Here is a 115,343-nt window from a genome sequence, read left to right as displayed (position 1 = left end):
GTCGCCATCCGGGACGCCATGACGTCCACAGCGACAAGGCCCTCTACGCGTATACCAATGCGCTGCGCCAGGAACATATGCGCAACTCGCCGGGTATCGACCGGGTCTGGTACGACAGCAAGCTGGACGTGATCCAGCGTGCGCTGGGCCTGCACACGGCCATCTCGCACATCCACGGCGGACGCCTGAAGGCACGCAAGGAGATCCGCATCGCCTCGCTGTTTCGCGAGACGGCGCCGGAGTTCCTGCAGATGATCGTGGTTCACGAGCTGGCGCACCTGAAAGAGCCCGAGCACAACAAGTCGTTCTACCAGTTGTGCGAGTACATGCAGCCGGATTACCACCAGCAGGAACTCGACCTGCGCCTGCATCTCACCTGGCGCGACGTGCTCACCAAGCGCGCCTCGTAGCCCGCCCTCGCCACGCTAGAATGGCGCTCTCCCGCGCCCATCCAGGCGCGTCGTTTAACCCGAGTGGATGGTGTCGCAGCATGAGCCGCAAGCTGTTGGAGCTGTTTGGTGATCGCCCACGCATGGTTCGCATCGGTGGCCGTAAGTTCGTCAGCGAGGGGCTGACACGGCGTTTCTGGGACGATATCTATCATTTCGCCCTGACCATCCGCTGGCCCGTGTTCTTCGGCCTGGCCGCCACCGTCTTCGTACTGCTGAACGTGGTGTTCGGACTGTTCTACCAGCTCGGCGACGACGCTATCGCCAACCAGTATCCACGCAACTTCGGCGGCGCGTTCTTCTTCAGCGTGGAGACCTTGGCCACGGTCGGCTACGGCGACATGCATCCACAGACGGTCTACGGACATCTCGTGGCGACGGTGGAGATTTTCACCGGGATGCTCAGCATCGCCCTGGTTACCGGCATGGTGTTCGCGCGGTTCTCACGACCGCGCGCGAAGATGATCTTCGCCGATCATCCGATCGTGCGTCGCATCCACGGCCAGCGAACCCTGATGATCCGCGCCGCCAACGCGCGCCAGAATGTCATTGCCGAAGCCTCAGCCAAGCTGCATCTTCTGCTGCGTGAAACTTCCCCCGAAGGCTTTCGCCTGCTCCGCATTCACGACCTAAGGCTGGTGCGCGACAGCCACCCGGTGTTCTCGCTGAGCTGGAGCCTGATGCATGTCATTGATGACAGCAGCCTGCTGCACGACATGAGCCCGGAAGCACTGGCAGAGAGGGAGGCGACGTTGATCCTGACCATCGAGGGGATCGACGAAACCACGTCGCAACCGATGCTTGCCCGACGCCAGTGGAATCATCGTGACTGGCGCTGGAACCATCGCTATGTCGACCTTGTTCACGACGACGAACTCGGCGTCAGCCACATCGACTACGGCGTGTTCCATCACGTGCTGCCGGTGGGCGAGGACGAGGACTCCGATCAGTTCTGACACTCGCCCTAGAGCGTGAGCAGCACCTTGCCGATGGCCGCACGACTCTCCAGGAATGCATGCGCCTGGGCACCGTCGCGCAGGGCAAAGCGTGCGGCAATATGGGCTTTGAGGGCGCCGCAACGCATCTGTTCAAACAGCGCAGTGGCCCGCTCCCGACGACTCTCCGCGCCCGTCAGCACATTCCATAAGTCGCCGCCGGTGAGGGTGAGCGAGCGGTCCATCAGCAGGCGCGGATCGACCGGATCGGGATCACCCGCCGCCATGCCGTAGAACACGACCGTGCCGCCGATGCGTGCCGCAGCCAGGCTATCGGCCAGCGTGCGCCCAACGGAATCGTAGACCACATCCGCACCATGGCCGCCCGAAAGCTCCCTGGCCGCCGTCACCCATGCGTCGTATCCCACGGCCACGTCGGCACCCGCGGCAATCACCGCGTCGCGCTTGGCTTCACTGGAGGCGATGCCCAGCACGACCGCGCCTAGCGCCTTCAGCATCTGCACCAGCAACAAGCCCACGCCACCCGCCGCGGCATGCACCACAGCCACGTCATCCGGCCGCACCATGAAGCTGTCGGTCACCAGGTACTGCGCGGTCAAGCCCTGCAGCAGCACGGCGGCCGCCGTATCGAAATCGATGTCATCGGGCAACGGGATCAGGCGGTCCCGGTCGACCACGACCAGTTCGGCATTGGCATGGGGCATGTCGGCAAAGCCGACACGGGTCCCTGCTGGAAACAGCGGGTCGCCTGGCACCGGCGTTTCGACCACGCCAGCGCCCTCATATCCGAGCGTCCACGGTGCCGATCCGCTGAGGTGGTAATTGCCGTTGCGGCGATAAACATCGGCGAAGTTCAGCCCCACGCTGCGAACGCGTACGCGCACCTGCCCAGGGCCGGGCACGGGATCGGGCTGTTCCGACCAATGCAGCACATCGGCGGCACCAAAGCGATCGAACGTCAGAGCGTGCATCGGAAGATTCCTCAAAGCGACATTGGATCCTGCCAAGGATGCCAGCTTTGACATTCGTGCTGGCCCCTCCCTATCCCGCTGGCGCGAACGATGACAGAACACGCCTTGAACAGACGTGTTTCAGTCAAGCCGAGCTCCGCGTGGTTCGCGTCGGCTCAGCCGGTCGGGATCGGCACTTCGCTGGCCCGGTTGAAGTCGCCGATGACCTCGACCAGGTCGGTCACGGCCAGGCGCTCGACGTCCGTGAGGTCCGGGTTCCAGCTATCGAGGATCAACACCACGCGCGTCTCGTTGCTGTTGTTCCAGGCTTCGTGCTCGAAGGTGTCGTCGAACGTGACGCAACGCCCTTCCTGCCATTCGTGAATCTCACCGCCGACGCTGATCGCGCAATCCGACGGCACGATCAGCGGCAGGTGCGTGACCAGACGCGTGTTGGTGACGCCGCGATGCGGAAGGATGTGGGTACCCGGACGCAGCACCGAGTACAACGTCTCCGGCGCATGGTCGCGAATGCGCACCAGCGGAAGCGAGTCGAGCAGACCCGACGTACGAGGGCAACGGGCGCACTGCTCGTCATAGCGCTCGCCGTGGCGATAGAAGAAGTAACCATCCCACACGGCCGCCTGGCTACCGGACGAACGCAGATGCTCCTTGAGCTCCTCGGGCGAGCGCTCGCCCAGGAACGGCTGCAACGGCTGATTCTCCGCCAGCACGGCCATCAGCTCCTCGCGGATCGCCAAGGTGGCGGCTTCCAGCTCGGCTTGCCACGGAAAGCGGGAGGTCGGGTAATAGGTTTGACTGGGCACGCCGGGGAAATACAGAAACTTGGGCTTTTGCCGCGGATCGGGCAAGGGCGCCGGCTGCTCGCCGAGATAGATGGCCAGGCATTGCTCCACGCGCGTCAGCTCGGCCCGTCCGTAGCGCTGCCGCAGCGGCTCCAGCACGGCGTCGAAGACCGGACGTCGGCCCGCGTCGATAAACTGGATGGCGTGTCTCACTGCCCCCTGCAAGCCGGGCGCTGTCGTCGCGTCGTTCAACCAGCGGCCTTGCGCCTGCGCGGCGTTCACGGCGCCGAAATAAGCCAGCAGTGCGCTATGTGTCTCGCCCAACTGCTCCAACGCGATGCCCAGGCGCAAACGTGCGACGAAGATCTGGGAGGCCAGCTGGAGACAGCGTCGCAAGCTACGCACGGCGCCTTGCAGATCACCCGAGGCCATCTGCGCCGCGCCCAGCTGATGCAACGTGTCAGGCGCATCGGGTCGTGCCCGTTCGGCGGTCAGCAACATCGCCACCGCGCGCACGGCGTCCCCACGCACCAGGTGGCGGCTGGCCAGGAACTGGAGCGCCTCCACATCCCCGGGGGCCAGTTCGAGCAGGCGGGCGAAATACTGCTCCGCCAACATGGCGTCACCCTGCCGCAATCCGTTGACCGCCATTTCGCGCAGTGCCGCGGCCCCTGCCTGAATTCCACCATTCATCGTCTGATCTACTGCCATGCCCCGTAACTACCCCATGCAAAGACCGCCGGCCTCGTCGCGGCGGGTATGGGCATAATAGACGCGTTTTGTGAGGCCGTACGCATCGTGATGCCCGCCGGATGATGCACTGCGGAAACACCGTCCTGAGAGGGGTTTTGATGAATCCGCGTCTACAAGGTCTGGGACCAGCCGCCACCCAACACGTGATGATCGCAGGACAGGCGCTCGACGCCGGGCGCGTGGCCGAGGCCGACCAGCATTTATCTGCTGCCCTGGCCGCTTATCCGGACCACCCCGAAGTGCTGCGGATGAAGGCCGGTGTGCATAGCTTGCGCGGTGAGCACCAGGACGCCATTCGGGTCATGCAGCGCGCGCTGACGCAACGCCCGCAGGACCCGCTCTACTACAACACCATGGGTTCGCTGCTGGGCAGCAGCGGCGAATTCGAGGCGGCGATCCAGGCCCTGCGACGCAGCTGCGAGCTGCAGCCTGGTCTCGCCCTGGCCTGGTACAACCTCGGCATCATGCTGACCAAATGCGTGCGCAACGAGGAAGCGGTGGAAGCCCTGCAGCGCGCCATCGCGCTGGCGCCCGACCATGTCGCCGCACGCGCGCTGCTCGCTGATCTGCTGCGCACGCGTGGGCGGGTGACGGAAGCCGCAGCGGAGTACCGCACGCTGATCGCCAGGCATCCCGCCGCGGGCATGGCCTGGTGGGGCCTGGCCGATCTCAAGACGCAGCGCTTCAGCGAGGATGATGTCGCCCAGATGCGTGCGGCACTGCAACGCCCGGAGGCGAGCGAACACGACCGCACCGCGATCGGCTTCGCCCTGGCCAAGGCGCTGGACGACGCGGGCCGATACGACGAATCGCTGCGCGCCCTGGCGACGGCCAATACCATCGCCCGCCGCCAGCAGACCTGGAACGCGTCAGCGTTCTCAAACAGCGTCGCGGCGATTTCCAGCGCGTTCGAGTCGGTCCCTCAAGCTGCCGCCGAGTCGCTGGGGCATGAGGTGATCTTCATCGTCAGCCTGCCACGCTCCGGCTCGACGCTGATCGAACAAATCCTCGCCTCGCATTCGCAAGTGGAAGGTGCCGGTGAGCTGCCTGATTTGCCGCAGGTGCTGGCCGAGGAGTCGCGTCGCCGCGGCAAGCCATTCCCGCAATGGACCAGCGACATGCAAGCGCAGGACTGGCAGCGCCTGGGGCAACGCTACCTGGAGCGGACAGCGCACTGGCGCCGCGAGCGTCCGGTCTTCACCGACAAGCTGCCCAACAACTGGATCTACATCGGCGCCATTCGCGCGATGTTGCCGGGCGCACGCATCCTGGTCTGTCGCCGCGATCCGCTGGAGACTTGCTTCTCCTGCTATCGCCAACAGCTCGACTACAGCAACGGCTACAGCCGCACGTTTGACGATCTGGCCAGCTTCTGGCGTGACTTTGATCGCAGCGTGACGCGCAGTGCCGCGCTGCACCCCGGGTTTGTCCGCGAAAACAGCTACGAAGCACTGGTTGCCGATGCGGAACCGCAGATCCGCGAGCTGCTGGCGTTCTGCCAGTTGCCGTACGAAGAGGCCTGCCTCAATTTTCATGAAAACGTGCGCGACGTGCGTTCGCCCAGCGCTACCCAGGTGCGCCAGCCCTTGCGCCGCGATACGGCCCGCTCGCATCGTTATGGCAGCCTGCTCGATCCATTGCGCAAGGCACTGAACCTGCCACCGTTCCAGTCATGAGCGTATCTGCGGGCATCCCGGTGGAATCCTCGAGCGCGAGCCAACGTGGCCTGGCGATTTACGATCAGCAACTCGCCCAGGGTTCACCGCAACGTGCTCGTCAATCACTGATCGTTGCGCTGTCGGATGCCTCCGAACAGGCCTGGCTGGAATGCGGCCGAGCCCTGGTGCTGCGCACCGAGCTGGAAACGGCGTTGGAGGTATTCGCCGCCGCGACAACCCACTATCCCGTTTCTGCTGACCTGAGTGTCGGACTGGCGGGCCTGTGCTGGCAGATGCAACGACACGCACAGGCCGAAACGTTACTGCGCGACTGGCTGTCCAAACATCCGGAGCATATCGGGGCGACCTTTTTGCTGGCCCGCCTGTTGCGTGAACAAGGCCGCATGCGGGCCGCAGCAGAGGCCGTGCAGCAACTGTTCGATCACGGCCCGCATGATGAGGACACGGTGATTCAGGCCGTGGAGATGCTCGATGACTACGGACGCCCACAAGACGCCGCGCGAATCTGCGAAGTGGCCATCGCCGCGGGCTCCGAGGACCCGCGCCTGCATGCCTATGCGGGCATGCTGGGCATCCAGCTTGGCCAGTTTGAGCGCGTGCGCGAACACTACGGCTTCGCACTGAGCCACGACGCACAGGCCGTGGAATGGAACATCCCGATCGGCTTGTCCGGACTGCAGCGTTACCGCGACGCCAATCACCCTGACTTCGCCCTGTTTCGCGACGTGCTTGGGCGCCCCGGGCTGAGCGACCAGGCGCGTACGACGACCCTGTTCGCTCTCGGCAAGGCCCATGACGACATGGCCGACCATGCCCAGGCCGCGCGCTATTTCAGCGAAGCCAATGCGCGTGCACACACCGCCCGCGCCTGGCCGCGCAAGCAGTGGAAGCGCGCCGTCGAGGCACGCCTGACCGCCCCTGCCTATCCATGGACGCTACCGGCGCCCGCCGACTGGACGCCGGTGTTCATCGTGGGCGTGCCGCGCTCCGGCACGACGTTGCTGGCGGAACTGATCGCGCGACACCCGCAGGTATGCAATCGCGGTGAACTGGGCTGGCTGCAGGTGATTGCACAGAGGCTCTCGTTGACGCCAACGAGCCAACGCGAACCGTTTCAGGAAGCGGCCGCGCTCTACGCGGCACAGCTGCGCCAGGACGACTCGAACGCGCACTGGTTCGTCGACAAGCAACCGCTGAATCTAATGCACGTCGACTTGATCATGACGCTGTGGCCGAACGCCCGCATCATCCATTGCGAGCGCGATGCGCGCGATACCGCGCTGTCGCTATGGACGCAATCGTTTCATGACCAGGCGCACGACTACGCCTATGACTTCAGCGACATCGCCACGGTGATCCAGGGTTGCCGTCGGCTGATGGCGCATTGGCGCGAACGCTATCCCGCCTCGATCCGTACCGTGCATTACGAGGCATTGGTGGCTGCGCCGGACGACGGCGTGGCAGCGCTGGCCGAATGGCTGGGCTTACCCGCCGCCGCGATGGTCGAACCCGCGCAGGAGAGCCGCGGCATCAGCACGGCCAGTGCATGGCAGGCCCGCCAGCCGGTGCATACCCGTTCCGCCGGACGCTGGCGCGATTACGCCCCCTATTTGCCCGAACTGCTGCGAATTTCCCAGCACTGACAACGACGGTACCGCGTGACCTTTGCCACGCCTGCCGGCACCGCAATAGGTGCTCCCGGCAGGCGAAGACGACGTCTCAGGCGCTCGCGTCAGTCGAATATTCCCAGTGGAGCAACATCGGTTCAAGGATCGGTAATAGCGGTTCAAACTCGCGGCGATAGTTGTGCCACCGGCCCAAGCCCTTACGGTTTACCGGCTCGATCACCTGCGAATAACTAGGCGTGCCGATAAAGGCCTTGTTGCGCGCATGGTGGTCGAAGCGCAACATCGCTGAGGCATCGTCCAAGCCAAGGAATTGTGCGATTCGCGCGGTCTGTTGCGGAAAGTCGGCAACCAGGTTTTCGTAACGCGAAACCAGTAACGTCGGCTGCAAGACACTCACCTGCTCAAGCCAGCGCGTCATGGTCTCCACGTACGCGTGGGCGAGACGATCCAGGGTGCTGCAGGCCGCCGCCAGGCCACGGGAACGGAAGCTCTGCATATAGCAACTGAGGATCACGTCGCAGGGATGGCGCAGCGCCAGGATGAACTTCGCTTCGGGAAACAGTCGATAGATCATCGGCAACCACTGCATGTTCAGTGGATTCTTGTCGACCAGCCGTGTGCCCTCGCGGCGCAATATGCGCTCGGCCACCATTTTGTAGTAGAGCTTGCGCAGCTCGTCACAGTCGTATTGTCGCAACACGCTGAGATCTTCGAGGATGCGTGGGTCGTGATTGCGTAGCGTGGTGGCAAGACGATTGAAGAACGGGTTCTCATCCATGGATTGCAGGCCGGGGTGCGCGTCCAGCATCTGCTCGAGCATGGTCGTGCCTGAGCGAGGGAACCCCACCACAAAGATCGGCGAGTCGTGCGCCTCTGGCGCTATAAACTGCGGCCAGTTGGGATACTGCTCAGCTGTTACTCCTGGGGCGTCAACCGGCATGGCAGGCGACAAGGGCGTGAAATACTCAGGCGAGTCGATGCGCCTCTCCCTGGCCTCCAGGCGGTGTGCTTCGTGCAGGGCACGCATGGCCATCTCCGTATCCCCTTGCTTGTCGCACACGGCAGCCAGCTGGAAATAGTGGACATAATCGTCGTCGCCCTGCGGTCCGCTTTGCTCCAACAGTTGCCTTGCGCGCGCGAAGTCTTTCCTGCGCAGCGCCAGTGACGCCAACAGGTGATCGCCTTCGTTGCGCTGGACGGCGGACGCCCCGGCTCCGGGCTCCATCACCGGCGAGAGCATCGCCTCGGCATCGGTCAGCCGATTGAGCCGCTCGTAGAGGTTGGCCAACAGCAGCCTCGCGTCCAGGTGACCCGGCTGCCGGGCAATCACATCCTCCAGCAGCTCAGCCGCCGGGGGAATGTCGCTATTCAGCGTCAGCACCTGGGCCAAGCTCACTTGAAGCTCGTCGTTATGCATGGGCAGCCAGGTAGGCCAGGGTTTCAGCAAACCGTCGGCACCCTCGTCATCCTGGCAATGGCAACACGCCCTGGCGGCATTGATGCGCCCCTCAATAGACTCCGGAGCCAAAGCCAATGCCTCCAGCAGCACGGTGCGGGCGCCCAGGTAGTCTTGCAGCTCGATCAGCAAAAGCCCCAGCTGGCTCCGCGGGAGCACATTGCCCGGATCCAGTTGGATCGCTTTCGCATAGGCTGCCCTGGCCTCCTCCGGCATACCGGCATCGACCATGACCGTGGCGTAATTATTCCAATGCAGACTGCCGGTCGGGAATAGCCGCGTAAGCTCGGCGTACACCGGCAGGGCTTCCGACAGGCGCTGCTGGGCTTGCAGGCTCATGGCCAGCAGCAGCAGGAGACTCTCGTCGCGCGGCTGCTCGATCAAGGCAGCCCGGCATAGCTGCTCGGCTTGCTGCGGCTGACCCGCGCTGAGCGCGGCGGCGACCTGGGGAATGAGGTTTTGCATGATGACCCATAAAAAAAGGGCCGCGCGAAAAACTCACGCGGCCCCTCAAGACTAACGCTTCTTCTATCGACTTAGAACTTGACCGTCACGCGAGCCCAGAAGTAGCGGCCCATCAGGTCGAAGTCGCTCGGGTCGGTGTTGGCATTGAGCGTGTTGTTCGCGAACAGCATAGGCGGCTGCTTGTCGAACAGGTTGTTCACGCCGAAGTCCACGCGCGTATTGATCGGAGCGATGTTGTAGCCGAGCGACACGTCGTTGTACATCGTCGAACCGTAGTGCAGGACGACACCTTCGTTACAGGTGATCGGACCGCAGGTCGGGAACGTATCGTACTGCGAGCCTGCAGCACCGCCGTTCTTGAAGGCGCCGATCCAGCGCATACGCCACTGGGCACTCCAGCCACCCATCTGCCAATCCGCGTAGCCCTGTGCACGCCAGCGCGGGAACAAGCAAACGCCCACGTTATCCGGGCAGGCAGCCGACTGCGCGGAACCGTACGGCAGGAAACGACCGGCATTCTGGTACGTAACGTTGCCCTCAACGCCCGGCGAGGTTTCCTGCGTGTAGTACTTCAGGTAGGTCGCATTGACGCCGACATTGAACTGGCCAAACGAGAACTGCGGCAGCTTGTAGTTGGCCGAGAAGTCGACACCACTGGTGCTCAGGCTACCAAGGTTGCCGGTCGGCTCGACCGTCGACGGTGCGATCTGACCTGCGCCATCACGGTGAATGTACTGGCAGTACTGCGTCGAGCCAGCGGCGCACAGATTGAGCAAGCTCTGCAGGCCAATCGAGGTGATGGTGTCACGCAGCTGCACGCGCCAGAAGTCGACCGTGGTGGACAGGCCTGCCACATACGACGGGCTGTACACGAAGCCGAAGTCATACGACGTGCCGTGCTCCGGCTTGACCGGGAAACCGGCCACGCGTGAACCCTGCAGGAGGGTGCCTGCCTGGGTCTGGGCTGTTACGTTGTTGTTCGTGAACGTTCCATCGGTAGGCACGTTCTGGCAAGCCAGGGCCATCGGCGAACCGGCCGGCGCACCCGTGAAACCGGTACAGGGATCGGTGTGAATCAGCGGTGCGTCGGAACCAGCGAAGTAGAGCTCGCTGAGGGTCGGCGCGCGGAACACATCTTCCATCGTGCCACGCAGCAACAGGTCGTCGAACGGCTTGTATTCGATCGCAAACTTGAAGTTGTTCGTGCTGCCGAAGGTCTGGATCTTCGAATAACGGCTGCCGATGGTCAGGTTAAGCGACTGTACGCCCGGCAGGCCCGAGAGGATCGGGATGAACGTTTCGGCGTAGATGTCCTTGGTGCTGTAACCACCCTGGACGGCGCTGAGGCACTGGCTGCCCAGGACACAGGAACCGGTCGTGGGATCCACCACCAGCTGCGGAGCCGGAATCGACCGAGCGTAGTCCGTGCGGTACTCGGCACCGACGGCCAGCTGCACACCACCGGCCGGCAGGGTGAAGACTTCGCCGTTGATACCCGCGTGCCAGGTCTTTTCGATCGAGTAGGAATTCGAAGGCGCCGTTACATTGGCGGCCTTGATCGCTGCGACCGAACCCGGCGAATTGATGTCAAATGGGTTGAACTGGCACTGCACCACGCTGACGCAGTTGGGGCTGGTTGCCAGACCATCCGCACCGATCGTGGAGGAACCCGTATACAGCTTGGTCTGGTCGACCAGGCCTGCCGTCGTCGCAACGGCACTTTCGTGACCGTAGTTGAAGCCGGCGTCCCAGTTCCAGTTCTTGTCCCAAACGGTGAAGTCACCGCGGAAGCCCGTATTGATCTGGGCGTCGGTCCTGCCATTGAGAGCCTGACGGAAACCGTTCGAAACCAGGCGTGAGCCAAAGGCCCTGGAGGGATCCGCCTTGCTGGCAGGAATGCCAAACGGCACGCCGAACTGGTTGAACGCGTTGTCCTGCGCAATCACCGCACCCGTGCCGGTGCCATAGACCGCCGGCGCCAGCTGGAAGTTGGACGAGGTCTTCTGGTAGACCGCATCCACGTAAGCCGTCACGTGGTCGCCGAGGTGGTAGTCGCCGTTCAGGAAGCCGCCAGTGCGCTCCTGCGGGGTCATGATCAGGTTGACCGCCGCGTAGTTGTACTTGTCGGCGTTGGTGTAGCAGTGATAGTTCGCGTTACTGACGACCTGGCTGTTGCCACCCGGGCTCAGCGAGACGTACTTGCAGCCGAACTGGCTAGCAAGGGCCGGGCTAAGCTGGATATGGCCAACCGGGGTCGACGACGAACCACCAACGGCGACCGTGCTGCCCGAGATACTCAGGGCATTCTTGGAGAAGGCGCGGTTGGCCGACTCAACACCGTCCTGCTTGTTGTAGTTCAGGCCGGCCATGATGCTTCCCTTGTCGGACGTCTGTCCGAAAGTGAAGGTATAGCCGCTCTGGTCACCGTCGTTGCGGTCAGACTGACCGACGTTCGCAGCGAAGGTCGCACCCTGGTAGTTCTTGCGCAGGATGAAGTTGACCACGCCACCGATGGCGTCCGAACCGTAGGTCGCCGAGGCGCCGGTCGGCAGCACTTCGATACGCTCGATCGCGTCGGCCGGAATGGCGTTCGGATCCTTGCTGAGCAGGCGCTGGCCGTCGATCAGGATCAGCGTGCGCTTGGAACCCAGGCCGCGCAGGTTGATGGACGAACCGCCGGTACCGCCACCGTTGTTGGTCTGCGGGTTGACGTTGCCGCCGGTCATGGCCGGCAGCTGCTGCACCAGGTCGCCCAGCGTCTGCTTGCCGGTGGCCTGGATCTGAGCGCGGTCAATGGTCACGACCGGGCTGGACGTCTCGACGTCGACGCGGCGGATCAGCGAACCGGTCACGGTGACCGTTTCGAGCGTCTTGCTCTTGGTCGCTTCCGGTGCCGTGCTGGTGGTCTGCGCGTCCTGCGCGAAAGCGGCAGTGCCGTAGGTGCTAGCAGCAAGCACACCCAGCGACAGAGCCAGGCGCACCGACGTGCACAGTTTATTTTCCCCGAACTTCATTGAGACACCCTCCCGTTATTTATTTATGACTGGATTTGGAAAAAATCCCCGCTCCAAACCTGCGCCCTACTCACCCATCGCAGGGAGATCTTGTAGTCAAAGCGCTACGCATTTTATTGCGCTCTGCTTACGAATAGTCAACAAAATTTATACATTGTGCAACGGCATTTTCCCACGCATACTCGCAAGCCCTTGCGACTTGCGCCGATCATCCTAACCAGTCTTAGGTCGCACCCGGCGCTGCGCTGCGGGGGCACCGATCAGGCTGTCTCGAGCGCAATGGAACAAACGAGGTGGTGGGAGCCCATGGGGCGCTAAGCCAGAACAAGCCCCATGTCATTGATTTACAGTGATTTAACGGAAGGTCGCCCATACATCCGCGAGCGCGATGTCGCCCGCGCCCGACTGGACGACGCTCCCGCTTCACTGCATCAATACCTATGCGTATGCGGCAGCCAATAAATTGCGTTGCCACGCCGCGATGGCTCATTTCGGTTCTTGATTCCTTCAGGTTTCGGGGCGGAATTGAGGTCGAAATGGCCTCCACCAGCCAATTCGACGGCCAATGCGGTGGCATTGGCCCCGCCTCCACGTCCTAAGCCCTGGCGGGCTCCTCTGCACATCGGGGGCGTGCTGACGGACGCCCCTGGGCGACACCGACCTCCCTGGCCGACGTCATCACAGCTGCCGCCACCCGCTCGATGCCCACCGTCCGGCGAGCGGCTGCAACGGGAGTGCTACACAAGCGGCCATAAAAAAGGCCGCGTGAATGATCCACGCGGCCCTTCGAGGTTGACGGCTACAGCAGTCGAGTTAGAACTTGACCGTTACGCGAGCGTAGTAATAACGCCCCATCAGGTCGAAGTCGCTCGGGTCGGTGTTGGCATTGAGTGTGTTGTTGGCGTACAGGATGGGCGGCTGCTTGTCGAAGATATTGTTGACACCAAAGTCGACACGCGTATTGATCATCGCGATGTTGTAGCCGATCGACGCATCGTTATACATGGTCGAGCCGTAGTGGAGGACTACGCCCGGGCCACCGGAGGTGCCAGCCGGGAACGTGTCGTACTGGGAGCCCGCGGCACCACCGTTGGAGAAGCTGCCAATCCAGCGCAGACGCCACTGGGCACTCCAGCCATACTGCTGCCAATCGACGAAGCCCTGGGCACGCCAGCGCGGGAACAGGCACACGCCCGTGTTATCGGGACAGGCAGCGGCCTGTGCGGAACCAAACGGCAGAAAGCGACCTGCATTCTGGTACGTGACATTGCCTGCCACGCCCGGCGCGGTTTCCTGGGTGTAGTACTTCAGGTAGGTGGCGTTGACGCCCACATTGAACTGACCGAAGGAGAACTGCGGCAGCTTGTAGTTCGCCTGCCAGTCGATGCCGGACGTGCTCAGGCTGCCCAGATTGCCCACCGGCTCCACCGTGGACTGCAGCAACTGGCCTGCATTTGGGCCGCTTGGCGTGCGGTGAATGTACTGACAATAGATAGTCGACCCGGCCGCGCACAGGTTGAGCAGGCTTTGCAGGCCCACATTGACGATGGTATCCCTCAACTGCACACGCCAGACATCCAGCGTGGTGGACAGGCCAGGCACGTACGATGGGCTGTATACCAGGCCAAAGTCATACGAGGTGCCATGTTCCGGCTTGACTGGGAAACCAGCCACGCGGGCGCCCTGGATCACGGTGGAGGACTGCGTCTGCGACACGATGGCTGTGTTCTGGAACGTACCATTGGGCGGCACGTACTGGCAGGCCAGCGCCAGCGGCGAGCCCGCCGGAGCGCCAGTGAAGCCCGTACACGGATCGGTATGGATGAACGGCGCATCGGAACCCGAGACAAAGAGTTCGGTGAGGTTGGGCGCGCGGAATACATCTTCCATCGTGCCACGCACCAGCAGGTCGTCGATCGGCTTCCATTCGAGCGCGAACTTGAAGTTGTTCGTGCTGCCGAAGGTCTGGATCTTGGAATAGCGGCTACCCACGGTCAGGTTAAGCGACTGCACACCCGGCATGCCAGAGAGGATCGGAAAGAACGCCTCGGCGTAGATTTCCTTGGTGTTATAGCCGCCTTGCACCGCGCTGATGCACTGGCTGCCCAGGGCACAGGTGCCGGTGGTGGGATCGATCACCAGCTGCGGAGCAGGAATGGTGCGCTGGTATTCGGTGCGGTACTCAGCACCCACCGCCAGCTGCACCGCACCGGCCGGCAGGCTCACCACCTCGCCGTTGATGCCCGCGTGCCAGGTCTTTTCGATCGTATAGGAATTGGACGGGGCCACCACGTCCGCCGCCTTGATTGCCGCGACCGAGCCTGGCGTATTGATGTCGAACGGGTTGAACTGACAAGCCACGACGCTGGGGCAGGTGCCGCCATTGGTCGCCACTGCGAGGCCATCCGCACCAATCGCGGAGGGCCCGGTATACAGCTGGGTCTGGTCAACGAGGCCGCCCGTGGTGGTCACGATGCTCTCATGGCCGTAGTTGTAGCCGACGTCCCAGTTCCAGTTCTTGTCCCAGACAGTGAAGTCACCCTTGAAGCCGGTATTGATCTGGGCATCGTTCCTGCCGCTCGCCGCCGTACGGTTGCCGTTCGAGGTCAGGCGTGAACGGAACTGGTTGCCAGAGGTCCCGAAGCCCACACCGAACGGGTTGAAGGCATTGGCGACATCGATATTCGCGCCGGTCGTGTCCGAGCCGTATACCGCCGGTGCCAACTGGAAGTTGGACGAGGTCTTGGTATAGATGGCGTCTACGTAGGCCGTGACGTGGTCAGTGAGATGGTAGTCACCGAAGATGTAGCCACTGGTACGCTCCTGCGGCGTCATGATCAGGTTTACCGCCGCGAAGTTGTACTTGTCGGCGTTGGTATAGCAGTGATAGTTCGCCGTGTTGACTATCTGGCTATTGCCACCCTTGCTCAGCGATACGTGCGTGCACCCCCCGAACTGATCCGCCAGACTGCCAGGGATAAGGTTTCCGTTGGCGTCAAACCCCGGTAACTGGATATACCCCACCGGCGTTGACGACGAACCACCGATGAAGGGCCCATGCGCCGAAAGGCTGACCGCATTCTTGGAGAATTCACGGTTCGCCGCGGAGACGGCATCCTGCTTGTTGTAACTGATGCCGGCCATGATGTTTCCCTTGTCGGACGTCTGCCCGAAAGTGAAGCTATAGCCGGTCTGGTCGCCGTCATTGCGGTCGGACTGACCCACGTTGGCGGTGAACGTCGCACCCTGGTAGTTCTTGCGCAGGATGAAGTTGACCACGCCACCGATGGCGTCCGAACCGTAGGTCGCCGAGGCGCCGGTCGGCAGCACTTCGATGCGTTCGATCGCATCGACCGGAATGGCGTTCGGATCCTTGCTGAGCAGTCGCTGGCCGTTGACCAGGATCAGCGTGCGGCGTGAACCCAGGCCGCGCAGGTTGATGCTCGAACCGCCGGTACCGCCACCGTTGTTGGTCTGCGGGTTGACGTTGCCGCCGGTCATCGCCGGCAGCTGCTGCACCAGGTCGCCCAGGGTCTGCTTGCCGCTAGCCAGGATCTGGGAGCGGTCGATCGTCACGACCGGGCTGGACGTCTCGACGTCGACGCGGCGAATCAGCGAACCCGTCACCGTGACCGTTTCCAGCGTCTTGCTCTTGGCCTGATCCGGCGGTGGCGGTGGCGGCGGTGGTGTAGCGGACTGCGCATCTTGAGCGAAAGCTGCGGTGCCATAGACGCTCGCTGCGAGCATACCGAGCGACAGCGCCAGGCGTACCGACGTGCAAAGTTTGTTTTCCCCGAACTTCATGAGACACCCTCCCATTATTAATGACTGGATTTGGGAAAAGTCCCCGCCCCAAACCCGCGCCAAATACACCCAAACATTAGGGATAGGCCAGAGGCCTAAGCGCCCGGCATTTATCACGCTTTACTTACAGATAGTCAATAAAATCTATACAGCAAGAAATAACCTTTGAAATTAAATATGAACGAATAAAATATCGATTATGTGTAGACCATGTGAATTACATTTTCGGATTATCTTTCATGAATCTTCACGTGATCTTCATTAATTCGAACTTAATTTCGAATTGACTTAATTTGTTAATTCGTCAGGCGCGGTGAAGCCGTCCGCCATCCGCAGACAATCATGGGTTTGCAGTGAAACCACGGTGAAAAAACCGTGAGCCCAGGCCGGGCGCCATGTGGCGCCCAGCCTGGCTCAGTTATTCAATACGGGAGCTCAGTCGAAGCCGGCGTCGTCCTCAAAGCGCAAATGCTTCACGCTGCGTCCATTGCGGCGTACCAGCTTCAAGGCCTCAATACCGATGCGAATATGCCGCTCGACAAACTGCGCGGTGACACCGCGGTCGCTGGCCTCGGTTTTAATACCCTCGGGTATCATCGGCTGATCGGAGACCAATAACAGGGCACCACACGGAATCTTGTTGGCGAAGCCGGCTGCAAAAATGGTGGCCGTTTCCATATCCACGGCCATGCAGCGGGTGCGCCGCAGATAATCCTTGAAACCCTCGTCATGCTCCCAGACCCGGCGGTTGGTGGTGTACACCGTGCCGGTCCAGTAGTCGTGGCCGAGGTCGCGAATCGTGGTGGAGACGCCGCGCTGCAGCTGGAAGGCAGGCAGCGCAGGGACTTCCGGCAACAGATAGTCGTTGGACGTGCCTTCGCCGCGAATGGCGGCAATCGGCAGCACCAGGTCGCCGATCGCATTCTTCTTTTTGACGCCACCGCATTTGCCGAGGAACAACGCCGCCTTGGGCCGGATGGCGCTGAGCAGGTCCATCACGGTGGCGGCGTTGGGACTGCCCATGCCGAAGTTGATCAGCGTGATGCCATCGGCAGTGGCGTTGGGCATGGGCCGATCGCGGCCCTGCACTTCCACCCCGTGCCATTGCGCGAACTGATCTACGTAATGGCCAAAATTGGTCAGCAGGATGTGCTGACCGAACTGCTCCAGCGGTGTGCCGGTATAGCGTGGCAGCCAGTTGGAGACGATTTCCTGTTTGTCCTTCATAAGACCCCATGAGGTCGGCGCAGCCTTGGTTCTGCTGCGCGTTACCGGCGACGCCACGCCGGCGAGATGCCAGATCAGTGCGCGCATCTTACTCGCGCCAACGGGCAACCAGGCCGACACCCTCCACTTGCTGCCTTGATGCGTCCTCGTAGCCACCGGCTCCGCCACGTACCGTGCGGAGATCCTCGCCAGGAAGAACAGCATGGGCACGCTCGACGGTCATGGGTGGCGGGACGAGCGGGACCGGCGTGGCATGCTCGCCGTTCGTCGTCAGCGCGTATGCGTGTGCTGCATTGAGCGACGCCAACGAAGCGCGCAACGCGGCGGATCAAGTGGAGCCGTTCGCCGCCGATACGTATCGGCGGCGGCGATAAAAGCTGCCGCTATTTCCGCTGCCGACCAGCCCGCACCATCCTGAATGCACACCGCGAGACATCACCCATTCGTCGGGCTCGGCAGCCTTCACGCCCCATGCTATGTTGGCAGCGCCGTTCACTGGGGGGTGACATGATGCGGATGGGGTTAGCCATCGACGCGTCCTGCGATATACCGCAGGCGTTTCTACAGAGACACAATATCGCGGTGATGCCTATTACCGTGCGCGTCGATGACGAGGTGTTCCTCGACAATCGCAGCCAGGTCGAACTTCATCGTTTCCTCGATCGCAACCTTGGCAGTCGTAGCCATTCGGCTGAGACCGAGCCCTGCTCCGTCGAGGAAGTACAGAAACTGTTTCTTGAAAAATTGGTGTTGGAACAGGACTGCGTGTTCTGTCTCACCATCACGGCCACGCGCAGCCCGATCAACGAACACGTGATCAAGGCCAGCTTCGCTGTGCTCAAGAACTATCGTGCGGTGCGCGAGAAAAGCGGCATCACCGGCCCCTTCCTGATGCGCGTCATCGACACGCGCAATCTGTTCGCGGGTACGGCACCGGCCATCGTCGAGGCCATCCGGTTGATCGAAGCCGGCGAGACACCTGCCGCCATCCGCGAGCGTCTGACCTACATCGCCAACAATTCCTACGGCTACATGCTGCCGCGCGATCTCTACTACCTGCGCGCACGCGCAAAGAAAAAGGGCGATCGCAGCGTAGGCCTGTTCAGCGCCGTGCTTGGCTCGGCCCTGGATATCAAGCCACTGCTACGCGGCTATCGCGGCGATACGGGCCCGGTCGGCAAGGTGCGTGGCTTCGATCACGGCGCTGAGACCTTGTTCAACTACGCGGCCGAGCGCGTGCGCGCGGGCTTGCTGGTGCCGGCGGTCTGCGTCAGCTACGGCGGCAACCTGGCCGAACTCGCCAAGCTGCCGGGCTATGCCGAACTGCGCACCACCTGCGAAGCATGCGGCGTAGAGTTGATGGAAGCCCCCATGAGCATCACCGGCATGGTCAACGTCGGTGAGGGCGCCGTGACCTTGGGTTTTGCCGCCGAGGAACACGTCGCCGAATTCTGAGAGCAGGTTCCCGCATGATCCGTCTGTTGGTCCTGGTGATCCTCGCATGCGCTGGCCTGCCGGCCGTCGCCGGCACGGCCTACAAATGCACCACGGCCGATGGCAGGTCGATCTATCAGGACAAGCCCTGTCCCGGGACCCAGCACCAGCAGACCCTGCAGTTGGACGATTCCAAGCCGGTGATGCGTCCGGCACCGGCGCCAGCCCCCGCGGCCACCGTCGCGGCAGAACCATCGCCACCACCGGAGCCAGTTGAACCGCTGCCGCCGTTGCCGCTGATGTATACCTGCATCAGCGCCACGGATGGCAAGACTTATCTCAGCGACAACGGTGACCCGCAACCGTACCAGGTGCCCTACGGCATCCTCGGCGCCGGGTCACTGCCGCTGTCGCAGGTCTACGGACCGCCCAACAGCGCCGGTGCATCCGCACCCGAACTCAATCGTGGCCGTATAAGGCCGGGGCTGATCGCCAACTACTTTGTATGGGTACAGGACCAGTGCCGCGAACTGACGCCACAGGAAACCTGCCACGCGTTGCGCGAAGCTCTGGACGCCACCGAGACCAAGCTCAGGCGCGCCTTCAAGAGCGATCAACCGCCGCTGGAAAAACGCGAGCGGGAATTACGCGAGCAGCTACGCGGTTGCTGAGACGCGTACGTTGCGCATTCTTTGCGCAATGTCATGCAAGTCATTGCCACACAAAGCGCTTGCGCACTTTTCCACAGGCTTGCTACCAACCTTTCCCCAAAGCCTGTGGACAACCGCGCGGCGCGTGATGCCAGACTAAGCAGGATGATGAAATCGTCGCGCTGACAGGCACTTGCCGTGCCTATCCACAGGCTAGCCCGGCCGCTGTCCACACCTGCTGTGGATAAGCGCGTGCTCAGAAGCCGTAGTTGAGGAAACCACCATCCACCGCCAGCACCTGGCCGGTGATGTAGCTGGCAGCAGGCAAGCACAGGAAGGCAATCGCTGCAGCCACTTCCTCGGGTTCGCCAATGCGGCGCAGGGGCGTGCGGTCCAGCACTTCGTCCAGGTACTCATCGTTGGCCAAGGCCGGCTCTGAGCGCTGAGTGCGGATGTACCACGGCGCCACCGCGTTGACGCGGATACCGTCGGTGGCCCACTCCACGGCGAGGTTGCGCGTGAGCTGATGCAAGGCCGCCTTGCTCATGCCATAAGGCGACCCCGTGCGCACATGCGTCACGCCGGAGACCGAGCCCACATTGACGATGGCCGCATTGGCATGCTGCACGAGCTGCGGATGGGCCAGCCGGCACATCTCGAAGGCAGAGAACACGTTCTGCTCGAAGATGGCGTGGTATTCGTCCTCGCGATAGGACAACGTCGACGCGGGCTGGTTGCCACCTGCGTTATTGACCAGCAGCGACAGCGGCGCACCGAGATCGGCAATCCAATCGAATACCGCCAGCCGCTCCTCCTGCTCGCTGAGGTCCGCGCCGAAGGCCAGCACCTCGATGCCCGGATAATCGTCGACCAACTCGACCCGAACCTGTTCGAGGTAGTCGACATCGCGCGCGACCAGCAGCAGGTTCGAGCCAAGGCCGGCCAGCTCACGTGCGGCGGCATAGCCGATGCCCTTGCTGGCACCGGTGATCAATGCGGTATGGCCCTGCAGCTGCCAGGCGTCGATGCGACTATTCATGCGCGAAGCTTAGAACCTGCCCCAGCCTTCCGCCAACCGGGCAGGCGCTTGCCGCCCGTGCCGTCAGGCGCAACACTGCAATCGACACTAACGAGGATCGTCCATGAAATGGCTCGCCCCGATGTTCTGCCTGTGTGCCCTCGCCGCCTGCTCCGGCAAGCCGCCGGCGCCGGAATCACAGCCGGCGGCAGCCAGCACGGCTCGCGTCGCCACGCCATGGGACAACATGAAAAAAGACGAACAACGCGCCCGCGACGTGCAGAAGGCAGCCGACCAGCAAGCCGAAAAGCAGCGCCAGGCGATGGAAGCGGCCGGGCAATAACCGACACATGGCCATGCCATAAGGGGGACTTGGCAAATCGACGTCCGTGCGGGCATCGTGCCCGGCATGAATGCCCCTTCCCCTGATGACCTGGGCTGCGTGCCCCTGTTGGAGCTCGACGACGCCAGCGTGATGCGCGGCGATCGTCTTATCCTCGATCGCTTCAGCCTGCGCATCAACGCGGGCGAACACACCGCCATCCTCGGCGCCAACGGCGCCGGCAAGTCCACCCTGGTGCGGCTTATCACGCGCGAAATCTATCCACTCGCACGTGGCGACGGGCGTGCGTCCATGCGCGTGTTCAATCGCGATCGCTGGCATGTTTCCGAGTTGCGCGGCCTGCTGGGCATCGTCTCGCCGTCGTTACAGGACGACTGCACCAGCGACGCTGCGCTGGAAGTCGCCGAAGCTGTACTGTCGAGTTTCTTCGCTGCACGGCGCCTGGGACTCGATCATCGTGTCACCGAAGCCATGCGCGAGTGCGCCGACGCGGCCTTGGTTCACGCAGGCGCGGAGCATCTGCGTGGACGAAGCATGGCCAGCTTGTCCACCGGTGAAGCGAGGCGCGTCCTGATTGCGCGCGCCCTGGTGCACCGACCGCGCGCGCTGCTGCTCGATGAGCCATGTGCAGGCCTCGATATGGCCAGCCGTAGACGCTTCCTGGAAAGCCTGCGTCATCTTGCGCGCAGCGGCACGACGCTCCTGCTGGTCACGCACCACATCGAAGAGATCCTGCCGGAGATCACGCAGGTTGCGCTGTTGCGCGATGGTCATCTGATGCGGCATGGCGACAAGGCCGACGTACTTACCGATAGCGCCTTGTCCAAAACGTTTGGCATGCCGGTACGCGTGCAGCGGCACGGCGACTACTACAGCGCAGCGATCGAGTAGCGCATCGCCGCAATGAAGAGCCCCGCTTCGAGCGGGGCTTTCCATGGACTGAATACGCCGCGCGAGAACTCAGCGCGGCGAGCAGAAACAGTAGGCGTACACGTTGGGATGGCCGGCCTTGGCGTTACGCAACAGCTTCAATTCCGGCGCCATCATGTCGATCTGCGCAACCCATGCCGGCAGGTGCACGCCATAGGCCTGTGCGGCCTGCACCATGACGTTGTCATTGAGCCCCACCAGGAATTGCTCGAAGCCACCTAGCGGCTCTTCCACATAGCGCACGGGGTAGCTCTTGCCCAGCTTTGCGCGGGAGGCGGCGTCAGCCACCGCCTCGCTCAGACCGCCAAGCTGATCAATCAGCCCGCGATCGAGTGCCTGCTGCCCGGTCCACACGCGGCCCTGCGCAATGGTGTCGACGGCGTCATATTGCTTCCCACGCGCCTTCGCGACCTGACCGACGAAATCACGGTAGCCTTTTTCGATGATCGCCTGAATCACGCCACCGGCCTTGGGATCAAGCGGGCGCGTGATATCGAAGCCACCAGCGAGCGGGCTGGTGCTGACGCCATCGCTCCTGACGCCAAGTTTGTCCAGCGTCCCTGGCACCGTAAGCACCATGCCGAAGATGCCGATGGAACCGGTAATCGTATTGGGTTGCGCATAAATGCGATCGGCATTCATGGAGATCCAGTAGCCACCGCTGGCGGCCACATTGCCCATCGACACCACCACGGGGATGCCACCGGCACGCGTCAGCGCGACTTCGCGACGAATCTGCTCCGCCGCATACACCTCGCCACCCGGCGAGTTGACGCGCAGCACCAGCGCCTTGGTGCGCTTGTCCTGGCGAGCATCGCGGATCAGCTTCGCGGTGGATTCACCACCCACCTCTCCCTGCGGCTGCTTGCCACCGGCAATCTCGCCCTCGGCCACCACCACGGATACACCGGGCGTGAACGTGTCATCGTCGTTGGGCAGGTTATTGGAGTAGCGCTGGAACGAAACCTGGCGAAATCCTTCGCCCTTCTTGCCGGCGGGCACGCCTTCCTTGCGCATCATGTTTTCCAGCTCGGCCGGCGTAGCCACCCCGTCGACCAGATGCTGCTCGAGCGCGAGCTGCCCTAGATCGCCGCGCGTCGTGGCGATCTGCTCCGGCAGGCCATTGATATCCGCACGCAAGGTGGCGGGGTCGAGCTTGCGCAGCTTCGCTACTTCGTTGATGTACGTATCCCACAAGCCGCCCATCCAGAAGCTGTCCGCCTCCTTCGCTTCGGGCGAGGCATGGTCGAGGATGTACGGCTCGGCCGCGCTCTTGAACTGGCCTACGCGGAACAGGTGCACGTCCACGCCAAGCTTGTCGAGCAGGTTCTTGTAGAACAGGCGGTAGTTGGCGAGGCCGGTAATCATCACGCCACCTTGCGGATCGACCAGCACGCGATCGGCATGGGCGGCGAGGTAGTACTGGCCCTGGTCGAGATCCGCAGCCCATACGACCACCGGCTTGCCAGCGGCGCGAAAACGGTCGAGCGCGGCTCCGACTTCGCGCAGCGCGGCAAAACCACCGCCCTGCATGTCACCGGGCTCGAGCAGAATGCGCGTGATGCGCGTGTCCTTGGCCGCCGCGTCGATGGCGCCGACCAGATCACGCAGCTGCACCTGCCTGGGCGGGTTACCCGAAAACGTCTGCAGTGCGCGCTGCAGCGGATCGAGACTATATTGCTCGACCAGTTCACCCTGCGGCTTGATCACCAGCACGCTGTCATTCTGCACGACGCGATCGGCACGGCTGCTTATAAGGCCGGCCGTGATGACCAGCAGCAGCAGGAACAGGACGAAGAAAAAGACCAGGTTGAGGATGACCAGCCTGACCACGTTGATGCCGCGCCCAAAGACGCAGAGAAAGGCCCAAAAGCCGTTGGGGCGACGCTCCGTCATGCGAAGTTCCTCAGAATGTCCGCAACAGCGTAGCCGTTCGCGCGGTGAAGGTCATGTGGTGCTGATGACACATGAGATGGGGGGATGGTCCCTTCGCCCCTGGGCGACCCTAGGGCAGTCCCCGACACGGCAGCTACCGATCTCATATCGCCTGCTTGCCGCGTACGACCGAACGCAGTACCGGTGGGACGCCGCGGGTGTTTCGGTTACTCGCTTTGCTCCTTCTCCTCGTCGGGCGACCCGAAGGTAGTCCCTGTGGGGGAGAAGGTTGGGATGAGGGGTGGGTGCTCGCACTTACGCGACAACTGGGCGTTGTCGCCAGCTTGCCGCTTACGCAGCGGGCGTTCCGAACCGCTGCCGCGGTCCGGGTCACTTTTCTTTTGCTGGCCCAAAAGAAAAGTAACCCAAAGAAAATGGCCTTGAGAGCTCATAGCATTACGCGGGATACGAGCCTGAAGGGCGTGGCCAGCCGAATGACTGGCGGCCCACGGCCGACACACCGCGGCTACCCCGCAACGCGCCGAGGCGTAGAGGGCTTAAAGCTCGGGTGGTGGAGTGGTGGGGTGGCCGAATCGGCGGTCGGGTTCCAAAAGCGTTTCGACCGTCTGCCGAGCCTATTTTAAGTCCTCACCGCTTTGGCGCGTTGCGGGGTAGCCGCTGTGTCTCGCCGTGGGCGACCAGCTATTTGCTTGCGCAGACCTTCCGACGCTTCTATCCGACGCCATGCTGCCAGCTCTTGAGGCCATTTTCTTTGGGTTACTTTTCTTTTGGGCCCGCAAAAGAAAAGTGACTCGAGCGCCGGCAGGCGATCGAAACGCCCGCTGCGTAAGCGGCAACCTTGCCACCACGCTCAATTGTCGCGCTGTCGCGAACACCCGCCCCTCATCCCAACCTTCTCCCCGAGGGGGAGAAGGAGCAGACGCGCGGCAAGACCGCCAAATTCCTCAGTGCGGGCGCCGCCAACTCCCATGAAACGCGTTGCGCCAGAAACGTGCGAACAGCAACACGGCGGCCATAGTGAGGCCCGCGATCAGGCCCATCCACATGCCTCGTGCGCCCAGGCCTTGGTGGAACGCGAGCCACCAGCCCACCGGCATGCCGACGACCCAGTAGGCGAACAAGGTGATGACCATCGGCACGCGGGTGTCCTTGAGTCCTCGCAAGGCGCCATTCGAGGTGACCTGGATGCCATCGGAGAACTGGAACAGACCTGCCAGCACCATCAGCTGCGCAGCAAGCGCAATCACCGCCGCGTCATGCGTGTACAGGCGCGCAAGCAGGTGTGGCATACCAAGCATCGCGCTCGAGGACACCGACTGTACGCACAGCGCCAAAGCGATACCGCAGAAACCGGCGTAGCGGACTCCGCGCGCATCATCGCGGCCGACTGCATTGCCCACGCGCACGGTGATCGCCATCGACAAGCCCAGCGGTATCATGAAGGCCACGGTGGCCACGCTCAGCGCCACCTGGTGACTGGCCACCACGGTTTCGCCGAGGGTCGCAATCACCAATGCGACGGCCACGAACAGACCGCCCTCGGCGAGCAGGGTTATCGCCATCGGGCCGCCGATTTTCAGCAGTTCCCCCAGAATCCTTGGGTTTGGCCACGCCATTCCGGCCCGCAGGCCCAGGTCGCGATAAGCCGGATGCTTGGCCACATAGATGGAGAAGCCGATCATCTCCAGCCACAACACGATGGCCGTGGCGATGCCGCTACCCAGCGAACCCATCTGCGGCAGGCCGAACCGGCCATACATCATCACGTAGCCCAGCGGCGCCAGCAGCAGCAGGCCGCCAAAGCTGAAGTACATCGACGGCCGCGTCATCGACAGGCCTTCGGACAGCCCGCGCAGCGCGAAATAGCTGGTCAGGGCCGGGGCCGCCCAGCTGATCGCGTGCAGGAAATGCGTGACGTCGGTGCGCAAGGTCGGCACCACGCCGATCCAGTCCAACATCGGCGAGGCGTGGCGGATCAGGAACCACAGCACGATGCCCATGCCCCAGGCCAGCCACAGTGCCTGCACGAAGACGGCGCCTACGTCGTGGCGGCGGCCGGCGCCATCCAGCTGCGCCACCGACGGCGGCACGGCCATCATCATGCCCATGCCGCTGACCAGGGCCAGCGCCCAGATGCTGACCGCCGTGGTGACGGCGGCCTGCACATGCGCGCTCAAATGGCCAGCCAGCACGGCATCGACAAAATTGGGGCCCACCGCCGCCAGCTGGGCAGCGATCAGAGGCAGGGCGAGACGCACCGTGGCGCCAACCTCGTGCGCCACCCTGGCGCGATCGGGGCGAAAAGACTTCATGAAAGGGGACTCCTGGGGCGTGGAGTCTACAGGAGCCACCGATCGGGCCGGCACCCCGCCTGGGCGCAGGTGCCGGCTGTCACCCGCTTGTGCCAAGATCGCTCGCTTGTTGATCCCGGGGGAGACACATGAAGAAGGAACTGGTGTCGTTCGAGGGCGTGCACTGCACCAACTGCGGCACGCCGATGCAGGGTGAGTTCTGCCACGAATGCGGGCAATCGATCCACGGCGTGCTCAGGCCCATGCATCACATGGTCGAGGACACGCTGGAAATGATCCTGCACGTGGATGGCCGCGTGGTGCATACGCTGCCGCCGCTGCTGTACCGGCCGGGTTTCCTCACCATGGAGTACTTCTCCGGCCGACGCCAACGTTACGTGCCGCCGTTTCGCCTGATGTTCGTGCTGTGCCTGCTGGCGTTCTTTCTCTGCCACCTGGCGATGGACAACCTCGGTTTCGTCAAATTCGACACTACGGCCAGCGCCGGCACTGCCGAGTTCGCCAAGGACAGCACGCCCGACGCGGTGCGCGCGCACTACGAGCAGCTACGCCAGGCCGGCGTGAAGGCCCCCGATGGCACCGCGCTGCAGGGCAAGGCATTGAAAAAGGCATTGTCGGTCGAGCGCGAGCATGCCAATCACCGCCTTGCCCAGCTTGGCGCGACGCCACTGGAAAACCAGGACGCCAAAGGCTGGATCCTGGAATCCCATCAGGTCCATCTGGACTGGCTGCCTGATGGCATGAATGCCAGCCTCACGCGCTCGCTCGCCCACGCAACGGCCAATGTGAAAAGCATCAGTGCTGGCGGTGAAGAAGGCGCCGAGGCTACCGAACGGGTGCTATCGGGCACGTTCGCCGTGCTGCCGCAGACGATGTTCCTGCTGCTGCCGATGTTCGCCCTGCTCTTGAAGCTGATGTACGTCTTCAAGCGCAGGCTCTACATGGAACACCTGATCGTGGCGTTGCACAGCCACGCTTTCATGTTTCTGGCGCTGCTACTGGGCATGCTGCTGCTTCTGCTGCGCAGCTGGCTGGTTCCTCATGCAGCGTGGGTGGGCCTGCCCTTGTCCTTTATCGGCTGGGCGCTCTTCGCATGGGTGCCTGTCTATCTGCTGATCATGCAGAAGCGGGTCTACCGCCAAGGCTGGTTCATGACCACGGTGAAATACCTGTTCGCCGGCTGGTGCTATGTATGGCTGCTCGCCTACGCGCTGGGATTCGCTGCGCTGTTGGGTTTTGCGCGCTGACGTCGACCGTTGCTTTGTGATTCCCATCACAGAAAATTGGCCCAGCGGCGCGGGTTTGCGGGCGGGCAGAAGGCTTCGCGTATGGGTTTTACACAGCGTCACATGGCTGTCAAGGCAAGTCTCATGCCTATGTCAGTTGTATGAACGCCAGCCGAGCAAGAATTTTAACTGCATGAATTTAAAAGGTATTTCATCATGGTTAAAACTTGCACAGAGCGTCGTGAACGCCGTTTTCATGCGCCTGAAGGCACTCCCTCAACGTTGCATCCACAGACTTATCCACAGGTGCTGTGGATAAATCGAAAAGACCCCTGCCAAGAGTCACTTAGCCTCGACTCCTAGATGACGAGGCAGCAACCCGACGCAAGCCCCGGACAGCGGACCATTCGCCGCCGCACGTGATGCTTGGTCGCATCATCCCGGGCCTCGAAAGGCCGGTTACACTGAGCCGCCACGAGGTGTTCATGCCCGCCGTCCTTCGCGTCGCCCTCCCGGTTCCGCTGCCGACCCTGTTCGACTACCTGCCCCCTGAAGCAGGCCAGGCGAGTGCGGGCAGCCGCGTGCTGGTGCCGTTCGGCAAGAGCACGGCGGTAGGCGTCGTGGTGGCGACGGAGGTGGAAACGACCGTCGGCCAGGCACGGCTCAAGCGGGCGCTACGCGTGCTGGACGATGCCCCCCTGCTCGACGCCGAGTTGATGGCCACCCTGGCCTGGGCCGCCGAGTACTGGCTTGGCGCCCCCGGCGAGGCGTACGCCAATGCGCTGCCGCTGGCGTTGCGCGAGGACCGTGCCCTTCCTGACACCCGCGAGGAAATGTGGGAGCTGACGCAAGCCGGTCGCAGTGCGCTCGATGCCGCCAGCCGCCGCGGCCGCAGCCGGGCACTGCTGGAAACGCTGGCAGCCGGGCCGCTGACTGCCGACGTGCTCCACGAGGCACTGCCCGGCTGGCGTGACGCAGCGCGTCGCTTGGCGGAAGCCGACCTGATCGCGCGGGTCGAATCCCGGCTCGCTGCCCATACACCCACCACGGTGGCGCCTGCCCTGAGCGGCGAGCAGCAGCAGGCCGTAACGACGATCGGCGCATCGCTGGGCCACTTCCAACCGTTCCTGCTCGATGGCGTCACCGGCAGCGGCAAGACCGAGGTGTATCTCGCGCTTATTGAACAGGTCATCGCGCAGGGCAAGCAGGCCCTGCTGCTGGTGCCGGAGATCGGCCTCGCGCCACAGACCGTGCGTCGGTTGCGCGAACGACTCGGCGTGTCGGTGCAGGTGCTGCATTCCAATCTGGCCGAAGGTGATCGCGCACGCGCGTGGCTGCGCGCCCGCACGGGTGAGGCCAAGGTCATCCTGGGCACGCGCTCGGCGGTGTTCACACCCCTTCCGCATGCCGGCTTGATCGTGGTCGATGAGGAACACGACAGCGCCTATAAACAACAGGAAGGTTTCCGCTATCACGCCCGCGATCTCGCCTTGTTGCGCGCGCGCGCGCTCAACGTGCCGGTGGTGCTGGGCTCGGCGACACCATCGCTGGAATCCCTGGCCAATGTAAAAGCCGGTCGCTACCAGTCGCTGCATTTACGGGCACGCCCGGGTGCCATCCGGCCGCCGCAGGTACAGATCGTGGACATGCGTGCGCAGCGGCTGGAACACGGCCTTTCGCCGGCATTGCTCGCCGCGGTGTCCGACACTGTGGCGCGTGGAGAGCAGGCGCTGGTGTTTCGCAACCGCCGTGGCTATGCACCGGTCTTGCTCTGCCACGCTTGTGGCTGGCATGCCGAATGCCCGCGCTGCGAACATCCGCTGACCTTGCATGCCGGCCGCCGCCAGCTGATCTGTCACCACTGCGATTACAGCTCACGCGTACCCGAGCAATGCCCTGCCTGCCAGGCACCTGATCTCAAGCCCCAGGGCCAGGGCACGGAACGACTGGAAGAGGCACTCGTCGCACGCTTTACCGACGTGCCGGTGCTACGCATCGACCGTGAGACCACGCGCCGGCGCGATGCGTTCGAGCAACTGCTGGAAGGGCTGCATGAGGATCGTCCCGCGATCCTCGTCGGCACGCAGATGCTGGCCAAAGGCCACGACCTGCCCAACCTCACCCTCGTCGCGATTGTTGGCGTGGATGAAGGCCTGCACAGTGTGGATTTCCGCGCCAGCGAACGACTCGCCCAACTGGTGGTGCAAGTCGCCGGACGCGCGGGACGCGCCAGCAAGCCGGGGCGCGTGTTGCTGCAGACCCATCATCCGGATCATCCCCTGTTGCGCCAGCTGCTCGCCCAGGGTTATGCCTCTGCCGCCAGCACCTTGCTCGACGAACGCCGCAGCATCGACCTGCCGCCCTACGGCCATCAGGTATTGCTGCGCGCGGATGCGCATCAGCGCGAACACGTGGATGCGTTTCTCGCCGACGCCAACGCCGCGCTGGCTGGCGCACCGTTGCAAATTGCCGGCCCGATGCCTGCCCCCATGCCCTTGCGCGCAGGTCGTCATCGGGGGCAGCTGTTGATCGAAGCCACCAGCCGTGGCGCCTTGCACGCCGTGCTTCGTCCCTGGCACCAGTCGCTGTGGCGCCTGCCTTCCGCGCGCCGCGTACGCTGGTCGCTCGACGTCGACCCCATCGATCTCTACTGAGCAAACACGCCAGGCAGCACAGCTTACCTATGCACCATGGACTCTTGCAGCGAGGCATCGCATGGACAGCAACAACGCAGGTTCTTCCTCGGCAGCACCTCACGTCGTGATTCTCGGCGGTGGCTTCGGCGGGCTGGCCGCGGCCCACGGGCTCGCTGACACCGAGGCTCGGGTCACCTTGATCGATCGGCGTAATCACCACCTGTTTCAACCCCTGCTCTACCAGGTGGCCACCGCCGGCTTGTCGGCGCCTTCCATCGCGGCGCCGCTGCGGCAGATCCTGCGCAAGCAGACCCATGTCACCGTCTTGATGGACGAAGCCCTGGCTGTCGATCTTGCGCAGCGCCGCGTTCGCTTGACCAGCGGCGAGTTGGGCTACGACGCGCTCATCGTCGCCACCGGCGCGACGCACGCGTACTTCGGGCATGACGATTGGGAAGCCCATGCTCCCGGGCTCAAAACACTGGACGACGCCTTCACCATCCGTCGCCGCGTGCTGCTGGCCTTCGAGCGGGCCGAGCGCGAGGACGACCCGGCACAGCGGCAAGCGTGGCTCAACTTCGTCGTTGTCGGCGGCGGCGCCACCGGCGTCGAACTCGCCGGCACGCTCGCTGAACTCGCCCGCCACACCTTGCCTCGCGAATTCCGTCGGGCCGATCCGCGCCAGGCCAATGTCCTGCTGGTGGAGGCGGGCCCGCGGCTCTTGCCCGCCTTCGATCCGGACCTCTCCGAAAAGGCGCGTCGGCAACTGCGCAAGCTCGGCGTCGACATACGGCTCGACACCGCCGTGACCGCCATCGACGGCAGTGGCGTCATGCTTGGTGATACGCCGTATACCGCACGCACGGTGCTGTGGGCTGCGGGTGTCGCCGCTTCACCCCTGGGCCGAATGCTGGGCGCGCCGGTGGACCGCGCGGGACGCGTGCAGGTACGGCCTGATCTCAGCCTGCCGGGTCATCCGGACGTGTTTGTGATCGGCGATCTTGCCAGCGTCACGCAGGAGAACGGCAAGCCGGTTCCCGGCGTGGCGCCCGCCGCCAAGCAGATGGGCCGTTACGTCGCCGACGTCCTGCGGGCACGTTGGCAGGGCACGCCGCTCACTCGCCCGTTCCGCTATCGCGACGACGGCGTGCTGGCGACCATCGGGCGCATGGCCGCCGTGGCGCAGTTTGGCCGCCTGAAGCTCTCCGGCCTGCTGGCATGGTGGGTATGGCTGCTGGCCCATGTGACGTTTCTGATCGGCTTCCGCAACCGGCTCGTGGTACTGCTGGACTGGGCTTGGTCGTACTGGACCTACCAGCGCCATGCCCGCATCGTCACCGGGTCCGATGAGCCATCCCGTGCACCGCGGCCCTTGCCTGATGACGAGTAGCGTGGAGAATCAACCTTTCACCCAGACGGAAATCGCCGTGTCTTCCCAACTAGAACAACTGCGTCAATACACCACCGTGGTCGCCGACACCGGCGACATCGAGGCTATCGCCCGCTACCGGCCGGTGGATGCCACCACCAACCCCTCGCTGCTGCTTAAAGCCACCGAGCTGCCGGCGTACGCGCCGCTGATCGACGAAGCCGTGGCTTGGGCCAAATCAAAGAGCCATTCGCGTGAGCAGCAGCTGGTGGACGCGGGCGACCACCTCGCCGTGGCCGTCGGCCGCAAGATTGTCGAACTGGTGCCAGGACGCGTTTCCACCGAGGTCGATGCGCGCCTGTCGTTCGACACGCACGCCACCATCGCCAAGGCTGAGCGCCTGGTCGAGCTTTACGCGCAGGCCGGCGTGCCGCGTGAGCGCATCCTGATCAAGATGGCGTCGACGTGGGCAGGCATCCGCGCTGCCGAGCAGCTGGAAAAAGATGGCATCCAGTGCAACCTCACCTTGCTGTTCTCGTTCGAGCAGGCAGTGGCCTGCGCCGAGGCCGGTGTGTTCCTGATCTCGCCCTTCGTCGGCCGCATCATGGACTGGTACGTCACCAATACGGCCACCAAGAGCTATGCGCCGGATGAAGATCCGGGCGTGCAGTCGGTGCGCCGCATCTATGCCTGGTACAAGGAGCACGGCTTCAACACCGTGGTGATGGGTGCGAGCTTCCGCAATATCGGCCAGATCCAGGCGCTGGCGGGCTGCGATCGACTCACCATCAGCCCCGATCTGCTGGAAAAGCTGGAACAGGATCAGTCGCCATTGGTACACGCGTTGAGCGACGACGGTGTGCGCAAGACCAGGCCCGCACCGATCAGCGAGGCTGCTTTCCGTTGGGGCCACAACGAAGACGCGATGGCCACCGACAAGCTTGCCGATGGCATCCGCAAGTTCGCCGCCGACCAGCGCAAGCTGGAAACGCTGCTGAACGGCAAACTGGGCTAAGCGCCAGGCACGACGTGAAACGGGCGGCACAGGCCGCCCGTTTCGCCACGCATCACTTCGTCGAGCTCATTATTTTTTGTTCCTGCGCAAGATGGTCCGGCGCCAGCTCCTCGCTGGACCAGCCACCGCCCAGCGCGCGCACCAGGCCCACGCTTGCGCGCAACTGGTTCGTCTGCAGGCTCAGCAGGCCCTGATGCGCATCCAATGCAGCAACCTGCGCCGTCACCACGTCCAGGTAACTGTTCGCACCCTGCTTGTAGAGGGACAGCGACAAATTGAGCGTGTGATCAGCCGCCTTGGTGGCCTCCTGCTGATCGACCATGGCGGTACCGAGATCCGTCAGCAGCGACTGGTTGTCTTCCACCTGCTGGAATGCGCTCAGCACCACGCCACGGTAGCGGGCGCCGGCCTCGTCGGTGGCGTGATGCGCGGCTGCCACCTGGGCTTTTCGGCGGCCACCATCAAACACATCCATCAGCAAGCTCGGGCCCAACGCCCACACCGCGCTGGGCGCGGTCAACAGGTTGCCCCATGCACCGCTGCCGAAACCGCCACCGGCGCTCAGGTTCAGGGACGGAAAGAAGGCCGAACGGGCGACGCCAATCTGCGCGTTCGCTGCCGCCGTGCGGCGCTCTGCGGCGGCTATGTCCGGGCGACGCTGCAACAGCGTCGACGGCAAGCCGACCGGAATCACCGGCAAATTGGGCAGATCGGTCTTCGCATCCAGCGTGAACGTCGAGGCCGACTGCCCGACCAGCACCGCGATCGCATGCTGCAGCAAGGCACGCTGCGCCTGCGTCTGCGAAAGCTGCGAGCGGGTCGATGACAACTGCGTCTGCGCGCGATTCACATCCAGCCCGGATACCGCGCCGCCGGCCTGCAGGGTCTTGGTGAGCTGCAGCGCGCGCTGGTAGGCGTCGACCGTTTTCTGCAGCAGATCGATCTGGCGATCCTCACCCACCAGCGACAGATAGCTGTCGGCCAGCTCCGCTTCGAGGCTCAGACGCACCGAAGCGAGGTCGGCCGCCGAGGCCTGCATGGAGGATCGGCCGGACGCCACGTTGTCGTGCACGCGGCCCCATAGATCGACTTCGTAGCTGGCCTGGCCGGTCAGCGAATAAGTGTTGTACCAGGCCGGCGACGTCGCGCCGCGCAGCGCACCATTGTCGGACTGACGATTGCGGATCGCACTCGCGCCCAGCGATACCTGGGGGAACAGGTCGGCGCGCACCTGGGCCAGGAAATCGCGTGATTGCTGGTAGCTGGCAAAAGCCGCGGCGAGATCGGCGTTGTGCGCCAGCAGCTGATCTTGCAGATCATCCAGGCGCGTATCGCCATACAATTTCCACCAGCCTTCCCGCGGCAATTGATCGGCCGGCGCGGCCGTGGTCCACGGGCCGCTGGGTTGGTACTGCGGCGCCACCGGCGCGTCCGGCACCTTGTAGGTGGGTGCCATCGAGCAGGCACCCAGGGCCAAGGTAGCCGCCACGGTGGCAGCTAAACTCTTAGGATTTTTCATGGGGCTTCGCCGCCGGCTGCGTGTTCTTGGCGATGCGGACCGGATCACCGACGGCCAGGCCATCGGGCGGGTTATCGATCACGCGATCAGTGGGCCCCAGGCCCGAACCCAGTTCCACCGTTTTACCGAAATCGCGACGGATGGTCACCGTCTTGAATTGCACATGATCGTTGGCATCCAGCGTCGCCACGTGCAGTCCCTTGTCGTCGAAGATCAGCGCTTCGGCGGGAACGCGTACACCTTGCGTGTCCGACGTCACGTTGAAGCTCACGCTGGCATAGCTGCTGGGCAGCAGGCGGCCGTCGGGGTTGTCGACCAGCAGCTGGACCAGGGTCGTGCCCGAGGTGGGCGCGATCGCCCGCGCATCCGCCTCGACCTTGGCGGTGAAGGTCTTGCCGGGATACTCCGGCACCGTCAGCGTGGCTTCGTCGCCACGATGGATGCCCGGTGCATAGACCTGCGGCACCCGCACATAGACGCGCAGCTTGCTGGTATCGGATATCGCGAACAGCGGCGTGCCACTGCCGCTGCTGTCGGCCGTGATCAAGGCACCCACGTCGGTGTTGCGCGCGGTGACGCGACCATCGAACGGAGCCAGGATGCGCGCATACGACTTGAGCGCCTTCAGGCGATCGACGTTGGCCTGTGCCGAATTCACCTGCGCCTGCTTGGCAGCGTAGTCGCCGTTGTATTGATCCACCGACTGCTGCGACACCGAATCGGAATCGGTGGCCCGCAGCTCCTGCCAGCGCTTGGCCGTGGTGGCGGCCAGCGCCGCGTTGGCGCGCGCACTGGCCAAGTCGGCCTGCGCCTGCAGCAGCTGCTGATCGAGATCCGGCGTATCGATCACGCCCAACAGATCGCCGGCCTTGACCTGCGCACCAATGTCCTTGTTCCAGGACTTCAGGTAACCGCTGGTACGCGCGTAGATCGGCGCATTGGTAAAGGCGTCCATCTGCGCAGGCAGCTCCAGCGGTGACTTGCCGTTGTTGGGCTCGGGCGTCGAGATGACGACGGTGGGAATCGCCTGCGCGTCAGTCCACTGACGCAGGCTGCGCGCCTCGGTCAGACGCGTGGCGACACCGATTACCACGATCGAGCCGAAGACAACGGCGGCGATCGCGGCGGCCAATCGCAGTCGGCGCGGCGACGGCGTCGACTCGGGAAGCGAAGTGAGATGCTCAGACATGGACAGGCTCTCCGGCAATGACGGCCGAATCAGGCGCGCGGCCACGCCGCGCGTGCACGATGGAAAAGACCACGGGAACGAAGATCAGCGTGGCAGTAGTAGCGAACAGCAGGCCACCGATCACGGCCCGGCCCAGTGGCGCGTTCTGCTCGCCGCCATCGCCCAGGCCCAGCGCCATCGGCACCATGCCGATGATCATGGCCAGGGCAGTCATCAGCACGGGACGGAAGCGCACGAAACCCGCTTCTCGCGCCGCCAGCGTGGCATCGCCGTGTTCGGCCAGGCGCTCTCGGCAGAAACTCACCACCAGCACCGAGTTGGCGGTGGCCACACCCATGCACATGATCGCGCCCGTCAACGCCGGCACCGACAGCGTGGTGTGCGTGATGAACAGGATCCACACGATGCCGGCCAAGGCCGCAGGCAGGGCGGTAATGATCACGAACGGGTCAGACCATGACTGGAAGTTCACCACGATCAGCAGATAGACCAGCACGATCGAGCCCAGCAGGCCGAACAGCAGACCCGAATAGGCATCGTGCATCGTCTGCACCTGGCCCAGCAGCGCGACGGTCGCGCCCTTGGGCTTGGACTTCTCGGTGTCATTGAGCACCTTCTGGATGTCGGCCGACACCGCGCCGAGGTCACGCCCCTGGGTGGTGGCGAAGATCTCCACCATCGACTGGATGTTGTACTGGCTCACGACGGTGTTGCTGTGCGAGCGAGAGAAATCGGCCAGCGCGCCAAGCACCTGCGAACTGCCGCCGTTCTTCGAGGTGATCGGCAGGTTGCCCAGCGAGGCCAGGGAATCGAGCTGGTATTGCGGCACCTGCGCCGAAATCGGATAGGTGACGCCGTTCTCGGGATTCAGCCAATAAGTCGGCGCAACCTGGGCGGTACCCGAAAGATCGGCGACCAGGCTGCTGGTGACATCGCCCTCGGTCAACCCAAGCAGCTGCGCACGCGTGCGATCCACCTTGATCTTGAACGCGGGCTCCGCCTGCGATTGCTGGATGCGCGCGTCGGCCACGCCGGGAATCTGGCGAATCTTGTTCAACAACTCATTCGCATAGACGAAGTTGGCGGACAGATGAAAGCCGCGAATCTGCAGGTCGATCGGCGCCGGCGAACCGAAGTTCAGGATCTGGCTGACGATATCGGCCGGCGGGAACGAGAACACCGTGCCTGGGAACATCTGCGGCAACTTCTCGCGCAGGATCTTCACGTACTCGGCGCTCGGACGGTGGCCTTCCTTCAACGAGACCTGGATGTCGCCATCCTGCTCGCCGATCTCGCCGGTGTTGTTGTAAATCGTGTTGATCGAACTGCTGTACTGGCCGATGTTGTCGATCATCGTCTCCACCTCGTCCGGCGGAATGATCTGTCGGATGGCCTTTTCCATGTCGGCAAACTGGGCTGCCGTCACTTCCACGCGCGAACCCACCGGTGCGCGCGCATGCACGATGATCTGGCCGCCATCGACGTCGGGGAAGAAGTTACTGCCCAGGCCCGGCAGCAGCACGAACGACGACACCACGAAGCCAAGGAAGCCGAGCACGAACACCTTGCGGTGCTGTAGCGCGAGGTTCAGCAGGCCCATGTAGCCGGCTCGGAAGCTCTCGAAACGGTCGACGAAGCCCCGCTGAAAGCGACCCAGCGCAGTTTTCGGCGGCGGCAGTGGCAAATGCTGGCCATGCTCGTCGGCGGTTGGCGGATGGGCCTGCAACAGGTACTTGGCCATGGTCAGTACCAACGTACGCGACAGGATGAAGGAGAAGATCATCGCGAAGATCACCGCCTCCGCCATCGGCACGAACAGATAGCGCGACACGCCCGGCAGGAAGAACATCGGCACGAACACGATGCAGATGCACAGCAGCGAGACGAAGGCCGGCACCACGATCTGCGCCGAACCATCGATGATCGCAGTGATCACATCCTTGCCCTGCTCCAGGTGCCAGTTGATGTTCTCGATGGTTACCGTGGCTTCGTCCACCAGGATGCCCACCGCCAGCGCCAGGCCACCCAGCGTCATGATGTTGAGCGTCTCGCCCATCGCCGACAGCGTGAACACCGAGCCCAGCACGGCCAGCGGAATGGACGTGGCGATGATCAAGGTTGAGCGCCAGCTGCCCAGGAACAGCAGGATCATCAAGCTGGTCAGTGCGGCCGCGATCACGCCTTCACGGATCACGCCATTGATCGAAGCGCGCACGAACAACGACTGGTCACCGATGGGCGTCACCGTCAGATTGTCCGGCAACGCGTCCTTCATGCTCGCCACCTTGGCGCGCTCGCCCGCGACGATCGCCAGCGTCGAGGTCGCACCGTTCTTCAGCACCGACAGCAAGGTGGAACGCACGCCGTCGACATGCACGATATTCGTCTGCGGCGGATTGCCGTCGCGCACGTGCGCGACATCGCGGATATAGATGGTGGTGCCATTGGCGATCTTGATCGGCAGGTCTTCCAGCTCCTGCACGCGGTCGGCCGCGTTGTTGAGATCCATCACGTATTCGTACTTGCCGATCTTCTGCGTGCCGATCGGGTTGATCTGCTGCTGCGCCGCCAGCGCATTGGCCACGTCCTGCGTCGACAGGCCGCGCGCCTGCAGCGCGGCGGGATCCACATCCAGCTGCACCTGGCGCGTCTTGCCGCCGAACGGGTACGGAATCGCTGCGCCAGGCACGGTCACCAGCTGCGGGCGCAGCAGGTTGAGGCCGAGATCGCCCAACTGCTGTTCGCTAAGCCCCTTGCCCGACAAGCCGAGCTGAAGGATCGGCACGGTCGAGGCGTTGTAATTGACGATCAGCGGGGGCGTCGCACCCGTCGGCAACTGTTTCAGCAGCGTCTGTGCAATCGCGGTGACCTGGGCGTTGGCCACGGCCACGTTCACGCCTGGCTGAAAGAAGATCTTGGTGATGCCGATGCCGTTGATCGATTCCGCTTCAATGTGCTCGATATCGTTGACCGTGGTGGTCAGCACGCGCTCGAACGGCGTATTGATGCGCCCCGCCATCTGGTCGGGCGTCATGCCGGTGAACTGCCATGCCACGGCGATCACCGGAATATTGATATTCGGAAAAATATCGGTCGGTGTGCGGCCTGCCGCCATGACTCCTGAAATCAGGATAAGCAGCGCGAAAACAACAAAGGTATAGGGTCGCGTAAGCGCGATCCGGACGATGCCAAGCATACGGGGGGACTTCCGTGCGCGAAATGATGCGATGCGGCAAATTTTCGCACGCGGATGATCTAAACGGTGGCCCGCGCGGATGAAGATAATTTCATGTTGCCCGAGGGCTTCGCTTTTTTTCTGGGCGACGTCGTCGCCAGGTTGCGCGTGACGCCCCTCTTCTCCCCTCCGGGGAGAAGGTTGGGATGAGGGGCAGGTGCTTGCGATATCGCGACAACCGAGCCTCTCCGCCAGCTTGCCGCTTACGCAGCGGGCGTTTCGACCGTCTGCCGACGGCCGAGTCACTTTTCTTTGCTGGCCCAAAGAAAAGTAACCCAAAGAAATGGCCTGACAGGCTCTTAGCATGATGAGGGATACAAGCCATGGGGGCTGCGGCAAGCCGGAGACGTGGCGTGCTACCTCGTGGATTACGGCTATACCGCGGGGCGCCGTGGCGCTGAGGGGGCGCAGCGCGCCGCGACATACAATCCTGGCAGCCTGAGGCAACCGGCTCGGTGACGCGCTGCCGAGGGACAGCGGCTACACCGCGGGGCGGCGTTGTACTGAGGACTTAAAGCCCTCCAGCATTCACGCGCTGCCGACACCAGGACAGACTAGGCAGGTGTGCGCCCGCGCTTTAAGCCCTCTCCGCTCCGACGCCCCGCGGTGTAGCCGCGTGCCACGAGGTAGCACGTAACCGATCCGGCTTGCGGATGCCTCCGGTGCTCGTATGCCACGCCGTGCTGCCATTCCCTCAGCGCCACGGCGCCTCGCGGTGTAGCCGCACGCTGTGAGGTAACACGCCACGCATCCGGCTTGTGGATGCCTGCAAGGCTTGTAGCGATCGGATTGCTGCGAGCCTGTCAGGCCGTTTTCTTTGGGTTACTTTTCTTTTGGGCCAGCAAAAGAAAAGTGACTCGAGCGCCGGCAGGCGATCGAAACGCCCGCTGCGTAAGCGGCACCCTGGCCTTAGCGCTCAGTTGTCGCGAAGTCGCAGGCACCCGCCCCTCATCCCAGCCTTTTCCCCGAGGGGCGAAGTAGTAAGAGCAAGTCGCGCGCTCACACCGTCAAAGGAGTCACTTCCGGCACGGCGCGGGTCAGGCAGGTGCCGGGCTTCTCGCCTGGTGCCACTGGATAGCAATACAGCGTGAGACGCGCGCCCGTGGTCGCCTGGCCGATATCCAGCGCATAACCATGCAGGCGCACGATGGCGCTGACGATGCTCAGGCCGAGTCCCGAGCCTGCCGTCGTGCGGCTGTTGTCGCCGCGATAGAAGCGGCGTGTCACCGCATCGCGCTCATCGGCAGGAATGCCCGGACCACTGTCGATGATGTCCACCCGCGGACCACGCTTGTCCATGCTCGCGCGCAAACTGACCTTTCCACCGGGCGGCGTGAATTTGATCGCGTTGCCGACGAGGTTCGCCAAGGCCTCAAACAGCAAATGGGCATCCGCGCGAATCGGCGCCAACGGCTGCACATCCAGTTCAAACGGCTGGCCGCGGTCTTCCGCCACCGGGGCATAGAACTCGTGCACCTGACGCAGCACCTGGCCGATATCCACCTCGTCGAAGCAGGCGGCGCGGTTGCGATCCTCCAGTTCGGAGACGCGCAATAGCGCGCGGAAGCGCGTCAGCACCGCATCGATGTCCACCATGCTCGCTTCCAGCAAGGCTTCCTCTGGCCGACCTTCCAATTGCTGTTGCGTGCGGTAGAGGCGAGCGCGCAAGCGCGTGAGCGGCGTGCGCAGGTCATGCGCGATGTTGTCGCACACTCCCTTCACTTCGCTCATCAGGCGTTCGATCTCACCCAGCATGGTGTTGACGATGGCGGCCAGTTGATCCAGTTCGTCACCACGTCGACTCACGGGCAAGCGCTTGGAAAGGTCGCCCTGACGGATGGGATCCGTCGCTTCCTGCAGCGCGCGAATGCGCTTCCTGGGACCCCGCCGCAACAGGAATCCGCCAAGCAGGCCGGGAATGATGGTCAGCGAGATGCCCCACAACAGCGCACGGCGGATGATCGCGCCGAGGCCGTCGATGGTGCTGGTGTCCTTGGAGATCACCAGGATATCGCCGTTGGGAAGCTTGTTGGCCAGGCCGCGCGCGCGTACGCGCTCGGCATCGCGGTCCGGGCGCGGCAAGCCATGCTCCAGCATGTGCACCTGGCCGTCCTGGACCAGCGAGGTCGGCAGGCGGTCGATATTGCCGGCCACCGGACGATGATCGCGATCGAACAGCCCCACCGACATGATCCCGTGCGGATCGATGGCGCTGGCGGCATCCACGGTCGCTGGCATGCGTGCGGGATCGGTCGAGGCGATGTAGTGCATGCGCTGCAGCAGCATCTGGTCGATCACCCCGTTGAGGTAACGGGTCGTCTCCCACTGGATGACGCCCACGAGGATGAACCCCCACACGGCGAACAAGGCGCCATAGATAAGGATCAAGCGCGAGGTGGCCGACTGCCAGCCATTCGGACGTGCGTTCATGATGTCACCGGCAAGGTGTCGTGTGCGGCCGTGAGCATGTAGCCGGTGCCGCGCACCGTGTGAATCAGCGCCAGTTGCCCGGCACTGTCGATCTTGCGCCGCAATCGGCCGATATGGACGTCGATGACGTTGGTGCCGGGATCGAAATGGAAACCCCATACCGTCTCGAAGATCATCGCCCGGGTCAGCACCTGATCCGAATTACGCATGAGAAATTCGAGCAGCCGATATTCCGTCGGCAACAAGGTGAGCGGCTGGCCGTTGCGGTAAGCAAGGTGACTCACCAGGTCAAGCTCGAGATCGGCCGCGCGCAGACGCTGGGCCGATTGCGGCTGGCGACGACGCAGCAACACTTCGGCGCGTGCCGCCATTTCGTCCGGCGCAAAAGGCTTGGTTAGGTAATCGTCCCCCCCCGCGCGAAGGCCACGCACGCGGTCGTCAACATCGCTCAACGCGCTGATCATAAGCACCGGCGTATCGATCTGCGCGCGTCGCATGGCGGCCACCACATCGATGCCATCCATGCCGGGCAGCATGCGGTCCAGGGTGATCAGATCGTAGTCACGCTGCGACGCGCGATCGAAGCCTTCGCGGCCGTTCGCGACCCATTCGGCCAGCATGCCGTGCACCGTGAGTTCGGCGACGATTTCTCGCGCCGTCGCCTCGTCATCTTCGATTACCAGAACTCTGGGCATGGCGTGGTGGACCGAACATCCGGTTAAGGGGCACGGAAGCGACCATGTCTCCGCAAAGCCAAACGGCCCCGTCAGGGGCCGTTGGCATCGTACGCCGATCGAAGCGATCAGGCGGCGAAGAGGCCGCGCATCTTCTTCATCGCATTGGCTTCGACCTGACGGATGCGCTCGGCCGACACGCCGTACTCATCGGCCAGATCCTGCAGGGTGGCCTTGTCTTCGTCCAGCCAGCGGCGCTGGATGATGTCGCGCGAGCGGGCATCCAGCTTCTGCAGCGCGGTGGACAGCGTGTCGAGCTGGTTATCGGCCTGGTCGGCGTCGGACACGTTCTCGTACGGGTCCGCACCTTCGTCGATCAGGAACGCTTCCGGCGCCGGCTTGGCGTCTTCGTCGGCATCCGCCGGGGCTTCGAAACCAATATCACGGCCCGACAGGCGCGATTCCATCTCGCGCACCGTCGCTTCCGGTACACCTAGATCCTTGGCCACGGTGCGCACTTCCTCGGCGTTCATCCAGCCCAGGCGCTTCTTGCTCTTGCGCAGGTTGAAGAACAGCTTGCGCTGCGCCTTGGTCGTGGCGACCTTGACGATGCGCCAGTTGCGCAGGATGAACTCGTGCATTTCGGCGCGAATCCAGTGCACGGCAAAGCTCACCAGACGCACGCCCTGGTCGGGGTCGAAGCGCTTCACGGCCTTCATCAGGCCGATATTGCCTTCCTGGATAAGATCCGACAGCTGCAGGCCATAACCGTTGTAGCCACGGGCCACATGGACCACGAAGCGCAGGTGCGACATCACCAGCTGGCGGGCCGACTCCAGATCATTCTCGCCGTTGAAGCGTCGCGACAGCGCCTGCTCCTCGTCCTGGGTCAGCACCGGAATCCGATGGACCGCCGAGATATAGGCATCCAGACTGCCGACGACACTCGGCACCGGCAGGTTGGCGGTCACCAAAGCTTGAGACATGTGTGGAACCTCCTGTGAGGGGATCAGCTTAGCACTCGGGTAGTACGAGTGCTAAAGGACCGGAAAGGTTCCAGTCCTTTTAATGAACTACATCGTACAGGAATACAGGTCATTCGTCCAGAGTGACGAATGGGGGAGGCCCACTGTGCCGTCCGGGCGGTTCAAAAGACGTGAACGGCCGCTCAGCCGAGCTGAGCGCGTGGCGGCAGGGACCAGTCGATAGGGGCCACCCCGTGGGCTTCCAGGTACTGGTTCGCCGACGAGAAGTGCCCGCAGCCGATAAAACCGCGGTGCGCCGATAAAGGAGATGGGTGCACCGACTTCAGAACGCAATGGCGGGCCGGGTCGATCAGCTGCCCCTTGCGCTGGGCGTAGGCGCCCCAGAGCATGAACACCAGCCCTTCCCGTTCCCGGTTCAGGGCCTCGATGGCCGCATCGGTGAAGCCTTCCCAGCCCTTGCCCTGGTGCGAGGCGGCCATGGCCTGCTCGACCGTCAGCACGCTATTGAGCAACAGCACGCCGCGATCGGCCCAGGGGGTGAGGCAGCCGTGGTCCGGCGCCCGGAAGCCCAGATCGCGCTGGATTTCCTTGAAGATGTTCTGCAGCGAGGGCGGTGACGGCACGCCAGGGCGCACCGAAAAGCACAGCCCATGCGCTTGACCCGGCCCGTGGTACGGATCCTGGCCCAGGATGACCACCCGCACGGCGTCGAACGGGGTGTGGTCGAAGGCCGCGAAGATCTCAGGCCCTGGCGGGTAGACCACCTTGCCGGCCTGTTTTTCGGCGCGCAGGAAGTCGCTGAGGGCCTGCATATCGGGCCGCACCAGATAGTCACCGATCCGCGCCTTCCAGGACGGGTCCAGCCTGACCTTGTCCTCGGTCATGCGGCTTCGTCGTGGTCGCGCAGGTGCCGCGACACGCGCAACTGGAACAACAGCTTGGTCATCAGCAGCTTTTCCTCGATCGGCTTCTCGACCAGGTCGTTCGCGCCAGCCCGGAGCAAGGCGGCCTGGTTCACCGGATTCTCGTCGCCGGTCATCACCAGCACCGGCAGGCGGCCCTTGCCGTAACCGTAGTCGCGACGGATCCGCTCGAGCAGGTCGCCGCCGGTGAGTTCGCCCTTGAGGCTGACGTCGGTGAGCACGATGTCGGCGCCCACCACACCCTGCGCCTTGGCGGCATCGAGCTTCGCCAGCGCGTCCTCGGCGCTGATCACGTGGTGCACGGTGAGCCCGTGCTTTTCCAGGATGCGGCGGGTCGCCAAGGCCACCACGCGGCTGTCCTCGACGTACAACACGTCGCCCTCGGCCTGGTCCTGCGGGCGCACATAGCCGCGAATAAACTCGGCCAGCGCCTGGAAACCCAGCGACTTGTCGAAATAGTCCGTGACATGATCGCCCAGGGTCCGGCGGTGCAGGCGGTCATCGACATCGCCCGAGACGACCACGATGGGCACATAGGCCTGGGCCGCCGATTCGCGCACGTGACGCGCCAGTTCCAGGCCATCCATGTCGGGAAGACGCAACGCGATGGTGATGAAGTCGAAGGCAGCGCCGTCGAGCAGCTCGTGTGCCTCCGCGCCCGTGCCGCAGCCGATCACCTCGGCTTCGGGCAATTCGGCCTTGAGCACGCGGGCAATCAACTGGCGCACCACCTTGGAGCCGTCGACGACCAGCACCCTGGGCGCCGCCCCCATTACGCGACTGCTGAAACTCGCACTCATCCCCTGTCATCCACGTCTTGGCCGGCATTCCCTGTCGGCGAAATCCCAGCGCACCCACCCTGCACCGTAAGTTCGATGGCCGGCAGCATGCACCGGCAACGCAACCCTCTCATTAGATCTCCAGCGTAGCCGTGAGCCCGCGCACGGTTCAGGCGGCCTTGCGCAGCTGCCATGCACTTACCAGGCGTGCGCCAAGCCAGCCAAGCACGGCGGCAGCCACTGGCACCGACGCCAGCAGCCATAATGGCAGCACGTCGATCTGCAGCTTGCCGGCATAGGCATGGCCCAGCCGCGCGACAGGATCAGCCAGCGAAAGCTCGACCAGCACCGCGAAAGCTGCCGCCAGCACGCCACTGAGCAGGCCATACCAGATGCCAGCGTAGAGATAAGGTCGGCGCACGAAGGCGCGGCTCGCTCCCACCAGCATCAGCACGCCGATCTCTTCGCTGCGACTGGCGATATCCACGCGTATGGTGTTGCCAACCACCAGCAACACCGCCAGCGCCAGCAAGACGGCAAGAATCAGCACCGCGCGCTGCCCGACCCCAAGCAAGGCTTCCAGGCGTTGGCGCCAGGTGCCACTGTCCTGCACTTGATCCACGCCCTGTATGCCCCGCATATCCGCGACCAGGCGCTCGACGCCATCGGCGCTGACGCTCTGCGCAGGCAGCACTTCGAGTACATACGGCAACGGGTTGTCTTCCAGCGTATGCAACGCGCCCGAGAAGCCCTGCATCTTGGCCAGATCGTCCATGCCCTGCTGCGGCGTCTTGACGGTGACAGCCGCCACGTCGGGGCGATCGCGCAGTTTCTTGGCTGCCAGTTGCGCCGCGGAACCGCCCTGGCTCGGCTGCAGAAACACGCTGACTGTCTGGTTCTGCCCCAAGGCCTCGCCCATCTTCTGCACGTTGCCCAGCAGCAGATAAAAGGTCAGTGGCAAAGCCAGCGCGATGGCCATCACCGCCACGGTAAGCAAGGTGCCGACCGGGCGCGACATCAGGCGGCGCAGGCTGGCTGCCGCGCTCCAGCCATGGTGTTCGCGCCAGCTAGCCACCGGACGCGCGCGCGTGCGCCCACCACGCGACGGAGTCTCGGCAAGCAGCGGGCTTTCGTTGAGAGGAATCTCGGGCTGCGTACTCACAGCACCTCCTGCGCGGCGACGTCGGCCACCAGGCGGCCATGATCCAGCACCACCACACGCTTGCGCATGCGCTTGATCAAGGGCAGATCATGACTGGCAACCAGGACGGTGGTGCCCACCTGCTGGAACTCGGCAAACAGGCCCATGATCTCCACCGCCAGGGTGGGATCGAGATTGCCGGTGGGTTCGTCGGCGATCAGCAGCATGGGCTTGGCCACGATGGCGCGCGCAATACCCACGCGCTGCTGTTCACCCGCAGACAGTGTCGCGGGCAGCTGGCGTTCGTAGGCCAGCAGGCCCACCTTTTCCAAAGCGGCACGCACACGCTTGCTGCGTTCGACCGGCGCCATGCCTCCAATCATCAACGGCAGCTCGACATTGGCGAACACGGTGCGATCCATCAACAGGCGGTGGTCCTGGAACACCATGCCGATACGGCGACGCAGCTTGGGAATGCCACTGCGACCGATCTTGCCCAGATGCTGCCCTTCGAGCGTGATCACGCCGTGCGAGGGACGTTCGATCAGCCCGAGCAGCTTGAGCAAGGTGCTCTTGCCTGCGCCGGAATGGCCGGTAACGAAGGCCATCTCGCCTGACGCCACCTCAAAGGAAAGCTGCGACAGGGCCTCATGGCCGCCTTCGTAGCGTTTGCTGACTTGATCAAAGCGGATCACCGCGTGTCCCCGATCCTAAGAGCCCTTGCAGGGAGGATAAGGGATGCACGCGCGAAGGTCAGGCGCTTTCTGTCGATCAGCTGCCGCGGGTTATGCCCGCGACAGCTTGGCGCAAGTACGTCGCCCGTTCGACCACTCAACGACCGGTAAAGAAGCGGCTCAAGCGACGGAAGAATCCGTCCTTCTTCGGCGAGGACTGCTCGTTCGACTTGCCCGAGGTGATCGCCACCTGGCGCGAAGGACGCGCATGCGCGGTATCCGCACCACCGCGCTCACGCGACGAGCGACGCTCGCCGCGCGGTGCACGGCCGTTCTCGGCTGCCGGGCTCGCTGCGGTCTCCACAGCGGGCGCATCGCCATCACGACGACGACCACGACCACCGCGACGGCGGCGGCGCTTGCGCTCCGCGGCATCGACCGTCTCGCCATTTGCCTCAGCCGGCTTGGTCTCGGCGGGCATTGCCACGGCAACGGCGCTTTCCTGGGCAGCTACCTCGACGCGCGGCTTGCGCGGTTCACGCGGCTTGTCGCTGCGTGCGGGACGCTCGCCATCACGGCCGCGACCGTTGCGGCTGCCCGAACGCTTGCTCGGCGAACCGTCCTTCTCGCGCGCTTCCACCTTGTCGCCGAACGCGGCGCTATCGGCAGCGACATCGGCCATGAACTGCGCGTCCTGCTCGCGCGGCTGCGGCATCACCAGCATGTCCGGCTCGATGTTCGCCACCGGGATGCGCTGGTCGATATACGTCTCGATATCGGGCAGCGACATCGCATACAGGTCGCAGGCGAAGCTGATCGCGTCGCCTTCGGCTCCCAGCCGCGCGGTACGGCCGATGCGGTGCACGTAATCTTCGGCATCCTGCGGCAGGTCGTAGTTGAAGACGTGGCTGACCGCCGGGATATGCAGGCCGCGCGCGGCCACGTCGGTGCATACCAGCATGTCGAGCTGGCCTTCCTGGAAGCGCTGCAGCAGCTTCTGGCGCTTGAGCTGCGGCACGTCGCCGGACAGCGCGCCCACGCGGTAGCCCTGGCGCTTCACGCGATCGGTGATGCGCTCGGCGGCCGCCTTGGTGTTGACGAAGATGATGCTGCGCTCGGCCTTGGTGCGGTCCAGCAGATTGAGCAGCAGCGGCATCTTCTCTTCCTTGGCGGGGAAGTAGACAACCTGGCGCACGCGGTCGGCGGTGACGTTTTCCGTCTCCACCACCAGCTTCTCGGCGTTGTGCATGTGCTCGTAGGCAAGCTCCAGCACGCGATGGCTCAGCGTGGCGGAGAACAGCAGCACCTGGCGCTGCTCGCGCGCCGGCAGGCGGCGGAAGATGAAGCGCACGTCCTTGATGAAGCCGAGGTCGAACATGCGGTCCGCCTCGTCGATCACCATCACCTCGACGGCGTCGAGGCTGAACACGTGCTGCTTGTAATAGTCGAGCAGGCGGCCCGGCGTGGCGATGATGATGTCGCAGCCATCCTTGAGCTGCTGGCGCTGCTTGTCATAGTCGACGCCGCCATAGATCAGCGCGGTGCGCAGGCCGGTGTGGCGGCCGATCGCCTTGGCGTCCTTTTCGATCTGGATCGCCAGCTCGCGGGTCGGGGCGATCACCAGGGCACGCGGATCGCTGTCCTTGCGCTCGGCTACGGCCGAGGTGGTCAGCAGGCGATTCATGGTCGCCACCAGGAAGGCGCAGGTCTTACCCGTGCCGGTCTGCGCCTGGCCGGCGACATCGCGGCCGGCGAGCGCCATCGGCAGGGTCAGTGCCTGGATCGGCGTGCAGCGGGTGAATCCCGCCTCGTCGAGGCCTTGCTGCAGCAGTGGATGGAGATCGAAATTGGTGAAAAAAGTATCAGTGAGTACAGTTTGTGACATCGCTATAGGGAATATTGATCGGGCATCGCAGGAGCAGACTGCCCGGCTCCTCGGCGTTGAGACGCTCAAAGGAACAGGTGGATGGTCGGCACGGCCAGGGCGTGGTGGCAGGCAGAATCCGAAGATTGCGCGTGCCGGCAATACGTTTCCGTGGCTGGCGCCGGAGGGAGGCGGCAAGTACCGGCAGCTCCGCTGGCATAGGTCAAAGGACTGCGTCCTAAGAGACTGGGGCCCCAAGGGAACCCTTTCACCTATGTCAACGGAACTGTCCGTGGCCGCCCTTGAATCGCTTGAATCGTGCCCCGAGTTAGGCTGCAATGGAGGTCTGCCGCAACGGCAACAACCTTCTTTTCGGAACGACCCCGCGCTTCATGGGCGCCCCAGTGTAGCCGATGCTGGGCGCGAGGTCGTCAACGCCCTTCCCGCCCAACCTCGGAGACCCCGGTGAGCGACCTGATTACCCATGTAAGCGACGATGCCTTTGAGCAGGAAGTGCTCAAGTCCGACACCCCGGTGTTGCTGGATTTCTGGGCGGAGTGGTGCGGCCCATGCAAGGCCATTGCCCCCATCCTGGACGAGCTGGCCAAGCAGTACGAGGGCAAGCTGCGCATTGCCAAGATCAATATCGACCATAACCAGAAGACGCCCCGCAACTATGGCGTCCGCGGCATCCCGACCCTGATGGTGTTCAAGGACGGCAAGGTCGAAGCCACCCAGATCGGCGCGGTCAGCAAGGGTCAGCTCGCCCAGATGATCGACAAGGCCATCTAAAGGCATCCGCATGGACTCCGAGTGGCCACGTCGCTCACCGGCGATGACACCGCCACGCCAGCGAGCCGGCCTGGCCCAGCAGGCCGACTCGGAGACCATGAAATGCTCCAATTCTGAATTATCTCGATCGCGGCGCTTTACGTCGCCGCGGATCGGGTGCTAGATTTCGTGTGTCCGTCGGGACAGTCCTGTCCCCCGCGCCGTCCGCGCACCGTCACCCTCCCTGTGTAACCAACGGCGCCCCGCATGAGGTTTGCCCGTGTCTGATATCGAAAGCAAAGAAACTACCGACGCCAAGGGCGCCGAGTCGAAGCCTGTGGCAGAGACCCGCACCCGAGCACCACGCAAGTCTGCTGCAGCGGCCGAGGCCGCCAGGGCAGAGAAGCAGGCGCAGTTGAACATTCCGCCGCCCCCGCCGGTCGAGCGCTCTGCGCCGGCTGTCGAGGCTCCCGCGCCGGCTCCGGCTCCAGCGCCGGTGAACACGGCCCCCTCCGAATCCGCTCCGCAAGGCGATGGCGCCCAGCGCCCGCCCCAGGAAGCGCGCGAAGGTGGCCAGCCGAACGGCGGCAACCCGGGCTTCAACAACCGCAACGACCGCAACGACCGTGATGGTCGCGGCCGCCGTCGTCGTCATGAGCGTAACCAGCCGCGTGGCCCCGGTGGCCCCGGTGGCCAGGGCGGTCAGCAGGGGGGCGGTCATCCGCGCAACCCCAACGGCCTGCCCGTGGACGATGAGTACGCTGATGCCGGCAGCAACGACCGCCTGATCAACCTGACCGAACTCAAGCGCAAGAACGCGATCCAGTTGCTGGAATTCGCCGAATCGCTGGGTGTGCAGGAAGGCGTGGCGCGTGCCCGCAAGCAGGACGTGGTCTTCAACATCCTCAAGGCGCATGCCCGCTCCGGCGGCGGCATCTGGGCCGAGGGCGTGCTGGAGATCCTGCAGGACGGCTTCGGCTTCCTGCGCTCGGCCGACGAGTCCTACCTGGCCGGTCCGGACGACATCTATGTGTCGCCCAGCCAGATCCGCCGCTTCAACCTGCGCACCGGCGACTACATCACCGGGCGCGTGCGCCATCCGAAGGAAGGCGAGCGTTACTTCGCCATGCTCAAGGTCGACGACATCAACGGCGATCCGCCGGAGGCGTCGAAGAACAAGATGCTGTTCGAGAACCTCACTCCGCTGTTCCCGCGCAAGGCTTTCAAGCTTGAGCGCGGCAACGGTTCCAGTGAGGACATCACCGGCCGCATCCTCGATCTGGTCGCCCCCATCGGCCGCGGCCAGCGTGGCCTGATCGTCTCGCAGCCGAAGTCCGGCAAGACGATGATGCTGCAGAACATCGCGCAGGCCATCACCTACAACCACCCCGACGCGCACCTGATCATGCTGTTGATCGACGAGCGCCCGGAAGAAGTGACGGAAATCGCCCGCACCGTGCGTGCCGAAGTGATCTCCTCGACCTTCGACGAGCCGGCCGTGCGCCACGTGCAGGTCGCCGAAATGGTGATTGAGCGCGCCAAGCGCCTGGTCGAGCACAAGAAGGACGTGGTGATCCTGCTCGACTCCATCACGCGTCTCGCCCGCGCCTACAACACCGTGGTACCCAGCTCCGGCAAGGTGCTCACCGGCGGTGTCGACGCCAATGCGCTGCAGCGTCCGAAGCGTTTCTTCGGTGCTGCGCGTAATGTGGAGGAAGGCGGCAGCCTCACCATCATCGCCACCGCGCTGACCGACACCGGCAGCAAGATGGACGAGGTAATCTACGAGGAGTTCAAGGGCACCGGCAACATGGAAGTGCACCTGTCCCGCCGCATCTCCGAGAAGCGCGTCTACCCGGCCATCGACATCAACCGTTCCGGCACCCGCCGCGAAGACCTGTTGATCGAGCCGGACCTGCTGTCCAAGATCTGGATTCTGCGCAAGCTGCTGCATCCGATGGACGAGCTGGCCGCGATGGAGTTCATGCTCGACAAGATGAAGAACACAAAGTCCAACGACGAGTTCTTCAACTCGATGAAGCGCTGATCCGTCGGCACTTCATCCAGTACAAAGGCCGCCGCAAGGCGGCCTTTTTCTTTTCGCCACACGACGACACTCACTGATGCAGTGGTGGGCTCCTTGTCCGCAAACGGCCACACGACGGCTCGCACACCGCGAACGCGATGGCGAGTCGAAGGTGTGACGATTACGCTAGATGTCGTGGATAGCCGCATGCCGCGTTGCGGCCCGCTGCCTTTGCCGAATAAAGGGCACGATCGGCGTTGCCGAGCAGCTCGTCGACACGCCCCTGCAGGTGCATGGACGATGTAATCATGCTCGCCACGCCAATGCTCAGCGTGACGCACCCGTAGGGGCTGGCCGGGTGCTTGATATCGAGCCCCCGTATGGCTCGCAGCATGCTCCGGGCCACGCCATGCGCGCCGGAAATATCGGTGTCCGGAAGTATGGCCATGAATTCCTCGCCGCCATAACGGCCGACCACGTCTCCTTGGCGGCGAAGCACGCCTCGCAATCGTGCCGCGATGGCACGAAGACAGGCGTCGCCTCGCGGATGCCCAAGGTGATCGTTGTACTTCTTGAAGAAGTCGACGTCGATCATCAGAACCGACAGAGGCGTTCCCGAACGCGCACAGCGGCGCGATTCGGCTGACATGACGTGATCGATATGGCGGCGGTTTGGCAAGCCGGTCAGGTGATCGTGACGGGCGTGGAATTGCCAGTGATGGCTCACCTGCTCCAGCGCCAGTTCCACATGTCTTCTGGCTGTGATGTCGACAAGCGCAGCCGTGAGCGCGATCACCTGCCCCTCGGCGCCATGTATGGGCCGGATCGCTTGTAGGTAGTAGCCGTTCGCACGGGTGACCTCACGCTCAATGATGCCGATGCCGGCGTCGAACCTCTCGAGATCCTCCCGCAACTGCGAGTCCGCATTCGGCACGACGTCGCCGACCGGCCGACCCACCATCGCTTCGGGAGACGTGTCGTAGATAGCCGCATACATCGTGTTGACCGTCAGATATCGGCAATCACGCCCGATAACGCCAAGTGCGGCCGGGATGGAATTGTAGAGTTGCTGCAACGACGTCAGGAGAGGCGCTTCAAATGCGAGCGCCCCGATGTCCGACAGATGGCTTTCGACACGCCCCGGATAATCCCCCATCGCGCTCCTCCCGTGATGATCCATCGCACGAGCACTACTGCCCCTCTGGACTCTCCCGCCATCAGGGGTATCGGCACGGCGGGTTAACCTGCGCCTGGCGATGCTGCGCCCCTTCGAACACCCCGCTCCAAACGCTATAGCGCGGCGGCCTTGCGGCCGGCATCTCAACCTCGTGAAGTTCCGCCTCATGACTGCATTCGCAACCAATGTCCGCACTATTCAGGGCTGGCATTCAGTCGCATCCCAGCGAAAACCTGCCAACTAGAGGATCCGCGTCAGAACGAGTCAAGCCGTCGCTGTTCGTACGCCGCGTGTGGCCCGGAAATAAATCGAGGCCTGACCGGAGTTCTCATGGTGCGCCAAGCGACACGCACTTGAGTCGGAAAATTTCTATCCGCGAGTGTTTCAGTCTTCGCTTACACATCAACCCCGTCATAGGACTACGCAGCAACGTGCGAAGGCGCCTACTCTGGCGCTGTACCAGAGTAGGTGCTGCACTTTTGCGAACCGATCGATAGCAAAGCACCACACGCCATCGGCGCGATGATCATGGCTTCGTTCGATCCTTGAAAGATCCCGATAAATTGATCCAGGGGGCTGATATCAATCCATCGCCGGCGTACTCACCGACACATACACGTCCCTGGTATGCGGGAAGTCGTCACGTGAATGATGGATGCGCAAGCACATCGATCGTGCCGCTGCATCACGTGGCCTCGGTGATATTTGAGTGCCTTCAGGGGCGGACTGGAATGAGAAAATTCCTAGAGCAACCAGGTAATTCAAAGACCAGGCGCCACCGACGCCGGAGCGAACTACTGACGTTGATCGATCCGCGACTGACTAGAGCAGGCCGGCCGAACGGGCGTACTCAAAGAGTTGTTTGTCGCTGTGCAGGCCGAGTTTTCGCATGGCGTCGCGCTTCTGCTGACTGATCGTCTTCACGCTGCGCGCTGTGCGACGTGCGACTTCCGAAACAGTAAGGCCTTGGGCGAGCAGGCGGATGACCTCGCCCTCACGAGGAGATACGGCCAAACCGTCATCGCCGGGTCGAATTGCGCTCTCGATCTGGCGGCGCATGCGCGTGCTGATATACGTACGACCGGAACGAGCCATGTCGATTGCGAGCATCAGCTCCTTGGTCATCGCCATCTTGTCGACAATGCTTTGTACGCCTGCCGTCATCATGCTCTGTGCCAGCGCCGGATTACTCAGCATGGTGAGGACCAGGATCGGAAGCTTGGGGTAGGCTTCTCGCAACCGATGGATCAAGGACAGGCCATCATCTTCGGCGTCCTCGGATGGCATGGAAAAATCAGTAATGAGAAGGTCGCAGGGCACACGACCAAGCAGCAACAGCAGCTCGGCACCGTTACGCGCCTCGCCAACGACTTCAACACGGTTGCCGTAGTCTTGGAGCCAGGTCTTCAACCCCTTCAATACGACCGGGTGATCATCGGAAATTATGATCCGCACAAAACCTCCAAAGACTTTTTTTCTGCAAGCAGCGGCCAATCCATGCGCAGCTTTGACACTCGATACTGTTTGTGAACAGTTCACGCGAAACAGTAGCATGAACGCCCGAGCCCGCCCTGACCCAACCTCCGCACCGCATAAGCTGGTCCATGCAGTGCATTCCCATACGTTCTTCCAAATGCCAACGCGCGGACTAGCCATGCAAGCCAAGTCAGCATTTACATTGCTTGCAGCGAGCTCCTTAGGCCTGGTCTTTCCGGAGATCGACAATCAAGCAACGCCGGTATCACCGATTGCGTTGATCCTGACCGCCTTGTTGATGCTCACGTCCATGCTGGCATTTGCGCTGACGTGGCTGCTGCAAGTGAAGGCCCGCAAGGCGAAATATCTGCAGGACCAGCTCCTCGCGCAGCGCTCATTGTGTCAGGAGGCGTTGAACGCATTACCTCTACCCATCGCGCTGCATGGCATGAATGGCCAGCCCGCCATCGTCAATGATACGGGCCGGAGCATTCCTGGCGCCCTCGAAGCCATCATGGCGGTCATTGGTAGAGACGACTTTGCCGCAAAAGAATCGGCACTCATGCAAGGGCATGCCACTCAGCAGGTGATTGAGTACACGACCGATGACGGCATCACGCACCCCGCCTATGCTTGGATTCGCGCCGTCATAGACCAGCACGGGCAAGCCCAGGGCTATGCCAGTGCGCTGCTCGACATCACCGCATTTCGCGATGCCGAACGTCAGGCGAAAATAACCGAGCTGAGCCTGGAAGAACTTGCCCGACGCATTCCGGTCGTCGTGCTAACCATGCACCTCGATACAGACAACGCGCGACACCTCACGTTTGCCACGGGCAATATGAAGGCACTTTTCAACGCGGATTTGCGCGACCTGACGGACACCGATGGGTCGCTGCGCACGGAGGCATTGCGCGACTGCATTCACACCGAAGATTGGCCCGCATTCGAGCAATTGATAGCACCCGCCACGAATGATGCGCAGACACGTGACCTCGACTTTCGCGCGTTCGGCCAGAACGGCCTGCGCTGGATTCACGCGACGCTCGCGCCGACGCGACAGGCAGATGGAGCATCGCGGCTTATGGGCTATTTCATCGACACGACAGAGTTGAACCTTCGCAACGAAGCCTTGCGGATCGCCCGAGACGTCGCTGAGCGCGCATCCAAGGCAAAGGGCGATTTCCTTGCCATCATGAGCCACGAAATCCGCACCCCGATGAACGGGTTGATCGGCATGCTTGAGCTGTTTGGCCATACGCCGATCAACCGGGAACAGCGCGAGCTACTGGGAGCCGTCGAAGATTCCGCGGGCACCTTGCTGCAAATCCTCAACGACATCCTGGACTTCTCCAAGCTCGAAGCAGGCGATGTCCGCCTCGACGTGACAGCCTTCGATCCACGTTTGTGGATGGACAGTGTGGTCGGTGTGATGACTTCAGCGGCGCGCAAGAAGGGCATCGACATCCGCCTCTCCACGGATGCCAGCGTGGCCGGCCAGCTGCATGGCGACAGCCTTCGCCTCGGACAGGTATTGCTCAACCTGATGAGTAATGCCATCAAGTTTACCGATCGCGGCAGCGTCTCTGCACGACTAGTCGCGTTGGGCGACAGCGGTTCGCACCAGCGCCTGCGCCTTTGCGTCACTGATACCGGCATCGGCATTGAGAGGGACAAACAGGCGACCTTGTTCAAACCGTTCACGCAGGCCGAAACCTGGACCAGCCGTCGTTACGGAGGCACGGGCCTGGGACTGGCGATCTGCAGTCACCTGGTGCAACTGATGGAAGGCTCCATCGAGCTGATCAGCGACGTGGATGCCGGCACGACGGTCAAGGTGGACCTTCGCCTGCCCGTGGGCGAACGCGCGATAGAGGCTCCGAGCGCGCTTCATGGGCGTCACGCCATCGTCCGACTCGATTCGACCGAAACGGCAGCGGCGCTTGGCGATTATCTGCACGCTGCCGGGATGACGGTGGAACAGGTCGATCCTTCCCAACCGTTGCGTGAAGGCATGGCAGCCAGTTTTCTTTTTGTCGATGTGGCCGACGTGGCAAGCCCGGCCCAGATCAACGCGCATGTCGTTGCCGTCACCGCGGAGCCGCTTGCGCTCGCGGGCGTCCAATGGAACGACGAACGCATCCTGCTCAGCGCGAATCCGCTGAAGTGGCAGTCCACCCTGCGCGCCAGCATGGCGGCGCTTGGGCTGGACGATCCGGCCGAGTGGCAGCAGCCGCGCGCCAGCACCCCGTTTCTTCAGGGCGCGCACGCGGGGCTGTCGATTCACCGCGGCCATATCCTGGTGGCCGAAGATCACCCCGTTAGCCAGCAACTGATACAGCGTCAGCTTACCTTGCTCGGGCTTAGCTGCGATGTCGTCGACAACGGGCGCGACGCCTTCGACGCCCTGGCGGGCGGCGACTACGCGTTGCTGCTCACTGACTGCAACATGCCCCAGATGAGCGGGTATGAGCTCGCCCGGGCGTGGCGAGCGCATGAGGACAGCACAGGCGCTCCGCATCGCCTCCCCATGCTCGCCATGACGGCCAATGCCTTGAGCAGCGAAACAGCCCGTGCGCGGGAGGCCGGCATGAGCGATGTGCTCAGCAAACCGCTGCAGTTGTTGGCGCTCAGCCAGAAGCTGGAGCAGTGGTTGCCGGGACAGACGCCCCTATCCGCCAACGGCGACCCTTCGACTGGCACCGCCGTCGTCAAAGACCCGGCAACGCATGCGGAGCTCCAGCAACTTTTCACAACGATCAGCCTAAGCGACCTGCGGGATCTCCGCGCCTGCCTGGCTGGGGCGGACGCAGCGGCGGCGGCCCTGGTCTTGCATCGCCTGCTTGGCGCACTGCCTTTGTTTGCCGATGGCGACCTGCTGGAACAGGGTCGGCAACTGTTCGAGGCGCTGCAAGCCGAAGGCGGGGAACAAGCCCTACCCGGGCTGACTGACTTCGTTCAACGGACAGACGAACTTCTATCCAGGCTCAACCGGTCCTGACTCGTTTTGTGATGGCGTTGGCAATTGCGAGATGCGTCCGCGATACTTGACGCGCTGGAAGTCGCCAAGAAGCCAGGGGCGCGGGATGTTCCCCTGACGACGAGGGAGTGAGCGGCTGCAATACAGGGGGCTCTACAGGAACGTCGAGGTTGTCATGCCACACCGGACAGGAGGCTTGCGCCGGCCGAAACACTGGCTGTTCGCCATGTTTCTCCTCACTGCATTTGCTTCCACGTTTGCCCCCACGCTCCCCGCGGCACCCACCGACTGGAACTACCGGGTCCGCCCTGGCGATAACCTATGGGACCTCGCGGCTCGCTATATGAAGCCCGATGTCCCGTGGCAGAAACTGCAGGACTACAACGGGGTCGGCGACCCCCTGCATCTGCCACCCGGCATGACCGTACGCGTGCCTGTGGCATGGCTGCGACTGGTGCCTGCGCCAGCGCGGGTGCTGGCAGTCATTGGAGATGCAGAGGCCAAGTCTCAGGCCTCGCTCCCAGCCGTGCCGGTGACCGTGGGCATGTCTGTCGGTTATGGCACGGAATTGGTGACACACCCTGACTCCAGCCTCACGCTGGAACTCGCTGACGGCTCTCGCGTGTTAATGCAGAGCGACAGCGAGCTGGTGCTGGATCGCCTCAGCGAATACGACCGCACCGGCATGGTCGACACGCGCATGCGCCTCAAGCGCGGACGCGTCAGCACGGATGTAACGCCACTGACGGGCAGTGCCGCGCGCTTCACGATCTCGACCCCGAATACCATCTCGAGCGTGCGCGGCACGCATTTCCGCGTGGTGGCCGACGCCGAGCGGAGCACAGCGCGCACCGAAGTCGTCTCCGGTCGCGTCGAAGTGGGCAGCGACAAGCGGCACGTGCTGGTGAGCACCGGAACCGGCGTAGCGACCGCGTCCGGCGCCAGCCCTGGCCAACCGGAAGCACTACTGCTGGCGCCCGACGTGGACTGCCCGCGCCAACCCATCGCCCAACTGTCCGCCCGGCTCCACTGGAAGCCGCTGGATGGCGCCGCGCACTACCGCATCCAGGTGGCATCCACGAACAGGTTCGAAGCGCTGGTCATGGATCAGGTGGGCGATGGTCCCCAGGCCTCGCTGCCCAGCCTTCCCGACGGCCCCCATGCATTTCGCGTGCGTGGCATCAGCAACAACCAGCTTGAAGGGTTGGATGCCATATGTAGCTTCGTGGTCGCAGCCCATCCACAGCCACCGCTGATCATCGAGCCTCAGCCCGGCTCCAAGGCACGAGCAACGCGACCGACCTTCCGTTGGACCGAGAGCGAAGAAGCTGGCAGCTATTCGTGGCAGCTGTCGAGTGATCCCTCGTTCAATCAGCTGCTGTCCAGCGACGCGACGATCACGGGCAGCCAGGCGCGCGCCCGAAAGTCGCTGCCTTACGGGCGCTACTACTGGCGCGTTGCCAGTCGCGACAAGGATGGCAAGCTCGGACCGTACACCGAAGCGATGGCGTTCGACCTGGTCGCCGAGCGACCTACACCGGAGCGGGGCGCGCCGAAGCACCGGCATGGCGACTTCGTACTGAGCTGGACCAAAGGGGCACCCGGGCAACGTTATCGCATCGAGCTGGCGCGGAAACCCGACTTCGCCGATCCGGCGGTAGATCAGATGCTGGACCAACCCGAGCTCAGCCTGAAAAGGCTGCCGTCGGGTAAGTGGTACGTGCGTGTGCAGACCATCGATGTCGACGGCTACGCGGGCCCTTGGGGGGCGGTGTATCGAACCCGTGTACCGTGCACGGCCTGTCGATGGTTCGCGACCGGGGGCGGTGTCGTCCTGCTGTGGCTCGTGATTTGATCTACCTGGGACAAGTGCCGGTGGCCATCTGATGGTCGCAACGTTGCCCATGCTCAAACGCGGCCTCGCCTGGGTCGTGGGCTTCGCTGCCCTGGTGCTGCTGATTGCCACCAGTGCGACCCAGCGTGTCGATAACGCGCTCTATGACATGCACATGCGCCACTGGTCCCATCCAACCAGTGACAAGGTAATGATCGTGGCGATCGACCCGCAAAGTCTCGCCGAGCTCGGCAAGTGGCCGTGGCCTCGCTCGGTGCATGCGCAGCTGATCGAGCGACTGACGCAGGCGGGCGTGCGCGGCATCGGTGTCGACATCACGATGACCGAGCCGGACCTCAACCGCCCTGATCGCGACCGCGCGTTTGCCGATGCGATTCATCGGAATGGACACGTTGTCATGCCGGTCTTTGCCGAAGCCGCCGATCAGGGCGGAGTGCTCGAAGAGGTCCTGCCGACACCCGTGATCGCGACGAGCGCCACTACCTTCGGCCACGTGGACGCCTCCAAAGACTTTGACGGTGTCGCCCGCGGCGTCTATCTGAAAGCAGGCCTGGGGCAGCCGCTGTGGCCTGCGTTCGCGCTGGCGCTATACGATATGAACAACCCTGCCCCGCAGCGGACCTTGCCAGGCCTACGCCTGCCCAACGAAAGGCTCGACTCGCCTTACGAATGGATACGCGATAACTACGTGCTGATCCGCTACGCGGGACACACCGGCAGCTTCAACCAGGTGTCGTACATCGACGTGTTGCAAGGGCGCGTCTCGACCCACCTGCTCCGAGGGCGATGGATTCTGATCGGCGCAATAGCCGCCGGGCTTGGTGACCAGCTCGCCACGTCCGCATCCGACGCCAATGATCTGATGCCGGGCGTTGAGTATCAGGCGAACGTGCTGGAGTCCTTCTACGACAGCAGCTTGATCACGCCGCTGAATCTCCCTGCCCAATTACTGCTTGGCTCGCTGATGATCGCGTTGCCGCTGGCGCTCTTTGGCCTGCCTGGCTTTCGACGCACCTGGCAAATAGCAACCTTCGCCCTCGCAGCCACGCCTCTGTCGAGTCTTTTGCTGCTGCGACGGTTTAGTGTCTGGTGGCCGCCTGGCTGCTGTCTGCTGGTAACGGTATTAGGGCTTGTGCTGCATGTCGCACTGAGCAGGTTCGATCAACACCACGAGCGACGCATGAAGTCGCGACTCGCCATCAACGACGCCTGGTGGACCAAGGGAGCCCCCTGAACGGCGAGCAGACGATTCGACTGTGCCTCGCTACGACTTCGGCGCTGCTCTGCGGTAGCGATATTCCTGCATGAGCCACATGGCGGTGCCATAACCAGCGCCGGTGAGCAGCCAAAGCAGCGCCGATTCCGGCCTGGTGATCTTCGGATGCGGAATAATAAACGTCATGATGACAAACATCGGCAGGCCATAAGCCAGCACGCCACTGAACAACACGAATCGATACTTGCCTCGCGCACGCGTTCTTGCCCAACGCTCGAATTCACTTGCCTTCATATGCATTCCTGTCCAACTCGACATCGAGCTGAAATTCGGCGCCGATCATAACGCGGCGCGGGGCCCTCTCCGCGCCGCGTGATCGGACGTGCCCAGCCAAGGCATTCGCACGGCAAATACGAGGCTACGCCATATGCTCGATATCATCGGGCAGCGTCACCCAGTGGTGCATGCAATCTTCGTAGACCGAAATCTGCGGCGCCGGAAAGTTCGGGTTCGCGAAGGCACCAATGGGAACACCTACCAGGTCGTCCAACCCTTCCAACTGGTAGTAAACCGTCGCGCCACACACCGGACAGAAGTAAAACGTACCCGTGCCGCCGGAATCGCCGGCACGCACATATTTCGTGGCAATGCCACGTATCACCACGCTCCCCGCGCGGAAGCGTGCCTGAACCCCGAACACGCTGCCGGTGCGCCGCTGGCAGGCGTGGCAGTGACAGATAGAGATGCGCAGCGGATCCTCCGTCGCGCGAAGCATGAGTTGCCTGCAACTGCAGGTCGCGACCCGCTGAGTCATGCGTTGAGTCCCCGGAAGCTACAAGACGACGGATATCCCCTGTCCGCTATTCTTCACCTAGCGCGAGGCGAAAGCCAAACACCGGCAGCGCCGCCTGCAGAAAATCGATCTCCGGCGCCCGCTGAAATCCCATCCGCTCGTACATGCTCCACGCCACGCGCATGGCTTCCGTGCTATGCAGCACCACCTGTTCGCGACCCTGCTCCCGCGCAAGCGTGATGCAGGCTTCAGTCAGCACCTTTCCCACGCCCCTGCCACGCGCGGAGGGGCTCACGCCCAACAGGCGGATACCTGAGGCGTTCTTTATCGCTGTCGCCACGCTGGCGGCACCGTACTCCGCCATATCCCCGAGATAAACCACGCCGCCCACCAGCTCGCTGTCGATCAGGGCCACCAGCACCTGGGCACCCTTCTTCTGGGTGAAGTCACCGATATGGGCCAGCATCTCGTAATAGCGCGGCTGCTGGGCAGGCGTGGGGAAATCTTCCAGTCCGCTGTAGACGCCGACCAGAAGCTGGCCGAGGACTGGAAACTCTTCGGGGCGAATATCGCGAACGACGATCGGCTGACTCATGGACACTCCCAGCGAGAAGGCGGCGGGCACTATACGCGCTCTACGGTCACGGCTGGCACGTCAACAAACCTGCGCGACATCTAGCTCAGGAATGCTTCCGCCCGTTGCGCATAGTCCCTAAGAGCCTGTTCAAAGTCTCTGTGTGGCCACAAGCCCACTCTCCAACCCTCCCCGGCTTGCAGGGGAGGGCGTTAGTGCGAGCATGGTTTTGGCTCCTCCCCCTGCCTGCAGGGCGAGGCTGGGAGGGGGGGCTTGTAGCCGCCGCTGGGACTTTGAACAGGCTCAAAGTCAGCCGACATCCTCCCCTAGCGCCCCAGCCGATCACGCTTCGCCCGCATCACTTCCTTCGTCATGGCACCGAACAGGCGACTTCGTTCGCGTTTCTCCCGCAGCGTGCGTTGTGCCTCGGCAGCTTCGCGTTGAAGTTTTCGGTAGTTGGCGAGTCGCCGGTGATCCAGCGCGCCTTCGGCCAGCGCACGCTCCACGGCGCAATCCGCGTCACCATCGTGGTGGCAATCGCGGAATCGGCATTGCGCCGCCAAGGCTGCGATATCGTCGAAGACGGTATCGAGGGCTGACTCGACCGCACCGATGCGCAGCTCGCGCATGCCTGGCGTGTCGATCACCCAGGCACCGGATGCCGTTGGGAACATTTCCCTCGCTGTGGTCGTATGCCGCCCCCTCGCATCGTCTTCGCGAATGTCTTGGGTATGTTGCGAGGCCACGCCGAGCAAGCGGTTGATCAGCGTCGACTTGCCCACGCCAGAGGAGCCGATAAAGGCAACGGTGCGCCCCGCTTCGAGCCAGGGAGCCAATGGCGCGACGGCTGTTGCATCCGTCGCATTGATCGCGAGGACTGTCACCGTACCCAACGCCCCGCTTGCCTCTGCGACATAGTCGTTGGCCTTGTTGCTCAGATCGACCTTGGTCAACACGATCACAGGCTCGACACCGGCCTCGTAGGCCAACGCGAGATAGCGTTCCAGTCGCGACAGATTGAAGTCGTCGTTGCAGGAGGTGACGATGAACAGTGTGTCGACGTTCGCCGCGATGGACTGACGGCGATGATCCTCACCGGCGGCCACGCGCTCAATCAACGACTGACGCTGGATCAATCGAATCACCCGATCTGCCTCGTGCTCGATCAAGATCCAATCGCCAACCGCGACAGCCGACTCCGCATCGACAAGGCGGTGAGGCAGCACGACCGACCCGGCCCCGCGCGACGAAAGCACCGTCAGGCCACTGCGATGCACGGCGCTCACGCGCGCCGGATAACCCGCTTCGAAATCCATCAAGGTCAAATGCTGGGCGTAGCTAGGCCGCCAGCCGAGCTGAGAAAGCGTCTGAGAGGACATGGGGGAACCCTGGATACATGGAAAACGACGGCCTCCCGCTAGGGAGCCGAACGAATCGCCAGGGAGCAACGCGAGTGGATGAAACAGGCCAGCCGAGTGGCTGGCAAATCGATCAGGCGCGCGTCGACCCGGCGGAGGCAGCTGCTACAACAATCATGGTCATGACCTCCTCTTGCTGGGTTGACGGGAGGCGCAGGTTAGCCCTGCGCGGAAAGGCTTGCAAGTGCTGTATTGCCTCGGCGCGCCTGCGGTGTGCGCCTACACGGCGGCCCGTGGATCGAAGACTGGATGGGGCGATGCCGTCACCGCCCCGCATCCAAACACGGACTAAATCACACCTCCAACCTGTCGTCCGGGCGAGCAACGAGGGCATACAGCGTCGGCATCAGGAACACACTGATCAGCAGTCGTGTGAAAAGGCCGCTGACAATGACCAGGGCGAACGGTCGTTGGGTGTCCGTGCCAACGCCCGTTGCGAGTGCCGCCGGCAACAGGCCCAAGGCCGCCACCAGCGCCGTCATCATGATGGGGCGCAAGCGCAGGATGGCACCCTCGCGGATGGCTTCGTTGAGTTCAGTGCCGCCACGACGGAGTTCGTTGACATAAGAGATGTAGACCACCGCCGTCTGCACCGAGACGCCAAACAACGCCAGGAAGCCCACGCCGGAAGACACCGAAAAAGGCGTGCCAGTGATCCACAGGGCTACGATGCCGCCCACGGGCGCCGAGAGCAGCACGCCGAGCACGGTGATGAAGGGGAACTTGAAATTGCTGTAGAGCGTGAACAGCAGCAGGAAGATCAAGGCCAGCGTCAGCGGCAGGATCACATTCAACTGCGCCCGCGATGCGGTGTATTCCGTGTATTCGCCGCCCCAATCCAGGCGATAGCCCTGCGGCAGCTTCACCTTCGCGTTGACCTGCTCGATGGCATCGCCTACCGCACCCGCCAGGTCGCGTCCTTCCACCGAGAACTGCACGCCGATGTAACGCGAGTTGTCCTGGCGATAGATGAAAGACGCACCGTTGGTCACCTCGATATCCGCGAACTCCTTGAGCGGAATCTGCTGCCCATTCGGCGTGGTGACGAGGATATTCCTGATCTGCTCGGGGTTGTCGCGATACTGCTGTTCGAGGCGCACCACGAGATCGAACTGTTTTTCCTGCTGCACGACCTGGGTGGCCACGTCTCCGCCGATGGCGGTCTGGATCAGGCCGTTGATGTCGGAGACATTCAGTCCATAACGTGCAATCTGGGCACGGTTGATCTTGATGGTGAGGCTTGGCTGCCCGAGCTCCTGCACCAGGGTCACATCGCGAATGCCGCGCACGTGCTCCAGCAGCTGCTTGATGGCCTTGCCCTTCTGTTCAAGCGTATTCAGATCGGAGCCGAACACCTTCACGGCCAGGGCGCTCTTCAGCCCTGTTTCCGCCTCATCCACCGCATCTTCAGCAGGCTGCGTGTAGTTGAAGATGATGCCTGGAAAAGCTTCGAGCTTGTGATTGATGGCCTCGATCAAGGCCGCCTTGTTGCGATACCCGCCGGTCCATTGCGCGTAAGGCTTGAGGCCCACATAGAACTCGACATTGAAGAAACCGGTCGAATCCGTGCCGTCATCCGGACGCCCAAGTTCCGAAGCGACCGTGGTGACTTCCGGGAAGGAGCGCAGAACGTCGCGCACCTTAGGGGTGATCTTCGACGCTTCCTCGAACGAAATGGTGTAAGGCATGGTGGCACGCACCCATAGCGCGCCCTCGTCCAGTTGCGGCATGAACTCCGCGCCGATGCGCGGGATGAGCAACAGGGAGATCATCAGCAGGATGGCTGAGGCGATCGTCGTGCCCCAGGGGCGGGCGAGACAGACATCGAGGCCCTTGATATAGACCGACTTGATCGCCTCGAACGCGCGATTGCGCCGCTCCTGCACGCCGTTGCGCATGAACCACGCGCACAGCACGGGCAACAGGGTCAGCGTGACCACCAGAGAGCCGACCAGCGCGAAGATCATGGTGTCGGCCATCGGCTTGAACAGCACGCCAGAAGGCCCCGCCAGCACGTAGATCGGCAGGAAGCTGACCACGATCACGGCTACCGCGTAGAACAGCGGACGATCCACCTCGGCCGCCGCGTCCCTGATGATCTCCTTCACGTTGAGCGGCGTGCCCTTGCGCTCGGCGATCTGGCGGAAGATGTTCTCCACCATCACCACGGCCGCGTCCACCAGGATGCCAAAGTCCACGGCGCCGATGGAGAGCAGGTTGGCCGACGCGCCCTGCAGATCCAGGCAGATGAAGGCAAACAGCAAGGCCAGCGGAATGGTCGTGGCGACGATCAAGCCCGCGCGCACGTCGTACAGGAAGAAGATCAGGATCACCACGACCAGCAACATGCCGCGCAGCAGGTTGTCCTCTACGATCCTCGTGGTCAGCGCGATGAGATCGGTGCGGTCGTAGAACGGGACGACCTTGACGTCCTTGGGCAGGATCTGGTCGTTGAGCTCCGCCGTTTTTGCTTCGACGCGCTTCAGCACGTCCTGGGTCTTCTCGCCGGTACGCAGGAGGATCACACCCTCGACCGCGTCGTCCTGCTTTTCGTAGCCGAATTCGCCGAGGCGAGGGGCAATGCCGATGGTGACGCGGCCGACATCCTTCACCAGCACCGGCGTGCCATCGTGCACGGCCACCACCACGTTGCCGATGTCCTCCAGCGTCTCCACGCGCCCCGCACCGCGCACGTAATAAAACTGCCCGCCCTGCGAATAGAAGCCCCCGCCGGCGTTGGCATTATTGGCCGTGAGCGCGGCCTCCACCTGCACCGCGGACAGGCCCACCGCAGCGATCTTGGCCTGGTCGAGCAACACCTGATACTGCATGGTGCCGCCGCCGAATCCCGAATCGTCGGCCACGCCAGGAACGGATTTGTACTGCGGTTCGACCGTCCAGTCTTCGAGCGTCTTGAGCTCCATTGGCGATCGGTCCGAGCTTTGCAGCACGTACCGATAGATCAGTCCCGAGGGTGCCGAAAGCGGCGCCACCGATGGCGTGACTCCGCTGGGCAAGGTCAGGTCGCCCAATCGGTTGAATACCTCCTGACGCGCGAAATTTTTGTCCGTGCCATTCTGGAACGTGAGGACGACGTCGGACAAACCGTAGAGCGAGATGGAGCGCGTGTTGGCCGTCTTTGGCGTGCCGTTCATGCCCAGCTCGACGGGCACCGTGATCAGGCGCTCCACTTCCTCGGCGGCATGCCCGGGCCATTGGGTAATGATTTCGACGATGGGCGGCGAGAGATCGGGATACGCGTCCACCGGCAGGCGCCCAAGCGAGCGAGCGCCGGCACCGGTCAGCAGTAGCGTCATCAGGATGACGAGGAACGGCTGGCCCAGCGACGCTGCCACGATCCGGTTCATGAACGACGTCGTGCGCGACGGCGATACGCCTGGAGGCAACTGGTCGCTCATTGGTCTTGCATGAACTGGACGAAGATACCGCCGTCGACCACTACCTGCTCACCGGCCTTGAGGCCGGAGGCGATATCAAACTGGTCGCCGGTTCGGTGGCCGACCGTCACGGGCCGCCGCGCGAAGCTGCCATCGCGCTCGGCGATGTAGACAAACGGCAGATTCTCGTCGTCGCGCAGGATCGCCGACACCGGCACCAGCAAGCCGCTGGTTTCCTGGCGAGCATGGATCTTCACGTTGACGTACATCTGCTTCTTCAACAGCGCAGCGGGGTTATCGACCACCACGCGCGCCGCCACCAGACGGGTATCGGGATTGACCAGCGCCGAGATGTTCGACACGGTTCCCGACATGCTTTTCGATGCCGCCGTCACCACGTCCGCCGGATCGCCCAGACCGATGTCGGCGAGGTCTGATTCGGGGACCTGCGCCATCACCCATACACGCGACAGATCGGCCATGGTGAAGGCCGGCGTGGTACCTGCCTGGAGCAATTGCCCCGGCGTAATCTGTTTATCCACCACCGTGCCGGTAATGGGCGAGCGAATAAAGCCTTGGATCGGCGCGATCGGCCGGCCTTCCTCGATGGCCTTGATGGTTTGCGGGTCCACACTCAGCGAGGTCAGCGCCTTCAGTGCCGCGTCGCGATCGGCGTCGGCATTGGCGGCGTCGGTTTCGGCCTGATCTTCTTCCCGCTGTGCCACGCCCTGGTGCTGCACCAGATCCTTTTCCAGATCGGCCAGGCGGCGCGCGGTATGTGCGGTGGTGAGCGCCTTGCGATAGGCGCTGACGGCCGCGGCAAAGTCGGCTGAATCCACGACGGCGAGCGGATCGCCCTTCTTGACCCGGTCGCCGATATCCACCAGCAGCCGTGATACGGGGCCGGAAATGGGCGCCAGGACGGCCGTGGCATGGTCGTTGTCGAAGTCCACGATACCCGTGGTCTCGATCGTCTTGTGGAAGCTGGACGCCGCCACGGTGTGAAGACGAATGTGTTCGCGCTGCGCCGCAGTGAGCGTCACGTTGTGCGCGTCGCCCGTGGCGGCCGACGCATTGTCGTCCGTCTTGCTTGAGCAGCCGGCAAGCATGAGCAAGGTGGCCACCGCCAGCAACGTCACGGCGGGCACGAGCCTGCCCGCACGCCACGCTCTCGGCGCGCCATAAAACCGTCTATTTTTCATTTTTATCCCGGGCTAGATCGGCGCGATTCCACCAGCCACCGCCAAGCGCCTGAAACAGCGCCGCCGTGTCGGCATAGCGATTGGCCTGGGCTTGCACCAGGTTGATCCGCGCTTGCAGATAAGACTGTTGTGCATTCAACAACGAAAGATAGTTGGCGTAGCCGGCCGTCAACTGCCGCTGCGACAGATCCAGCGTGCGTTTGGCGGCATCGGCTGCGGCGGCCGCTGCCTTCAGGCCCTCGGCGTCCTGGTCCAGCGCGGTCAGCGTGTCTGCCACGTTCTGGAAAGCTGCCAGCACCGTGCTGCGATATTGCTCGGCCGCCTGCACATAGGCGGCCTTTGCCGCGCGCTCCTGGTGCAACAAGGTGCCACCCTGGAAGATCGGTGCGGTAATGTCGGCACCCAGGCCCCAGAAACCGGTGCCCGACTTGAACAGCTGATCCATGGCCAACGCAGTGCTGCCGGTATTCCCGCTCAATACGATGTTGGGCAGCCGGTTGGCGATGGCAACACCGATCTGCGCACTGGCCGCATGCATGTTGGCCTCGGCCTGGAGTACGTCCGGACGCTGTGCGACCAGGGCCGAAGGGAGGCTCAGTGGGAGCTCCTGCGGCAGTTGCAGGCTCGAAAGCGCAAACGTCTCGTCCGGCGCCTGGTTCGGCAACTGGCCCACCAGCACCGCGAGCAGGTCGCGTTGCTGAGCCAGCTGTTTGATCAGCGGCGGCAGCGTGGCCCTGGTTTGCTCCAGCTGCGACTCCTGCGCGGCCACATCGAGGCCACTGGCGTAGCCCTTGGCCAATTGCTCCCGCAGGATCTTCACCATGTGCATGTTGATGTCGATGAGCTCGCGCGTGGCATCGATCTGCGCCTGCAACGATCCCGCCTGGACGGCGGCGGCCACCACGTTGGTGCTCAGGGTGATCTGCGCCGCGATCATCTCGAAGCGAACCGCCTGCTCCTGCGCCTGCACCGACTCCGTGGTTCGCCGGTTCAGGCCGAAGATATCCGGCACGTAGGAAACGCTGACCTGCGGGGTGTACAGGTTGTACAGAAAGGTATTGGAGTTGGGTGTCGGCGAGATCGACTCCGATTGCTTCGTGCGGCTGGCCGAGAAGCTTGCCGCCACGCTGGGGTAGTACGTGCCCCGCTGCGCCAGCACGTTTTCCCTGGCAACGGTCAGCGCCGCCTGGGCTGCCTTGAGGTCGTGGTTGTTGGCGAGCGATTGATCGATGAGGTCATTCAGCGACCTCGAGTGAAACAAGGTCCACCAGTCGCCGGGGATGTCGCTTCCCTTCGCGAAGCGCTGCGCTTCGCCTCCGGCAACGTTCGCCGTAGCGACCGTGGATGAAACCGGATGAGCGGTGTAATCGCTGGCGCTGGGGGCATCGGGCCGCTTGAAGTCGGGCCCCACAGCACAGCCCGCCACCAGCGCAGAGGCCAGTACCACGACGAAACGCAGACGGCGTGAAGGCGACGAATTGGCAAACGCGGAAACTTCCATTACAGGACCAGTTCTCTTCTTGTCTGCCTGGCCAGCTGAGCGCCCCCGGCTGGGCCGGGTATCGGGAGTCCCCGATATCGTCGACGATCACCCGCCCCGTCTCTTTGCGCCCTGCATGGCCGCCATCCCCCGATGGCACCAGAGATATATCACACAGCCGCGCGAACAGCGCCGGGCTGGCAGCGAAAGTTTTCACGCCGGCAGATGGGCGACGTCGGACATGCGCCGTCAGGACCCATGGACTTCGACCAAGGCTCACGCTGCTGACCTCCACCGCGCATCACTTGCCCCAGGTCGCAAACATCACGACAGCGGCGGTCGTCATGACTGCGGTGGCAATCCAGCCCCAGACTTTCAGTGAGGGGTTCAAGGTGTACTCACCCATGATTCGGTGATTCGTGCTCACCAGCATGATCATCACCATCATGGGCACGGCCGCCACGCCATTGATCACGGCGCTCCAGTACAGCGCCTTGATCGGGTCGATCGGCGTGAAGTTAAGCGCCACACCCGCCAGGCTCGACAGGATCAAGACGCCATAGAACAACTTGGCCCGCTGCAGCTTGTGCTCCAGGCCAGAGGGATAGCCGAGGACGCCTGCCGCGGCAAAGGCGGTGGAACCTGCCAGCACGGGCACCGCCAGCAAGCCGGTGCCGATAATGCCGGCAGCAAACAGCACAAAGGCGAATCGCCCGGCCAGGGGACGCAGCGCTTCGGCTGCATCCGACGACGACTGGATATCGGTCTTGCCGTGCGCATGCAGTACGACGGCCGCCGTCAGGATGATGCAACCGGCCACGATGTTGGAGAACACCATGCCGATCGAGGTATCCAGCCGAATGCGCTGGAGCGCGTCGGCGCCTTGTTCCGGGGCGTGCTTGAGCGGCTCACGCTCGTCACTGGCACGCATCTCCTCGACCTCTTGCGCCGCCTGCCAGATGAAGAGATACGGGCTTATCGTGGTGCCGAGCACCGCGACGATCGCCACCGCGTAGCGGGCATTGAGCGCGGCCTTGGGCAGGACGGTTCCCTTGATGACGTCGACCCACGGCACATGAATGACGAACACGGTGGCGACGTAGGCAAACAGGCTCAAGGTCAGCAACTTCAGGACCGGCGAATAGCGCGAGAACGGAATAAAAACCTGCAGCACGACCGACAAGATGGCGAAAGCAGCCACATACAGGTGGGCCGGTCCGCCAATCAGCAGCTTGAGCGCTGCGCCCATGGCCCCGAAGTCCGCTGCCAGATTGATCACGTTGGCGACCACCACCATGAGTATCAGCGAGCGAACCCATGCAGGCGGATAGTGTTTGCGCAGGTTTGAACCGATGTCCCGGCCGGACGCGCGACCGATCTGGGCGCTGATGGCCTGGATCGCGATCATCAGCGGCATCGCCAGCACCAAACTCCAGATCGTCGCGTAACCGTAAGCGGCGCCTACCTGTGAGTAGGTTGCAATGCCACTGGGGTCATCGTCTGCCGCGCCCGCGATCAGGCCAGCGCCAAGCCGCTTGAAAAGGGAGGGACCGCTGCCGTCCTCGCCTGACATCGTCATGGCCGCGACTAAATTGCCCCGCATCGTGAGCCTAACTTTGTTCACTCCGAGTCAACGTGCGCTGGCACGTTGCGCATGGCCTGCCAAGTCAGCCCATCTTCGGCGCAGGGCTCCCGGCCGGCGGCAACCCGTGCGCCGGGTGCGGCTAGAACACGTGGGTGAAGAAGTAGATGAGAAGCAGCAGGCCGAGGGGCACGCCCAGCAACCACGCAAGAAGGTATTTTTTCATGGCTACGCTCTCCGCCAGGGAAGGCGGCGCGATGGCCGCCTTCCGACATCGCGATTACAGCTTTCCGTCGAATTCCCTGATCTGCTTCTCTGCCTCGTCCCTGGCAATGCCATAGCGCTCCTGCAGCTTGCCCGCGAGATATTCGCTATTTCCCTCAGCGACCTTGAGGTCGTCGTCGGTCAGCTTCCCCCACTTCGCCTTGAGCTTCCCGCTAAGTTGTTTCCATTGCCCCTTGATCTTGTCATCGTTCATGCGTGAATCCTCTTGATGGGTTGGCACATGCCTTGGCCGTGGCGGCCTGGCAAGCGCTCGCTAGTCCTTGACCTTGAGGCCGGATGCATCGACGTTCGTCACGCCCTTGACGCCCCTGGCCGCGGCAACCGCCTTTTTGACGGCCGTATCGCTAGCCAGGACACCAATGAGGGTGACCTCTCCGTTGACGGTCTTGACCGAAATGTCGGTGCTTTTCACGCCGTCGGTGGAGGCCAGCTCGGCTTTCACCTTGGTGGTTATCCATGTATCCGACGTGGGCTGGTCTGAGTGAGCCTGGCTGTCCTGCACAGGCGAGGCCTGGACCGCTTGCCCAGGACTCACCCAGGCTCCAAGCGAAAGCAGCGCCGCCAGGGCGAACGCGGGAATCGTGTTGGGGAATCGCATAAAAACCTCGTCTTTCGGGCGCCGAAACGCCCGCTCTGGCTATGTCTTAGCGCTTGTGGTTCGCGTCACGATCAGCACCACGATGATCCTGCTGGTTCGGATCGCTGGGCTTGGACTGTCCGTGATGCTGCTTGTCGTCATCACGCTGCGGCGACATTGGTTTGCGCTCGGGGGACTGATGGGGGTCGGGCTTAGGGGTCGTATTCATCGCTATCTCCGTTGATGGAAAACCCACCGAGTGCTCGGTGGTGAATTCAACCTACGAGTCGCGGTCGATGCCGACCAGAGCAAGTGGCACTAGTTGATCTAGTATTCTTGCCAGGGGAGAGGCGTGGCTTTGCGCTAAACGTGCTAGATCGAAGAAGTGCTGTGGGGTGACCATGGGCGCGAAAACTTCCAGACCGAAGGTCGATCGGGGCCAGCTACAGCAGATCATCGCAGGCCTCACCGAGGGCATTTTGCTGCTGGATCCGGACCATTCGATCGTCTGGGCGAACGAGACTGCCCTGGCGATACACGGCGTTGATAAATTGGCCGATCTCGGCGCCAACGCCACGCAGTATCGAAAGCACTTCATTCTCACCTATCGAAACCATCACGCCCTCAAGGCGGCGCAGTATCCGATCGAGCGTGTGCTCAGAGGCGAGCTGTGTCGCGACGTGGTCGTCCAGGTGACGCGGCCCGACGACGAAGACTTTTTCCGCGTTCATCAGATACGCAGCCTGATCCTGACCGATTCGGCAAGCCTGGGCGAGTCGATGGTCCTGGTCATGCAAGACGTCACCGATCGTTATAACGCCGAGGATCGGTTTGAACGAGCCTTCAACGCGAATCCCGCGCCCGCGCTGATCTGCCGGTTATCGGATTTGCGATACATCAAGGTCAATCAGGGCTTCCTTGAAATGACCGCCTACGACCGCGGCGACGTCATCGATCACTCCATGTACGAGTTGGATGTACTGGAGAAAGCCGATGACCGCGAGACGGCCGTGCAGTGCCTTCAGGAATGGAAGACCATTGCGCAGAGAGAGGCGGTGCTGCGTCTACCCGGCGGGGAGGAGAAGTTCGTCATCGTGGCCGGTCAACCCATCGTGATCGAAGAGGATAATTGCATGCTCTTCACCTTCATCGATCTCGAGGCGCGCAAGAAGGCGGAAATTTCGCTGGCTCACAGCGAGGAACGCTTCTCCAAAGCGTTCCGCCTCGCCCCCGTCCCCATGATGGTTTGTGCGCTGCCTGAGCTACGCATCATCGAGGTCAATACGGCGTTTTCCAGCGTGACCGGACATGCAACCGAGGACATCCTGGGAAAGACCACGACCGAGCTGCAGCTATGGAACGACCCGAAGCTCTATCGCGAACTCCAGGCCCGACTGGACGCACAGGAAGCTGTACGGGAACAGGAAATAGCCCTGCGCACACGCGATGGAGCCATCATCGATTGCCTGTTTTCGGGCGAGCCGGTGATCATCCAGGACCAGTCCTGCGTCCTCTGTGTGGCGCAGGACATCACGGAGCGAAAGCGATCGGAGATGGACCTGATCGCGGCGATCGATGCCGTGATGCAGGATGCGTCCTGGTTCAGCAGGACCGTGCTGGAAAAGCTGGCTCAAGTGAGAGACTCGGGCAAAGGAAGTCATGCGACGTCAGGGCTGGACGATCTGACGCCGCGCGAGAGGGAGGTGCTGGTTCTCATATGCAAGGGTCACAGCGACGAAGACATGGCGGCCACCCTGCGGCTCTCGCGAAATACCGTGCGCAACCATGTCGCAACCCTGTACGGCAAGATCGGCGTCAATCGACGCAGTGCAGCGGTGATTTGGGGGCGTGAACGCGGTGTGATTGGTTATTGAAGTGAGTCGGCCGCCCAGAGATAAGACGAGTCCATCCGCCAGCTGTCAGCGCGCTGGCCTGCGCTTCGGTGGCGGGACGCGACGAGCCACGATGCGTCCTCACAGCACCTCGATTAACCGCGGGCAACATCAGGTAAAACGTGCGAATCCGCGCAACACCACGGACACGCAAGGGATTTTGCACGCTATCAGCCCGAACCAACGCGATTTTCCGCAGCGCAGTCAGTACGGATAGCATCGAAGTGTGTTAAACGGTCGGCTCGTACCCGGTGCATGCAAGTCCGAAACATCGTTCTGACTAGTCGTCCTGGAGCGGGAACATGCGAGCAGATCGTCGGATCGTCGCGTATGCCTTCGCAGCGCTTTGCCTCTTGCTGCAGGCATGTGGCTCGCTCCCGCCGAGTACTGACAAGCCAGAGTCACATCACCTGGCTCCGGCCGCCGATACGCCGTCCGCGAAGTACACCCAGGCGGAAGTCGACAAGCACCAGAATCAGTCCGGCTTCCGCCTGCTGACGCTTAGCACCAATGCGCTGCTTAGTCGCGTCACCCTGGTGGACCACGCCAAGCATTCGATCGATCTTCAGTACTACATTTTCGCGAACGACATGACCGGTCATCTGTTGATGCAGCATCTGCTCACAGCGGCAGACCGCGGCGTGCGTGTCCGAATCCTGATTGACGACAACAATTTTACCGACGAAGACCATTTGTTCGATGCGCTCAACTCACACCCCAACATCAAGGTGAGACTGTTCAACCCCCTGCAGACGAGGAACCCGTCCGCGCTTTCTCGTGCAACGCAATTCATGCTCGAGTGGCGTCGACTCAATCGACGCATGCACAACAAGTCCTTCATCGTCGACAACAGCGTTGCCATCATTGGCGGAAGAAATATCGGGGATGCCTATTTCGATGCGGGTAGTGACACGCATTTTCGGGATCTCGACGTAGTGGCGATCGGGCCCGTCGTGCAGCAGGCATCCGCAGCCTTCGATGATTACTGGAATTGCGATGCCGCCTATCCGCTCAAAAGCCTGACCAACGCAGACGACTCCGCCCAGCGCTTGAGCGTCGCGCGGCAGATCCTTCAAGGCAAAGTGCGCGCGTATAAGGAATCCGACTATGCGCAAACGGCATTGGACGAGCTACCCAATGGTCCCACCGCGGATCGGCGGGGCGCCTGGTTCTGGGGGGAGGCCGAGCTGGTCGCCGATCAGCCCGAGAAAATCGAAACCAGCCAGGACGTGCCTGCCCTGCGCATCGGCCCCAAGCTCAAGGCGATGATCGACGGTTCGCAGCACCAGATCCTGGCAACCACGCCCTACTTCATTCCGGGAGATGAGGGCACGGAGCATCTCACGTCCCTCGTGCGACGAGGCGTAACGGTCAAGGTGCTGACGAATTCCCTCGCGTCGACCGACGAGACGGCGGCGCATGCCGGTTACGTGCACTACCGCAAGAGTCTTCTTGAAGGGGGTGTGATGCTTTACGAGCTGAGACCTTCCACGGGCCAAAACCAGCCATCGACCACACTGGGCAAGTCCTCCGGCGTCAGTCTGCATGCAAAGACCATCGTGGTGGATGATCGGCAGGTTTTCATTGGCTCGCTGAACATGGATCAGCGCTCGAAGTTGTTGAATACCGAAATGGGCATCATCGTCGACTCGCCCGGTCTCGCTCAGGCCGTAACCGAGTTTTTCAACACGGCGGCGCTCCCCGCCAACGCTTTTCAAGTCACGCTCGACCCAAACTCTCATCGACTTGGTTGGCGCGCAACCGATGATGGCAAGGACGTCATTTATCACGAGGAGCCCGAAGCCAATACGAAGAAGCGCATGGAGGTGACCTTTCTGCGCATGCTGCCCATCGATGGCTTGCTATAACACTTGATCGATCCTCCCTGCAGAGACTGCATGGCTGGCCGACATTCGAGTGTGCATTGCACCACCCACGCCGACGGATAGGCGGGCCCGACCGCGATGGGCGCAGTAGTGTTCGCCTTATGGCCCCGTCGCGTTCAAACCGTACTTGGTGGCACGTGCTTCAATTTGCGGATCAAGCGTGCGCGCAGCGACCAGATCAGCCTTACCCGCCTCCGTCTGGCCACCGCGGATTTTCGCCAGGCCAAGGCCATAGCGCGTCCACGCAGAAGTCGGGTTTTTCGCCATGGCCTGCTCGTAGGCCTTGATCGACTCGGGATAATGCCCCAGCCGCAGCTCAACCAGGCCCAGGCTGTCGAGATAGGCCGGGTTTTCGCCATCGCGCCTGATTGCCTTGCGGCAATCGCTCAAGGCATCGTCGAGCATCTGATTGCTCAGACCACGCGCCCAACAGCGCTCGTTCAGCACGGAGCCAAGCATGGCATCGCCGTTATGCAGGCGAATCCAATCGTCGAGCATCGGTAACGCCGCAGTGGGTTGATCGAGTTGGATGTAAAGGGCGGCGACTGAACGCGCCCGCGTTGATCCGGAAGGTGCCAACGCGCTTGCTGCCGCCACATCGGACGCGGCACCCGTGCGGTCCTTCTGGGCGAGGCGAAGTTCGGCGCGCATCAGCAGCGCATCGACGTTCTTCGGATCCAGGCTCAAGGATTTGTCCAAATCAGTGATCGCGGCATCGGGCCGTTTGTCCGCCGCATGCGCCGTTGCACGTGCAACATAGTAAGCGGATTGATCAGGCAGCATGCGGATGGCTTCGTCGAGATCGGCGACGGCAGCGTGCGGTTCACCGCGAGACAGGTGGGCTTGGCCTCGAAGAGCGTACTCGGCCGCGGTTTTTGGCGCCGCCCCATGGGCGTCGGAAGCCGCACCCGCATCGGATTGGTCGCCGCCACTCGGTGCTTCGGCAAGAGAAAATACGCGTCCGCCGTTATAGGTGAAATAAGCCTTCTTCTTGCTGTTGGCAATGAACATACGATGGGCGAGGAGAAAATCCACGCCAAGCAGCATGTCGGTGTTGTCGCCCATTCTTCCGTCAAGAACCTGCATCTGACTGTGCTGGATCGTTTCCGAACCGACCGAGAACGAGTCAATGTTGACCGTCCAGGTCTTGAGCTTCTTACCGCCAATGCCGTAGCCGATGTCAGCCTTGATGTCTGGCGCCTTTAGATTGATGCCGGCTCGCTCGGCGGCGTCACGACTCAGCAGGGTGGCGGCTGCTCCCGAATCGAGCACCGCGCGCACCTTCCTGCCATTGATCGTCACACTGAGAAAGGTGCGCCGGTCGGACTCGCTCGAGGCCGGTTCGATATCGGCGACGTTGTAGTTGCCATCCTTTACCCAATACGCGAGCGATGCTTTATCGCAGTGCTCCGTTTTGAACAGGGTCAACTTGCCCTGTGCAAGATCGATTTCAAGGTCGGAGAAATCGAGCAGCATGGCGCCGAGCAAGCCATCACCGGCATCGGTTCCGCCGACAATGAAATCCACGTTTTTGAGCGTCGTGTCGAGGATGCCGAATTCCTTGACGTGTGTTTGCTGGATGTTCGCAGTGCCTCCAACGCCGCTGATGCGATAACCAAATGGCGCAGGTTCCAGCTTGAGCCCAAGCGACGCCGCGTTGGCACTCGACATGATGTTGAAGAAGGCTCCGGTATCGAGAATGAAGCGCGTATTGGTGCCATTGATCTTGACCATGGTCGTGGCGCGCTCGCCGACCATTTCCACGGGTAAGGTGCCGTAACTGGTCAAATGGCAGCCGTCGGCCCAGGCTTGGCCCGCGAGCAGCACGCCCATGGCAAGGCAGCAAATACGCAACTTATCCATCAGCATCCCCCTGTTTGCCATGGCGGCTGAATCTATTTGCGACGATGAGTAGCGCGACGAGCATACGTTCTCCCCGGCGGATGAGCTGCGCATTGCTGCCTTTCCGATGTCCGCGGGAAATACCGCCGCACGCGGCATCTGTGGGAATTCTAGGCCTATCTCCCGGTACGAATCGTCAAAAACCGGGACCACGTTTACAGGGACTGGACTCTAAAGTTCCGGGCCACTCAATCTCGACGAGATGTCGCCGCAGAGGATAGGGTCTCCTTACTTTCCATTCCCAACTCGAATCACTTGTCGTCGCCGCTCAGCAAGGAGCCCACGATGCCTCCCAGAAGGCCGCCGCCGACTACTGCTCGGCCGCCGCCGCTTTCGTTATTGGGTAAGTATTCGGCAATCTGGTGCGCCAGGCGCGAGATCGGTAGCGTCTGCAGCCAGACTGTCCCGGGGCCGGAAAGCACCGCCAGAAAGAGGCCGTCCCCGCCGAAGATTGCATTCTTGATGCCGGGAACCGTGGTTATCTGAAAGCTGACAGAAGCCTGGAACGCGCCCACGTGTCCAGGGTGAACCCGCAAGGTTTCGCCGGGCGCCAAATCCTTCCGGATCAGCTCGCCAGAGAGTTCAAGCCACGCCGTACCCGTGCCGCCGACTTTTTGCAGCCTGAAGCCATCGCCGCCGAAGATGCCGGCACCGAGCGACTGTTGAAAACCCACGCCCAGGGTGACTTGCGGCGTGGCACAAAGAAAGCCATGCCGATGCACCAGGTATTCGTTACCCGGGCTCACCGATACCGGCACGATGTGGCCCGGCACCTTGGTGGCAAAAGCAACCTGCCCCGGCGCCTGCACGGCCCGGTACTCGGTCATGAACAAGCTGCCGCCGCCAACCACGCGCTTGAACATACCCATCAGCCCACCGCCACCGCCCATCTGTGTGTGAGTGGTCATCTGGATCGATGCCGTCATCCACGAGAGCTCCCCGCTCTCGGCGAAGACGCTGTCATTCGGGTCAAGCTGCACTTCCAGTACAGGCATCACCGTGCCCTGTAAACGTGTCTGCATGTCGTGTTCTCTTGATGATGGATGGATGGATGCAAGTGAGTTTTCTGAAGAACGCCTCAGGGCGTGGCATGAGTATTCCGCCCCGCCCTCGCGGCCAACGATCCCCCCGCCGTGTCATGGTCACTGAGAACGGGTCGAAATTTCCATAACGGGTCGGAAGCGGACACAGCTGACGTGGAAAGCTCGACTGCTCAGACAGTTTGTAGCAGGCCGTGTTGGCGCCTACCTGTCTGAGGGACGGTACGTTGGATCAAGCGATGTGAGCAGCGTGTCCACCACGCGCTGCACGTAGCCGTTGGCGGTGTCGTTGGGATTTGCCGTAACTTCGTGATGGACAGGAAGCTCCTGAAGGATGGCACCCGAAGTCGCATCCACTACATAGACCGTCGCCCTGTACCCGACTCTGGGCGGATAGTAGCCGCCCATGGGATGTTGACCGCCCCTTAACTGGAAAAAGCTAGGTACCAGCAGCGGATTGATCTTGATGGCAAGCCGGTATGGCTTGTTTGCCGCCTTACTCGGCGAAACGGTAACGCCTTTGAACATGGCGTCGTCGGCATCAATCAGGTGAAGCGTGACCTGCCGCTGATTTGCCCACTCTGAGAAAATCTTGTGCACCGTGGCGCAGCTCTCGTCTTCGCTGGTGCAGGCCACGTACGCAATGAACCTTGGACTGGCATCCTTGTTGAACAACTGCATCGAACTGAGCGATTGCTGTTGAGCCTTGTCCAGCACGGTTGGCGTTCCCGCGCATCCTTGCAGAGCGACCGCCGCCAAAATGACCGTCATTCGCATTAATGACTGCATGAAGGTTCCTCTCTTGGTGATCATCGCCTCGCCATGTACAGCGCTGGAAGAACGCTTACCCGGCAACCAAGTCGACGTGACGAAGAAAGTTCCGACGAGCGGCTCAATCGCTTCAGTACCGAGCTTCGACACGGCCTGCCGGCTGGATTGATCCTCAGTCAGCGCCATGCTTGCCCTTTTCTGGCCTGCGGCCCGCGTGGGGACGGATCACGACGCCGACAGCTTCACATAGGTTGGATCGACGTGCTTCAGGAACGCGTTCACCTGAGTGTTGATATAGGGATTTGCCGCGCCACCGTTCTGGTCGATGACTGTCTTGTCCTTGAACGACATCGTCTTCAACAAGCGTCCGGTCTGCGCGTCGAATAGCTGGACGGACGCGGCATAGCTGATCATCAACGGCATGCTTCCGCCACCCAAGGGGTTCGCAGGCGCGGATAGGTCAGGCACATAACGCATCGTCAGGCGATAAGGTACCGACCGCTCCGCCACAGGCGATGGTGCCCCGGCGTTGAAGGCTTGATTGTCAGGCATGACAGTATCCAGCTTGACGTGGCGGGCGTCCGCCCAGCGATCGAATGCGCGTTCAACGATGGCGCAATCGACCGTGTTGCTCGTGCACGCCAAATAGGCATGGAATTGAGGCGCATCGTTCGCGCCAAATAATTGCGCTGCGGCATCTCCCGTCGCGGGCGTGCTGGCGCAGCCAGTCAACAGCAACGAACCCAAGAACGTGCCCATCAACGTGCGGTTGCGCATGACTTCTCCTTAGTTAGCTCGCACCTCTTCGGTGGCGCTATGGGTCGAGACGTAAATGAATCTACGGATCCAGTGAGGACGGCGGGTACATCTAGACGTCAACGCGAGACGAATCGAAGGAACGAGACGGCAGCGTCGTACCTATGGGCTGAAACAACTCGTGATCGACATCGCGGCTTTAAGCCACGTGACTGAATAAGGCCATCACCCTCGAAGCGGTATTCGGCGCTCCGAGGGTAATCGGGGAGCAGCTTCGGCCACCCTTCTCAAGGGTGCCCCTGGTTGGCAGCATCCGTCGCCGCGCTCGTGTCTTTGGCGGCTTCGCCGTCCTTCTTCTTGACCTGGGAGAGGTCGCCTACCCGGACCGTGCCCGTGCTCGGCGTGAGCTTGGGATCGTAAGGATTGTCGGTGGAGCGCAACTGCTGATAGGCCACCGCACCATCGCTCTGCTGAATACCTGCAACTTCGGCGGGACTGGTGCCGACATGACCGCCGTCATGCACGTCATAGTTCGGCGAGTTCATATGGTTGGAGGTACCGGCGACGCCCCCGACTTCCACATGGGCGGCGGACGACCCCACGCGCGAACCCGTGGCATTGCTCAGCGCTTCATGCCAGCGCGCCTTGGCACGGGGAAGCGCGGCGGCATCGCCATACTTGGGTAGCAGCTGACGCCAGATCTCATTGGCCTTGGCGAATTGCTCCGGCGTCAGGTTCGTATAAACCAGCTGGCGAGCCCGCACGTATTGCGCATCGTCGCGTTCCGCGGCCAGCGCCATCCAGGCCATGGCTTGCGGTAAATCCACGGCCGTGCCCTGGCCGCTGAGATACATCACGCCGAGGTTGTATTCCGCGGGTTTATACGCCCAGGACGCGGCGATCTTGTACATCGCCATGGCATGCGCGAAGTCGCGCTTGGTGGTGGCCTCGACACCGAGGTGGAAGTAGTACTCGCCGGGCTTGCCGTCACTGGTCGGGGTATTGAAGGCACCCGACTCGCCATCCGACTGATCGGCGGTCGGGTCGTGAAACGGAACCGTCTTGGACGACGGCTTGGCGTCGATGGGGATGGTCGGAAGCGGCTGATCGGCAGCGGTTTGGGCGAGTGCGGAAGAGGCCGCGAGCCCGGTGAAAAGACAAAACGTACAGTACGTCACTAGCTTCCGAAGAGCCATGGCGCTGCCTTTGATTGTCTGAGGTGGGGTGCGCAGTAACGTACATTCGTTGCCCCGCCTCGCGCAACACAACGACGGGGGGGCTTTCGGCCAACCATGGATTATGTCCGCTTAACGGTGTGATTTAAGCCGGTGAGCGCAACACAGCATCGATGCGCAAGCCGACATCGCCCCGCCTTGGCAGCCAGGTTGTGCCGGTTGCCGACGTATGAGTGACGGTCCGGGCGTGACTTCCCTCTACCGCGACAACTCACAGATCCAGTTGACTTCCCAATGTTTGCCGCCATCGGGAGAGAACGATTGTTCCATGCGCGCCGCTGTCGGCGAGATGTTTAGCCACATCCAGCGGACAAAAATCACCCGCCCCTTCCACGTCTGGTGGTTGTAGAACTCGCCGCGATTGCCGTGGAATTCGCCGATGACGGCAGCGTCCAGTTCACCTTTGTCCAGATCCAGGCCATAGATGCTCCATTGGTGCGTTTCCGGGTTGTACATCCGCAAGGTCTGCGCCTTGATGTGTAGCTTCCGGTCCGGGCTCGTCACTTCAAACTGCTCGAAATTGGCATTCGTATCGAGCAATTTGTGGTGATTGGAGATGCCGTCGTATTCGTCCCAGGACGTGGAGTTGTTTAGACGATCGGGTAGACGGCGAACATGGGCCTTCCAATCGCCGATCAGGAAATCGAAATCTCGGGACCCGTCGCGTTGCGGCGCGGCGAATATGGCGGTTGGATTGCTTGAACTATCGGCGGCCAGCGCCGATGGCAGGGTGCCGAATAATGCTGTCGTCCCGACAAACAACGAGATGGCGAACTTCGAAGCCGTCAATTCCATCCGGTACACGTTGACCTCCTGCTGAGTTCAAGCGGTGGCGAAAAGAAATCATGAGGCGCACTGAAGCTTGCTCAAGGTCATGCTTGGAACATTTTCTCGTGAGCCCGCTTCAAGCCTGGACGTCCGGCTCTAATGCCCCATGCCCTGATCGGTGGCGGTCATATAACCAGCCGTTCTACCGGCATGCGAAATGCTCATATGCCGACCCCTTTATATCCTGCGCAGTCCAGGTATTTATATAGCCACCCCTCAGTGTCGATGCGATGAACTCGCCAAGGGGACCTTGAGACACTGGGACATACCCGCTCCTGGCAACAGGAGCTCCCCCAAGATCCAGGCAGTGACCACACTCGCGGGCATGGAAGGCCCCTTTGACGCGCATGTGTACGCATGCGGCGGCATGTGTGCGCCACCACGCCACGTTTGAGAGTCGCTCTAATTGAATAAGCAGATTGCGTTAGCAACCCGCGTCCTGTCGTTTGCGATCGCCGCGGCCGTAAGTCTTTCCAGCACACCCGCCGTTGCGCAGTCCACCACTGGCAGCATCTTCGGACAGGTTCCGGTGGCCGGTGGCGAAACCATCCTGATCAAAAGCACCACGGGCATTTCGCGCGAGGTTCCGGTCGATAGCCGTGGTCGCTATGTCGCATCGGAGCTGCCCCTGGGCACGTACACGGTGTCTTTCCTGCGCGATGGCCACGTCGTCGACTCACGCAATGACATCGGGCTTCGTGTAGGAAGCGGCACGGAAGTCTCGTTTGAAAGCGCCGCCAAGAGTCTCGGCGCGGTGACCGTGAGCGCAAATACCACGCCGCTGATCGACGTCACCAGCGTCGATTCGCGCACCGTCATTACGGCTTCCGAACTCGCGAGGCTGCCGCTCGGGCGCTCCGCCGAGGCGATTGCCTTGCTCGCCCCTGGCGTGACCAACAACAGTGGCGGATACACCGGGCCGTCGGGCCAGTCGCTGGTCACCTTCGGCGGCTCTTCGGCCAGCGAAAACGCTTATTACATCAACGGCTTCAACACCACGGAGACGCAGCGCGGGCTGGGCGGCCTCACCCTTCCCTATGGCGCCATCGAGCAGCAGGAGATCTATACCGGCGGCTACAGTGCGCAATACGGTCGCTCGGACGGCGGCGTGATCAACATGGTCGGCAAGCGTGGCACCGACGACTGGCACTTCGGTGGACAGCTGCTGTGGGAACCGGCATTCGCCCGTGCCGACGCCAGCAATACGTACTACACGAACGGCCTGCCCGCCTCGCCGATTGCCGGCAGCCTGTATGACCCCAATAGCCGCAACCGCCAGTGGACCACCACGTATGACGCCTATATCGGCGGCCCGCTGATCAAGGACAAGCTGTTTCTGTTCCTCGCCGGCGAGGTATCGAAGCAGGACGGCTCGACGGTCAATGGTGTCTCCAGTGCCAAGCCATTCGTGGACTACCGGGACTCGTTGCCGAAGTGGTACGGCAAGCTCGACTGGAACATCACCGACAGCAATATCCTTGAACTGACCGGCGCGTCGAACAAGCAGAGCACCTCGGGCAGCATCTACGGCTACAACTTCACCACGCTGACGCGCGGTGCCTTCATCAACGATGCGGACAACATCAAGACCGGCGGCGACCTGTATTCCGCCAAGTTCACCAGCTATATCACCGACAGCCTCACGCTCACCGCGCTGTACGGCAAGATGAGGCTGGACAACCAGGATGTGCCGGGCAATTACGACAGCAGCCTCACCTATCTCACGGACATCCAGAACCAGAACCCTGCCCTCAACGGCGGCACACCGATCGGCAATGGCCAGGTGACGCAATCGCTGTACAACCCGAACCGCCACAACACCAGCAACAACCTTCGCCTCGACCTGACCTATCAGTTGGGCTCGCACACGCTGGCGGCAGGTATCGACAACCAGAATGCGCGCGCCATCGACCAGGGCAGCCAAACTTCCGGCCCGGGTTACTACTGGGGCTACGGCTACACGACGACACCGACGGTGGCCTTGATTCCGAACCTCGGCGTCGGCGCGCCGGCGAACTATCCGAACGGTGCCGGTGGCTACTATGCGGTGCAGTACATCAACAGCTCGATTGCGAGTGTCCGCTCTGTCCAGCGCGCGCAGTATGTCGAAGACAAGTGGCAGGTCACGGATCGCTGGCTGCTGTCCTTGGGGCTGCGCAATGATCAGTTCACCGACTACAACGCCGATGGCCAGCCTTATATCCGCCAGCGCCGGCCGCAATGGGCACCACGACTGGGCTTCAGCTGGGACGTGAACGGCGATGCCAGTTTCAAGGTGTACGGTAATGCCGGCCGCTACTATCTCGGCCTGCCGCTCAACCCTGCCTTGAACGCGGCCGGCGCCTATGTGGCGACCCAGCAGTACTTCACCTATAGCGGCATCGCCCCCGACGGCACGCCGACCGGATTAGTGCCGTTCTCCAACGCCGTGTCGCCGAACAATACCTATGGCGTGCTGCCTGACCCGAAGACGGTCACGGCACAGAACATCACGCCGGAGCACCAGGACGAATTCATCCTCGGCCTGACCAAGGCCATCGACGACACCTGGGTCTACGGCTCCAAGCTGACCCAGCGCATACTGCGCAGCGGCATCGATGATTATTGCGATGTGGGCGCCATCGAGAACAAGGCGGCCGCGCTGGGCTACGACGTCAATTCGACCAATAGTTGCTACCTGATCAATCCGGGCCGGGCCAATACCTTTACGGTGATCGACACCAGCGGCGCCTACCGCAGCGTCAGCCTGAGCAACGCGGAAATGGGCTTCCCGCCGCTCATTCGCAAGTACTACGCACTGGAAACCTTTCTTGAACACCCGTTCGACGGCCATTGGTACGGCAAGATCGACTACGTGTTCTCGCGCAGCTACGGCAACACGGAAGGCCAGCTGCGTTCGGATATCCAGCAGACCGCGGCGTCGACCAGTATCGACTGGGACTTCCCTGCCTTGATGTCCAATAGCAACGGTCCGCAGAGCAACGACCACACTCACCAGATCAAGTTGTTCGGCTACTACCAGATCACCCCGGAATGGCAGGTCTCGGGCAATGTGTCCCTGGTGTCGGGCAACCCGCGTAACTGCCTCGGTTACTACGGCCCCAACCAGACAGACCCGGTGGGCTATGGCAGTTACTACCACTGGTGCGGCGGCCAACCTTCGCCGCCAGGTACATATCGTCTGCCGTGGAACAAGCAGCTGGATGTCGGCGCCAGTTATCGACCGTCGTTCGCCGCGGGCAAGCTCGGCTTCTCGTTGAACGTGTTCAACCTGTTCAATTCCCAGGCCATCCTCAATGCGTATCCCTTCTACCAGATTTCCCCCGGCACGCCTGACCCGCTCTACGGCTCCGCCGTGGTCAGACAGCAGCCGCGCTTTGTACGGCTGAGTGCCACCTACGACTACTGATGTCGCACCGCGTGTGCAGGCAGCCCCTCACGGCCTGCACCCCGAAGGGATGGCCCACAACTCCATCCCTTCGTTCTTTGAATCCACCCGCCGCCGATAGAGGCACACGACCATGCAAACGGCTTCCCGAATCATCAAGACAACCCTGGTCGCCGCGCTGACGCTGCTGGGCGCTTCGCTACACGCCGGCGAGAGCAAGGAGAGCACCAGCATCGCCGATGCGATCCAGGCGGCGGGCCAGCAGCATCGTCCGGTGCTGATCGATTTCCACGCCGTGTGGTGCTACTCCTGCTATTACATGGCCAGCCATGTACTCAACGGGCCTGCCTGGGACGCGGTGGAGCACAAGGCCATCGTGGTCGAGGCCGATGCCGACTCGCCGGATGGCCAGGCGTGGATGAAGAAACTGAAGGTTTCCTTCCTGCCCAGCTATGTGGTGCTGGACGAGCACGGCAATGAGCTGGGACGCATCGCCGCCGAGCAGCCGCGGGAAAAGTTCTACCCGCAGATCAACGCCATTATCGCGAACGGTCAGTCGCTCGATGCGCTCAAGGCAAAAGCCGACAGCGGTTCAGTCGATGCGGTCGCTGGCGTATTGGGCGCCTACAAGGCACGCGATGAAGGCGAGGAAGGCCTGCGCTGGTTTGCAGCGGTGCCCGCCCATGTTCGCGACGCGACGAGAAAGGACCCGAGGGTCGCGCTGGCACTGAGTCAACTGGGCCTGGCGAAGGCACAGGCCGCCAACGACGATCAGGCCGTCATCGCGGAGGCGCAGCGCGTATTGGCAGGCCCGATCGGTTGCGAACGCCCCTATGTGCTCGATTCATTGCTGGACGCGAGCAAAAGCCTGAGCGCAGCGCAGCGTACGGCCCTGCTGGCACCACAACGCCAGCCGCTCGACCACTACCTCAACGCGCAGGTCCTGAGCGCAAACCCTGCCTGCGTCGACCAACGCAGCGCCGTGCTGGCCAGCGCGAATCTTGATGCCGCACTCGGCGATCATGCCGCCGAAGCCGACGTACTGGATCGTGCGATCAAGCTTGCCGGGCAAGGCCTGGGCGACGATGTCACCCATGACCGCAACCTGGCCGACAACCTGCGCGCCTACCTGGCGCGGGCGAAGCGCACGGACGAGCTCGACGCCTTCCAGCGCAAGCTGATCGCCGCCTATCCTGACGATTACGTCTACAGCTACCGCTATGGCCGCAGCCTGCTTGAAGCCGGCAAGCCGGAGGCCGCGCTGCCTTATCTGGCGCAGGCCGCCACCAAGGCCTACGGCGCCAATCGGCTCGCGGTCGCCACGCAGCAGGTCAAGGCGCTAAAAGCACTGCACCGGACGGATGAGGCAAAGAAGGTGGCGGATGAGGCGGTGGCCGACAGCGGCCCCTGGTTTCCCAAGCAGATAGATGCATTGAAGGCAGAAGTGAAGTCGTAAGGGAGGCAAACGCCCCTGACAGGCCCTGCAGCACGCACCTAGCTCAACCTGGCGCCGTAATCAGTGGCATAGTTTCCGACGACCATCCCGGTGTCGTCGAAACCGAGGTTCCCTATGTCGGGTAAAACCGCCTCCTGTACTTGCGGACAACTCCGCATCGAGGTTCAAGGAGAGCCGTTGGGCATTGGCGTATGCCACTGCCTTGCCTGCCAGCAGCGCACGGGCAGCGTGTTCGCCGCACTCGCCGCGTTCCGGGCCCCCTTTACGATCACCGGCTCGGCTACGGAATACGTCCGCACAGGCGATCAGGGCTCAACGTTCCGCTTCAGGTTTTGCCCGATCTGCGGAAGCACGGTGTTTCACACCGAAGAGGGCGACGAGCGATTCGTGTCGGTGGCGGTAGGCACATTTGCCGATCCAGGCTTTCCCGCCCCTCAAGATTCGGTCTATGAGTGCCGGCGACACGCATGGGTGCAATTGCCCGCCGACATCGCGCGCTACGAGCGGGACCCGCCATGACCTCGTGCTGTAAGCCGTTGTCCTTCGAGGCGAAGCCATAAAGCCTGATCACAGGCACTTCAGCTTCGAAGGGCATTGAACTACTCGCTCACACCGCTACTAGCTACTTCCGACGTTCGCCAACGCAAAATCAATCGCTGCACACACCGCCGTCGCCTGCGCGGCATTGCATTGCTCGGCACTGGCGCGAGGGCTGTCGGGATAGACCTCGGTGGTGGTCTTGTAGAGAGCATTCGTGATGCCGGCACAGAGACCGAGCTGCGTGAGCGGATACTCGATGACACCCGGCGCGACCACGCGCGAACCGATGATCTCGCCGTGGCTGTCGGCTGGGGCAATGTGGGTGACTTTCGCCACCGCCGCAATGACCGCCTGCTGGAACGCCGGTTGCGGATGCGCACTGTCGTCGACCAGGTAGAAGCCGTCGGGAACCTCGCCTGGTGCATAGGGCACGCCATCGCGTGCGGCCAGTGCCGGGCGAAACTCGGACTCGTCGCTATCGGTGGTTTCGTGCAGATCGATATGCACCAGTACGCGATCACGAAACGGCGCAATCAGACTCAGCAGAGCGGCCGACTCCTGGGCCGGGCTGTTCTCGCGAAACGAACGGTTCGGGTCCAGCGCGTTCGCGTTCCAACGATGAATCCGCTCATAAGCCCAGGGGCTGACGCAAGGCGCCACCAGCAGGTTGACCCGGCCCGCATAACGCGCCGCATGTTGCGCGACAAACTGCAGAGCCCCGTGCACCCCGCTGGTCTCGTAGCCATGCACGCCGCCCGTCACCAGCGCGACGGGAAGCTCGTCGCGCCAATCGCGGCTCTTGATCGCCAGCAGCGGGTAGCTGTCGCCCTGGTAATCCAGGCGACCGTACTGCTCCACGTCAAAGCGCTCGTGCAGCGTCTCGATCTCGCTGAGCACGTTCGCTGCATAGCTGCGCTTGCGAGTCTGCCGCGACAGCCAGAGGGCAACTTCCGCACTGCCCCAGGGTTGCCCGGGCGTGCCAATCGGATAAGAGGTATCAGTCGTCATCATGTCGCTCGCTTGGTCGGGAAAACGGGGTCGCGTGGACCTCCCCACCGACAAACCTTGGCCGGGGACGAAAAATAACGCAACCCGGCCCGACTTTTCCGCTCGCTGACCCACTTTCCAGTGCATCACCCTGCCCCTGGCGAAGATCTTTCATGATCTCCTCCGCCGCCTTTAGCGCTGCGAGCGACCTGTCGAGAGAGCCGCTTCGAAAGCCCGCACAATGTGGTCGATCATGGCGGCGATGCGCGCGGTATGCCGTAGGTCCTTGTGCGTGACCATCCACACCTCATACGCCAAAACACTGCTGCGGTCCGGCCAAATGCGGACGAGGCCGTCGCGCTCCGCGATCGGTACCGCGAGTTCGCCAAGGCCCAGCCCCCCGCGCACGGCGGCGCGCAACATCAGACTCGAATTCAACCCACTCACGATCCGCCCAGCATGGATCGGCTCACCTACCAGCGTGAGTTGTCGGCGTGCCTGCAAGTACGGCAGGTAGCACACAAGGTCGTGCCCCTCGAAGGCGGTGCCGGGAATGGGCTCACCATGCCGTTCAAGATAGTCGGCCGACGCATAGAGCCCCATTGGCCAGGTAGCAAGCTTACGCGTGAGCAGGTCGGGGTTCTCAGGCTTTATCGTGCGCACTGCAATGTCGGCCTCACGCTTCGCGAGGTTGTGCACGTGAGTCGATGTGTCGAGCAATACGCGCACGTTCGGGTGCTCATCGTGCAGGCTCTGAATCGCGCACATCACGAATTCGAGCCCGATCGTGTCGGTCGTCGTCACACGGACTTCGCCAGCGAGGCGCTCGTCCACGCCCTGGGTCTGTCGAACAAGATCGTTCGCGGATTGCTCCATTTTTTCTGCCGCACGCAGCGCGACCTCACCCACCGAGGTCAGCACATAACCATTGGACGTGCGTAAAAACAGCGTCGCACCGAGGGCCCGCTCGAGCGCCGCGAGGCGCCTGCCGACTGTGGCCTGGTCGAGGCCCACCATCCGCGCCGCACCGCGCAGGCTGCGTTCCCGGTGGATGGCGAGAAAGATTCGAGTGTCGTCCCAGTTCAAGAGGAGACCTCCACGTTGATGCAATTTTGCATCCATGGACGTGCAATTCGCTGCGCGAATTCATCACCGGCCAAGCATATGCTTTTCCTTGCCAACTATCTCTTAGCTCCCTGTGAGGCTCCCCATGTTTGACGCTCTCCCATCCCTGCCCGTCCACATGACGGCGATTGAAATCAGCCAGCCAGGCGGCCCCGACGTGCTGGTCCCGACGCAGCGTCCGGTGCCGTCGCCCAAGGCCGACGAAGTGTTGATCCGAATCCATGCCGCGGGCGTGAACGGCCCCGACGTATTCCAGCGCAAGGGCCAGTACGCCCCGCCACCGGGGGCGTCCGACATCCCGGGGCTCGAAATTGCTGGCGAGGTCGTCGCTGTAGGTGCTGCGGTGCACCGCTTCAAGCCCGGCGATCTGGTTTGTGCGCTCGTGACGGGTGGCGGATATGCGGAATACGCGGTCGCCAATCACAACGTGACGATGAAGCTGCCGGCCGGCCTCGGCATGATTGAGGCCGCGGCGATGCCAGAGACGCTGATGACCGTGTGGCTAAACATGATCCAGCGCGGCAAGCTGCGGACCGGCGAATCCGTGCTCATTCACGGCGGCGCCTCCGGCATCGGCACCACCGCGACCATGATTGCGAAAGCCATGGGCGCATCGAAGATCATCACCACCGTAGGCTCTGAGGCACATCGCGAAGCGAGTCTTCGGCTCGGCGCAGACCACTCGATCGATTACCTGGAAGAGGATTTCGTAGCGATAGTTGATGAATTCACCGGCGGCAAGGGCGTGGACGTGATCCTCGACATCATTGCGGGAGATTACGTGGCGCGAAACTTCCAGGCCGCGGCAGTGAACGGCCGCATTGTGCAGGTGAGTGTGCTCAAGGGGCCGGCAAAGGAGCTGGACCTGTTTCCGTTGATGGCTAAGCGTCTTACGCTCGTCGGCTCGACGCTGCGTTCGCGCACCTACGAAGAGAAGGCCGCGATCATTGCCGAGCTCGAGGCGCAAGTCTGGCCGCTCATTGAGGCGGGACAGTTTAAGCCGCAGGTGTGTCGAGCGTTCACGCTCGAGAATGCGCGCGGCGCTCATGAGCTGATCGACTCGGGCGTGCACTTTGGCAAGATTGTGTTGACGACATCGGCACACCTCGGTGCGTAACCAAACACACGACCGCCCTGCATCAGCACGGCAGGCCGCTGTTTGAAAAAGCGTGGGCGGTGCAGAGACATGGTCAGACTAAATGTCTCTGGCGCCTTAGCTCTTGGCGGCCATCTCCGCGAGCTTGGCCACGGTGTTCATATTGCGTGCCGTGCCGGTCTTGGCGGCCGGGATCTTCAACTTGGAATCGGCCATGCCGTCGCCGTAATGGACATAGATTTCGCGTTTGCCAAGCTTGACGACTTCGCCGGTGGCCCCGGTGACGGTATCGAGCGTATTCGCGGGCGGCGGGGCGTCCATAAAGATCGCCATGACCCGGTTGGGCGCCCCCTTCGGAAAGGGATTGGCCGCGGCTACCGCAGCCATTTCTGTCGCGGTGCGCACGTGTACGGCAACCGGCTTCCCGGCGTAGGCATGGAGGCGGCTTTCGATAGCCGCCTTAACCTGCGCCGCGGTCTTCTTGCTGCTAAACACGACATTGCCACTGGCGATATAGGTTCTGACGTTCTCGAACCCCGCATCCTCGCACATGGCCTTGAGCTCGCTCATGGGGAGCTTGCCGGTGCCTCCCACGTTGACGGCACGCAACAACGCGATGAATGCAGTCATGTCTTGATCCTCAATCTCCGGAGATGCGCCGGACTCGGGTTATCGTTCGACCCAGGAAGCGATGGATGCGTGCAATCGCGGCCAGGTCGCCTGGAGGTTCGCCGTCGCGCGCCAGCATAATCCAGGGAAAGAGCGGGGACATTCACACTTTTTCAGCCTCCCGAGCATAAATCTCTCTGACCCTGAGGTATGGCTGCGTATATAGTTCTCGTTTCCAAGCACTTCCATCCAAGATCATGATTCGAAGCAACCAGGTTTTAGTCACCATCGGCACGGCCTGCACCATGTCCGCCGTCGGCTCCACGGAAACCTACCAAGCCCTGGTGGCGGGGACCGAGGAGTTCTTGCCGCTGGCCGCGTTTGACGCCGGCCTCGTCGACCTTGACCCCACCGCAGAGAGTGCAGCCGATGCCATGCGATGGGCGTCGGGCGCGCAAGCGGGCGAGTCTGTGACATCGCAAGAGCTCACGGAGCTGCATGGCGATGCCTTGCGTGCCAACTCGGGCATTCGTCACGTACCGGGAGTGCGCGAACTCGCGCCACGCGTGGTCACCGATATCGCGGCCCCTCTTCCACACGACCTGGAGACCGTAGGCCTGCGCAGGCTGGCAGGCCTGCGCTACGACGATATTCGCGGTTCGGGCCTGAAGGACATGCACGGGCTCTTTCAGGACGACCCGTTGCTCAGTCCTTCGTTGCAGTCGCAGCTGTTTGCCTATGGTGCGCTCGGCGCACTCGCCGGACTGCCCCGCTCATTGTCTGAGCTCGTACCCAATCCGTTCGGCTTCCGCGTCGTCTCCGCGACGGCGTTCGGAGGCATGGATGCGCTGGGGCAGTGGTTGCGACCCGATGCGCCCTTGCCTGAAAGCGGTATTCCCAAGGATACCTTCGCCGTGCGCCTGGCCACCTCGCTCGGCTCACATGGGCCAGCCCTGGTATCGACCATGCTGGCTCCGTCGTACAGCATCAGTCGTGTACTGAAGAACCCGGCGTTACGCGAATCGCTCCGATCCGACGACGTTGGCTTTATGCGCGTGCCGCAGACGCCGATGACCGCGGTGGGCGCCTGTGCGTCGAGCCTCATTGCGCTGGCGGACATCGCACCGCAGCTGCTATTCGACTACCCAGGCTTTCAGAAACCGCAGTTGGTGCTGCTGACGGCCGCTGATGCGCCCCTGCAGCCAAGGTTCGGCATCCTTGAGGCCTTTGGCGGTGGCGCGCTCATGACGGGCGAAAAACTTGCCGCCAAAAATGCCGCTCATACCGATGGCGTGACGCGCAGCGTGCACGACTCGCTCGCTCCCTTCGACATCGATGCCGACGGCACGGTTGTCGGTCATGGCGGCTCGGGATTGCTGATCACGACGCTGGAGTTTGCCCTCAAGAACCAGCTGGACATCACGTCGATCATTGTCGGCTGGGGCCAAAGCGCCGAAGCCGGCGGCAAGGCGCACTTTGCCGGCGTCGGCTTCGGCGGCGAGAACGCGCTGGTCCAGGCGCTCGACATGGCCTTCCTGGGTCATGGCTATGGCGTGTCCGACTTTCATTACCTGGCAGCGCACGCCACCGGGACGCGCACCAATTCCAAGACCGACCTCGGAACGGCGTGGGCCGGCTTGCATGGCGCAGCGCAGCGCCAGCGGTTTGAGGGTCCGTTGCCACGACTTTTCGTCGGCACGCCCAAGGCCGTCGGCGACGGGCATACCATGGGCGAAACCGGCCTGAAGGCCATGGCCCAGGCGCTGCAATTCGTCTTGGGTCGCACGGCGCCTGGCGTACCGACACTTCGCCGCTTGGACCCGGACCTGGCCGATGTCGCCGGTCATTTCCATTTGCAGGCCGAGCCGTCGCCCGGCCATGCCAACGGTGGTGCGTTGTGCGTCACGCAGGGGTTTGGCGGTTACAACGGCGCGGTGGCGCTACGCTCGGCGACGCCCGAAGCGCTGGCGCGCTACGCATGCGACGCGGGTGAACTCGCAAGCTATCTGGAGGCCTGGCCGACCATCCGCGCCGAGCGCGAAAAGCGTGAGCGGGTGGCTCGAAGGAGTCCCAAGTTGGCCCTGGCCATGACGGAGCGCCATCGCTGGGTTGGCCTCGAGTGAGCCGCCGCGGCGCCGGCAGCAGGTCTGGCGCAGCGTGGTTCCTGAGTTCCAGAACGGGGGTCAGAGTCAACTTCTACGGGAGCGCACTCTGACTCCTGGCTTCAGAGAGGGATTGCATGGCCGTGGATGGAAGAAGCTACCGCGTGAAAGCTCGCCCTTCACGGCTTCCGCCTTTGTGCATATCGACCGACTGAAGTCGCCGTCGAAAGCGGGTCAACCAGGGTGCCTGCATCCCATCCATCAGCAATCGGCATGACCCCACGATCTACCGGTCAGCTCGCACCGCGTAGCAAAGGTCCACGACGCCGTTTCGGTAGGCGTTCACGTCGGCCAGATGGAGGGTCACATCGGCTTCGAGTTTGCAGAAGAACGGAATGCCATCGCCAATCAGGATCGGCAGGATCGAATAGCGAACCTCGTCCGCCAACCCCCGACGAAGGCATTCGCCGCAGACAGCACCACCGCCGACGAACCAGATGCTGTGAAATGCCGGGCGAAGAACGTTGTCGACGAATTCCGTGAGGTCGCCCGAGTGAAATTGGACCGTGTCGCGGATCTTGGGAAGTGTGCGGGTAGTAAGAACGAACACCGGTTTGTCGCCGTAAGACCAACCGAAGCCTTTGGCGTCGAAACCCAACGCGGTCTCGTAGGTCCGCGACCCCATGACATAGCAGTCGATCGCCTTCAGGAACGTCTCGACCGATGCCGCATCCAGCGTGCGCCCGCCTTCGAATACGTCTGACGTCTCCATCCAGTCGACACGTCCGTCCTTTCGGGCGACAAAGCCATCAAGGCTTGCCGCCATGTGGATCGTTACGCGAGAGTCTGCGCCTGACATCGTTCTTCACCACGCCTTCAAGTGCGCCGCCTGCGCAGTGACATCGCATAGTCCCTGGTTCTGGCGTCCGCCAAGGAACGGCGACTTTACACCCGAAGTCCGCCACGACCCGTGAAGGAACGAACGTGGATGCGGAGTAACCGGGACCTTCATAACGGAGCCCGTGTCATCGATTACGCGCCAGCCGTATGGTCCGCTACGGGCTGCGGATTCAACCGGTCGTTGCGACACCCGTAGACTGCGTGAGCAGGAGGTGTGTTGCAACGACCCGCTGAAACCGCAGTCGAGGGTGGACATCAGTCAACTCCGCGTCCTGAAAACCCTTGATCCCGAACAAGCAGAAGCTCGCATGCCGAGATCATGCTCGTGGCGGACGTCTCACGATGAAGCCACACCCCGCCGTCGCCTGCGAGACGCACGGGGAGCCAATGCTATGAGCGTCCCCATGATGAGAATCGGGAAGCTTCCGATACCAGGTTATCGCGGGTGAGCTCCGACACCGAACGTGCGCCACATAACGTCATGGCAACGCGCATCTCGGTGGCCATCAGATCCAGCAGATTCCTTACACCATTGCGACCGTCAGCAGCCAAGGCATAGATGTAAGCGCGCCCCAGTAGTACGCCGCGTGCACCCAGTGACAACATGCGCACGATGTCCAGGCCCGAACGAATACCGGAGTCAACCAAGACAGTCAGGTCGCCTCCCACGGCATCGGCGATGCCCGGCAGTGCATGTACTGTCGAAAGAACGCCATCCAGCTGCCGACCGCCATGATTGGACACCACGACGCCATCGGCACCGAAGCGAACGGCGTCACGCGCGTCTTCCGGATCCAGGATGCCTTTGATGACGAGCTTTCCCTTCCAGGCGTCGCGGATCCATTCAAGATCCTTCCAGCCGATAGATGGATCGAAGTTTGACGCAATCCAACCGATATAGTCGTTGAGGCTGGTCTTGCGTCCACGATAGACAGAGACGTTGCCCAGATCGTGTGGCCGCCCGAGTAGTCCCACGTCGAAGGCCCAGGCCGGCTTGAACAGCGCCTGGCCCGCGCGACGTAGAGGCGCCGCCGGCCCGGACATGCCCGAGTGCCTGTCGCGATAGCGCGATCCCGGTAACGGCAGGTCGACGGTGACCACCAGCGTGCTGATGCCTGCTTCCTGTGCGCGAACCAACGCGTTGCGCACAAAGCCACGATCCTTCAGCACATAAAGCTGAAACCAGATCGGTCGATCGCAGCGGCCTTGCACCTCTTCCATTGAGCAAATCGACACCGTGGATAAGGTATAGGGGATACCGACCGACGCCGCCGCCTGAGCCGCCTGAACCTCTCCCCGGCGAGCGTACATGCCGCTAATGCCCACCGGACCCAAGGCAATGGGAAGCGCCAGCTTCTCACCAAGCAGTTCCGTTTCCAGGCTCAGATCGGCAACATTCCTAAGCACGCGCTGGCGGAGTGCGATATGGGCCAGGTCGTCAACGTTTTTGCGCAACGTGACTTCGGCATTGGCGCCGCCGTCGATATAGTCGAACAAGTAGCGAGGCAATTTGCGCCGTGCCGCCTCGCGATAATCGGTAGGTGCCGAAATGATCATGCAGTCCATCCTTCTCTTAAGAGCGAACAGGGTCTTCACATGACCGTCGATGAGAACATCGCGCGAAACGCACCAAATATCGCTGCTGCGGAAAGGGTAACGCCTAGAGAGGGAACTTCGAAATCTTCTCATCGGGTGACGAGAACTCTGCCGCTTGGCTCGTGATGAGTGACCTTTCCGCTGCGGGTCGAAAGCGGACATCCCTCATTGCCACCCAGCCGGCCTCCACCGCCAGGTCATGCATTCAGTAGATCCATGGGATCAAGCGCTTGGTTCGGGCAGCGTACCGATGAAATGCCTCGCCGAACGCGGCTGCGAGCGCTGCATCTTCCTCTTTGATTCGATAGAGGTAGAGGCAAGTCGTCATGCTCATCATCACAATCACGCTTAGCCAGTTCCCCAAGGCCAGCGTAAAGCCTAGAAATGCAATCATGGCGCCCAAATAACTCGGATGGCGCACATGAGCGTACAGCCCTTCCTCCTTGAGTTGATGATCGCTCCGGATCGCTACATTCGGTGTGTGGAAACGGCCCAGCTGGAAGATGGCAAGCGATCGCACTGCGATGCCCACCCCCAAGACGACCAATCCCGCAATTTGCATTGCAACGGAATGCAAAGCTCCCGTACTCCCGTAGGACAAGCCGATGCTTAAGGCGTACGCCATGGGTCCACCGATCATCAGCAACTTCAATGAAGACTGATCTCGATTCTCTGCTTCGCCCGTCTTCAGGCGAAAGACCACGATGGCATCTATCGTTAACCACACGAAGAAAACGACCAGAGCAATGCTGTGCACCAGGTTCATGTCGTCATCGCCTCCTGTGCTCTGATGAGAAGCGCGCACTACCAACGCATCCAATATGCACCGTTGGTCTGCCCGACCTTCAGCAGCGTGCGTCCGACGCTACCCCACAACTTTAAAACTCCCCCCGGGTCGTAAGCGGACCTTCCCACCATGCATGACGTACGCCTTTGGCGGCAAGTTGTACCAGTGGGGAAAGGGATCTAAAGGATCAGGCATCCACCGCAACCCTACGCCGCCTCCGCCTTAAGCGCCTGACGATGGCCACGATGGTCGCCAGCATCAACGCGATGATCACCGCGGCAATGACATAGATGTGCCCCAACACGAAGCGCGCCGTCGCGTAAACCCGATCGATTCGCCGCAATGGCTGGGTGTCCTCCATCGGCGCGGCTTCAATTCGGTTCCCCAGTTGCATCACGGATGCGCTTGATGGGTCGAACTGCGGCCACAACGGCAGACCCGGGCCGTTCGGGTCACCGGTCTTGGCAAAGTTCGTCCAGTAAGACGTCATGGTCGCAGCGAGCTGGTGATCCTGGCCCGTCCACGGCAACGGTTGCAGCTCCAGGTGGTCGAAGACATAAGGCATCTCCATCCCGTGGCTCGCGCCCCAGCCGAAGTATTTGTCGCCCACCTGGTACGGCGGAATTCGGGAGAACCGATAGAGGAAGACCTTGCCTCTTCGGGCCTTCGCGCCCAACCTCGCCCACGTCCACATGTCCCAGCGAAAACGCATGTCACGTTGAAATGCCGCGGCGGATGCCCTGGCCTGCTCATCGGTCGCGCCCGGCTCAGGGGCAATCAATCGCACGAGAACATCAGGAAAACTATGATCGAGTTCCTGCCTGAAGTTTTCGCGGGTGATGGAACGACCTGCGATGAAGGCCTGCCCTTCATCAGCGTTCGAGCCAATCAGGATCGAGACGTCGTTCTGCTGCCCCTTTTGATACACCTCGTAGGGCGATTTCGGCAGGGCGTAACCATCGATGATGAGGTGTGGATCAAACGAGACTTTCATCAACTCAGCGGCTGGCGTCTTTCTCAGTGCGGACATCGACTGAGCCTTGGCGTCGGCGGCGAAATACGCTCCGTCCTGCTCGGCACCCGCCAGCTTGAAGTTGGGCGCGATATCCATCGGTTCGAACAGTCCACCACTCTGGGCGATCGCTCGTTGGAACAAACCCTTGGTCAAGGGTGAAGTCACCAAGGCGCTTATCGAAATAGCACCGGACGACTGACCAAAAACCGTCACCCGATCAGGATCGCCGCCAAATGCAGCGATGTTCCGACGAACCCACTGGAGTGCGGCGATCTGATCCAGCAAACCGTAGTTGCCGGAGCTGTGATAAGCGGCTTCCCGGGTAAGTTCCGGATGCGCCAGAAACCCGAAGACCCCGAGCCGGTAGTTCAAGGTCACCACGATGACGCCTTTCTGTGCGAGTTTGTCGCCTGCATAAAGCGGTATGGACGCGCTGCCATTTTCCAGGCCACCACCGTAAATCCAGACCATGACGGGCAACTTCTCATCGCCACCATCGGCGGGGCGCCACACATTCAAGTAGAGGCAGTCTTCGCTGGTTGCCTCGGTGGGCGCATCAGGCGGATAAGTGCCGTTCTGCATGCAAGCCGGCGAGAACTGATTCGCCTCACGCACGCCCTGCCAGGGGAGCGCGCGCAGCGGCGCACGCCAGCGAAGCTCACCCACAGGCGGCTGAGCGAAAGGAATGCCTTTGTATATGAAGACGCCATTTTCCAGGACGCCTTCGATCAGCCCCGTGTCGATGCGCACAGGATTCGCCCTTGCGCCTGTGGCCAGGATCAAGAAAACAAAGACTCCGATCAGGACCAGCGTGATGTGCCGCTTTGTCCTTCCCTGCGCTTCGAGCAACCCTGCGCTCATTCCAGCCCCCAGAATGGGTGAATGACTTGAAGATGCGAACGGCCGTGAAAAGCCGCCTAGTCGCATGCATGATTCTTAACGCAAACCGAGCCCAGTTATGTCCGCCATCGGAAGCGGACCCTAGCCTTGCTCCGCTTACCGTCCACCTCTGTCGGACAATGCGCGCATTAGTACCGCCACCCCGAAACCCGCGCCGGCGGCGACGCACAACCAAAATAAGTAGCCAAAGACCAAGGGCCATCGGCAGCGGGCCAGACTTGAGCTAAGTGAGAAGGTCCCGTTACATGGCACAAAGGCCAAGGAAAAGCCGCTTATCGCGTACATCCAAAATATTGCGGCGAGCAGGAACATGCTAGCCATACCGACGATGAGCCATTTCTTGGATCGGCGCTGTTGCGACATTAGCCCCCCTGATCTCCACTACGTCCGTTTTGGGTCGGATGCGGACGTTGGCGCCGTCGAACGCAGGCGCTCGAATGAGCGACTACGTCCGCAAGACACTCTGAAGGCCAATGCTTCGCGGTAGAAGAGCCCGCTTACTTCGTATTCCGCTTCTTTTCCTCCTTGGCCGCCTTCTTTTCTTTCATCGTTTTGGCCGGCTTTTTCTTTTCGCTTTTCTTCGAATCCATACCCTTGCTCATGTCACTTCCTCAGTCATGGTCATAGTCGGTCGAGTCACGCCTTGGACGTCTCATCCCCTGGTTACCGGGGCTTGCGCTCAGGTGGCGTCTCACGAGGGGAAGGTTACGCCAAGCTGCCTGTCCGGAAAACGTTGCAGACGGGGATCTCCACACCGTCGCAATGATCCAAGGTCCGTGTATCGACCCTCCCCTTCTGCAAGCATCCCGCAGCGCTGGCGTCCGTGTCGACTGCAAGCGTCTATCCGGCCTCCGCCACGCCCGTTTCTGAGGATGCCGGCCCTCGATGAGCTAGTCGCGTACCACCTCCCCATCGCTCCGTCGTGCTCGTGGCACGTGGACACTTCATGGTCTTGCGAGCGCCAGTCCGACCGGTTCGTCATCGTGCAGGGTGCGTCGCAACCGTAAGCTGGGTTTGGTCTGACATTTCTCTCAGGCGGCCGCCAGGGCCGGTTGATACTCAATGCCATCGACCTGCCCCAGGCCCAGTGCCAGAGCCACTTGGCGCGTTCCCACACCTGAGCCAGCACCCGCACCCGCCGCCTCCCCAGGCATTTTTCGCACATGCTGCGCCACGGCTTGACACCGGTGTCAATTACGTTACACGCTGATAACAGTTCCAATGCGAGAGGGCGCGCTGGACGTGGCAACTGACCATTCGGATCGACTGGCGGGGACATCGGCGGTGCCGTTTCTGGCGGCTGATATTGGCGGCACGCACGCGCGTGTTGCGCTGATGCGCGCCTCGCCTGGCGGCGCCCGGGGGGTCGAAACGCTCGCCTATCGCCTATTCGCCTGCGCGGAGTTCACGATGCTGTCGGAACTTTTGCAAACCTTTGTCGACGCCGACGTGCAGGTCCCGGTGAAGCACTGCGTGCTCGCTTGCGCGGGCCAGATCATGGGCAACGAGGTCGTCAACGACAACCTCGCCTGGCCCATCGACCTGACGCAACTGCGCCACGCGCTGGACTTGGACGAGGTTGCCGTACTCAATGACTTCGAAGCGCTGGCCTACGCGCTGGATGGCGCTCTCGCCGATGACGGCCGCCATCTGTGCGGGCCCAGCACGCCTGCCGGTGGTCCGACCCTGGTGATCGGACCAGGCACGGGCCTTGGCGCGGCGGTGCACGTGCCCGGCCCTGCCGGCGGCTTCGTGCTGGCGACCGAGGCCGGCCAGATGGATTTCACGCCCAATTCGGTGCGCGAGCGCGAGATTCTCGCGCACCTCGCGCCCAATGGCGGCTACGTGCCGTTTGAACACATCGTGTCGGGCCCCGGCCTGCTGACGGTCTACGCGATCCTGTGCAGGCTGCAGGGGGAGGCACCGAAGCTGGCCACGCCGGAGGCGGTCACCGCGGCGGCTGTTGCATGCAGCGATGTACAAGCGGTGGAGGCTGTCGAGATTTTCTGCGCCTCGCTGGGAAGCTTTGCCGGCAATCTCGCCATGGCCTTCATGGCGACAGGCGGGGTGTATCTGGCCGGCGGATTCCTCTCTTCCCTGTTTGAGCTGCTCAAGGGCAGCGCCTTCGAAAAGCGATTCCTGCACGGCCGCAGTGCGCGCGCGCTGCTGTCGCAAGTACCGGTGTGGGTCACCGAACACGGCCGCCACGGCGTGCAAGGCGCGGCCCAGTGGTACCTCAGGCAGCGGATGTCGGGGATGCCAGGCCATGCGCTGGCCGGAGGCGCGGGCCTATGAGCCACTTCACGGCATCGGGATTTCTCCGTTGCGCGGCCATCGCCTGGCTCGCGGCCACGGGCGTGGTCGCGGCGGCGCCGGCCGCCCCCGCATGGTCGTTGCTGCCGCAGCCGGCCGTGGCCAGGCGTGCCGCATCGGGCGCGACCGCCATCGCGGACGGCGCCGTAGTCACCGTGGATGGCACGGATCGCCCACAACTGCGGTCCATCGCCGAGCGATTCGTGCAACGCGTGGCCGACACCAACGGATTGCACCTGCGCGTGGCGACTACGGGCGCGGCGCTTCCTGCGATTAAGTTCAAGCTCGATCCGGCCGCGGCTATCGCGGACGAGGCCGGCTATCGCATCACGGTGGATGACCGCGGCATCCTGGTCACCGCACGCACGCCGCGTGGTGCGTTCTACGGCAGCGTTACGCTGGGGCAATTGCTGACGCCTGCCGGATGGACGCGTGGCGCGCCGGTCGCGGTGGCGCATGGCGTCATCGACGATCACCCGCGTTTCGCATGGCGCGCCTTGCTGCTCGACTCCGGGCGGCACTACCAGAGCGTGGCCGAGATCAAGCAGCTGATCGACTGGATGTCGCTGCACAAGCTCAACGTGTTGCTGTGGCACCTGACCGAAGACCAGGGCTGGCGCCTCGACATCCCCAAGTATCCCGAGCTCACCAAGATCGGCGCCTGCCGCAAGGCGGTGGGCTTCGACCGCGAACTGACCGGCTCTGCCGAGCAACCCTATTGCGGCTTTTATACGGAGGCCGACGCACGCGACATCGTGCGTTACGCCGCAGAGCGTTACGTGGACGTGGTGCCGGAAATCGATCTTCCCGGCCATATGCAGGCCGCCGTCGCCACCTATCCGTGGCTGGGCGTGACGGGCCAGCGCCCGCCGGTATGGACCGAGTGGGGCGTCAGCCCATGGCTGCTCAAGCCCAACGAAAAGACTCTGCAGTTTGTCGACGATGTGCTCGATGAGGTGATGCGGCTGTTTCCCTCGCGCTACATCTCCATTGGCGGCGACGAGGCGGACAAGCAGCAGTGGAATGCATCGCCCGAGGTGCAGGCGCAGATGCGCAAGCTCGGCCTGGCGAACATGGATCAGCTGCAAGGCTGGTTCACCCAGCAGGTTGCCGCCCACCTGATCAAGGCCGGGCGTACGCCGGTTGGCTGGGATGACGAGTTGGTCGCGGGCGCGACGCTGCCGGCAGCGGAAGTGGTGATGTCATGGCACGGCGACGACAACGAACGCGTGGCGCTCACGGCCATCAGGCAAGGCCACGATGTGGTCATGACGCCGCAGGAATCGCTGTACTTCGACCACGTGCAGTCCGATCGGCCCGACGAATGGCCGGGACCGCCGCCCGCGGCGACGCTGCGGCAAGCCTATGACACGGTCGTGATTCCGAATGGAGCTAGCGCGGCCGAGGCCCAACGCATCATCGGCGTGCAGGCGGGTCTCTGGGCCGAGCAGATGCCCACCTTTGCGCACGACCAGCACGCGGTGTTCCCGCGCATCGCCGCGCTGGCGGAGCTTGGCTGGTCGCCTGTGCAGGCGCACGACTGGGATGGCTTTCTGCAACGCATGCCGGCTGAACTGGCCCGTTACCGCGCACTCGGTATCGGTTATGCCGACAGTGCGTTTGCACCCGCCTTTCAGGTGACGGCGGCCGAGGGAGGGTTCCGGGTCGAGCTGGCCAATCAGGTCGGATTCGGCACCCTGCGTTACACCACGGATGGCTCCGCACCGACCAGCCGATCGGCGGCATACGCGCGACCGCTAACGCTGGCACGCGACACGACCGTGCGCGCGGCGACGTTCGCGGCGGACGGCTTCGAACTGGCCGCGCCTCGCACGCTGGTGCTGGACGAAACCACCTTGCTGAGCCGCGACAGCAGCGCACTGGCGACCTGCTCCCAGCAGCCGGGCTCGCGCCTGGACGGCGCCAAGCCGGCGACGGGACAGCGGCCGGTCTATTCCGTCGACATCGGCAACGCCTGTTGGCTCTGGCCACAAGCGCCGCTGGACGGTACCAGGCACGTCGCGATCACGGCCGAACGCATCGCATGGCGTTTCGGCGACGAGGCCAAGGACGCCGTGGTACGCCACCAGGCCGACGCGACCGGTCAGTTCGAGATCCATGCGGATTCCTGCACAGGCCCGCTGCTCGCCCGCTTGCCGCTGGGGAGTGCGGCGCAGGCCAGCGGGCAAGTTCGTCTTGATGCACAGGTGGCCATGCCGGCGGGGGCCGGCGTGCGCACCCTGTGTGTGTTTGCTACCGGCGATCCACGCGAGGGGCAGTGGGCGTTGGCGCGTATCGCGTTTTCGAAATAAACGGAAGGCGGGACGTGTGTCCCGCGCCGTGGCAGCACAGTGAGCGGCCTTGGCTCGCGTGGCCAGGGTTGGGGACATCGAGAAGTTGCATTACGACGGCGTGCGCACCCGCAGGCACCGCCGGGCCATACGCGTTTTTCTTGAAACACCACGGAGCAGTTGAGGTTCGACAGGCAACACCAACGAGGTCAAAGCCCATGCCAACCGCACTTCGCAAACATCCATTGTCATTCGCCGTCACCATGTCGCTGTTCGCCGCCGTGTCGACGTCGGCCGCAGCATCGACCTTCTTCGACGCCCAGGCGGACGGCCAGGCCACGCAGGCCAACACGGCGCAAACCACGCCAACGCCGCCTCCCGATGCCAAGAAAGCAGACGGCAAGACCGACAGCAGTGACGCGGAGAAGAACGCGGTCACGCTGTCGACGGTGGCCGTCTCCGGCGTGCGCGCGTCGCAGATACGCGCCATCGACCTGAAACGCGATGCGTCAAACATTCAAGACAGCATCACGGCGGAAAACATCGGCGCGTTGCCCGACACCACGATCACCGACTCGCTCCAGCGCGTTACCGGCGTGCAGATCAACCGCGATGCCGGTGTAGGTACCTCGGTGGACGTGCGTGGCCTGCCCCAGGTCGGCACCATGCTGAATGGCGAAGTGTTCATCACGGCCGACCAGATCGATTCGCAGCAGCCCGACTTCACCATGTTGCCGTCCACGCTGTTCCACGGCGTTGACGTGATCAAGTCATCCAGCGCCAACCTGACGGATGGCGGTATCAGCGGCGCCATCGACCTGCACACCTATCGCCCCTGGGATCTTCCCAGCGGTTTCACCTATAGCTATTCGGCAAATGGCGAGCGCGGCACCACCACCAACCATTGGGGTCCCGAGGCCAATGGCCTGATCTCGTTCAACGACGGTGGCCATTGGGGCCTGCTGGTATCCGCCGATTACTCCGACACCCGGCGGATGAACGCCACCGAGGGTCTCGACCAGTATGGCGTGGTGCTCAACGGCGAGAACGCGGCCAGCGCGGGCGGCTACAACGGCTTCCTGACCCCGTGGAACGGCGCGCCCATTCCATCGAAGATCGTCCAGAACGCCGACGGCAGCGTGGACGTCAATGGCGATGGCAAGTCCAACGGCGTCTTCATGGGCAGCCAGGACATTGGCCTCAATGACATCATCACCCAGCGCAAGCGCAAGTCCGGCAATGCCTCGTTCCAGATGGATCTCGGCAGCGGCTTGAGCCTGACCAGCGACTTCTTCTACTCGCAGCAGCGCGAGTACGACCGCAACTACGGCATCCAGTTCAATTCCACCAACTGGCAGGGCGCGACCTACGTGCCGCTGCAGTCGCGCAATACCGGAAGCCCAGCGCTCGGCCAGTACGGCACGCCAGATCCAGGCTGGGAGGGCTCGCAGATATTCACCACGCAGGTCTACCAGAAGTGGCCGGGCGACGTGGAGTCGTATTCGCAGATCATCCAGAAAAGCTCCACGGCAAAGAACTTCAACCTGCAGATGGATTACGACAACGGCGGTCCGTTCACGGCGAGCGTGCGTGGCATCCGTGACACGGCGTCGCAGTCGAACCAGGAAACCGACGTCAATATTTCCAACTCCGACGGCGCCCTGTGGCCCAACGTGCTGATGGACGGTGTGGACCCGAGCACCGTGCCGCCGGGCACCTTCGTTTATCCGTCGCAATTGGGCGGCAATCGCGTGTTCAACGCAAACGGCATGCCCCAGAACACGGTGCCGATCATCGCGAACTTCACCGGCAAGTACATCACGGTCAACCTGCCCTCCTCGCTGGCAACCCAGTTCGCCGACCCGAACGGCTGGACCATGAAGACGCTGGAATCTTCCGGCGACTACGACCGCCAGGTGGCGCTGAACGCGCTGCGTTTCGATGGCAAATACGATTTCCAGGACGGCTTCAAGCTGGAATTCGGCGTGCGCAACAGCATCCGCAGCGCCAGCAATGACGGCTGGACACTGGAGACGCCGGTCTATGCAGGCATTGGCGCCAGCGACCCGGGTGGATGCCTGGTGCGTTATGTCGGTGCCGACGTGGTCTTGAACAGCGGTTCGTGCACCGCGGGCAACGATCAGGGCTACTTCCGCGCAGGACCGCTGTCGGCGATTTCGATGCCCAATACGGCGACGCCGCTGTCGAGCAACTTCAAGCAGTACAGCAACCTGTTGGGCTCGGGCATCAACTTCTGGGCGATCAATCCCAACGCCATGGTCAATCCGATTTCCTTCTGGAAGTCGCTCTACCCGGATACCGTCGAGGTGGGTGAGCCAGGCACGACCTGGGCCGTGCGACTGAAGGAGTTGTCGGGCTATCTGCAAGGCGACTTCAACGGCAGCCTGTGGGACATGACGTACAACGGCAATATTGGCGTGCGCCTGATCCACACGAATCTGGACGTGACCCAGCACTTGAGTGGCGCCCCGGGTGCGTACGGCGACGAACCGGCCGACGTCGGCACGGCGGTCACCAAGCGCAGCTATCAGGACGCGCTGCCGTCCCTGAACTTCGCGCTGGATCTGACCGATAGCCTGAAGTTCCGCCTGGCTTATTCCAAGAACATGATGCCACTGGATCTCAGCACCTGGGCCGGCGGTTTGCAGCTGAACTACTCGCTGGCGGAGACACCGCAGGGTCCGATCTTCCGTGTCGCCAATGGCACCTCGACCGGCAACCCGAACCTCAACCCCTGGCGCTCCACCAACTACGGGACGTCGCTGGAGTACTACATCAACCCCACCAGCATGCTCAGCCTTGCGCTGTTCCGCATCGAGGTGGACAGCTTCATCAAGAACGGCAGCGTGACCAACTGCACCCTGCCGGACGAGGACGGCGTGGTTCGCGATCATTGCATCGTGATCACCCAACCCGTGCAGGGCACCGGCAACAGCATCCATGGTGCGGAGTTCGATTACCGCCAGGGCTTCACCTTCCTGCCGGGCTTCCTGTCCAAGACCGGCATCCAGGTCAACGCCACGTATGCACCCAGCAACTCCGGCGAGACGGATTTGTCGGGCAGCAAGATCCCGTTCCAGGACAACTCCACCAAGTCCGGCAACTTCATCGTGTGGTACCAGGACGATCACTTCCAGGCCCGCGTCGCCTACAACTATCGCTCGCGCCGCGCGGTGATGGACAGCGTCGGCGGCATCACCGGCATGGAAATGTACGAAGCGCCGCAGCATTACCTCGATGCGTCGATTTCGTACAAGTTCAACAAGTACGCCGAAGTGTTCCTGGACGGCACCAACCTCACCAACGAGTATCAGCGTTACTACCTGGTCTGGCCCGACCAGCCCGCGCACTCGACGTTCTCCGAGCGCATGGTCATGTTGGGCGTACGCGGCCAGTGGTAAGCGGAGCACCTTCCCACCTCGGCCCTGGCTCGTCGGTGGCCCCGTTCCTGCCCTCGCGGGAACGGGGTCACGGCGAGACGGGCTGAGTCGGGAACCACCAGATCGTTCTTTGGGATAGCTCCATGGATACTCCGCTCGCAACCCACCACGACAAGGCAAGCATGCAGGACTCCAGCGCGCGTCAGCCCGTTCGCGACAACGCCTTCCATCGGTCCATCGGCGTGTTCTCGGGAACCGCGATCAATATGACCCAGATGTGCGGCATCGGGCCGTTCATCACCATCCCCATCATGGTCGCAGCGATGGGCGGCCCGCAGGCCATCATTGGCTGGATCGTAGGCGCCATCCTCGCCATGGCCGACGGCCTGGTCTGGGCCGAGCTCGGGGCGGCCATGCCGGGCTCCGGGGGAACCTACGTCTATCTGCGCGAAGCGTTCCAGTACCGCAGCGGCAAGCTGATGCCGTTCCTGTTCATCTGGACCATGCTGCTGGCGATTCCCTTGCTGATGTCCACGGGCATCATCGGCATGGTGGAGTATCTGGGCTTTTTCTTCCCCAACCTGGGCTGGTGGCCGGTGCATCTCATCGGCGTGGCGGCTACCGTCCTCGTCACCTGGCTTCTGTACCGTCGCATCGAATCGGTTCGTGCGATCACTATCGCGTTGTGGGTCATCATGCTGGTCTCCGTCGTCGGCGTGACCGCGGCAGGTTTCTCACATTTCAACGCGGGCTTTGCCTTTGCCTACCCGGCCGACACGTTCGGCAGCCACTTCCTGGTCGGACTTGGCGCAGGCCTGATCATCGGCATTTACGACTATCTCGGTTACAACACCACCGCCTATATCGGCGACGAGCTGCGCGATCCCGGCCGGACGATGCCAAGATCGATCATCATCTCGGTGATCGCGATGATGTTTATCTACCTCCTGCTCAACATCAGCGTGCTGGGTGTGGCGCCGTGGCAGGAAATCGCCCAGTCCAAGTCGGTGGCTTCGATGGTGGTCGAACGCAGTTGGGGGCATCTGGCTGCCGCCGTCATGACCGTGCTCATCATCGTGACCGCTTTCGCTTCGGTGTTCACTGGCCTGCTGGGTGGCTCGCGCGTGCCCTTCCAGGCCGCGCAGGACAAGGTGTTCCTATCCGTATTCGGGCACCTGCACGCCAAGCACGGCTTCCCGCACGTGGCACTGCTCACGATGGGCGTGGTGACGGCCATCGGCACGTTCTTTGACCTCACCGAAGTCATCAACATGCTGTTGGCCGCGACCATCATCGTGCAGTCGCTGGCGCAGATCGCCGCCTTGATGGTGCTGCGCAAGCGCCAGCCGGATCTTGAGCGCCCCTACAAGCAATGGCTTTACCCGGTGCCATGCGTGATCGCCCTGTTGGGGTGGGTCTATGTGTACGTGTCCGCCTCGACGTTGTCGCTGATCCTGTCCGGCCTATGGATCATCGCGGGCCTCGTGGTGTTTGCGATCTGGGCCAGGCTCAACCAATCCTGGCCGTTCGCGCCGGTTGAAATACGCGAAACCTATCTTGGGAAGCAGTGACGCCATGCAAACTCCAGCCAGGCACGTGCTTTGGATGATGGTCGCGATGGCGGTGTCCGCCGCGCCGGCCGCTCACGCCCGAACGACGTACAGCCCCACTCAAGTAGCCGCCGACGCCGGTTCCGTCACGGCCATCAAGCACTGGCAAATCCAGGACAGTGCGAAGGCGCAGCAAGGTGGCGCCGACATTTCCGCCACCGGCTTCTCCACCGAAGGCTGGTACCCGGTGAGTGGTCGGGCCACCGTCATGGCCGGGCTGTTGGAAAACGGCACCTACAAGAACGACGTGTTCTACAGCGACAACCTGCGTGCGGTGCAGGTGCCCGATTCCAGCGGTAACCTCTTCGTGACGCCCTGGTGGTACCGCGCTGAGTTCACCCTGCCGAAGAACCTGGCGGAAAGGCATACGCTGCTGCGCACCAACGGCATGATCGCGAGCGCCGACGTATGGGTGAACGGGCATCAGGTTGCCGACCACACCGAGGTCGCCGGCGCCTATCCCGTGCACGAGCTCGACGTGACGCGCTGGGTACGCGCGGGCGCCAACGCCCTCGCCATGCAAGTACATCCGGCCGATCCAAGAACGAGCCTGTCGATTGGCTGGGTGGACTGGAATCCCACGCCGCCGGACAACAACATGGGCCCATGGCGCGGTGTCGACATCGTGCAGACCGGACCCGTCGCGCTGAGCTTTCCACGAGTGCTTTCGACGCTGTCGCTGCCCGATCTCTCGCACGCCGCGCTGACCGTGAATGTGACCGCGAGGAATCTCGATACGGTGGCGCACGATGCGACGATCAGCGGCACCGTAGCTGGCGTCTCTTTGCAACAGACCGTCCATCTCGCGCCCGGACAAACGCAACTCGTTTCGTTCTCACCCGACACCACCCCGGGGCTCGCGCTGGATCACCCGAAAATCTGGTGGCCCGTCGGCATGGGCGATCATCCGCTGTACCAACTCGAGATGACCGCGACGGTCGATGGCACGACATCGGACCGGGCCGCGACGACGTTTGGCATACGCAGCGTCACTTCCAGCCTGACCAAGCAGGGCTATCGCCAGTTCTTCATCAACGGCAAACCGCTGCTGATCCGCGGCGGCGGCTGGGCACCGGACATGTTCCTGCGCGATGACCCGGCGCGCATGGAGGCGGAGTTCAGCTATGTCCTCAACCTCGGCCTCAACACCATCCGCAGCGAAGGAAAGCTGGAGAATCAGCATTTCTACGACCTCGCCGATCGCAACGGTATTCTGGTACTGGCCGGCTGGGAGTGCTGCGACAAGTGGGAGTCGGCCGCCAAGACGGGCGGCAGCCCTTGGGATGCCGCCGACCTGAAAGTGGCAGAAGATTCCATGGCCAGCGAAGCACGTCTGCTTCGCAACCATCCATCGGTGATCGGCTTCTACATCGGCAGTGACAATGCGCCCCCGCCGCCGATCGCCAAGATGTACGTCGATACACTGCGCGCCGAGGATTGGTCGTTGCCGATCATCTCGGCCGCTGCCGACCAGGGAACCGCCGAAACCGGCCCTTCCGGCATGAAGATGGCTGGCCCGTATGACTGGATACCACCGGCCTATTGGTACGCCGACAAGCTGGGCGGCGCGTTTGGCTTCGATTCGGAAGTCAGCGCGGGCGCCGATATCCCGCGACTCGAAGATATCAAGCGCATGCTGTCGCCGCAGGAGCAGGAAGCGCTGTGGAAATATCCGGAGGCGCGGCAATACCACGCCTCCGCGGACTGGTCGACCTTCGCCGTGCTGACGCCGTTCGACCAGGCGCTGGCCCACCGCTACGGCGCGCCGACGAGCCTTGCCGACTATGTGGCCAAGGCCCAGCTCGACAACTACGACAATGTGCGCGCGCAGTTCGAGGCGTTCAACGCGCGTATGGATGCTGCCAAGCCGGCGACCGGCGTCATCTACTGGATGCTCAACAACGCATGGCCCTCGTTGCACTGGCATCTGTACGACTACTACATGAATCCCGCCGGCGCCTATTTCGGTGCCAAGAAAGCCAACGAGCTGGTGCACATCCAGTACTCATACGATTCCAACGGCATCGTGCTGGTGAACCACGCGCTTGACGATGTCCATGGCCTGCAGGCCAGCATCCGCGTGCGCAATCTGGATGGCAGCGTGCGCTTCGAGAAGCACCTGCAGGGCATCGACCTCGCGGGGAACCACACGCAAGCCTTGGCAACACTGCCGGCTATCGCCAACCTGTCCCCCGTGTACTTCATCGAGCTCGACCTCGCCGCGGCCGACGGCAAGCCGGTCAGCCGCAACGTCTACTGGCTGTCTACCCGACAGGACGTGCTCGATTGGCCGCATTCGACCTGGTACCTCACCCCCGTGACGAAGTATGCGGACCTGACCGCGCTGCAGTCCTTGCCGGCCGCGACGAGCGAGGTCCATGCGACGACGCGGCGCGAGGGAAATGAAGACGTCACCACGGTGACCCTGTCGGTGCCCGCATCGTCCAAGGCCGTGGCCCTGCTTCAGCACGTGTCGATCAGGCGTGGCGCACACGGCGACCTTGCGCTGCCCATACGGTGGAATGACAATGACGTCACGCTCTGGCCCGATGAGTCGATCGTGCTGACCGCGCGATACGCAGCGCAGGGAACGGCCAGTCCTGTCGTCGAAGTCAGCGGGTGGAACGTTCCTGTCCAAAGCGTGGCCGCGGGCGCCACGCAGGCGACAGATCATTGAAGACGCAAAGGCTTTCATGTCACGCGTGACCATCAACGATGTTGCCCGTGCCTCGGACACATCGAAAAAGACCGTATCGAGAGTGTTGAACAATGAGCCGAACGTGCGCGACTCGGTACGCGAGCGCGTGCTTGCGGCCGTGGCGGAACTGCACTACCGGCCGCTCACCTCGGCGCGCAGCCTGGCGACGAACCGCTCCTTCATGATCGGCCTGCTCTACGACAACTTGTCGCCGAGCTACATCATGGAAGTCCAGGCCGGTGTGCTGGAAGCATGCGAGGCACGCCAATACAGCATGATGGTGCAGCCGCTGGTCTCGACGGCGCCGGACTTCGTCGAGCGTGTCGAGAGCATCCTTTCGCGGCACCAGCCGGATGGACTGATACTCACGCCGCCCATCACCGACCACCCGAAACTGCTCAGTTACCTGCGCGCGAGCGACCTGCCGTTTGCCTCGATAGCCCCACGCCAACCCAAGGGCTGCATCGGCGTGATGCTACGCGAGCGCGAAGCCGCCGCGGCCATGGTCGAGCACCTGGCATCGCTGGGCCACCGTCGCATTGCCCACATCATTGGCGACCCCAAGCACGGTGCAGGCATCTGGCGCCTCGCTGGCTACCGCGACGGCTTGCAGCGCGCGGGGCTGAAAGAAAACCCTGCGTATATGGTCCAGGGCCAGTTTTCCTTCGAGTCTGGCGTGGCCGCGGCCCGCCGATTGCTTGCGCTGAAGCAGCGACCCACCGCCATCTTCGCGGCCGACGATGACATGGCGGTCGGCGCGATCTGGGCAGCCGCGGAAGCCGGTGTGTCGGTTCCCGGCGACGTTTCCATTTGCGGCTTCGACGACACCACCATCGCGACGCAAGTGTGGCCGCCGCTGACCACCGTCCACCAACCCGTGCGCGAAATGGGCAAGCGCGCCACCGAGGAGCTGCTGCTTCGCGTGTCGGGCAAGGGAGAAGCCCGCATGGTCGAAGTCGCCTACGAAATGCGCATGCGTGCATCCACGGCACCCGCGCCCTGAACCGGGCATCATCTTGCAGCACACGCCACCGATCGAGAGGAACACCCGCATGCCTGTCCCGCCAGACGCCAGCAACCCGCCGCGAAAGTTCCACTTCATTTCCGGGCTGCCGCGAGCCGGCACCACCCTGCTGGCCGCGATTCTCAACCAGAATCCGCGCTTCCGCGCAGGCATGACCAGCCCGCTGGCAGACATCATGGGCGTGGTGATGGCGGAAGCGAGCAGCAAGAACGATTTTTCCTTCGACGTCTCCGACGAGCAGCGCGTCGCACTGTTGCGCGGACTGGTCGAGAACTTCTACTCAGTTCAGGCTGGCGCCGACGTGGTGTTCGACACGAGTCGGCTGTGGTGCAGCCGCATGCAGTTGCTCAACGCGCTGTTCCCCGGAGTGAAGGTCATTGCCTGCGTACGCCAGTTGGCATGGGTGCTGGACAGCATGGAACGCTTGGTGCGCAAGCAACCGGTCAGCGTCAGCAAGGTGTTCCGCTTCGACACCAACACCACGGTGTACTCGCGCATTGAGGCCTTGACCGATCCACGGGGCATGGTGGGTTTCGCCTACCAGGCCACCAAGGAAGCCTTTTACGGCCAGGACGCGCAAGACCACCTGCTGATGCTGACTTACGAAAGCCTGGTGCGTGATCCGGCCGGGGCCATACGCGCGGTCTACCAATTCCTCGACGAGCCGTGGTTCGAGCACGACTTCGACCACATCGAATACAACGCGGACGAGTTCGACGCACGCGTCGGCATGCCCGGCCTGCATTCCGTGCGACCGAAGGTTGAGCCGAACGAACGCCAGCCCGTCCTGCCGCGCGACATCTTCGGGCGCTTCGCGAACGAGGCGTTCTGGATGGATCCGAAGAACAACGTCAACCAGGTAACCATCGTCTAGGGCGCGTCATCGTCGCCATTCCGAGGTCTGCTTTCGCTCGAGAGTGAGCACTTCCCAGAACAAGGCACGCCCCCTGACGTCAAATGACGGCAGAGGGCGTGGATGGTATGACGAAGCTCGTCGCTCCGCGTCCGATCAGTTCAGGTGCTCACGGATACCTTCAGCGATCTGGTCAAGCGCCGCCTCGGTTGTAGGGACCTTGCGCAGCGCGTTGAGTGCAACAAAATCGTGGATCGTGCCGTTGTACTGAACGGCCGCCACCGGAACGCCGGCATCTGTCAGCTTGCGAGCGTAGGCTTGGCCTTCGTCACGGAGCGGATCGTTTTCCGCCGTAATCACTAGTGCTGGCGGAAGACCGGTCAGCTCTTCCTTGCTTGCGCGCAACGGCGAAACACACGGGTTATCGCGCGTTTTCGCGTCTGGCGCATACAGGTCCCAGCCGTACTCCATGAAAGCACGCGACAAGAAGTAACCATCAGCAAACTTCTTGTAGGACTCGGTATCGACACTGGCGTCCGTCGCAGGCACCAGCAGCACCTGATAGGCGATCTTCGGGCCCTTGCGATCCTTGGCCATCAGAGAAATGGCCGCGGTCATGTTGCCGCCGACCGAGTTGCCCGCCACTGCGATGCGGCTGCCGTCCGCGCCGATCTCCTTGCCATGAGCTGCCACCCATACCAGAGCGGCATAGGCCTCGTCCAACTGGGTCGGAAACTTCGCCTGTGGCAGCGGGGTGTACTCGACGAAAACGCCGACCTGGCCAGATTTGACGACGAGATCGCGCAGCAGACGCTTGTGGTTGTCGAAGTTGCCGACGATCCACACGCCGCCATGGATGAAGAACAGGACACCGGGGTTGGTTGCGGCATGATCCGGCTTCATGATGTAGATCTTCACGGACTGGCCGTTCTGCGTGATGGTCCGTTCCGTCGTCGTCACGCCAGACATATCGACCGGCGTCTGGTCCTGCAGGGCCGTCAGGATCTCCTGCGGCTTCGGCTGCGGAAGCTGCCAGAACGGACTGGGATTCTTGCTGAGTTCGGTGAGAAACGACCGGACGGTGGGATCCAGGTGCGTGTTGTTCTTGAAGTCTTCGGCGGAAACGGACTGAGACATGACGGTTGCTCCAATGATGAGGGCCAAAAGGCCGCTGATGCGTTTCATGGTGTTCTCCGAGAGCGAGTGACTGGACTCGGAGAAACTCCGAGCTGGGTTCGTCTTCTGCGACATCAGTCGATGCCGAGGACAAGCACATCTAAGCAGCACCATCGAGCGAACGACATTCATGCCAAGGTATTAGTCGATCGTGCGTTGCGCACAGCCATCGCTTTAAATCGCTGTTTCAAGGCCCGTTTTTTGGCACCAAAGGAGCAAGCGGCGCGTGTTCTCATACTTATGTATGAGCCTTTGCCACCTTTGCTTTTCATATTCGATGCCTAACCATCGTGGTCACTACCACCACACGAGGCATCATCATGAGCACCTTCAAGACATCCGACGGCACCAAGATCTTTTACAAGGATTGGGGCGCGGGGCCGGTTGTTGTTTTTTCCCATGGATGGCCACTTTCTTCCGACGCGTGGGATTCGCAAATGCAGTTCCTGGCAACCCATGGCTATCGGGTGATTGCGCACGATCGCCGGGGCCACGGACGCTCGGATCAGACCTGGCATGGCAACAACATGGACCAATACGTCGCCGATTTGGCGGAGCTACTCGATCATCTGGATGTGCGCGACGCAGTGCTTGTCGGCCATTCGACAGGTGGTGGTGAAGTGGCGCGCTACGTGGCGAACCAAGGCGCCCACCGAGTCGCCAAGGCCGTGCTCGTGAGCGCGGTTCCACCGATCATGGTGAAGTCCGCCAGCAACCCCAAAGGCACGTCGCTGGAGATCTTTGACGGTATTCGCCAGTCCGTGCTCAAGAATCGCTCCCAGTTCTACCTCGATCTCACACTGCCCTTTTTTGGGTACAACCGACCCCATGTCGAGGTTTCCGAAGGCGTCCGCCAGTCATTCTGGCTGCAGGGCATGATGGGCAGCATCAAGGGACAGTTCGACTGCATTCGAGAGTTCTCGGAAGTCGATTACACAGATGATCTGAAGCGCATCCAGGTACCGACACTGGTGATCCACGGTGACGACGATCAAATTGTGCCCATCGACGCCGCCGGCAGGCGCTCCGCCGAGCTAGTGCCCAACGCAAGGTTGAAGGTCTACGCCGGCGCCCCGCATGGCCTGCCGATCACTCGCGACGATGAGCTCAATCGCGATCTGCTCGCGTTCATTCAGGAATAGCCCACAAACTGGCCCACCGACGGTCATGTCGCTGGGCCAAAGGATTCTTCGGTATTTCGTGGGTGGTCGAGAGCGTTCCTCGCCTATTTCAGTCGTGCTTATAGCGGGAGACCGCCTCGCGAATGCCAAGCGCCTCCGCCATCCTCACCAGGTTCGCTAACGATTCGGCCTGCATCTTTCGCATCAGGTTTCCCCGGTGAATCTTCACAGTGATCTCGCTGAGATGGAGGCGGCCTGCGATCTGCTTATTGAGAAGACCTGACGTTACGAGGCCAAAAACCTCGCGCTCTCTTGCAGACAGGCTATCGAACTTCGCGCGAACAGAGGCAAAAGCATCGAGCTCCGCTCTTCGTTCCTGGTCCCGAATGGTTGCCTCTCGCACCGCCGCGAGCAGTTCATGTTCGTCGAACGGCTTGGATAAAAAAGTGACCGCGCCGGCCCGCATGGCGCGAACCGTCATCGGAATATCCCCGTGACCACTAATCAAGATGACGGGAATTGGCGTTTCACTCTCGACCAGCTCCTGCTGGAAATCCAGCCCACTGACGCTGCCAAGCTGAACATCGAGTACCAGACATACGGCCGTGTCAGCCGCATCGCACGCCAGGAATTCCTCGGGGGTCGCAAAGCCCTGGACGCCGTATCCCTCAGCACGCAACAGGCTTTCCAATGATGACCTGACCTCTTCGTCATCATCCAATACGCAAATCAGTCCAGTTTCCAAGGTGCGCCTCAACCAGTTTGGGTGGCCGCTGAATGAACGCGTTGCTAGTTGGCGAGAAGCGACCTGACGACTTTCAGGAGCACGTCCGGATCGGCGGGCTTCTCAAGGAACTCTTCGATACCAAGGCTATCTGCGATGTCTCGAGCCTCGGGGGTCGCGAATGCCGTCATCATGACTACCGGCAACTGTTTTCCCTGGTCGATCAGTTCGCGTCTCAGGCCAAACCCGTCAATTCCGGGCATGTGTAAATCCGTGACGAGGCAATCCAGCGTATCGATCAGGGGGGAAGTCAGAAGCGACTCAGCATTCGGGAAGGCACACACGCTCATGCCCTCGGAACGAAAGACAGCGGCGATGCTATCTCTCACTTCCTCGTCATCATCAACAACGCCGATGGTATGAATCTGACTCAAGAACGACTCCCTGCCCTGTGTAGGGACTTTTGGTGTCATTCTCCACGCTTTGGATTCCGTTCTCCACCATCCAAATGTATAGGTGTTGCACCGTAACTTATGTGCTTGCAGGGGTCACGGGGACGGTGAACGTGACAGTCGCACCTGGTCCCTCATTATTGCTCACCAGGATGTGTCCTCCTTGCGCTTCAACAATAGTGCGACATATGGAAAGGCCCATGCCCATGCCTTCAGCCTTGGTCGTGAAGAACGGATCAAAGACCTTCCCAATGGCTTCCTGCGCAAAACCCATTCCAGCGTCTCGAACTTCGACGCGAAGCATCCCCTCAGGTTCAACTCCAACGCAGATCCGCAACTCCTTCTTCCGATCGGTCACGTCGCGCATGGCCTGGAGGCCGTTAACGATAAGGTTCACGAGAACTTGTTGCACCTGGACTCTGTCACCGAAGGCAAGCGGGAGAGCGCCATCCGCTGATTGCTTGAGTTTGACTCCCTGTATCTTCGCCTCATAGCGTACGAGCTCCAGAGCGTCATCGACGATCTCAGGCAGACTGAAGCTTGCCGCGGGAGTCACGGCCTTCTTGGCCAGCGTCTTGACCCGCTTAATGACCTCAGCCGCCCGGTTCCCATTGGTAACAATGCGCTGA

General features: G+C 62.5%; 82 protein-coding genes (2 of these 82 only partly in view). 32 read left to right on the top strand and 50 right to left on the bottom strand.

Annotated elements, in window-relative coordinates; genetic code table 11:
• Both OUZ30_RS15425 and OUZ30_RS15420 read left to right on the top strand, forming a co-directional pair.
• Positions 1 to 410: the 3' portion of a M48 metallopeptidase family protein gene (locus OUZ30_RS15425; RefSeq protein ID WP_266183321.1), read on the top strand. Its footprint begins 97 nt before the window's first position; the window shows 410 of its 507 coding nt (coding positions 98–507); its start codon lies off the left edge, out of view; it ends in the stop codon at positions 408 to 410.
• Between the two features lie 80 nt (positions 411 to 490).
• Positions 491 to 1,405, top strand: coding sequence for an ion channel (locus OUZ30_RS15420; protein ID WP_266183320.1), 915 nt, complete (start codon positions 491 to 493; stop codon positions 1,403 to 1,405).
• 8 nt (positions 1,406 to 1,413) lie between these two features.
• Here OUZ30_RS15420 and OUZ30_RS15415 read toward each other — a convergent pair whose 3' ends face one another.
• Together OUZ30_RS15415 and OUZ30_RS15410 are read right to left on the bottom strand one after the other, a co-directional pair.
• Positions 1,414 to 2,376 carry a quinone oxidoreductase family protein gene (locus tag OUZ30_RS15415; RefSeq protein WP_266183319.1) on the bottom strand — a complete coding sequence of 321 codons (963 nt, stop codon included), beginning with the start codon at positions 2,374 to 2,376 and terminating at the stop codon, positions 1,414 to 1,416.
• A 155-nt stretch (positions 2,377 to 2,531) separates the two neighbouring features.
• Positions 2,532 to 3,854, bottom strand: coding sequence for an aspartyl/asparaginyl beta-hydroxylase domain-containing protein (locus OUZ30_RS15410; protein ID WP_266183318.1), 1,323 nt, complete (start codon positions 3,852 to 3,854; stop codon positions 2,532 to 2,534).
• 158 nt (positions 3,855 to 4,012) lie between these two features.
• Here OUZ30_RS15410 and OUZ30_RS15405 point away from each other — a divergent pair, with 158 nt between their 5' ends.
• Together OUZ30_RS15405 and OUZ30_RS15400 are read left to right on the top strand one after the other, a co-directional pair.
• Positions 4,013 to 5,590: a tetratricopeptide repeat-containing sulfotransferase family protein gene (locus OUZ30_RS15405; protein ID WP_266183317.1), complete on the top strand. Its 1,578-nt coding sequence runs from the start codon at positions 4,013 to 4,015 to the stop codon at positions 5,588 to 5,590.
• Positions 5,587 to 7,236, top strand: coding sequence for a tetratricopeptide repeat-containing sulfotransferase family protein (locus OUZ30_RS15400; RefSeq protein WP_266183316.1), 1,650 nt, complete (start codon positions 5,587 to 5,589; stop codon positions 7,234 to 7,236). The genes OUZ30_RS15405 and OUZ30_RS15400 overlap by 4 nt, the downstream gene beginning before the upstream one ends.
• A gap of 76 nt (positions 7,237 to 7,312) precedes the next feature.
• On the opposite strand, the gene OUZ30_RS15395 is transcribed toward OUZ30_RS15400, so the two are convergent.
• From OUZ30_RS15395 to OUZ30_RS15380, 4 genes are all read right to left on the bottom strand, one after another.
• A complete protein-coding gene (locus tag OUZ30_RS15395; protein ID WP_266183315.1) occupies positions 7,313 to 9,142 on the bottom strand; it encodes a tetratricopeptide repeat-containing sulfotransferase family protein in 1,830 nt (609 codons plus the stop codon).
• 71 nt (positions 9,143 to 9,213) lie between these two features.
• Complete coding sequence (locus OUZ30_RS15390) at positions 9,214 to 12,156, bottom strand: TonB-dependent receptor domain-containing protein (RefSeq protein ID WP_266183314.1); 2,943 nt, start codon at positions 12,154 to 12,156, stop codon at positions 9,214 to 9,216.
• Positions 12,157 to 12,969: 813 nt separating this feature from the next.
• Positions 12,970 to 15,960 carry a TonB-dependent receptor domain-containing protein gene (locus tag OUZ30_RS15385; RefSeq protein WP_266183313.1) on the bottom strand — a complete coding sequence of 997 codons (2,991 nt, stop codon included), beginning with the start codon at positions 15,958 to 15,960 and terminating at the stop codon, positions 12,970 to 12,972.
• Between the two features lie 435 nt (positions 15,961 to 16,395).
• Positions 16,396 to 17,187 (bottom strand): AMP nucleosidase, encoded by a 792-nt coding sequence (locus OUZ30_RS15380; RefSeq protein WP_266183555.1) that lies wholly within the window; start codon positions 17,185 to 17,187, stop codon positions 16,396 to 16,398.
• A 510-nt stretch (positions 17,188 to 17,697) separates the two neighbouring features.
• Between OUZ30_RS15380 and OUZ30_RS15375 the strand changes: the two genes are divergently transcribed.
• A complete protein-coding gene (locus OUZ30_RS15375; protein ID WP_266183312.1) occupies positions 17,698 to 18,642 on the top strand; it encodes a DegV family protein in 945 nt (314 codons plus the stop codon).
• Between the two features lie 14 nt (positions 18,643 to 18,656).
• Positions 18,657 to 19,292, top strand: coding sequence for a DUF4124 domain-containing protein (locus OUZ30_RS15370; RefSeq protein ID WP_266183311.1), 636 nt, complete (start codon positions 18,657 to 18,659; stop codon positions 19,290 to 19,292).
• 235 nt (positions 19,293 to 19,527) lie between these two features.
• On the opposite strand, the gene OUZ30_RS15365 is transcribed toward OUZ30_RS15370, so the two are convergent.
• A complete protein-coding gene (locus OUZ30_RS15365) occupies positions 19,528 to 20,310 on the bottom strand; it encodes an SDR family oxidoreductase (protein WP_266183310.1) in 783 nt (260 codons plus the stop codon).
• Positions 20,311 to 20,413: 103 nt separating this feature from the next.
• On the opposite strand from OUZ30_RS15365, the gene OUZ30_RS15360 reads away from it, so the two are divergent.
• Both OUZ30_RS15360 and OUZ30_RS15355 read left to right on the top strand, forming a co-directional pair.
• On the top strand, positions 20,414 to 20,632 hold the full coding sequence (locus tag OUZ30_RS15360) for a hypothetical protein (protein WP_266183309.1): 219 nt from the start codon (positions 20,414 to 20,416) through the stop codon (positions 20,630 to 20,632).
• 66 nt (positions 20,633 to 20,698) lie between these two features.
• Complete coding sequence (locus OUZ30_RS15355) at positions 20,699 to 21,523, top strand: ABC transporter ATP-binding protein (RefSeq protein ID WP_266183308.1); 825 nt, start codon at positions 20,699 to 20,701, stop codon at positions 21,521 to 21,523.
• Between the two features lie 69 nt (positions 21,524 to 21,592).
• Here the strand turns inward: OUZ30_RS15355 and sppA are convergent, their stop codons facing one another.
• Positions 21,593 to 23,458: a signal peptide peptidase SppA gene (gene sppA / locus OUZ30_RS15350; RefSeq protein ID WP_266183307.1), complete on the bottom strand. Its 1,866-nt coding sequence runs from the start codon at positions 23,456 to 23,458 to the stop codon at positions 21,593 to 21,595.
• A 944-nt stretch (positions 23,459 to 24,402) separates the two neighbouring features.
• A complete protein-coding gene (locus OUZ30_RS15345; RefSeq protein WP_266183306.1) occupies positions 24,403 to 25,770 on the bottom strand; it encodes an MATE family efflux transporter in 1,368 nt (455 codons plus the stop codon).
• A 128-nt stretch (positions 25,771 to 25,898) separates the two neighbouring features.
• Between OUZ30_RS15345 and OUZ30_RS15340 the strand changes: the two genes are divergently transcribed.
• The 4 genes from OUZ30_RS15340 (at position 25,899) to tal (ending at position 32,016) form a co-directional block, all read left to right on the top strand.
• Positions 25,899 to 27,017: a DUF3667 domain-containing protein gene (locus tag OUZ30_RS15340; RefSeq protein WP_266183305.1), complete on the top strand. Its 1,119-nt coding sequence runs from the start codon at positions 25,899 to 25,901 to the stop codon at positions 27,015 to 27,017.
• 464 nt (positions 27,018 to 27,481) lie between these two features.
• The gene (locus OUZ30_RS15335; protein WP_266183304.1) at positions 27,482 to 29,650 is read left to right on the top strand and encodes a primosomal protein N'; all 2,169 of its coding nucleotides are present in this window, start codon (positions 27,482 to 27,484) and stop codon (positions 29,648 to 29,650) included.
• Between the two features lie 61 nt (positions 29,651 to 29,711).
• Positions 29,712 to 31,022: an NAD(P)/FAD-dependent oxidoreductase gene (locus tag OUZ30_RS15330; RefSeq protein ID WP_266183303.1), complete on the top strand. Its 1,311-nt coding sequence runs from the start codon at positions 29,712 to 29,714 to the stop codon at positions 31,020 to 31,022.
• 37 nt (positions 31,023 to 31,059) lie between these two features.
• Positions 31,060 to 32,016, top strand: coding sequence for a transaldolase (gene tal, locus OUZ30_RS15325; RefSeq protein ID WP_266183302.1), 957 nt, complete (start codon positions 31,060 to 31,062; stop codon positions 32,014 to 32,016).
• Positions 32,017 to 32,068: 52 nt separating this feature from the next.
• Here tal and OUZ30_RS15320 read toward each other — a convergent pair whose 3' ends face one another.
• The 11 genes from OUZ30_RS15320 to OUZ30_RS15270 form a co-directional block, all read right to left on the bottom strand.
• A complete protein-coding gene (locus OUZ30_RS15320) occupies positions 32,069 to 33,535 on the bottom strand; it encodes an efflux transporter outer membrane subunit (RefSeq protein WP_266183301.1) in 1,467 nt (488 codons plus the stop codon).
• Complete coding sequence (locus tag OUZ30_RS15315; protein WP_266183300.1) at positions 33,522 to 34,724, bottom strand: efflux RND transporter periplasmic adaptor subunit; 1,203 nt, start codon at positions 34,722 to 34,724, stop codon at positions 33,522 to 33,524. The genes OUZ30_RS15320 and OUZ30_RS15315 overlap by 14 nt, the downstream gene beginning before the upstream one ends.
• A complete protein-coding gene (locus tag OUZ30_RS15310) occupies positions 34,717 to 37,920 on the bottom strand; it encodes an efflux RND transporter permease subunit (protein WP_266183299.1) in 3,204 nt (1,067 codons plus the stop codon). Before OUZ30_RS15310 ends, OUZ30_RS15315 begins: the two co-directional genes overlap by 8 nt.
• A 1,038-nt stretch (positions 37,921 to 38,958) precedes the next feature.
• Positions 38,959 to 40,389, bottom strand: a complete 1,431-nt coding sequence (locus OUZ30_RS15305; protein ID WP_266183298.1) for a sensor histidine kinase — start codon at positions 40,387 to 40,389, stop codon at positions 38,959 to 38,961.
• Positions 40,386 to 41,084, bottom strand: a complete 699-nt coding sequence (locus OUZ30_RS15300) for a response regulator transcription factor (protein ID WP_266183297.1) — start codon at positions 41,082 to 41,084, stop codon at positions 40,386 to 40,388. The genes OUZ30_RS15305 and OUZ30_RS15300 overlap by 4 nt, the downstream gene beginning before the upstream one ends.
• 107 nt (positions 41,085 to 41,191) lie before the next feature.
• Positions 41,192 to 42,049, bottom strand: coding sequence for an RNA polymerase sigma factor RpoH (gene rpoH, locus OUZ30_RS15295; RefSeq protein WP_266183296.1), 858 nt, complete (start codon positions 42,047 to 42,049; stop codon positions 41,192 to 41,194).
• Between the two features lie 182 nt (positions 42,050 to 42,231).
• Complete coding sequence (ung, locus tag OUZ30_RS15290) at positions 42,232 to 42,933, bottom strand: uracil-DNA glycosylase (protein ID WP_266183295.1); 702 nt, start codon at positions 42,931 to 42,933, stop codon at positions 42,232 to 42,234.
• Positions 42,930 to 43,772, bottom strand: a complete 843-nt coding sequence (locus tag OUZ30_RS15285) for a response regulator (protein WP_266183294.1) — start codon at positions 43,770 to 43,772, stop codon at positions 42,930 to 42,932. The genes ung and OUZ30_RS15285 overlap by 4 nt, the downstream gene beginning before the upstream one ends.
• Before the next feature lie 148 nt (positions 43,773 to 43,920).
• On the bottom strand, positions 43,921 to 44,874 hold the full coding sequence (gene ftsX / locus OUZ30_RS15280; protein WP_266183554.1) for a permease-like cell division protein FtsX: 954 nt from the start codon (positions 44,872 to 44,874) through the stop codon (positions 43,921 to 43,923).
• 35 nt (positions 44,875 to 44,909) lie between these two features.
• Positions 44,910 to 45,587, bottom strand: coding sequence for a cell division ATP-binding protein FtsE (gene ftsE, locus OUZ30_RS15275; protein WP_266183293.1), 678 nt, complete (start codon positions 45,585 to 45,587; stop codon positions 44,910 to 44,912).
• 136 nt (positions 45,588 to 45,723) lie between these two features.
• Positions 45,724 to 47,451: a DEAD/DEAH box helicase gene (locus OUZ30_RS15270; protein ID WP_266183292.1), complete on the bottom strand. Its 1,728-nt coding sequence runs from the start codon at positions 47,449 to 47,451 to the stop codon at positions 45,724 to 45,726.
• A 444-nt stretch (positions 47,452 to 47,895) separates the two neighbouring features.
• Between OUZ30_RS15270 and trxA the strand changes: the two genes are divergently transcribed.
• Both trxA and rho read left to right on the top strand, forming a co-directional pair.
• Entirely contained in the window at positions 47,896 to 48,222 is a 327-nt protein-coding gene (gene trxA, locus OUZ30_RS15265; RefSeq protein ID WP_266183291.1) for a thioredoxin TrxA, read from the top strand.
• A gap of 259 nt (positions 48,223 to 48,481) precedes the next feature.
• Positions 48,482 to 50,248 carry a transcription termination factor Rho gene (rho, locus tag OUZ30_RS15260; protein WP_266183290.1) on the top strand — a complete coding sequence of 589 codons (1,767 nt, stop codon included), beginning with the start codon at positions 48,482 to 48,484 and terminating at the stop codon, positions 50,246 to 50,248.
• 160 nt (positions 50,249 to 50,408) lie between these two features.
• On the opposite strand, the gene OUZ30_RS20360 is transcribed toward rho, so the two are convergent.
• Positions 50,409 to 51,407 (bottom strand): GGDEF domain-containing protein, encoded by a 999-nt coding sequence (locus OUZ30_RS20360; protein WP_283256093.1) that lies wholly within the window; start codon positions 51,405 to 51,407, stop codon positions 50,409 to 50,411.
• A gap of 819 nt (positions 51,408 to 52,226) precedes the next feature.
• Entirely contained in the window at positions 52,227 to 52,958 is a 732-nt protein-coding gene (locus tag OUZ30_RS15245) for a response regulator (RefSeq protein ID WP_266183289.1), read from the bottom strand.
• A 100-nt stretch (positions 52,959 to 53,058) separates the two neighbouring features.
• Between OUZ30_RS15245 and OUZ30_RS15240 the strand changes: the two genes are divergently transcribed.
• The 3 genes from OUZ30_RS15240 to OUZ30_RS15230 all read left to right on the top strand — a co-directional run bounded on the left by OUZ30_RS15240 (position 53,059) and on the right by OUZ30_RS15230 (position 58,949).
• On the top strand, positions 53,059 to 55,881 hold the full coding sequence (locus OUZ30_RS15240; protein WP_266183288.1) for an ATP-binding protein: 2,823 nt from the start codon (positions 53,059 to 53,061) through the stop codon (positions 55,879 to 55,881).
• 205 nt (positions 55,882 to 56,086) lie between these two features.
• Positions 56,087 to 57,715, top strand: a complete 1,629-nt coding sequence (locus OUZ30_RS15235) for a FecR family protein (protein WP_266183287.1) — start codon at positions 56,087 to 56,089, stop codon at positions 57,713 to 57,715.
• A 49-nt stretch (positions 57,716 to 57,764) separates the two neighbouring features.
• On the top strand, positions 57,765 to 58,949 hold the full coding sequence (locus tag OUZ30_RS15230) for a CHASE2 domain-containing protein (RefSeq protein ID WP_266183286.1): 1,185 nt from the start codon (positions 57,765 to 57,767) through the stop codon (positions 58,947 to 58,949).
• Positions 58,950 to 58,979: 30 nt separating this feature from the next.
• Here the strand turns inward: OUZ30_RS15230 and OUZ30_RS15225 are convergent, their stop codons facing one another.
• From OUZ30_RS15225 to OUZ30_RS15175, 11 genes are all read right to left on the bottom strand, one after another.
• Entirely contained in the window at positions 58,980 to 59,225 is a 246-nt protein-coding gene (locus OUZ30_RS15225; protein ID WP_266183285.1) for a hypothetical protein, read from the bottom strand.
• A 124-nt stretch (positions 59,226 to 59,349) separates the two neighbouring features.
• Positions 59,350 to 59,745 (bottom strand): GFA family protein, encoded by a 396-nt coding sequence (locus OUZ30_RS15220; RefSeq protein WP_486599073.1) that lies wholly within the window; start codon positions 59,743 to 59,745, stop codon positions 59,350 to 59,352.
• A 46-nt stretch (positions 59,746 to 59,791) separates the two neighbouring features.
• Positions 59,792 to 60,319: a GNAT family N-acetyltransferase gene (locus OUZ30_RS15215; RefSeq protein WP_266183283.1), complete on the bottom strand. Its 528-nt coding sequence runs from the start codon at positions 60,317 to 60,319 to the stop codon at positions 59,792 to 59,794.
• 305 nt (positions 60,320 to 60,624) lie between these two features.
• Positions 60,625 to 61,677 (bottom strand): ribosome small subunit-dependent GTPase A, encoded by a 1,053-nt coding sequence (gene rsgA / locus OUZ30_RS15210; RefSeq protein ID WP_266183282.1) that lies wholly within the window; start codon positions 61,675 to 61,677, stop codon positions 60,625 to 60,627.
• A gap of 332 nt (positions 61,678 to 62,009) precedes the next feature.
• A complete protein-coding gene (locus tag OUZ30_RS15205; RefSeq protein ID WP_266183281.1) occupies positions 62,010 to 65,135 on the bottom strand; it encodes an efflux RND transporter permease subunit in 3,126 nt (1,041 codons plus the stop codon).
• Positions 65,132 to 66,262, bottom strand: a complete 1,131-nt coding sequence (locus OUZ30_RS15200; RefSeq protein WP_266183280.1) for an efflux RND transporter periplasmic adaptor subunit — start codon at positions 66,260 to 66,262, stop codon at positions 65,132 to 65,134. Before OUZ30_RS15200 ends, OUZ30_RS15205 begins: the two co-directional genes overlap by 4 nt.
• Before the next feature lie 43 nt (positions 66,263 to 66,305).
• The gene (locus OUZ30_RS15195) at positions 66,306 to 67,817 is read right to left on the bottom strand and encodes an efflux transporter outer membrane subunit (protein ID WP_266183279.1); all 1,512 of its coding nucleotides are present in this window, start codon (positions 67,815 to 67,817) and stop codon (positions 66,306 to 66,308) included.
• Between the two features lie 280 nt (positions 67,818 to 68,097).
• Complete coding sequence (locus tag OUZ30_RS15190) at positions 68,098 to 69,375, bottom strand: NRAMP family divalent metal transporter (protein ID WP_266183278.1); 1,278 nt, start codon at positions 69,373 to 69,375, stop codon at positions 68,098 to 68,100.
• 283 nt (positions 69,376 to 69,658) lie between these two features.
• The gene (locus tag OUZ30_RS15185; RefSeq protein ID WP_266149941.1) at positions 69,659 to 69,856 is read right to left on the bottom strand and encodes a CsbD family protein; all 198 of its coding nucleotides are present in this window, start codon (positions 69,854 to 69,856) and stop codon (positions 69,659 to 69,661) included.
• 60 nt (positions 69,857 to 69,916) lie between these two features.
• Positions 69,917 to 70,261, bottom strand: coding sequence for a BON domain-containing protein (locus tag OUZ30_RS15180; protein ID WP_266183277.1), 345 nt, complete (start codon positions 70,259 to 70,261; stop codon positions 69,917 to 69,919).
• 46 nt (positions 70,262 to 70,307) lie between these two features.
• Entirely contained in the window at positions 70,308 to 70,469 is a 162-nt protein-coding gene (locus OUZ30_RS15175) for a hypothetical protein (RefSeq protein WP_266183276.1), read from the bottom strand.
• 172 nt (positions 70,470 to 70,641) lie between these two features.
• On the opposite strand from OUZ30_RS15175, the gene OUZ30_RS15170 reads away from it, so the two are divergent.
• Complete coding sequence (locus OUZ30_RS15170) at positions 70,642 to 72,114, top strand: helix-turn-helix transcriptional regulator (RefSeq protein WP_266183275.1); 1,473 nt, start codon at positions 70,642 to 70,644, stop codon at positions 72,112 to 72,114.
• A 320-nt stretch (positions 72,115 to 72,434) separates the two neighbouring features.
• Positions 72,435 to 74,000: a phospholipase D-like domain-containing protein gene (locus OUZ30_RS15165; protein ID WP_266183274.1), complete on the top strand. Its 1,566-nt coding sequence runs from the start codon at positions 72,435 to 72,437 to the stop codon at positions 73,998 to 74,000.
• Between the two features lie 117 nt (positions 74,001 to 74,117).
• Here the strand turns inward: OUZ30_RS15165 and OUZ30_RS15160 are convergent, their stop codons facing one another.
• The 6 genes from OUZ30_RS15160 to OUZ30_RS15135 form a co-directional block, all read right to left on the bottom strand.
• Positions 74,118 to 76,019, bottom strand: coding sequence for an aspartyl protease family protein (locus tag OUZ30_RS15160; RefSeq protein WP_266183273.1), 1,902 nt, complete (start codon positions 76,017 to 76,019; stop codon positions 74,118 to 74,120).
• Positions 76,020 to 76,171: 152 nt separating this feature from the next.
• Entirely contained in the window at positions 76,172 to 76,942 is a 771-nt protein-coding gene (locus tag OUZ30_RS15155) for a TIGR00266 family protein (protein ID WP_266183272.1), read from the bottom strand.
• A gap of 222 nt (positions 76,943 to 77,164) precedes the next feature.
• Entirely contained in the window at positions 77,165 to 77,917 is a 753-nt protein-coding gene (locus tag OUZ30_RS15150; protein WP_266183271.1) for a hypothetical protein, read from the bottom strand.
• A 39-nt stretch (positions 77,918 to 77,956) separates the two neighbouring features.
• Positions 77,957 to 78,508, bottom strand: a complete 552-nt coding sequence (locus OUZ30_RS15145) for a hypothetical protein (RefSeq protein WP_266183270.1) — start codon at positions 78,506 to 78,508, stop codon at positions 77,957 to 77,959.
• Between the two features lie 266 nt (positions 78,509 to 78,774).
• Positions 78,775 to 79,683 carry a tetratricopeptide repeat protein gene (locus OUZ30_RS15140; RefSeq protein WP_266183269.1) on the bottom strand — a complete coding sequence of 303 codons (909 nt, stop codon included), beginning with the start codon at positions 79,681 to 79,683 and terminating at the stop codon, positions 78,775 to 78,777.
• A 237-nt stretch (positions 79,684 to 79,920) separates the two neighbouring features.
• Positions 79,921 to 80,526 carry a hypothetical protein gene (locus tag OUZ30_RS15135; RefSeq protein ID WP_266183268.1) on the bottom strand — a complete coding sequence of 202 codons (606 nt, stop codon included), beginning with the start codon at positions 80,524 to 80,526 and terminating at the stop codon, positions 79,921 to 79,923.
• A 430-nt stretch (positions 80,527 to 80,956) separates the two neighbouring features.
• Here OUZ30_RS15135 and OUZ30_RS15130 point away from each other — a divergent pair, with 430 nt between their 5' ends.
• The 3 genes from OUZ30_RS15130 to OUZ30_RS15120 all read left to right on the top strand — a co-directional run bounded on the left by OUZ30_RS15130 (position 80,957) and on the right by OUZ30_RS15120 (position 85,913).
• Positions 80,957 to 83,959: a TonB-dependent receptor domain-containing protein gene (locus tag OUZ30_RS15130; RefSeq protein WP_266183267.1), complete on the top strand. Its 3,003-nt coding sequence runs from the start codon at positions 80,957 to 80,959 to the stop codon at positions 83,957 to 83,959.
• A gap of 112 nt (positions 83,960 to 84,071) precedes the next feature.
• Positions 84,072 to 85,394, top strand: a complete 1,323-nt coding sequence (locus tag OUZ30_RS15125; RefSeq protein ID WP_266183266.1) for a thioredoxin family protein — start codon at positions 84,072 to 84,074, stop codon at positions 85,392 to 85,394.
• A gap of 114 nt (positions 85,395 to 85,508) precedes the next feature.
• Positions 85,509 to 85,913, top strand: coding sequence for a GFA family protein (locus OUZ30_RS15120; protein ID WP_266183265.1), 405 nt, complete (start codon positions 85,509 to 85,511; stop codon positions 85,911 to 85,913).
• A gap of 99 nt (positions 85,914 to 86,012) precedes the next feature.
• On the opposite strand, the gene OUZ30_RS15115 is transcribed toward OUZ30_RS15120, so the two are convergent.
• Positions 86,013 to 86,942 (bottom strand): M14 family metallopeptidase, encoded by a 930-nt coding sequence (locus tag OUZ30_RS15115; protein WP_266183552.1) that lies wholly within the window; start codon positions 86,940 to 86,942, stop codon positions 86,013 to 86,015.
• Positions 86,943 to 87,113: 171 nt separating this feature from the next.
• The gene (locus OUZ30_RS15110) at positions 87,114 to 88,007 is read right to left on the bottom strand and encodes a LysR family transcriptional regulator (protein ID WP_266183264.1); all 894 of its coding nucleotides are present in this window, start codon (positions 88,005 to 88,007) and stop codon (positions 87,114 to 87,116) included.
• Positions 88,008 to 88,131: 124 nt separating this feature from the next.
• Between OUZ30_RS15110 and OUZ30_RS15105 the strand changes: the two genes are divergently transcribed.
• On the top strand, positions 88,132 to 89,163 hold the full coding sequence (locus OUZ30_RS15105) for an NAD(P)H-quinone oxidoreductase (protein ID WP_266183263.1): 1,032 nt from the start codon (positions 88,132 to 88,134) through the stop codon (positions 89,161 to 89,163).
• A gap of 96 nt (positions 89,164 to 89,259) precedes the next feature.
• Here OUZ30_RS15105 and OUZ30_RS15100 read toward each other — a convergent pair whose 3' ends face one another.
• Positions 89,260 to 89,772, bottom strand: a complete 513-nt coding sequence (locus OUZ30_RS15100; RefSeq protein WP_266183262.1) for a DUF1697 domain-containing protein — start codon at positions 89,770 to 89,772, stop codon at positions 89,260 to 89,262.
• Between the two features lie 236 nt (positions 89,773 to 90,008).
• Here OUZ30_RS15100 and OUZ30_RS15095 point away from each other — a divergent pair, with 236 nt between their 5' ends.
• Positions 90,009 to 91,874, top strand: a complete 1,866-nt coding sequence (locus OUZ30_RS15095; protein ID WP_266183261.1) for a beta-ketoacyl-[acyl-carrier-protein] synthase family protein — start codon at positions 90,009 to 90,011, stop codon at positions 91,872 to 91,874.
• A gap of 265 nt (positions 91,875 to 92,139) precedes the next feature.
• Here the strand turns inward: OUZ30_RS15095 and OUZ30_RS15090 are convergent, their stop codons facing one another.
• The 4 genes from OUZ30_RS15090 to OUZ30_RS15075 form a co-directional block, all read right to left on the bottom strand.
• Positions 92,140 to 92,679: a dihydrofolate reductase family protein gene (locus tag OUZ30_RS15090; protein WP_266183260.1), complete on the bottom strand. Its 540-nt coding sequence runs from the start codon at positions 92,677 to 92,679 to the stop codon at positions 92,140 to 92,142.
• 464 nt (positions 92,680 to 93,143) lie between these two features.
• Positions 93,144 to 94,310, bottom strand: a complete 1,167-nt coding sequence (lldD, locus tag OUZ30_RS15085; protein ID WP_266183259.1) for an FMN-dependent L-lactate dehydrogenase LldD — start codon at positions 94,308 to 94,310, stop codon at positions 93,144 to 93,146.
• Positions 94,311 to 94,554: 244 nt separating this feature from the next.
• On the bottom strand, positions 94,555 to 95,115 hold the full coding sequence (locus tag OUZ30_RS15080) for a methyltransferase family protein (protein ID WP_266183258.1): 561 nt from the start codon (positions 95,113 to 95,115) through the stop codon (positions 94,555 to 94,557).
• Positions 95,116 to 95,323: 208 nt separating this feature from the next.
• Entirely contained in the window at positions 95,324 to 97,012 is a 1,689-nt protein-coding gene (locus OUZ30_RS15075; protein ID WP_266183257.1) for a carboxylesterase/lipase family protein, read from the bottom strand.
• Between the two features lie 1,281 nt (positions 97,013 to 98,293).
• Here OUZ30_RS15075 and OUZ30_RS15070 point away from each other — a divergent pair.
• The 7 genes from OUZ30_RS15070 to OUZ30_RS15040 all read left to right on the top strand — a co-directional run bounded on the left by OUZ30_RS15070 (position 98,294) and on the right by OUZ30_RS15040 (position 111,262).
• On the top strand, positions 98,294 to 99,346 hold the full coding sequence (locus tag OUZ30_RS15070; RefSeq protein ID WP_266183256.1) for a glucokinase: 1,053 nt from the start codon (positions 98,294 to 98,296) through the stop codon (positions 99,344 to 99,346).
• On the top strand, positions 99,343 to 101,676 hold the full coding sequence (locus OUZ30_RS15065; protein WP_266183255.1) for a beta-N-acetylhexosaminidase: 2,334 nt from the start codon (positions 99,343 to 99,345) through the stop codon (positions 101,674 to 101,676). Before OUZ30_RS15070 ends, OUZ30_RS15065 begins: the two co-directional genes overlap by 4 nt.
• 197 nt (positions 101,677 to 101,873) lie before the next feature.
• On the top strand, positions 101,874 to 105,077 hold the full coding sequence (locus OUZ30_RS15060; protein ID WP_266183254.1) for a TonB-dependent receptor: 3,204 nt from the start codon (positions 101,874 to 101,876) through the stop codon (positions 105,075 to 105,077).
• A 122-nt stretch (positions 105,078 to 105,199) separates the two neighbouring features.
• Positions 105,200 to 106,627, top strand: a complete 1,428-nt coding sequence (locus tag OUZ30_RS15055) for an APC family permease (RefSeq protein WP_266183253.1) — start codon at positions 105,200 to 105,202, stop codon at positions 106,625 to 106,627.
• Positions 106,628 to 106,631: 4 nt separating this feature from the next.
• Entirely contained in the window at positions 106,632 to 109,343 is a 2,712-nt protein-coding gene (locus tag OUZ30_RS15050; protein WP_266183252.1) for a glycoside hydrolase family 2 protein, read from the top strand.
• A gap of 16 nt (positions 109,344 to 109,359) precedes the next feature.
• Positions 109,360 to 110,367: a LacI family DNA-binding transcriptional regulator gene (locus OUZ30_RS15045; RefSeq protein WP_266183251.1), complete on the top strand. Its 1,008-nt coding sequence runs from the start codon at positions 109,360 to 109,362 to the stop codon at positions 110,365 to 110,367.
• 49 nt (positions 110,368 to 110,416) lie between these two features.
• Complete coding sequence (locus tag OUZ30_RS15040) at positions 110,417 to 111,262, top strand: sulfotransferase family protein (protein ID WP_266183250.1); 846 nt, start codon at positions 110,417 to 110,419, stop codon at positions 111,260 to 111,262.
• A 135-nt stretch (positions 111,263 to 111,397) separates the two neighbouring features.
• Here OUZ30_RS15040 and OUZ30_RS15035 read toward each other — a convergent pair whose 3' ends face one another.
• A complete protein-coding gene (locus OUZ30_RS15035) occupies positions 111,398 to 112,426 on the bottom strand; it encodes an alpha/beta hydrolase (protein ID WP_266183249.1) in 1,029 nt (342 codons plus the stop codon).
• Between the two features lie 311 nt (positions 112,427 to 112,737).
• Between OUZ30_RS15035 and OUZ30_RS15030 the strand changes: the two genes are divergently transcribed.
• The gene (locus OUZ30_RS15030; RefSeq protein ID WP_266183248.1) at positions 112,738 to 113,559 is read left to right on the top strand and encodes an alpha/beta fold hydrolase; all 822 of its coding nucleotides are present in this window, start codon (positions 112,738 to 112,740) and stop codon (positions 113,557 to 113,559) included.
• Between the two features lie 88 nt (positions 113,560 to 113,647).
• Here OUZ30_RS15030 and OUZ30_RS15025 read toward each other — a convergent pair whose 3' ends face one another.
• From OUZ30_RS15025 to OUZ30_RS15015, 3 genes are all read right to left on the bottom strand, one after another.
• Positions 113,648 to 114,283, bottom strand: coding sequence for a response regulator transcription factor (locus OUZ30_RS15025; RefSeq protein ID WP_266183247.1), 636 nt, complete (start codon positions 114,281 to 114,283; stop codon positions 113,648 to 113,650).
• Positions 114,284 to 114,327: 44 nt separating this feature from the next.
• A complete protein-coding gene (locus tag OUZ30_RS15020) occupies positions 114,328 to 114,696 on the bottom strand; it encodes a response regulator transcription factor (protein WP_266183246.1) in 369 nt (122 codons plus the stop codon).
• A gap of 97 nt (positions 114,697 to 114,793) precedes the next feature.
• A protein-coding gene (locus OUZ30_RS15015) for a PAS domain-containing sensor histidine kinase (RefSeq protein ID WP_266183245.1) crosses the window boundary here: on the bottom strand, positions 114,794 to 115,343 show its final stretch. 1,322 nt of this gene lie beyond the right edge of the window; the window shows 550 of its 1,872 coding nt (coding positions 1,323–1,872); its start codon lies off the right edge, out of view — the gene reads right to left on this strand; it ends in the stop codon at positions 114,794 to 114,796.

Source organism: Dyella humicola (assembly GCF_026283945.1).
Classification (GTDB): domain Bacteria; phylum Pseudomonadota; class Gammaproteobacteria; order Xanthomonadales; family Rhodanobacteraceae; genus Dyella; species Dyella humicola.
The sequence above is the reverse complement of the archived record's forward strand: the minus strand, read 5'-3'. Positions and strand labels throughout refer to the sequence as shown.

Excerpts from the sequence above, each read along its gene's own strand:
- OUZ30_RS15420 (WP_266183320.1), top strand. The coding sequence starts at position 491 with ATGAGCCGCAAGCTGTTGGAGCTGTTTGGTGATCGCCCACGCATGGTT.
- OUZ30_RS15415 (WP_266183319.1), bottom strand. The coding sequence starts at position 2,376 with ATGCACGCTCTGACGTTCGATCGCTTTGGTGCCGCCGATGTGCTGCAT.
- OUZ30_RS15410 (WP_266183318.1), bottom strand. The coding sequence starts at position 3,854 with ATGAATGGTGGAATTCAGGCAGGGGCCGCGGCACTGCGCGAAATGGCG.
- OUZ30_RS15405 (WP_266183317.1), top strand. The coding sequence starts at position 4,013 with ATGAATCCGCGTCTACAAGGTCTGGGACCAGCCGCCACCCAACACGTG.
- OUZ30_RS15400 (WP_266183316.1), top strand. The coding sequence starts at position 5,587 with ATGAGCGTATCTGCGGGCATCCCGGTGGAATCCTCGAGCGCGAGCCAA.
- OUZ30_RS15395 (WP_266183315.1), bottom strand. The coding sequence starts at position 9,142 with ATGCAAAACCTCATTCCCCAGGTCGCCGCCGCGCTCAGCGCGGGTCAG.
- OUZ30_RS15390 (WP_266183314.1), bottom strand. The coding sequence starts at position 12,156 with ATGAAGTTCGGGGAAAATAAACTGTGCACGTCGGTGCGCCTGGCTCTG.
- OUZ30_RS15385 (WP_266183313.1), bottom strand. The coding sequence starts at position 15,960 with ATGAAGTTCGGGGAAAACAAACTTTGCACGTCGGTACGCCTGGCGCTG.
- OUZ30_RS15380 (WP_266183555.1), bottom strand. The coding sequence starts at position 17,187 with ATGAAGGACAAACAGGAAATCGTCTCCAACTGGCTGCCACGCTATACC.
- OUZ30_RS15375 (WP_266183312.1), top strand. The coding sequence starts at position 17,698 with ATGCGGATGGGGTTAGCCATCGACGCGTCCTGCGATATACCGCAGGCG.
- OUZ30_RS15370 (WP_266183311.1), top strand. The coding sequence starts at position 18,657 with ATGATCCGTCTGTTGGTCCTGGTGATCCTCGCATGCGCTGGCCTGCCG.
- OUZ30_RS15365 (WP_266183310.1), bottom strand. The coding sequence starts at position 20,310 with ATGAATAGTCGCATCGACGCCTGGCAGCTGCAGGGCCATACCGCATTG.
- OUZ30_RS15360 (WP_266183309.1), top strand. The coding sequence starts at position 20,414 with ATGAAATGGCTCGCCCCGATGTTCTGCCTGTGTGCCCTCGCCGCCTGC.
- OUZ30_RS15355 (WP_266183308.1), top strand. The coding sequence starts at position 20,699 with ATGAATGCCCCTTCCCCTGATGACCTGGGCTGCGTGCCCCTGTTGGAG.
- sppA (WP_266183307.1), bottom strand. The coding sequence starts at position 23,458 with ATGACGGAGCGTCGCCCCAACGGCTTTTGGGCCTTTCTCTGCGTCTTT.
- OUZ30_RS15345 (WP_266183306.1), bottom strand. The coding sequence starts at position 25,770 with ATGAAGTCTTTTCGCCCCGATCGCGCCAGGGTGGCGCACGAGGTTGGC.
- OUZ30_RS15340 (WP_266183305.1), top strand. The coding sequence starts at position 25,899 with ATGAAGAAGGAACTGGTGTCGTTCGAGGGCGTGCACTGCACCAACTGC.
- OUZ30_RS15335 (WP_266183304.1), top strand. The coding sequence starts at position 27,482 with ATGCCCGCCGTCCTTCGCGTCGCCCTCCCGGTTCCGCTGCCGACCCTG.
- OUZ30_RS15330 (WP_266183303.1), top strand. The coding sequence starts at position 29,712 with ATGGACAGCAACAACGCAGGTTCTTCCTCGGCAGCACCTCACGTCGTG.
- OUZ30_RS15320 (WP_266183301.1), bottom strand. The coding sequence starts at position 33,535 with ATGAAAAATCCTAAGAGTTTAGCTGCCACCGTGGCGGCTACCTTGGCC.
- OUZ30_RS15315 (WP_266183300.1), bottom strand. The coding sequence starts at position 34,724 with ATGTCTGAGCATCTCACTTCGCTTCCCGAGTCGACGCCGTCGCCGCGC.
- OUZ30_RS15310 (WP_266183299.1), bottom strand. The coding sequence starts at position 37,920 with ATGCTTGGCATCGTCCGGATCGCGCTTACGCGACCCTATACCTTTGTT.
- OUZ30_RS15305 (WP_266183298.1), bottom strand. The coding sequence starts at position 40,389 with ATGAACGCACGTCCGAATGGCTGGCAGTCGGCCACCTCGCGCTTGATC.
- OUZ30_RS15300 (WP_266183297.1), bottom strand. The coding sequence starts at position 41,084 with ATGCCCAGAGTTCTGGTAATCGAAGATGACGAGGCGACGGCGCGAGAA.
- rpoH (WP_266183296.1), bottom strand. The coding sequence starts at position 42,049 with ATGTCTCAAGCTTTGGTGACCGCCAACCTGCCGGTGCCGAGTGTCGTC.
- ung (WP_266183295.1), bottom strand. The coding sequence starts at position 42,933 with ATGACCGAGGACAAGGTCAGGCTGGACCCGTCCTGGAAGGCGCGGATC.
- OUZ30_RS15285 (WP_266183294.1), bottom strand. The coding sequence starts at position 43,772 with ATGAGTGCGAGTTTCAGCAGTCGCGTAATGGGGGCGGCGCCCAGGGTG.
- OUZ30_RS15270 (WP_266183292.1), bottom strand. The coding sequence starts at position 47,451 with ATGTCACAAACTGTACTCACTGATACTTTTTTCACCAATTTCGATCTC.
- OUZ30_RS20360 (WP_283256093.1), bottom strand. The coding sequence starts at position 51,407 with ATGGATCATCACGGGAGGAGCGCGATGGGGGATTATCCGGGGCGTGTC.
- OUZ30_RS15245 (WP_266183289.1), bottom strand. The coding sequence starts at position 52,958 with ATGCTACTGTTTCGCGTGAACTGTTCACAAACAGTATCGAGTGTCAAA.
- OUZ30_RS15240 (WP_266183288.1), top strand. The coding sequence starts at position 53,059 with ATGCAAGCCAAGTCAGCATTTACATTGCTTGCAGCGAGCTCCTTAGGC.
- OUZ30_RS15235 (WP_266183287.1), top strand. The coding sequence starts at position 56,087 with ATGTTTCTCCTCACTGCATTTGCTTCCACGTTTGCCCCCACGCTCCCC.
- OUZ30_RS15230 (WP_266183286.1), top strand. The coding sequence starts at position 57,765 with ATGCTCAAACGCGGCCTCGCCTGGGTCGTGGGCTTCGCTGCCCTGGTG.
- OUZ30_RS15225 (WP_266183285.1), bottom strand. The coding sequence starts at position 59,225 with ATGAAGGCAAGTGAATTCGAGCGTTGGGCAAGAACGCGTGCGCGAGGC.
- OUZ30_RS15220 (WP_486599073.1), bottom strand. The coding sequence starts at position 59,745 with ATGACTCAGCGGGTCGCGACCTGCAGTTGCAGGCAACTCATGCTTCGC.
- OUZ30_RS15215 (WP_266183283.1), bottom strand. The coding sequence starts at position 60,319 with ATGAGTCAGCCGATCGTCGTTCGCGATATTCGCCCCGAAGAGTTTCCA.
- rsgA (WP_266183282.1), bottom strand. The coding sequence starts at position 61,677 with ATGTCCTCTCAGACGCTTTCTCAGCTCGGCTGGCGGCCTAGCTACGCC.
- OUZ30_RS15205 (WP_266183281.1), bottom strand. The coding sequence starts at position 65,135 with ATGAGCGACCAGTTGCCTCCAGGCGTATCGCCGTCGCGCACGACGTCG.
- OUZ30_RS15195 (WP_266183279.1), bottom strand. The coding sequence starts at position 67,817 with ATGGAAGTTTCCGCGTTTGCCAATTCGTCGCCTTCACGCCGTCTGCGT.
- OUZ30_RS15190 (WP_266183278.1), bottom strand. The coding sequence starts at position 69,375 with ATGACGATGTCAGGCGAGGACGGCAGCGGTCCCTCCCTTTTCAAGCGG.
- OUZ30_RS15185 (WP_266149941.1), bottom strand. The coding sequence starts at position 69,856 with ATGAACGATGACAAGATCAAGGGGCAATGGAAACAACTTAGCGGGAAG.
- OUZ30_RS15180 (WP_266183277.1), bottom strand. The coding sequence starts at position 70,261 with ATGCGATTCCCCAACACGATTCCCGCGTTCGCCCTGGCGGCGCTGCTT.
- OUZ30_RS15175 (WP_266183276.1), bottom strand. The coding sequence starts at position 70,469 with ATGAATACGACCCCTAAGCCCGACCCCCATCAGTCCCCCGAGCGCAAA.
- OUZ30_RS15170 (WP_266183275.1), top strand. The coding sequence starts at position 70,642 with ATGGGCGCGAAAACTTCCAGACCGAAGGTCGATCGGGGCCAGCTACAG.
- OUZ30_RS15165 (WP_266183274.1), top strand. The coding sequence starts at position 72,435 with ATGCGAGCAGATCGTCGGATCGTCGCGTATGCCTTCGCAGCGCTTTGC.
- OUZ30_RS15160 (WP_266183273.1), bottom strand. The coding sequence starts at position 76,019 with ATGCCGCGTGCGGCGGTATTTCCCGCGGACATCGGAAAGGCAGCAATG.
- OUZ30_RS15155 (WP_266183272.1), bottom strand. The coding sequence starts at position 76,942 with ATGCAGACACGTTTACAGGGCACGGTGATGCCTGTACTGGAAGTGCAG.
- OUZ30_RS15150 (WP_266183271.1), bottom strand. The coding sequence starts at position 77,917 with ATGGCGCTGACTGAGGATCAATCCAGCCGGCAGGCCGTGTCGAAGCTC.
- OUZ30_RS15145 (WP_266183270.1), bottom strand. The coding sequence starts at position 78,508 with ATGCGCAACCGCACGTTGATGGGCACGTTCTTGGGTTCGTTGCTGTTG.
- OUZ30_RS15140 (WP_266183269.1), bottom strand. The coding sequence starts at position 79,683 with ATGGCTCTTCGGAAGCTAGTGACGTACTGTACGTTTTGTCTTTTCACC.
- OUZ30_RS15125 (WP_266183266.1), top strand. The coding sequence starts at position 84,072 with ATGCAAACGGCTTCCCGAATCATCAAGACAACCCTGGTCGCCGCGCTG.
- OUZ30_RS15120 (WP_266183265.1), top strand. The coding sequence starts at position 85,509 with ATGTCGGGTAAAACCGCCTCCTGTACTTGCGGACAACTCCGCATCGAG.
- OUZ30_RS15115 (WP_266183552.1), bottom strand. The coding sequence starts at position 86,942 with ATGACGACTGATACCTCTTATCCGATTGGCACGCCCGGGCAACCCTGG.
- OUZ30_RS15105 (WP_266183263.1), top strand. The coding sequence starts at position 88,132 with ATGTTTGACGCTCTCCCATCCCTGCCCGTCCACATGACGGCGATTGAA.
- OUZ30_RS15100 (WP_266183262.1), bottom strand. The coding sequence starts at position 89,772 with ATGACTGCATTCATCGCGTTGTTGCGTGCCGTCAACGTGGGAGGCACC.
- OUZ30_RS15095 (WP_266183261.1), top strand. The coding sequence starts at position 90,009 with ATGATTCGAAGCAACCAGGTTTTAGTCACCATCGGCACGGCCTGCACC.
- OUZ30_RS15090 (WP_266183260.1), bottom strand. The coding sequence starts at position 92,679 with ATGGCGGCAAGCCTTGATGGCTTTGTCGCCCGAAAGGACGGACGTGTC.
- lldD (WP_266183259.1), bottom strand. The coding sequence starts at position 94,310 with ATGATCATTTCGGCACCTACCGATTATCGCGAGGCGGCACGGCGCAAA.
- OUZ30_RS15080 (WP_266183258.1), bottom strand. The coding sequence starts at position 95,115 with ATGAACCTGGTGCACAGCATTGCTCTGGTCGTTTTCTTCGTGTGGTTA.
- OUZ30_RS15075 (WP_266183257.1), bottom strand. The coding sequence starts at position 97,012 with ATGAGCGCAGGGTTGCTCGAAGCGCAGGGAAGGACAAAGCGGCACATC.
- OUZ30_RS15065 (WP_266183255.1), top strand. The coding sequence starts at position 99,343 with ATGAGCCACTTCACGGCATCGGGATTTCTCCGTTGCGCGGCCATCGCC.
- OUZ30_RS15060 (WP_266183254.1), top strand. The coding sequence starts at position 101,874 with ATGCCAACCGCACTTCGCAAACATCCATTGTCATTCGCCGTCACCATG.
- OUZ30_RS15055 (WP_266183253.1), top strand. The coding sequence starts at position 105,200 with ATGGATACTCCGCTCGCAACCCACCACGACAAGGCAAGCATGCAGGAC.
- OUZ30_RS15050 (WP_266183252.1), top strand. The coding sequence starts at position 106,632 with ATGCAAACTCCAGCCAGGCACGTGCTTTGGATGATGGTCGCGATGGCG.
- OUZ30_RS15045 (WP_266183251.1), top strand. The coding sequence starts at position 109,360 with ATGTCACGCGTGACCATCAACGATGTTGCCCGTGCCTCGGACACATCG.
- OUZ30_RS15040 (WP_266183250.1), top strand. The coding sequence starts at position 110,417 with ATGCCTGTCCCGCCAGACGCCAGCAACCCGCCGCGAAAGTTCCACTTC.
- OUZ30_RS15035 (WP_266183249.1), bottom strand. The coding sequence starts at position 112,426 with ATGAAACGCATCAGCGGCCTTTTGGCCCTCATCATTGGAGCAACCGTC.
- OUZ30_RS15030 (WP_266183248.1), top strand. The coding sequence starts at position 112,738 with ATGAGCACCTTCAAGACATCCGACGGCACCAAGATCTTTTACAAGGAT.